Here is a 90,224-nt window from a genome sequence, read left to right as displayed (position 1 = left end):
GATGTCAATACATATAAGGCTTTTGGCAAAATAAAGATGCTTTTTTTGTGTTTATATGAGTGCTATAACTAATAATTTGGCATAATAGCTACTGAAGAACCGAAAAATATTTAAGTTATCAACTGTATATTGACAACTCCGTGTTCAGGATCATATCTTAATATATAACGAGCGTTCGATATAAATAAATTCAATTATGCCTAAGATTGTTGACCACGAACAATACCGCAAAGAACTGCTCGGCAAGTGCTTTGATTTATTTGCGCAAAAAGGCTACAGCACCATCACCATGAGGGAAATTGCCCAAGGCTTAAAAGTGTCTACGGGAACCCTGTATCATTATTTTCCCAGTAAACAAGCTTTATTTGAACAATTATTAGAGGAAATTAGCCAGCAAGATGTGGCAATGGCCTTAGCAGAATTGGGAGGTAAAAAAACACTGCCAGAAGCAATGGCAGCCTTAGCCAGATACTTAGTAAAAAACGAAGATTACTTTATTAAGTGGACATATATCTGGGTTGATTTTTGTCAGCATCAAGACTCAGAACAAATAAAAATCAGCGGTGCTGTGAAGCGGGCTAATCAGCGATATCAACAAGCAGCCTGTGATTTTTTAGGAATTGAAGATCCAGTTTTAGCTTCCTTTGTATTGAGTTTTGTCAATGGTTTGATTTTGGAAAAACTATGGGGCGATGAAACGATTTGTTTTACAGAACAATGCACGTTATTAGGTAAAATGCTCACGGCATATTTGCAAGATACAAATAGGGGTGAGAGGCTAGGGGCTAGGGGTTAGAAGGGGACAAAGAAGCAATAACAAATGACCAATGACTAATAACTAATCCAGAGGAGAAAATATGCTGCATCGGGTGTTTTTTAAACCACAAAATCGCGGGATAATTATATTAGGAATTGCGGCTACAGCAATTACTAGTGGAATTGTGGTTTATACGATTTCTCAATTTGGTCAATTTGGTCGTACTGCTTCATCAGAAGTACCAGATGCACCAGTATTGCAAAAAGTCACAGCGTTAGGAAGACTGCAACCAGAAGCTGAAGTAATTAAGTTATCTGCACCTTTAGCCTTAGATGGCGATCGCATTGCGAAAATTCTGGTGGAAGAAGGCGATCGCGTTAAAGGTGGACAAGTTATTGCTGTTTTAGATTCGCGCGATCGCTTGCAAACTGCGGTACTCCAAGCGCAAAAACAAGTGCAAGTGGCGCAGGCGAAACTTGCACAAGTCAAAGCTGGGGCGAAAACCGGCGACATCCAAGCACAGCAAGCCACAGTGGAACGTTTACAAGCCCAATCTCAAGGCGATCGCCAAAGTCAACAAGAAGCGATCGCCCGTTTAGAGGCACAATGGCAAGGAGATAGAATCGCCCAAGAAGCGACAATCAAAAAACTGACAGCTGAATTGAATAATGCTGAAGCAGAATATCTGCGTTATCAACAATTATATAAAGATGGGGCAATTTCTAGTTCGGCATTTGATAGCAAGGGTTTGAGCGTAGAAACCACCAAACAACAGCTAGATGAAGCGAAAGCCGTTCTCAACCGGATAAATACCACTGCTAAGAGACAATTAGCAGAAGAGAGAGTAGCACTTAACCGAATTAACGCCACAGGTAATAAACAAATCAGCGAAGCCAAAGCCACATTAAATAGTATTGCCGAAGTCCGCCCCGTAGATATAGCCGCAGCGCAAACAGAAGTAGACAATGCGATCGCATCCTTGAAACGCGCCCAAACGGACTTAGCAGCAGCTTATATCAAAGCACCCACCGCCGGACAAATTCTCAAAATTCATTACCGCGCTGGCGAAAAAATAGGTGATTCGGGGATTGCAGATTTTGCTCAAACTGACCAAATGATAGCAGTTGCCGAAGTTTATCAAAGTGATATTAGTAAGGTAAAACTCGGACAAAAAGCAGTAATTATCGGTCAAGCATTTACAGGAGAAATACGCGGTAAAGTTTCTCAAGTTGGCTTACAAGTTAATAGACAAAACGTTTTCAGCAACCAACCCGGAGAAAACCTTGATAGCCGAGTAATTGAAGTGAAAATTCGCCTTAACCCCGAAGATAGCAAGCGCGTTGCAGGTTTGACAAACTTGCAAGTACAGACAGCCATCGAACTGTAAAGTTTATTTAATGTAAAGCATAACGAATGTTCGATATAAAGTCTGGTAAGAAATTCGGAAAAAGCAGTAATTTATCGTAGGTAAATGTAATCGTGATGCAAATTATATACCTTCTACTTTGTATTCTGGGCTTTGTTTTACCTTACTCCCAATTCATACCATTTATTTTAGAAAATGGTTTGGATATCAAGTTATTTTTTGACCAACTATTTGCTAATAAAATTTCTGGTTTCTTTGGTATGGATGTTATCATTTCTTCCCTAACTTTCTGGACATTAGTGTTTTGGGAAGGAACCAGCCTAAAAATGAGAAATCTCTGGGTTTACGTTTTATGTAATCTTTTAGTTGGTGTTTCCTTTGGGCTGCCTTTATTTCTATTAATGCGACAACGCAAAATTGAACAGCAAAGTGAAATACCAAATTATTAAGGGGTGATTTCTAGATGTTTTCTAAATTCCGTAAAACTCCGCTGGCTTGGCGACAATTAATGAAAGAAAAAACTCGCCTCGCCGTAGCAGTAGCAGGGATTACCTTTGCTGATATGCTGATGTTTATTCAGTTGGGTTTTGAAAGTGCGCTGTTTGATGCAGCAGTCAAACCCCATCGCAATTTACAAGCAGATTTAGTTTTAATTAATCCTCAATTTCAGACTTTATTTTCAGTCAAAAGCTTTTCTCGCGAACGGTTATATCAAACATTAAGTCATGACAGCGTCCAATCGGTAAACTCAGTTTACATCAGCACTGGACAATGGCGAAATCCCCAAACTCGTCTCGATCGCGCCATCTTGGTTTGGGGTATTGATCCAGCACAACCAGCTTTTTTATTCCCAGAAGTTAAGCAACATCAAAATGATTTGAAACAATTATATCAAGTCATGTTTGACCAAGCTGGTCGCCCAGAATATGGGGATATTGCTACTATCTTTAAGCAAACAGGTAACTTTCAAACTGAATTAAATGGCACAGCTATAAATGTCAAAGGCATATTTAATAATGGTGCTTCCTTTGCAGCTGATGGAAATGTAATTACTAGTGATTCTACCTTTTTGCAACTCTTTCCCGATCGCAAAGCCGATCGCATTGAAGTCGGCTTACTGACACTTAAATCAGGTGCTGAACCAGAAAAAGTGCGATCGCAATTAGAAGCGATTTTACCTAATGATGTCCTCGTTCTCACCCCCGAAGGCTTTGCCCAAATTGAAAAAAATTACTGGGCTACTGGTACTGGTATTGGCTTCATTTTCGGCTTAGGTGTGGGGGTAGGATTCATTGTCGGGATTGTGATTGTTTACCAAATCCTCTATTCCGACGTTTCCGACCATTTACCAGAATACGCCACCCTCAAAGCAATGGGCTATAGCGATCGCTATTTACTCGGCGTTTTGTTACAAGAAGCATTATTCTTAGCTATCTTAGGTTTTCTCCCCTCCTTTTTCCTCTCCTTAGGGCTATATCAATTAACCTACGCTGCAACATTATTGCCTATTTCCATGAAAATAGACCGGGCAATCACGGTATTTATTTTGACTATCGTCATGTGTACTTTCTCAGGTGCGATCGCTATGCGCAAACTCCGCGCTGCTGATCCAGCCGATATTTTCTAGTTTAAATGTTAACAGTTGACGGTTGACGGTTGACGGTTGACACTGAAGCTCACTCGAATTGTCGAAGTTTTGATTGTTATTAAATTTCTCAAAATCCTATGTTTATCGAATCTCCATCAACCATTTTAGAACCAGTAATTAGTATTAGTAACCTAAATCATTATTTTGGGGCTGGTTCACTAAAAAAACAAGTATTATTTGATATTAATTTAGATATTAAAGCTGGTGAAATCGTCATTATGACTGGCCCTTCTGGGTCGGGTAAAACCACACTTTTAACCCTCATGGGGGGATTGCGATCGGCTCAAGATGGTAGCTTAAAAATCTTAGGACAGGAAATCTGCGGTGCTAATAAACAGCAACTAACCAAGCTACGTCGCCAAATTGGTTACATTTTTCAAGCCCATAACTTGATGACCTTTTTAACAGCTAAAGAAAATGTGCGCATGTCTTTAGAGTTACACGACCAATATCTGCATCAAGATTTGGATAGTAAAGCGATCGCAATGCTGGAAACTGTAGGGCTAGGAGAACGTATAAATTACTACGCAGAAAACCTTTCTGGAGGACAAAAGCAGCGAGTTGCGATCGCCCGTGCATTAGTTAGCCATCCTAAAATTGTTCTCGCAGACGAACCCACAGCCGCACTCGATAAAAAATCGGGGCGTGATGTTGTGGAATTAATGCAGAAATTAGCGAAAGAACAAGGCTGTACGATTTTATTAGTTACCCATGACAACCGCATTCTCGACATTGCCGATCGCATTATTTATATGGAAGATGGGCAATTAAAAAGTGATGATATAGATGTTATCACTAAAGTTAATTAAGAATTTACTAAAAAATAAATCATCATATTTATACTGTAAGCTGGGCAATGCCCAGCTTACATATTTTTTATGATTAACTAATACCAATTTACCAAAATAAGGTAACAGATTGTAGGGGCATGGCAATGCCATGCCCTTTAGATTATATTAATGTGTCGCTAATATTATTTGAATTGGTATAAAATTTGCATATATTAAAAATGAACATTCATACTATGACACATTGTCAAAGATTGACTTTGGATTTTGAGCTATGATACCAGCTTAGTTAATCAAGCGGTTTGTAATTTTAAGATTTTTGAGGAGTGGCTAAATTTCCGATGAATAATATTGGTAATTTATTTACAGCTGGTGGAGTGGTCATGTGGCCGCTGTTAGGATTTTCTATCTTAGCAGTAGCGCTAATTATCGAAAGAATTGTCTTTTGGGTGAAGATAAATAATCGGCAAAATCGCGTAGTCCGAGAAGTATTACAACTTTATCGTTTAGATAATGTAGTTGGCACTTTAGATAAATTGCAGCAAAATGCTGATTTACCCATGTCGCGGATTTTTCTCGCCGCTTTAGAATTAGAAGAACCGACTCCAGAAGAATTCCGTTTAGCCTTAGAAAGCGAAGCCCAAGCCGAAATTCCCTTACTCAAACGCTTTCAAAACATTTTTGATACTATCATTGGTCTTGCACCCCTGTTAGGACTTCTCGGTACAGTTTTAGGATTAATTACCTCTTTTGCTTCCCTAGATATTGGTGATGTTGGTGGTACAAAAACATCAGGGGTAACAGGAGGAATTAGCGAAGCCTTAGTATCTACAGCCTCAGGATTAGTCGTAGCTATCTTTACACTTTTCTTTGCCAATTCCTTTCGCGGATTGTACATGCGCCAGATAGCTTGGATTCAAGAATATGGTGGACAGTTAGAATTACTTTACCGTCGTCGCTACGAAAGAGGAGACAGATCCTATGCGCCTACCAGATGAACCTGATATTCCAGCCCAGATTAACATCGTCCCGATGATTGATGTGATTTTTGCAATTTTGACATTTTTTATCATGTCAACTTTGTTTTTAACTCGTTCAGAAGGCTTACCAGTTAATTTACCTAAAGCCGGATCGGCACAACAACAACAACAATCCAGTGCTCCAATTACTGTCACAGTGGATGCAGCGGGAAAAATCAGTGTAAACCGCAAAGCTGTGGCTATCGATGTATTACCAGAACAAGTCCGTACATTCATGGGTAATAATTCCGAAGCCTTAGTGGTAATTAATGCCGATGAAAGAGTTAATCACGGTCAAGTTGTGGCTGTCATGGATCGACTACGCCAGGTACAAGGTGCTAAATTAGCGATCGCCACTCAAAAACCATAGTCAGTTATTCACAAATCTCTCTGATTGGGGAAAAGTTAAAGTTTAACCTTTTCCCTAATATTAAAATTATTGTACTATTATCAATTAATATCAATTTCTGCTAATCATCTATTATCAGAATCATCTTACTTCCCTTCATCTCCCTGACTTTGGTTCATAATTAATTAAAAGTATTGCTGCTAGTTATGATTCTTAACTTATCAAAATAGTTAAAATTTAACTATTCGGCAATTTTCAGATTTAATATTATTCTAGAAGTACAAATAGATTTTTTAGCTACAGTTTTGAGGGCAAACCTATGACTATTTGGGTAAACGAACAAATTGACCCGTCAGGGATGATACATGCTTGTATTGCTTCTTGTAACGAATCCCAAGCTAAAGATTGTCATGAATCTTTTGAAAATAATTTGAACGAGAAACAAAAAGCATCCGGTTGGGTAGCACAATTGCGGAAGGTTGATTCTTGGGATGATGTGCCAGTAAATGCTTTAAAGCTAGATTAATTTTATATAACAATTAACTTGCCGAATTTATCCATAACCCCTAGCCCCTAGCGTTTACTCCCCAGCTAGCAGGCAAGAGGGTTTTTGTGTAATTTATTGTTTTTGACATAACTATTAATGTTTTTGTCTGAATAGGCTGGAAATCAGAGAATTTGTACTGTGCGTACTATTTCCCTAGGATAGATCTGATAGTTTTGGATGTAGGTTAACTCAACGCAATGGATGAAACATTGACCTACATGAACTTTTGGTTGGGAAAATTCGTAATTTAAAAGTCTCTACCCTACTTGCAATTCAGTTGTAGAGAATCTATATACCACCCACAATCAAGGTATGAAACCTGATTCAAAACCAATGACAACTGACAATCAAAGCAAGTAAAAGAAATCAGTTTGCTGGGAATTAAGTTAATAAAAGATAAAAATCCGATTAAAACTTAACACTTCACCCATAAATCTGTAAAATGACTCAAACATTATAGAAATTTGCTGATTTTTATAAAGTTTTAAGAGTTATTATTAATTCCAAGGATGAAAGTCAAAAACTTGCAAAAACAGAACAAATGTAGTGAACTATTCGCCAGTTTACTCTTCAGAGCAAAGCTATCCCATTAATTTAGTTGGCAAAACGGGACAAGCTATTCAGATTTCGATTCATTCACCAAGCCAGTATATCTGTGCCAACTGCGAACGGATATTACCAGATTGGAAGCAGAAATCTATCTTATGGGTAGTGATTGTTTTGCAGCAATCACAGTATCAACTAGATAAATGCACTCCCGTAGTCGAAGCAGAGAAAGAACGTTTACGTGAAAGGTTTATGCGGTTTGGTTTGGATTTAGCATTCAATCTGCGCGATCGCCACTATTTAACCGATCTCATAGATCCTCGCACCGGTTATCCCCTACTCTCTCATCCCGGAACAGTTCCCCATGACGACACAGCAGTCGTCAAAGCTTTACTCAATTACCCAGTAATTAAAAATAAATGCCGTGTGCTAGTACATCCAAACTGGGGTACCGCAGTTTACCCCAGTATCATCATCTCCGAAGCACCTCCCATCACGATTGAATGGGCGATCAAAACAATAGCTGCTATGCATGGATGGCAAGAAATTATTTAAATGTCAGTTGTCAGTTGTTAGTTGTCAGTTGTCAGTTGTCAGTTGTTAGTTGTTAACAGTCAACATTCAACATTATTAAATTTGTCCGTCAGATAACTAAAAAAATGTATTTACAAATTACAAATGCTTATGTGGTTTACCGCTTGATAAATAAGGTGCGATAAATTGGCTCACCTTTATTTTGAGTAGCAATTTCTCTTTCTGTGGCAACAGGTAATGGATTTTCTGCCATCCAATCTTGGGAACTAAGTTTCTGAAAAGCTGGATGTTGGCAAAAATTATGACGCATTTCTATCGCTAAAGATTCTATATCTGACTGCAAAAATACTACACCACCAACAGCCAGATAATTTGCTAATTCTGAGACTAACTCCGGTTGAACTATTCGCCGTTTAGCATGGCGAGTTTTAAACCAAGGGTCAGGAAATTGAATTGTCACTCGCTGTAAAGTACCAGCAGGAAGAGAAGATAAAAGAGTTTCTAAAGATTTATTTACATTACAAAATAAATAATGGAGATTGGTTAAACCTAAATCAGAACACAACTGATTAGCTTCTGTTACCAGTGGTTCTCTAATCTCCAAACCGAGAAAATTCCAGTTAGGGTCTATCTTTGCCATATTCAACAAAAATCTACCCCTAGCACAACCAATATCTAAATGTAGTGGTTGGGATGGTTGAGCATAAACTTTTTCCCAATCTAGAGATTTGATTGCTGTTTGATACTTTTGAGCCAGTGGATTAACATGTTGACGTACTCGGACAGGGGACAAGATAGACTCTCCTTAACGTAACAATATTGAATCTAATATTTTACACCAATTTCAATAGCTTTCGGGAACTTAAAGGGAATATCTTAAAAGTAAAAACAAATAAGCATTAAATATTTATTTTCGATGAATACCTAGTAATTTTTAGTTTTTTATACATATTACTTACCATCTAAAAATGGTCAAAAACTAACTGATGGCAGATGTCAGCCTCCCTAATATCTCCCTAATATATATAAACATCTATGACCAAGATAATATGCATCAAGGCATAGTTGGTATATTTTGCAGAGAATTTCATACGGAAATCATAAATACTTAATGTGTATAAATATTAAGTAAAAGCAATCAGACTCAGGGTTACAAAGCAAGCGTTATACTTTTTGGAAAAGACTTGTTTTAACTCTACTTTTAAAAGTATCTCGAATCAATGTCTCTTAATTTTCGTTTTGCCATAGTGAGCGATTTACACATCGCCCTTCCCCACACCATCTGGGATCATCCTAGCCGATTTCATTTAGTGGAGGTCAGCATACCAGCTTTTGAGAGTGTATTAGAACATTTAACACAACTAGATTTAGATTTTGTTCTCCTCCCAGGAGACTTAACCCAGCATGGCGAACCAGAAAATCACGCTTGGTTACAACAACGTTTAGCGAAATTACCTTTTCCTGCGTATGTTGTCCCTGGAAATCATGATGTTCCTGTCCTGATGGCAGATGAACAGTCAATCGCTTTTGCTGATTTTCCTTACTATTACCGCAAATTTGGTTATGAAAATCCTAATTATCTTTACTACACTACTCAATTACTATCCGGAGTCCGGCTGATTGGGTTAAATTCCAATAATTTTAATGACCAAGGTCAACAGATAGGACGTTTGGACAGCGAACAATTGAGGTGGTTAGAAAAGGTACTAGCAGCCAGCACTAATGAACTAGTGCTGGTGATGATACATCACAATGTGGTTGAACATCTGCCTAATCAATCTTGCCATCCAATGGCAAATCGCTACATGCTGCAAAATGCAAGAGAATTAGTGCAGTTACTACAGCGCTATGGCGTAAATTTAGTCTTCACAGGACATTTACACGTTCAGGATGTTGCCCATACAGGAGGAGTATACGATATTACTACTGGCTCTTTAGTCAGTTATCCCCATCCTTACAGAGTTTTAGAGTATCACAGCGATAACTTTGGCAGACAATGGCTGCAAATTTTATCACATCGGGTCGAGTCAGTACCAGATTTTCCTGACTTGCAACAGCTATCTAAACAATGGATGGGCGATCGCTCTTTTCCCTTCCTGATGAAATTATTAACTCTACCGCCATTAAACCTACCAACTCAGCAAGCCGAAGAACTAGCGCCAAGTTTGCGTGATTTTTGGGCTACCATTGCCGATGGTGACGGAATATTAGATTTTCCCCAATTTCCTCAAAAACTACGTCGCTACATGCAAAAATATGGCGCAATCTCCACCTGTGGTACTCCCACCTTTATAGATAACAACAGCACCATTTTGCTGGAGAAGATTGAAGGGTGAGGTAGAAGAGGGAGAAGGAAGACAAGGGAGATAAATAAAAAATAACTTACAATGCCCAATGCCCAATGCCCAATGCCCAATGCCCATCACCCCATCTTCTCACCTTCGAGATCCAGTGCGCGGCAAATACCAAATACTGAGGTATAACCATGTAAAAAGGTGCTACCAGCCACAGGGCCGATTTCGCCGTTACAGAAAAAACCGCCGACAGGGATATCTTGGATGTATTGTCTAAATAGCTCAGAATCAAAATTGGGTTTGCCGTAAAGTCCTTCACCCCGTCCTACACAGGAAAACATCAAAGCCGCAGCAGCCGCAACTTCGGCATCTTGGCTATTTTGATATTGCTGGAGGAGAACTTCTAAATCTTCTGCGGAGGCTTCAGCATCGCGGAGGTGAAATTGCAAACGTTGTCCTGGACGCACGCGATCGCCAATTGCGATCGCACCAGCTGAAGGATCTACGCCCAAAATCCCGCGAATCAAAAAGTCTCCCTGCTGCAACGAGGGCTTAAATCCGTCCATTGCTATGCCTACAAACAAAGAATGTTGGGCTAATATCCGCTCTTTTTCGCTGAGATTGGCAATTAATTCCCGCAATAGAACTAACGGTACTTGCTCATCTAGTTCTAAGATAATATTGCGTTCGGCCTTAGTGACTTGCATCGGCTTGCCTATTGGTCGGCATCCTTGAGCCACAATGGTTTCTAAGACAATATTACCGCTCAAAGCCAAGCCGACAGTGCCTTCGCGATACAGGCGATCGTTACAAAATAGCGCCACGCGCCCACTCATCCCGCCTGCACTAGCTTGTCCGCCTACTGTTACCGAACCTGGATAGGCGAAATCTAGCCCCTGCAATAAATCGTTAATTCCCGAAGCAAAGGAACCACACAGCAAAATAAATTGGGGTGTAGGCGATGGTGGTACGCCAATCAAATCAATCCAAGCATCTGGTGAGCTATCTAAGTCAGGTAATTCATCCGCCAGTACATGAAAGACTTTTAAATTCACACCTGGCAGATGTGCCAAAGTTAGACTTAAAGCTGCTTCTGCTTCTAGTTCTTGAGTTTGTCCCTTAGTTGTAGTGCCAATTACACCACCACCACTACAGCCAATCAGTATAGGTACAGAAAGTTTCTCAGCCAGTAAAGGTAACAACCGCGAGTACTCACTAGCAAATGCAGAGGAAATGAATACCAGCCCCAAATCTGGAGGTGCTGTTAACGATGAGACAGCCCGTTCTACCACATCTGTAATAGCTGCTTCTAAAGAAGGGCGGGTTGAAAGGGCATTTGTCCATTGCATTTGATCTGCCATGAGTTTTAGGCTACTTTCTCTCGTTGGGCTGTTTTTTTTGACTTTTGCTCCTGGGTAGAATTTTCTGTGACAAGATTTTGATGCTGGCGCAATTATTTTGTTTGCAGTGACTTGTCCACCCCCAGGCAGCTAGGGTTTTGATTCCCTTCTAGATTTATTAAATATATTGTATGATTATACTTTTGTAGTACCGACTCTACAAAATCTTCAAAGATAAATATAAATTTGGTACTTATGCGATAGTTTATTGTATTAGTTATAGATCATCAGACTAAAACACTAACTTAACAGCTAAGTGGTTAGAATGGTGAACGATACAACCAAAAACCGCCATTTTTAGATTTTTCTATACTGGTATTAACACCACACAACGAAACTAAATCTATGAGCGACATCCAAGAAAAAATCCAAGAAGAAGTTGAACAAGCGCGTGCTGTCTGTGACATCTCAGGTAGCAACTCTGCTGAATGTGCTGCGGCTTGGGATGCAGTTGAAGAATTGCAAGCTGAAGCCTCCCATCAGCGCCAAAATAAGCAAAAAAATTCTTTAGAAAAATACTGCGATGACAACCCAGAAGCTGCTGAATGCCGTGTTTACGATGACTGAAAATTAAGTTGGTAAACTTTGTTTTTGTCTAATAGACAAGCAACCAGGATTAATTTACTGATATTTTGCACCTTTATGCAACTTCCATTGGGTGTTATTTCAACTTATCTTAAGATTTTAAGATTTGCTGATAACAATCATCAATAGCTCTAAAACTGTTCAGAGGCGATATTTAGAGGCTTGATTTTTCTTCAAACCTCTATCCTCACAAAATTAGAGATTGGTGGAAGTTTACCTGAAATCTAGCCCCAGTGTAGTTTTTATAACTCACCTTTAGATTGTAATGGTTTGGTGCAAGATAAAAGTTAAGAATCTTTGAGTTGCTTGTTTTTTTGGCAAATACATAATTTAACTACCATTTTATTGTTATAAACTTCATACTTAATTTTTGAACATACAGCCCTACAGATACTACAAATAAGGAGATTTTTGCAGCAATCAACTCTGATTCTTCTATACAGCTACTTTAATTAATATTATTTCCCAGTCAGGACTTAATTCTCTGGGTTTTAAAGCACGGTGAGTGCTGACTAGAGAATATTAGTCTTCGCTACTACCTAAATAGTTGGTTTTATGTAAACTCTTGGCTATCATGTAACAGTTATTAGACAGCTAATAGTTGTTGATTATACTCATTAGGGAGTACAAAAAAATACATAATCCCATAATCCCATATTTGAGTAAGTAGGGTGTGCCAAGCAGTTGTATTATTTTCTGACACCCTAAAATTTGGGTATTTTTTCAGGTCAATCCCTGAGGGGGAGTTGTTTTTAGTTTCATTAGTTAATTTATAGTCTAGGACAAACTATGGAAAATGATGTTTGGTTTCGCCAATTTGTGTGGCTTGACTACAGACTAGCAGTGATATTTATGGTGATTATTCCCTTAATTCTGCTAATTTGGGCATTTGTGCAAAAAGTAGATGGGATACAACGCTTATTAACAATTTACTGGCGAGTATCTAGTTTGTTGACAATTACCATTTACTTAATGATTGGTGGTTTTGGGGTAAGTTTTCTCTCTGGTTTAATCGGTCGGATCTTGATCCCGATTTCTTTGTGGTTCTGGGTGGATCTAAATGATGAAATTGAATATCAAGCTGGCGGGCCGTTAAAATTAATTTTTACCTCTTGGCGTTGGGCTATGACTATTTATGGAATTTTAGGTACCATAGCCTTTATCCCTTTTGTCGGTTGTGCCTTTTCTGCTGCATCTCTGAAAACTTCATATTGTCAAGTTTGGTTAGAAGCACCATTACTATTTAAAGAATATTTTCATGCCAATAGCAAACCTGCATTCTTAGGTTTTCTTGGCATCACGACCTTAATTATTTACGTGCTTTATCTGAGCTATTTTGTCTTAATTAAGCTAGGTAAACAGGGACGTTCAGCTACCCAACAGTAATTTTTACAAGTTCTCTATGGCACAAACATGAATTCCATTGGCAAGCGGCTGGAAAAATATACTATTCAACGCCCCCAAGAAGTCTTACTTATAAATGTGGAAGTTGGCAACGAGGAAGATACAATTGCCATATTTAAGGGCTTTTCTAGTTCCTTAATGCGCCCAACAGCATTTGATCCAGATATACCAGTGCTGCCTGATGGAGCTAAAATTATCAGCATCGATCGCATAGCCACTCCTTACAATCCAGAAGCACCTCGTTATATTCAACAAGGAATATTGTGGGAAGAGATGGAAGCTCTATTATTACAAGTAGGTGTTTAAGAGGACGAGAAGAAAGGGGACATGGGGGATAAAAAAGTCAATACCTTCTTGACAACTGACAACTGTACGGGCGGGTTCACAGATATCCTCAAATATCCATAACCATCTCCCATAAACCCGCCCCTACTGACAACTGACAACTGACAAATGACAATTTCCGGTTCTGGATACACTCTTCCCGTTTTTGCTTGTGCTTCTGCGATCGCAGCTTTACATTGGTTACGCCATCATCAACCCTTAAGCGTAGTTACCGTAGATTTAATTACACCAGCAGAAGTTGCTGAGATCCCTATTGAACAGGTAGCCGGGTTAACTGAAAATATGGCTTTGGCAATTACCCGTAGCGATCCGGGCGAAAATCTCGATCTGACGAAAAATACACCGATTTGGGCGATGGTGGAATGGGCTGAGGGCGAAGGCGAAACAGTAATTATTAAAGGTGGCGAGGGAATTGGTAAACAGGAAAATGGTGCAGGAAAAGCAGCAATTTACGGTTATGCGCAAAGGTTATTGCAAGAGAATTTAAGCCGACTGTTAGCACCAGGAGAAAGAATTACAGTCACGATTATTTTACCTGCTGGGCGATCGCTCGCAATTCGCACTTCTAATGCTGCTTTTGGTGTCGTGGAAGGGCTTTCATTGTTGGGAACTTCAGGAATTTCTCAACCTTTAACTACACCAGAACAACTTGCAACTTTTCGCGCTGATTTACAACAAAAAGCCAGTCAATTTGACAGTTTGGTATTTTGTATTGGGGAGAATGGCTTAGATTTAGCGCGAAAACTTGGTATTAATCCCCAACAGTTAGTAAAAACTGCTAATTGGCTGGGGCCAATGTTAGTAGAAGCTGATATTCTTGGTGTAAAACAACTCTTATTGTTCGGCTATCATGGCAAACTCATGAAATTAGCCGGGGGGATTTTTCATACCCATCATCACCTAGCTGATGGTCGGCGCGAAATTCTCGCAACTTACTGTAGTTTAGCGGGATTAAAACAATCAGATATCCAAGTTATCTTTGACAGTCCAACTGCTGAAGCTGCATTAACATACCTGAGATCCCTAGATGCAACCACTCTTAGTGATTGGGTGAATCAAGTTTACACTGCGATCGCTGAAGCAATAGACTCCCGCGTGCAAGAATATATCCGCAATCATAGCCAAAATGGCATATCTACCCTAGTGTGTGGTTCGGTGATGTTTGACCGCGATCGCAAAATTATCGTGAAGAGTAAAACTGCTTGTATGTTATCCGGAAAATTATGTTAACTTAATATGAATAATCATAAATAATCCAAATAAATAAGTTTTTCGGTAGCAACTCTAGGGTAATTTTGTTTTTTTAATACCAGGCCCAATTCCTAGGTCAAACTAACGCATTTAAAAAGTGCGTTTGTAGAGGATTTATTGACCATTATTCAGCCCTTTGCCCAAATAATGGTATCACTTAGACCACAGAGCGACTATCTAGCCTAACACACACTCTCTTGCCATCATGAATACAGCGGTGACTCTACTAACTGAACAATCACCCCAAGTAACTGAGAATTGGGGACAGCTTAATCGGCAAATAATTGTGATCCTCGATTTTGGTTCTCAGTACTCCGAGCTAATTGCCCGTCGCATCCGTGAGACCCAGGTATATTCTGAAGTCCTGTCCTATCGTACGACAGCTGAGCATTTACGGCAACTTAATCCCAAAGGAATTATTCTTTCTGGTGGCCCTAGTTCAGTTTATGCAGAGTACGCTCCCCATTGTGACCCAGAAATTTGGAATTTAGGAATTCCCATTCTGGGTGTGTGCTATGGGATGCAACTGATGGTCAACCAGCTAGGTGGGGAAGTAGCAAAGGCGGATCGCGGTGAATATGGTAAGGCTTCACTATATATAGATGATCCCACTGATTTGCTGACGAATGTGGAAGATGGAACGACGATGTGGATGAGTCATGGAGACTCTGTAATGAAGATGCCACCAGGATTTGAACTGCTGGCGCATACAGAAAATACTCCTTGTGCGGCGATCGCCGATCACGAGCGAAAACTCTATGGTGTCCAGTTCCATCCGGAAGTAGTGCATTCTTTGGGCGGCTTGGCTTTAATCCGCAATTTCGTTTACCATATCTGCGACTGCGAACCCACTTGGACAACAGCTGCTTTTGTGGAAGAATCAGTACGGGAAATTCGTGCAAGAGTTGGTGATAAGCGCGTGTTATTAGCGCTATCTGGGGGAGTCGATTCTTCTACCTTGGCGTTTTTACTTCATAAAGCCATTGGCGATCAACTAACTTGCGTGTTTATTGACCAAGGCTTTATGCGGAAGTATGAGCCAGAAAGATTAGTGAAGCTATTCCAAGAGCAATTTCATATTCCTGTAGAGTATGTGAATGCTCGCGATCGCTTTTTGAATATCATGGTTGGTGTTACCGATCCTGAAGAAAAACGTCGCCGCATCGGTCATGAATTCATTCGCGTTTTTGAAGAAACATCCAAGCGACTCGGTCACTTTGATTATTTAGCTCAAGGTACCCTGTATCCAGATGTGATTGAATCCGCCGATACCAATGTCGATCCCCAAACCGGGGAACGGGTAGCGGTGAAAATTAAGAGTCATCACAACGTTGGCGGATTACCCAAAGACTTGAGATTTAAACTTGTAGAACCATTGCGGAAATTATTTAAAGATGAAGTTCGCAAAGTTGGGCGTTCTATTGGTTTACCAGAAGAAATTGTCCAACGCCAACCATTCCCCGGCCCTGGTTTAGCGATTCGGATTCTGGGTGAAGTCACTGCGGAAAGGTTGAATATCCTCCGGGATGCGGATTTGATTGTTCGTCAAGAAATCAACCAACGCGGCTTGTATCATGATGTTTGGCAAGCATTCGCCGTATTGCTACCCATTCGTAGTGTGGGCGTGATGGGCGATCAACGTACCTACGCCTACCCCATCGTCTTGCGGATTGTCACCAGCGAAGATGGGATGACTGCTGATTGGGCGCGTATTCCTTACGATGTGTTAGAAGTAATTTCTAACCGGATTGTGAATGAAGTTAAAGGTGTTAACCGAGTGGTTTATGATATCACCTCCAAACCACCTGGAACCATCGAGTGGGAATAATAACTAGTTTTTCAGCGAACAGCATACAGAATTTAGTTTCACTCATCTGAATTTAATGTAGTTTAGGGACAAAGCATTGCTTTGTCCCTTTGTTGTTTAAAGTCTCTAGGTAGAGGGAAGAGAGATAGTTAAGCTAACGCTACTTGATGACAGTTGCTTTATCCCAGGTAACTCATCCATCGTCATGACTCACCATCCGCCTTAAATAGCTCAATTTGTACTTCTCAATAATGAAGAAATTATATAAATTTATTTGTGTATTTCCCGATTTAGCGATCGCTTTCATGCTTAATCCCTTGTGTAATAAAGGTTAATAGCATGTTTCAGCAGCTAGGGTGTGATACCCCCAATAGGTCTTGACCCCCTCCCGTCTCCTTGTGTTAAAAACAAAGCTCAGAGTTAGCCGAGAAAGACAAATTAATACATCGGCATTAAATCTACTTTGAGAGGGAATACCAATCTGCTCAAATATACCAATCTTAGCTGCTCAAGCAGTGAAGCGATTTTGTGGTGCCCAATATCATACCCTGATTGAATTTTGGTAATAATTTCTTTGTTGCTAATTGCTTGTACCAGTCAATTGTCTAGTTAATTAAATAATTATGATTATGGTTAAGTAAAAAACTCAAACTCCGCTTTTACTCTAAGATGAAGGTGATAATTTTTCCCAAATTTCATCTTGTTTTTATAACAAAGTCATCAAGGCTTTACCAATTCCAAAAAATCATGATATATTGATGCACTGAAAAATATTTATTGAATAAATATCAATCATTAAATAAAATTAATTACCTATTATGATAATGCAACTTTTAATGAGTGCATATCTATTTTTGACAATTGAATTATAGACTTAAATCTAAAATTCCTAATAATACAAGCTTTTTATCATGATAGATTATCCTGGTTTTACGGCTGGTTATCATCCATGCTAAGGGCTAATACAGCAAATAGCTAATAAATATTAAGTTTTTTATCGCTAGATTATGACATTTAGATATCTATATTTGTCATAGCAAATACAGTTAAAATTTCTCAATGAATTTAATATATTGCCAGTTAAATACTTTACATGAATTTCAATATTTACTGGTTAAAGTATAAAGAAAAATAAAGTAAAAATCCAGTATAATCACTGACGAGAAAATGGTGTATGTACTGAAATTAACTGATAAAATAATCGCTAGAGAAGGAAGATTGAGAATATTATTTGGTGAACGCCGATGCAGTAAAGACTATTATCAGCAATTAAGTTTTAAAAATATCTGGTTGAAACTGCAATTGTCAGTAGCCAGGGTATGTCAAGCAAAGATTTCTCAGGATCAGCCGTTGTGTGTTTGCGGAGTAAATATTCTGCAAACTGTGCCAAAAGTAGATACAGGAAACAGTTTGTCAGATGAAATCGCTGACGGAGAGCAACACCAACGGATATGGCAGCAAATCGCCGTTAGCCAATTATGATGTTAACTGGACAGCACACCGATATGGGGAAAGAATCAATCTCCCCCCAACTACCTCAACAACTGGGGATACTTCAGCTATTAACTAACCTGACAAACCAGCGACTCATCCATTTACCTGATCTATTAGAAGTGATAGTTAGGGAAGTGCGTAATACTGTTGATAGCGCTCAGTTTTGTCTGATAGCGTTGTATAACCCCCAAACTCAACAGTTAGAATTAAGCAGCACGGTGGGAATAGGTGCGGATAAATTACCTTTTCTCAAACTTAATGGAAGTCTCAAAACTAAAAATAGTCTTTGGGGTTGGCGAGAAAAATCTATTTCCTGCAATCGGCCTTTTCATAATAGTTCCAGTTTACTCACCCAGGTATTTACTACTGGTGTATCCCAACTATTTCAAGGAAATAGGGAAAAGGTAGACTGTGTTGTTGAGGACTTACCTTCATGTCCTTTATTTTCCTGTACCACAGCGTATTCAGCTTTTACCCCTGCTTCCATGTATGCTGTAGCCATTAAGTCAGCACAAGCAGGACAATTGGGAGTGTTGGCTATTGGTAACTGGGAAAATCCCCATGCTTTTAATGCAGCGTCACAACACTTGTTAGATGCATTGGGTGAAGTAGCAGCGATCGCTATTAACAATACCATCATGCTGCAAGTTTTGCAGGAGCGAGAAGAACGCTTAGCCAAACAAAACGAAATTCTGTTAGCTCAAAATCGCGAACTCGAACAAATTCGCCAGCAAATGCAGCTACAAAACCAACAACTGGTAGAAGCAGCAGAGTTAAAGTCACAATTTTTAGCTACTACATCCCATGAACTGCGCACTCCCCTGAACGTGATTTTGGGGTTATCACAAGTGCTGTTGCGTCAGCGTACCACCCAGTTGTCTGAACCACAAATAGAAATGGTGCAACGCATTCTCAATAATGGGAACCACCTGCTGTCAATTATTGAAGATATGCTGGACTTTGCCAATGTGGAAGCAGGTAATGTTTCTTTTCACCCAGAAGAATTTAATTTAACAGATTTGCTGTTAACAACCGTAGCCGAACATCGTTTTTTAGCCGAGGAAAAGTTATTAGATTTGCAAGTAGAGATTAATCTTGCTTGTGACTTGATTGTCAATGACAGCGATCGCCTCAGACAAGTTTTAGTTAAACTGTTGTTAAACGCCATCAAATTCACAGCCAGAGGTAGAGTCACAGTCAAAGCTTGGGACATTTCTAGTGATAGAATTGCGATCGCCGTCCAAGATACAGGTATAGGAATCGCGCCCCATCACCTAGAATGTATTTTTGAGCAATTTCGCCAAGTCGATCAAAGCAATAGTCGTCAATATGAAGGTATGGGTTTAGGTTTAGCCATAACTAAATCCTTAGTGCAGATGATGCAAGGTACAATTAGCGTCTTCAGCAAACTCGGCGAAGGTTCCACATTTCAAATTGAATTACCAAAAATAATTCGTAATTAAAGAGGTTGAGAGAATTTCGCTAATTTACTACATCAAGCCGATCAACTGTCAACCGTCAACCGTCAACATTTACTCTATCCTTTCGGCTATCCTCAACTTAGCAGAACGCGATCGCGGATTTTGCGCGAGTTCTGATTCTTGGGCTGTAATTGGTTTTTTGGTTAACACGCGCAACAGTGGGGAATTTCGTAACCCATGCTTCACCAGCCTGTCTTCTAAGCTATGAAAGCTGATAATGGCAATTCTCCCCCCAGGAACCAGAGAATTGGGTGCTTTCTCTACAAAGGTTTCCAGAACTTTTAACTCGTCGTTGACAACAATGCGCAATGCTTGAAACACCCTAGTTGCTGGGTGAATGCGTCCATAGCGGTATTTTGGTGGTACACAAGATGCGATCGCCTCGGCTAATTCTACAGTAGTCTGCAAAGGACGCCGTTCCACAATACGTCTGGCGATGCGTCGTGATAATCTTTCTTCACCGTATTTAAAAAAGATATCTGCTAATTCTCCTTCATCCCAATCATTGATCACATCCGCCGCAGTTAACGATTGTCCTCGATCCATGCGCATATCTAAATTAGCTGCAAGACGAAAGCTAAAGCCACGCTCTGCTGTATCTAAATGATATGAACTCACACCTAAGTCGGCTATCATACCATCAAAGGTGCCATGTGTAAATTCATAAGTAGCAAAATTGCTGTGGACGAAGTTTACTTGTTCTTCATATCCAGCTAAATACTTTTGTGCAGCAGCTAAAGCATCCGCATCTTGATCGATGGCTGTAACCTGTACATTCAAAGCAGCTTCGAGCAATAGACGCGTGTGACCTCCACCACCGACTGTTGCATCTAAATAATGTCCTCCAGGATGCACTGCTAAACCTTCAATTAACTCCCGACTTAAGACGGGAATGTGGGAAAACATTGTTGCTTCTGCATCAGACGGGGTTGGGGAATCGATGTTCATGTTGATTTTTGTCTCTTTAACAAAGGGTAAAGAAAAACTTAACAAATTGCAATTTTAAGGATTTTATGAAGTTTTTTCTAAGATTTAGTTTACTTCTTCCGATGGGTTGACATATTGTCACTGAGGGGATTTGCGGATTTTCTCTGACAGATTTTAGTAGCAATTTACAACAAGTTTATCTGTGTCAATGAGTATTTTTGCTTATTTGAATTACCTTAATCAAGTATTAAACTAGGCCTGAATCATAAGCTCCAGGGTACGGGAAGAGAGTTCTGTTTAATTTTGATGAAGTTCTTCCCCTGAAATTTTGCATTTACCACCGTAAATTTACGCAAGAGATTAGTCATAAAAAAATGGCTAAACCTCAGTAAGTTAAGTTTGTCGCAGAGCCTGAAGACAAACAACTTTTACGTGCACATTATCAGTCACATGGAGGTTAACAAGATTATGAAGATGTTAAGAGAAAAAGAATACTTAGCATGAAAAAATCGCCCGTAAAGAATAAAAATTTGGCGATCGCGCAGAATTGCGTATAGATGAAATAATAAGTTTTGTATGGCAGAGCTATCTGAGATTAACCATCAATAGGAAATTTGCTCAAATGTTCAAGCAACGCTCTTATCAGAGTCACTTCTTCGCAAACTTAGCTAGAAATCAATTCCCCAAAACGCTGAATTATTGGCGGCTGCGGCTAATTGAATCGCTCCCATTTCTGTTAGCCTGTGGATTATTAATCAGTGTAATTAGTCTGAAAAGTCCTGTATTACTTTTCTGTTTACTAATGGGTAGTTTAATCGCCATAGTCATACAGCGAATCGGGCAACAAATCAGATTACCAAAACGCCAGTTAATTTCACTGCAAATATTAGCGGTAGTCACTCTGTTGAGTATATTTTGGCTGGACTACTTCGCCGCCCCAGCACAAGCACAATTCTTCAAAAAAGCCGAAGACTTCTTTCAAAATACCCTAACTCAAGGCACTAGCACAGGTGGTAACACTCAATTAGCCGTGGGATTAGTCTTCAACGTCTTACGGGCATTGTACCTACTATATATAGCTGTCGCCTTAATTGGGGTAGTCAACGCTGTACGCAAAGACGAAGATTGGCAAAACATCGCCAGAACCCCTTTATTAGTGGTAGTTGCAGTCACCATTGCAGATGTGCTCACCGGCTTTGTCATTGGTAGTGGTAACAAATAATTGAGAGATTTGTCATGTCTCCAGAACCAGACAAAGACTTTCGTCCAGTCAATCAAATATTAGGTAGCCAACCATCATTAGGGCCACTACCAGCAGATCAAATCCTACCTTGGACAGTCATTGCTTTAGCTGCCTACTTTATAGTTAACGGCATCTTTGGCGGACTATTCCAAGATGACTTTAAAAAATGGCTGTGGACAATCCTCATCGCCGGTTGGGGAATGGCTACTTGGTGGATATTAACTGGTGGTAGAAGTTGGAGCTTTTTAAGTAAATTCATCGGCGTTCCTGCATGGACAAGAGGCTTTGCACGTTATCAGAGCTTGTTAGAAGTAAATCATGAAGCAAAAAATCGGAAAACAAAGCATCGGTATCGCCGGCAACGCCAGGTTAACACCCTTTGAAGACGCTTTACACCTAGCAACAATGCTGCGTGTCTCCTTCAATAGACGCGACGTTGGCGCTTATATATTAACCAAAGGCAACCAAAAAGATAGGTTTTGCTTTGTATTTGGCTTTGAATGCCGAGGGATTCACAGTACCCTGAGAAGCGAACAAATTGATACCCTATTTGACAACATCGAAGCTGGATTGAAAGATATTCCCAGTGGCGAAAAAATGACCTTGCATTTGGGTTCATTTATTGACGATAAAGAACGCCAAAAAGAATTAGCAGAGTTAGCTAGAAATACCAGTTCGCGGGATATCAAATACTTATTAATGGCAGAACGCGCCAGAACCAAGGAACTGACAAATTCTGGAATTCGTAAACCGAAATTTCTGCGAATTTACGTTACATATACCATCGAACCCAATGCCAGCAATGCCGATGATTTAATTGAAAAATTCCTAGCTAGAAGTGAAGCTTGGTGGTTGAAATTTAAAGGTGATATTGCCGAAGTTGAAAACCAGCGGCTAGAGACTATGATTACCAACGCCTATAAACAAGGTTTTAGTCGCTGGGAGCAGCTATTATCTAACAAAATGGGCTTAGATATCAAGCCATTAACAGCTAAACAATTATGGGGAGAAATTTGGCGGAGATTTAACGATACACCCCCGATAGAAATTCCTCAATTGCTCACCTTAGACGAAACGGGACTCCACGAACAAGCTTATTCAGAATTACCGAGTACAAAACTTTTAGTGGAAAATATTCACAGCACTACCTTACTGATGGAATCTGGCGTGCCTTGTGCAGACAGGCGGTGGGTAAATGTGAATAATAGCTATATTGGCGCTTTGACATTTTTAGAAAAACCTGGTGGTTGGGCAAATAAATCTTCCCAACTGCGGTATTTATGGGAACTACTATCAAGAGAAACTGTAGTTGATACGGAAATATTTTGTCAGTTAACAGCCGCCAATCCAGCTTTAGTCAAAACTACCTTACAACGAGTTTTGAAGCAGTCGAATATGACAGCGCTGATGGCTCAAGAGAAAAGTCGGACAATTGATGTTAATGCCCAATTAAAGTTAAAGAAATCTGTCGCTGCGCAAGAACAACTTTATGAAGGAGCCATACCTATATATACAGGTATTGCTATTTTTGTCCATCGTCCAAATGTGGAACAATTGGATGAAGCTACAAGATATATTGAAAACTGTTTTCAACGTCCAGCCAGAGTAATTAGAGAAACCGAATATGCTTGGAAGATTTGGCTACAATCTCTACCTATAGTTTGGGAAGGTTTACTAGTTAAACCATTTAACAGAAGACAGTTATATTTAACTAGCGAAGTTCCCGGATTAATGCCTTTAGTTTTAACAAGACAAGGTGATAGTCAAGGGTTTGAGTTAATTGCTTCTGAAGGGGGAACACCTGTACATTTAGATTTATTTACCCAACACAAAAATTTAGCTTTATTCGCCACAACTAGAGCCGGGAAATCGGTGTTAGTGTCGGGGATTTTAACTCAAGCGTTAGCCCATGATATTCCCGTTGTGGCGCTAGATTTCCCGAAACCCGATGGCACATCTACCTTCACTGACTATACAGAATTTATGGAGGAAAATGGAGCCTACTTTGATATTTCTAAACAATCAAATAACTTATTTGAGCAGCCAGATTTGCGTGCTTTGAGTGCAGAAGAACAAAAAGATAGAATGCTCGATTACACAGCCTTCTTAGAATCGGCGCTGATGACAATGGTATTGGGATCGTCAATAGAAAACCCTCTATTGGCACAGACAGTGCGTTCCATAATCAACTTAGCATTGTCGGCCTTTTTTAGCGATCGCACTATCAAACAGCGTTATCAAGAAGCAATGGCTGGCGGTTTCGGTTCCCTAGCTTGGCAAAAAACCCCTACTCTGAGAGATTTCTTATATTTCTGTTCCCCAGAACATCTGCAACTTGATTCTCTCAGCAGCAGAGTAGAAGATGCATTGAGTCAAATTCAATTACGCCTGCGGTTTTGGCTTTCTAGCCGTGTCGGACAAGCGATTTCCGCACCTTCCAGCTTTCGCACAGATGCCAAACTATTAGTATTTGCACTCCGCAACCTCTCCGATAGTGAAGATGCTGCTGTACTTTCCTTGAGTGCTTACTCTGCTGCTTTACGTCGCGCCCTCAGCAGTCCCGCCTCGATATTTTTTATCGATGAAGCGCCAATTTTGTTTGAATTTGACCAAATTGCTAATTTAGTGGGGAGAATTTGCGCTAACGGTGCTAAAGCTGGGATTAGAGTCATTTTATCGGCTCAAGACCCCGATACCATCGCCAAATCCACCGCCTCCGCCAAAATTTTACAAAACCTCACCACCAGATTAATCGGTCGAATTCAGCCGGTAGCTGTGGATAGTTTCGTCAATATCTTGAAATATCCCAAAGAAATTATCGCCCGCAACGCATCCGAAAGCTTTTTCCCCCGCAAAGAGGGAATTTATAGCCAATGGTTGCTAGATGATAACGGAATTTATACATTCTGTCGCTACTATCCCGGTTACGAACAACTAGCCGTAGTTGCAAACAACCCCCACGAACAATCTGCGCGTCAACAATCAATGCAACGCCACCGCGATAAATATGAAGCGATTTCCGTGTTTGCGCGTCAATTAGTCGCTTCTTTGCGCGGAAGTTAGAAGGGAAGGAAGACAAGGAAGACAAATGACTAATGACTAATAACTAATGACAAATTTATGAAAAAAACCGTTATTTTCACTCTTAGTTTAGGATTGCTAGTCACACTTCCAGCAATGGCACAATTAGGCAATGTTTTAGCCGATTTCCAATCCTATTCCAGTGAATTACAAAACTATCTCAAAAATAATTTGAGTTCAACCTTAAAGCCTGTAGAAATGCAGTCTCAAAGTGCGCTGAATGAATCCACAGGACAGATGAATTTACCTAACCCTATTACAGCAGGAGATAGGTTAGAAAATGTAATGATTGTCAATTCTATCTCAGATAAATTTGATAACAATCCGGCATTAAAGTCGAAAACAGCTACTAATGAAATTAATCGCCTGATTACCCGCAGTTCTGTTGCTAGCGTTTTGGGTAAAACTGGTCAACTCAGAACAAAAGCTAAGTTACAAGATACGGAAAAAACCCTAGAAAATATTTCCAAAATTGCCCAAGAAGCTGATAAAAGCCACCAAAATTTTCTGGGTAGCTTTCAATCACAACTCGGTCAATTAACTACTGCGGGTATTCCTGGTTTGGGCGCGTTATTGAATAGCAATGAATCTGATTTACAACTTAAAAATATTCAGATTCAAAGTCAACAATCCAAAATCGTTGGAGAAACACTGGCGCAGACTATGCAGGTAAATCATTTCTTGCAATATTCAAATTTAAATTTAGCGAATATTTCCCAACAAATGGATGAGAATAACCGGGCGCGGCGTGTTGATTCTTCAGCAGAAGCTGCTAGGCTTTTACGCACAACTTCGCAAATGGATTTATTTGGCAGGAAAGACAAATAACAGTCAACAGTCAACAGTCAACAGTCAACAGTCAACCATAATCTGCCTTCTGCCTTTATTTACCCTTAAAAATGCAGTATATTCTACAAATTCCAGCGAATACAGGTATTAATGATATTATCGGCAATGGGGCGACAACTGCCCAAAGTATTGCTGAAAGCTGGGAGAATCAATGGCTAGATTTATTACAAAAAAATCCCGGCGACAATATATATGGTTCACTGACAAATTTAGGCATATTTTTTGCGGTGGGAACTTTATTAGTTTTCCTCATCCAATGGTTGAAAGATGTGCTTGAGGGTGAATATTCTCGTCCCATTTCATCGATGATTTGGCCATTTGTGGTTGTTATTTTATTAAATAATACTGGGAATGGCAGTATTCTTTCGAGTTTGACTTTAGGAGTGCGCAACTACATCAATTCTGTGAATCAGCAAGTAGTTACTACAGCAGATACCGATAAAATCTATCAGCAAGCATTGAATATGAGCGTGGCGGAAGATGTGGCTGGTTCTTTGCTGCGTCCTTGTCAATCTTTGAATGGGGAACAACAATCTCAATGCTTTACTAAAGCTACGGAGAAAATAAATAATCTTTGGCAAGAATATAGAAATTCCTATGGTAATAAAACCTGGATTGAACGATTAGAAAATAAAGTCAATCAGATTAGCTATGGTACGGGTAATGTTTCGGAAACTGCTTTTAATGCTTTGTTAGGTTCAACAGTCCAAACTAGTATTAAAAACTTTTTGGTCTCCTTACAATATGCTTTCCAAAATTTAATTGAAGCGACGATGCTACTAATAGCAGCTTTAGGGCCGCTAGCGGTTGGTAGTTCATTATTACCTGTCGCAGGTAAACCGATTTTCGCTTGGTTGACTGGGTTTATTTCTCTGGGAATCGCTAAGATTTCCTTTAATATTATTGCGGTGTTAACTGCGTCAGTAATTGTCAATGGCCCAGCACAAGATCCGAATGCTGACCCTGATTTGATGTGGTTCATGATTTTTTTAGGAATTTTAGCGCCAGTTTTATCGTTATTAACTGCTGCTGCGGGAGGATTTGCGGTTTTTAATGGGATTGCGAATACAGCTAACTGGGTGAAAGCGAGGGTCTAGATGGTAAGGTTATTAGAGAAGAAAAAACAGACGGTTAGTATTTTAACAATTTTTGCGATCGCAACTTTTGGATTGCAAATATTATTGCTGCTATTTTTAATTATGCAAGGCTTGAATATTCGCCAGCTTAGTTTGCGAAAACAGCCGAATTTTGTGCAGATGGTTGATGGTAAACCTGTTGATAATACTGATAATTTAGTGCGAGACCCGGAAGTAATTCGCCAATTTGTTAGTAAAACCATGACTTCAATTTTTAACTGGTCAGGAACTTTACCCCCACAAACCATTGAAGAAGTAGGTAATCCGAAAGCAGATTTAGGAATATTAATTAAAACTCCATCTGGTGGAAATCAAAAAGTTACTACTAGTAGTTGGATTGGTAGCTTTGCTTTATCTGAAGATTTCCGTAAAGGCTTTTTAAGTCAAATTGCAGCCATGACCCCCCCGGAAGTTTTCGCTAATAATCAAGAACAAGTTATTTCCGGTAAATTAGTGATTAAAAGAGTGTATCCACCCAAAGAAATTGAACCAGGTAAATGGCAAGTGGGGATGGTAGCCGATTTAATTCAAACTAAAAAATCCGATGGTGAAAAACTCATAGTGCCTTTTAATAAAGATATATTAGTGAGGGCAGTAGATTATTTTGATTACCCTCAAATCGAACAATTAACAGTTTTACAAAGAGCAATTTATGCTGTACGTGCTGAACAGCTAGAAATTTATGAAATGCGCAATTTATGTTTAATTGATGCCTATGATAATTTACAAGGCACAAACTCGAATCAATGTGAAATTGAACGAAAAACTGGTAATTTTACTCGATAAAATTCCTATTTAAAAACAACTAACAACTGTAAGGGCGGGTTCACAGATATCATCAAATATCCATGAAAATCTCGCATAAACCCACCCCTACTGACAACTGACAATTGACACGCGAAGCACCATAATGCAGCTACTTAAATCAGAAAATAAAAAGACTAATATTTTACCAATATTTGCCGTTGGTACATTAGGAGTTAATATATTAACTTTATTTGTCTTGATGTTTCACGGGTCGATGTTACAGCGAGTAAACCAGCAAGTTGCTTTACCAAGTTTGGTACAGCTAATTGATGGTCGTTCAATTACAGTCAACCCGCAAGAAAATCAAGAAAGATATCAACAAACTATTCGCCATTTTGTTGGCGAAACTATGACTTTAATGTTAACTTGGTCACAGCAACTACCACCAAATACTGTTTGGGACATTAGCTCTCAATTGGTGACTGAAGATTTTCAGCCAAAATTACAAACACAAATCAATAATTTAAATTCTGAGAAAAGAATATCTAGTTCTTATCAAGCTACCGAGCAGATATTGGCAATTCAAAGAATTTCTCAACCCGAACAAATCGCTGAGGGTAAATGGAAAGTCGAGATGATTGCTAATCTCTTAGTTTTTCATAACTCCGATAGGCTTGGTGAATCAATTCCCGTAAATCAGCAAATTTTTATCCAGACAACCGATGAACCTGTTGCTTCTTTACCTCAATCTCCCACTGCTTTACATTTGGCTGCTTATCGCCTTGGTGCAGCTAGACTGCAAGTTTACAAAGTTTGTGACTTAAAAGATAAAAGTTGTTCCGAAAAGTTACCCTAGGACGTACTATGACTCGCTACTCAAGTTCAACCAAAATTTCCCTAAATGATGATTCTCAACTAGAACTAGATTCTCAAGATTGGGAATTAAGGATGGCAAAGTTAGTAGGGTTAGAAAATGGAGAATTTTCATTCGACCACGATGACACAATAGAAGAATCAACTAACTTAGAACCATCATTTTCTCAACCATCAGAAGTTAAAACTGAACAATCTTTTTCCTCCAATCCCTTTGCCAAATTAGGTTTAGTGGGTACGGCGACTTTTGCTGTGGCTTTGTGTGCTGGTGGGTTTTTAACTCAACTGATGTCTAGCAACAATCAAAAGGCAAAAAAGAAGAATATTGCTTCCCCAGTAAAAACGCCGCTACTCAATGAATCGCAACCCAAAGAGTTAGAAATTGAAACCCTCAAAACTAAATTAGCTCTCACTGAACAAGCAGAGGCGGTACAGTTAGCACAAAAACAACTGAGAAATGCGCAAATTCAACCGCAAAATCTACCGCCATCAACAGTTGCAAAATCTACCGCAACCACAAGCAACGTACCCAGAATTATGACTGTTGAGCGCATGGTTGATTTACCCACTCCACTACAAACACCCATCGCCGCTCAACCGTTACCAGTACCCCAACCACCGCAAATAGTCTCTGTTAAGCCAGATATTCCCCCAGCAGTTAAAGCCACGCCTCAACCTAAATTAGATCCTTTTCAAATGTGGAATAATTTGGCTAAGTTAGGTAGTTATGGTCAAGTACCTGTTAGAGACATAGCATCAGCAAATATCAATACTGCAAGTACCAGCAATCCCACTCCAGAACAACAAGCAAATAACCCTGCATCTGCATCCACACCAGAATCACAAACAACAGCCAGCGAAACAGACAACTCTACTCTGATAGCGAATAAAGAAGCAAAGAGTTCCAAATCCTTAGCTGTAGGAACGAGCGCTAAAGCAGTGCTAGCGACGGCTGTATTTGGCGAAACTGCTAATGCATCGGCTAATAATGACGATAATGAAGGCGAGAGCGCTAAAAATACCTTTGTCGTGCGGGTACAAGAGCCTTTAAAAGGCGTAGATGGAAGCGTGGCTATTCCGGCGGGAACTGAGTTATTAACAGAAATAAGCTCCCTTTCTGAACAGGGATTAGTACAGCTGAAAGTTGTAAAAGCGATCGCTAAAGATAGCAATGGCATCACTGAAAATAGCTTACCAGCAAATGCGATCGTGATTCGCGGTACCCAAGGTAGACCGCTAGTAGCCAAACAATATCCTAATCGCGGGTCATCTATTGCCGGTATGGATATAGGATTGTTTGTTTTGGGTGGTTTGGGTAAAGCCGCTGAGTTAATGAATCGTACAGACTCTCAAGTTGTGAGTACCAGCGCCGGAAGTACTGTAGTTACCACCAATAACCCCCAACGCAACATGATAGCCGCCGCCTTAGAAGGTGGGATGAACACCGTAGTACCGCAAATTGCCCAACGCAATCAACAAGCCATCTCTGAGATGATGCAGCGAACTAACGTCTGGTTCTTACCTGCCGGTACAGAAGTGGAAATCTATATCAATCAAACAATGGAGTTTTAGGATTTGGGCATGGGGCATTGGGCATTGAAACAATTTTGGATTTTGGATTTTAAATTTTAGATTTGAATCCAAAAGACGCTCGCGGACTCGCTAACGCTACGCTAACGCAAATCTAAAATTCCTTGTTCCCCCTGCTCCCTTGTCCCCCCTGCCTCCTCTGCTCCTTCTCACTTGCCTTAGTTTATATATGAGAAAAAATCGCCTTTTTTGCCTGGATATATTGACTAATTCTCAATTTTTGCCTTGGGCTGCTTTTGGGTTTATCGCCGCAATTGTATTGGTAGGCGATCGCGCGGTAGCTGAAAATGCTGTTCTCCGCTCTATTTTCTCTTGTCAAGCTCAAGGTTTAAGTGGCGTAGTACCTACCATTAAAATTTGGTATCAGCAGGGAACAAACCTCAGTTTTATTCCCTCAGGAGAAAAAATTAGGAAAGTTTGGTTAAATGACCCATCCCAGGTCACTATAGATTTTGACGGGCCGATGTGTATGCAATTCGGTCAAGGTGCTGGGACAGGAGATTGCCAAAATTCTTCAGCTAATGTCATGCAACTCAGACGCATTAAAAAACTGGCAATTCCCGGTTTGCCTCACACAAATAATACATTGTTGACAGTAATTACCGAAGGTGGGCAAAACACTAAATTGTATACCTTCAGGATTTTATATGGCGATGGCAGTCCAGAATATCATACTTTAGCTGTGTTCCCTGATACTGATGCAACGAGTACCTCACCTTGCGTAAGACCGCCGCAGTAAGGGAAGGAAAGGGAAAGGGGACAAGGAGGACAAACAATTCAAAATTCAAAATTAAGAACTCTATATTTAATTTTCACTTTTGCCCAATGACCAATGACCAATGACAATTGTACAGACGCGATGAATGGCGTCTCTAACAAATGACCAAATAATCATAAAAACCCTGCTGACTCATACAACCGTTTGAGCATGGCGGTAATTTTTGTACCGTAGTCTAAATCTGCTGACCAGCGCCCTGATAATTGATCGACTAAGGGAGCAACACCACGGGTGACAAAACGAAATCTGGGGTCTACAACTTCGTTTACTAAAGGTTCTAAACTGGCATAAGCTTTTAAATGTTGGATATGTGCTCTGACACCAATTCTCGCACTTTCAAAAGTTGCGGCTTCGGCACTACCGCCAACTGTACCTAAACCAGCAAAGTTATTTTGCTCTGGTCTAACATCACTACCAAAGCGTAAAAATCCGGTTTCCACACACATTTGGCAGAAAGCAATATCGTAGTTGATACCTTCTGTACTTGCTTCTTCGCGATAGAGTTTGGGAATGTCGGGAAATCGCACTAAAGCATTTTCATTATTATTTCGTAGAAATAGCTGTAATTGAACTTCGGAACTATTACCATTCGATACAATGCGGTCAAATTGACCAGGACAAACTACTAAAATTGAACGTAAAGTTACAGTACGAGTTGCTGCATCCCAACCAACAGATACATTAAAATCTCGCAGTTCAATTGCTTTGATATAGACTACTTTATAATAAGTAATTCGGCGAACTTCTGGTATTTTGGTTAAATCAACTCTTAAGCGGTCTGCTAAATCAATGGGGATGTAAGCATTGCCATTAATTAGTATTCCTTGTTCTGAATATTTTTGCCCGTTAACGGTAATATTAATTGTCGGATAACTTGGTGTTGGGGGAGTTCCTTGATTTGGGTCAACTGCACGACTCCAAGAAGCCAAGCCATCAGCAATTCCTAAAGCAAAATCGCGACGACGATTTTGGAGTAAAGCACGGTCTTCTGGGCTGCTGAGGAAACAGACTTGCATTAATAAAGAAGCGATCGCAGTTTGTCTACAAAATATTAATCGCCCCAATCCGCTATCGCTATCCGGCTTTACTCCGCGATTGGGTAACTGAGGAACACGGCGTAACAATCCTAACAGTAAAAGTTCCGCATTACTTTTGCGCTGATTATTATTGGCAATATAGAACACGCTAGCCCCCCGGACAGTAGGGCTACTAGCTGCATCAGCGTGAATTTCTAACGCCACATCAGTGGAACGACCGCGAGAATTGATCCAGGCGATAGTATCAGCTGCACTCAAATCGTCAGGAACTGCTAAAACTTCAAAACTCCGCGCCCGCAATTCGGTTACAATCAAATCGCGCAACAGAATCATTTCTCTAGCTTCTGTTGTCCCGCCTGCGATCGTCCCTGGATCAACTCCTCCGGCTTCTTTGCCTCCGTGAGCAGCAGAAATAAAAATACGCCCCATCTTCAGTATTTCCTCTTATAAGAATCAGCCTCAGCAATCCTATATATCATTCTTGGTTGAGCAACAACAATATAATAGCCATCAGGAGCGATCGATCATTTGTTTCTTAAAGAAAACAGCAGTCTGAGGGGATGAGGAGGAGAAGGGGGAGAAGGGGGACAAGGAGGACAAGAAGGACAAATGACAATTGTACAGACAAGGATTCATCGCGTCTCTGCCCCATGCCCAATGCCCCATGCCCAATGACGCCACTTGCTTTAAGCCGGGAAAACCGTCCAACGCAGTGGCTCCCCAATGCCCCATGCTCCATGCCCCATGCCCAATAACCAACTATGTACATTCCCCGCTTGCACCCCAATACAATTGAAGAAGTCAAACAACGCGCTGATATTGTAGATGTCGTCTCAGAGTATGTAGTTTTACGCAAGCGCGGTAAGGATTTTGTAGGTTTATGTCCGTTCCATGATGAAAAAACTCCTAGCTTTACGGTAAGTCAGACAAAGCAGATGTATTTCTGTTTTGGCTGTCAGGCTGGGGGAAATGCGATTAAGTTTTTAATGGATGTGGGGAAGCGCTCGTTTGCGGAGGTGACTTTAGATTTAGCTAGGCGCTATCAAGTACCTGTACAAACCCTAGAACCTGAGCAAAGACAGGAACTGCAACGACAGATTTCTTTGCGCGAACAGCTATATGAAGTTCTGGCTTCCACAGCGCAGTTTTATCAGCACGCCCTGAGACAATCTGCCGATCAAAAAGCATTACAGTATTTAAAAAGCGATCGCCTGCTGAAAGAAGAAACCATACAGCAGTTTGGCTTAGGTTATGCGCCCGCAGGTTGGGAAACACTATACCGTTATTTGGTGGATAGTAAACATTATCCGGTGCAATTGGTAGAAAAAGCCGGATTAATTAAACCTCGCAAGGAAGGGAACGGTTATTATGATGTGTTTCGCGATCGCTTAATGATTCCCATCCGTGACATCCAAGGGCGGGTGATTGCTTTTGGTGGGCGCACTCTCACCGATGAGCAACCAAAGTATCTCAATTCCCCAGAAACGGAGCTTTTTAGTAAGGGTAAAACTTTATTCGCCCTCGATCAAGCTAAATCGGGGATTTCCCAATTCGATCAAGCTGTGGTAGTGGAGGGCTATTTTGATGCGATCGCTCTCCATGCTGCGGGAATTAATAATGCTGTGGCTTCTTTGGGTACAGCTTTAAGTTTAGACCAGGTAAAGCTAGTATTACGCTATACCGAGTCTAAACAGTTGGTGCTAAATTTTGATGCGGATAAAGCCGGAAATAATGCTGCAAATAGAGCGATCGGCGAAATTGCTGAACTCGCTTATATGGGCGAAGTGCAGCTAAAAATTCTCAATATTCCCGATGGTAAAGATGCTGATGAATACTTGCATAGCCATAGCCCAGAAGATTATCGTCAATTGTTAACCAATGCGCCTTTGTGGCTGAATTGGCAAATTGACCAAATCCTTAAAGACCGAGATTTAAAACAGGCTACAGATTTTCAGCAAGTAACTCAACATATAGTAAAATTACTGAAAAATATAGTTAATAACGATACGCGAAATTATTATATTTCCTATTGCGCGGAAATCCTCAGCTTAGGAGATAGCAGACTCATTCCCCTACGAGTCGAAAATTTGCTGACTCAGATTTCACCTGCTAGCAGCTATTCTCAACCTGTATCAATAAAGAGAACAGCGGAGATTAATAAAGCTTCTCAAGCTTCACCTAGTTCTAGCGAGCGCGGTTTGTTAGAACGCGCAGAAGGCTTATTATTGCGGATTTACTTACATTGTCCCGAACAGCGCCAAACGATTTTAAACGCTTTAGAAGACAGAGATTTACAATTTAGTCTTTCTCACCATCGCTTATTGTGGCAAAAGATTTTCGAGTTACCAATACAGCAAATAGATTTAATTTCTAATTTGCAAGATAGTTACTTGGAATTGGCTGAAGATTTAAGTTTAGTGTCACATTTGTTTCACTTGAACGAGAAAAGCAAGAAAGATATATTGCGGAGTACGCAAGTAGTTCAGGCTGCGATCGCTTGTATAGAACTAGTGATGTGTGAAAAGCGCTATCGCCATTTCAAAGAACTATGGGAAGCAATTGATGAACAAGCCGAAGCAGATTTATATGAATATTATGGGAAAAAATTTCTAGCAGAAAAACATCGTTATATCGAGTTAAACTCACAGCGTAATTTCTCTATAGAAGAAGTTTTGAAATACGCCTAGAAGCTTTTATATAATAGGACTTACGCAGTGTTAGATATTTTTCATGCTCTTTGTCAATGGTCAATTGTCATCGTCTACTTCTGGTCTGTAGACAGAATAGCCAGCAATTGATGCAACTGCTCTGACATAAGCATTACTAAATTGTTCTTTTTGCTGATTAACATCCACACTTATATTGCCTTGATTTTACTCCTCTTCATTCCAATCATCATCTTCACTCCAATATTGTTGGGGTGCGTCTCCATGAATTTCTAAAATCTTGGCTTTTTTAATCTTGCTATCTGCTGGTTCAATGGCTTCTAATTGCACATTAAACTTCCAATTGTCGCCAAAATCATAATGATAAATCATGCTTGTACCCGGTTCTAAAGGTAAATCGCCAATGCGGACTTGATCTGCAAATGGGGGTGATTCCATGTAAGGATGACCGATTGTACAAGTGCGACCAAAACGGTCTTTATAAATAAATTCGTATAGGTGGTCATCATCAAAATCAAAAGCATCTAGGATTGTTCCAGCTAACCAGCTTAATTCTCTTTTCGCGGGGATAGCGATTCGTCGCCAAGATTTAGAAACCGATACTTTAAAAATATAAATTCCATCAGTAAAACCTTGCTGAGGAAGAATTAAGTTATTGTGCCATTCTGGAAAAAATGGCTGTAAAGTTGGCTGTAATTGTCCAAAATTTACATTAATATCTTCCTCAAAGTTTCCGGTAATACCGATAGGAAACAGCAACATAAATATAGCATCACCAAGTGGTAACCTTTCTACACTAGCAATGCGCCAGCCCTTACCCTCTTGAGCTTTTCCTGATTGAAGAGTTAAGAAACCAAATAACTCTAATAAAGCGACATTATGCAGTCCAGGATAATAGCCAAGACTTTGTTGGTCATCATATTTGGTAAATTTTAAGCCTTTGTCGGGTATCCTACCCCAAAATTGAATACATTTAAATAAATTATTCCATGCATCGTGACGTTCGCCTAAAACTTCGTTATTTCCCCAAATTAACCAAGCTTCGAGTAAGGTGAAATAACGTTCTGTAGAGTTAAGTTTAGACCAACATTCTAATACAGCTTCATCTAATACTAAAAATTGTTTTTTACCTTGGGACGTAACTTGTCCAATCCCCGAACTGCGTAATAACAAATAAAGTCCATTTATGTAAGGATAGGATTTTTGTACAGGACGTTTGAGTTTTGTATCTATTGGGTGACTTAAACGTAAATTAAGTTCTGAGAGGACTTTTAAAGGGAGAAGATTATTTACACTACTAACTTCCACGCCTTTGGGTTGAAAAAAGTCAATTAAAGTTTGGAAGTCACGCAGAATTGTACCCGGTTGATTTTCATCAATGCTGGTTTCTTTGAGTAGTTGTTGATGTGCATCTGGGAGAGAAGGTAGTTCCTGATTCAGAATCAGTTCTATATTGGCAAATAAGTTTTCCATAATTAAAAATTAAATTCACAATTTAAACTCAAAATTTAAACTTAAATTAAATTTAATTTAATCCTGCGTATGAAGAACTAGACAAAATTAAGCAAATGATGAATGCTAATATTTTCGCTTGCTGGTGGCAAATCTTACAAATTTGATATGAACAGTAACACTCGCTTACAGACGATCTTAGCTGATACACCTGTAGGGATGATTTTACCTGCGATCGCGCAACTTCATCTACCTGATTGGTGGTTAGCCGGTGGTGCGGTACGCAATACAGTCTGGCGCGCAATTTTTGGCGATGACTGCGAGTTAGTAATTAAGGATTTTGATATTGCATTTTACGATATCCAAGGCGATCGCGCTCAAGAACTAGCAGCAAAAGCTACCCTTACAGAACAGTTTCCTGATGATCAGTTTGATGTGAAAAATCAAGCTAGTTTTAACCGTTGGCGCAAAGGTGAAACAACCTACCAAAGTACAGAAGATGGTATTTCCCAATGGTTACACACTGCTACATCTGTAGGGGTGCGGGTAGATTTACAAGGACAATGGGAGTTTTTTACCCCCTATGGCTTAGATGATTTATTTCAGGGAATTATCCGCACTACACCTGTGCATATTGATAATCCTGATGCGCATCAAAAAGCAGCTAGTTTTTTACAAAAGTGTCCTTATTTGCGCTTAGCATAGAGTTATCAGTTGTCATGAAAAAAATTAAATGTAGGGTGTGTTGTCACGCAGCGCAACGCACCAATTGACTGTCTTAATTTTGAATTTTGAATTAAGTTGTTAATTTTGAATGGCTGAGTTCACTTTCAAAGCGGCTGTAAACAATTTCGATAGGATACCAAGTTGAAAACCAGTATAAATCTTGAATAACTTTAGAAGAATTATTATTATCTATTTCAAAATGGACTAAGGCTAAATTATTTAAACCTACGACTTCTCTCCCATCTTGAAACCAAGGTAGTTTCCAAAAGGTAAAATACTGGAATAGTTCCCACTTTAGGTTTTTCGCATGTTGTTCAGCAGTCATTAACCAGGAAACATTGGTGCCAAATTCAGCAGTTTTTGTGATTTTGCGGTGAACCCATTCCATTAAACCATGCCATTCGGGGGGACGATGTGCAAGAGACTCGCGGTAGGCTTTTCTGCTAGAAATTTCTAGCATATATGGGGGATTTTTCCAGCCTATCCATTGGCGATTTTTTTCTGGTAAAAGCCATTGTTTGAGTCTGGTATGAATGATTTCTGTAATTTTTTCTTCGTTTTTAAAAGCACTAGCTGTTAGTTGTACTAATATAGATTTTTTCTCAGAACCGAAAGATTTTTTGGTATAAGTTAACCGCACAACAGAACTGTAGTGAATGTCTCCAGATAAGACTATTACTTGTCGCCGTTGCTCAAATAATGTGGTGAGAAATTGTGCTAAAGCTTCGTAATTAATGTTCCAAGCATCGCCGACATCGACACCATAAACTTTATCTCTTTTTAAATGCCAGTGATGAATCCAATCTATTACTTCTAACCCAAATAAGTTGGTCGGTGCAATCACAAATGTAGCTTGGAGTTGCGATCGCCCTTTTGGTTTATGATTTACTTGTTCTAAGGGCTGGGATAGTTGCTGGCTAAAGGCTGGCGGTGATAGCAGCATTGGCGGTGCGATGGGTTTTTGATCGGCAGGGTAACCGCGCCAGGTGCGTGTATCTAAAACTATGACTTCATGGCAAAAACTACGGATTGTATAATGCCAGGTTAAGGCTTCTGGGGCACGGTCGAGAACTAAAACTGCATCATATTGCACAAATTCCGGTAAGTTTGTACTGGGATTGAGTGGCGGCATTCCTAAATAACGAGCGATCGCATTTTCCACCGCTCCATTCATTCCCCCAGATGCAGACCAATCCGCCGCCGCTTGTAATAATTTCTCCCCTGGTTGACCGGCTGCAAATTGTTGGGGTGTGTTTCCCCAAGCTTGAAATACTGCATAGGCTAACAAGGCATTTTGCACGGTTCTCCGTCCCAAAGGCTGTCCTAAAACCCGCAGACACCAAGCTTGGTTGAGGTTCCAGTCGTCGCTGACATCATGGTCATCGAAAATACTATACATGGGAACATTCGCCAGCGCCCGCCGCACTTTCCACAGGGTATGGATAAATTGCTGCATGTCCCGCACTTCTTTATCCCAACGGCGGCTGACTCGATGTCCATGCATTACCTCGTGTCCTTGGGGTATGCTACTCGGCCAGCAGGCGGGCGACCATGACAATATATAAGATGCGTAATATTCACCTAAACTCAGCAGGTGACTGCTAACTTTGGCGGTTTTATTATGCAAGCCGGCGGTGAAACCTGCTTGGTGTGTGGCGATATCTGCGCGATGTCCAGGAAGCAGTTGTTTAGGGGTGTAATAACTGGGATCGGCGGCTGTGTACTGGGTGACGGGTAACTGTTCCTCCCAACCTAGCAGCGCATCACCTAACTGACTGGAAACCCACAATAGGGGATCGGCGACATCATCACCATAAATTTGGTCACCTGTGAGAAAAAGCTGATGGGGTCGTTTGTTTGGCTGGTTGGCGGCGGACTCAATTAAGCAATCGAGAATCGGTAACGCATCAAAGCCATCACCGTGAGGTTTGCGACAGGAACCATGCACGATGCGTAAATCTTGTAAATCGGTGGGGGGGAGGGCAAAGGTGGGTTTTTGATGGTCGAAATAGCTGATATTAACGGCGGGAAAGCGGCGAGAACATAAGGCTGTGGCTAAAGTTTGCTGCTGGGTGGATGATTCAATAAATTGTAAGTCGTAGGCATAGATGCGATCGCTACTTAATAAATGACTACCCGCAGATTCCGCCGTGACAGCGACAATATGCAGGAATTTCCCCAGCGCAAAAGTCCGGCGTCTTCCCTCAAAGAGCAGATTTGTAATTAACTCACCGCGATTTGCTGTGTCATAAACCTGGAGTACCACCTCACAAGGACGTTTCAGCGCTATCCAGACTGTAACGGCGTCTGATTCTGTATGCTGCAAGATAGGCCCCGCCAGAATTAGCGGCAATTCTTGTAAAAATTCGTCACTAAATGGGTGCTTCATTGCCAACTATGCCAGCCTTGTGAAAACCGGAGTACGACAGTAGGTATTTTTCTGTTGCAAAGTCTTGACGATCAACTGCTTTTATGGTACAAATGTACTAATAAGCGGTGCGATTTTGCAGCAGAATTTAATCCTATCAACCGAAAAATAACATTTCTACGCCCACAGGAGAGCAAATTTAATGAGACTATCAAAAATGGACTTGAGTAGCCTAATTGCGATCGCTCATTCTGACGGACATTTACAATTATTGCTCGATCGCGGCGAGGAAATAGAACTTTTAGAAATTCCCGCACCAGTTCAAGCTTTTGAGGGGTTGGTAGAACTCAACGAGATTGTGGCGGAACCTGTGGCGTTTCCTGAATATGAAGAACCAATTGCGCTGTTACCTGTGAGTTCTTCAATGGCGGCTAGCATTGCTTACGATAGTCACGAGCAAACTTTGCAAGTTGAGTTTAAGAATGGGGCGGTGTATGAGTATTTTGGGGTAGATGAGGAGACTTGGGAGGATTTTTACTCGGCTGATTCTATTGGTAGCTTTTATAACGACTATATTAAAGGGCAATTTGACTGCGAACGGATAGATTGAGATTCAAAATATTTCATCTTTCGCTTACCCGAAATAACGCCCGCAGGCTAGAAGCCTGGGGCTATAGGTACGAAGCCCACCTTTCCTGCGGAACGCTTCGCGAAGGTGGGCTGTTTTTAGCCCACGAAGGTGGGCTTTGTTAGATTAGCCGCACCCTTCTAGGGTGACGGCGGTTTGTTGGGTAAGCGAGGGATTTTACCTCTGAGTCGCCAGTAGTATCTTTAAACGGGAGTAGGTTAAATCCAATTCTCCAGTATTAATTACGTGATTCACCAAGAAAAATCACCAACTGTTGAACCTCTGAGGGTGGAATTTGCACCTCAAAGCATGAAGGTTGAAGTTAAAAACCTGAAGCTTGCGCCTTTTATCTTCAACGTTGCAGCTTTTATCTTGGAAGTTGCGCCTTTTATCCTCAACGTTGCAGCTTTTATCTTGGAAGTTGCACCTTTTATCCTCAACGTTGCGGCTTTAATACGGAAAATTGCGGCTTTTATCTTCAACTTTGCGGCTTTGATGCGGAAAATTGCGGCTTTAACCCTGAATGTTGCACCTTTTTGCTTGAAAGCTAAGAAAATGATCAAGAGCGATGCCTGCGGAGGGCTACGCCTACGCACTTTGATGGCAACTGATGAGTGAATTCGCAACAGTCATGGTGATGGGAAGGAAATTAAAAAAGGCGATCGCACAATTCGCGGCTTGTTTTGCTTCGCTTGCCATGAAAATTGCCTAACCGGACTCTATATTATCCCCATTCGCCACGACTGACTCAAACAAAATCCGCATTTCCTAATTACGAATTACAAATTACGAATTACAAATTAGTCTTACTTGGTTTGCAACCGCAAAAAATGCACCCGTCCCGATACATCCCCAGCAACAACTCTCACCCCATCTGATCCAACAGCACAGCAATATATTGAACTTTCCCCTGTGAAAGTGGCAATTACTGACCCAGTTTGCCAATTCCACACTTTGAGAGTATTGTCATGGGAACCAGAAATCACGTACTTGCCATTTGGGGTGATGGCGACTGCATGTACCCAGTCACTATGACCTTCTAGGGTACGCAGTTGTTCACTAGTTTGCCAATTCCAGACTTTGAGAGTCTTGTCATCGGAACCAGAAATCACGTACTTGCCATCAGCACTCCAGGCAACTGCATATACCGAGCTATTATGACCTTCTAGAGTACGCAGTTGTTTACCAGTTTGCCAATTCCAGACTTTGAGAGTCTTGTCATCGGAACCAGAAATCACGTACTTGCTATCAGCACTCCAGGCAACTGCATATACCGAGCTATTATGACCTTCTAGGGTACGCAGTTCTTCCCCAGTTTGCCAATTCCAGACTTTGAGGGTGTTGTCATCGGAACCAGAAATCACATACTTGCCATCTGGAGTCAGGGCAACTGCATTTACAGAGCCACTATGACCTTCTAGGGTACGCAGTTGTTTACCAGTGTGCCAATCCCAGACTTTGAGAGTTTTGTGATAGGAACTAGAAATTACGTATTTGCCATCTAGTGTCAGGGCGAGCGCATTTACCCAGTAACTATGACCTTCTAGGGTACGTAGTTGTTCACCAGTTTGCCAATTCCAGACTTTCAGGGTCTTGTCATCGGAAGCAGAAATCACGTATTTGCCATCAGGGGTGAGGGCGAGCGCATTTACCCAGTAACTATGGCCTTCTAGGGTACGTAGTAGTTCACCAGTTTGCCAATTCCAGACTTTGAGGGTGTTGTCACCGGAAGTAGAAATCACGTACTTGCCATCAGGGGTGAGGGCGAGCGCATTTACCCAGTCACTATGACCATTTAGGGTACGCAGTTCTTCCCCAGTTTGCCAATTCCAGACTCTGAGGGTGTTGTCATCGGAACCAGAAATCACATACTTGCCATCAGAGGTGAGGGCGAGCGCTTTTACCGAGGAACTATGATTATTTAGAGTCCGCAGTAGTTCACCAGTTTGCCAATTCCAGACTTTGAGGGTGTTGTCACCGGAACCAGAAATCACGTACTTGCTATCAGCACTCCAGGCAACTGCATATACCCAGCTACTATGGCCTTCTAGGGTACGTAGTAGTTCACCAGTTTGCCAATTCCAGACTTTGAGGGTGTTGTCATCGGAACCAGAAATCACATACTTGCCATCAGAGGTGAGGGCGAGCGCTTTTACCCAGTCACTATAACCATTTAGGGTACGCAGTAGTTCACCAGTTTGCCAATTCCAGACTTTGAGGGTGTTGTCATCGGAACCAGAAATCACATACTTGCCATCAGAGGTGAGGGCAAGCGCTTGTACCGAGGAACTATGATTATTTAGGGTACGCAGTAGTTCACCAGTTTGCCAATTCCAGACTTTGAGGGTGTTGTCATCGGAACCAGAAATCACATACTTGCCATCAGAGGTGAGGGCGAGCGCTTTTACCGAGTCACTATGACCTACTAAGGTACGTACTAAGGAGCCGCCAGGAGGAGTTAAGTTTGCTGTTTGCGGAAGTAAACTAGGAGTTTTGCATTGCTGCACCTGCGTTAACAATCTCTGAATTTCTTCTCTTGCAAAACCCAGCAACCGCCCTAATAATTGCCCTGCCAATTGCTGTTTATCGTCATTTAAAATATGTGCCGACAGCCGTAATGCACCTTGAATTAACTGTAAATTCTCATCCTCCGGCAAAAAATCATAATCTGCTATCAAAGCATTAATATTGATGTTCTCCAACTTCCTCTGCAACCAGCGAAAATCACACAGCAGTTGTTTTAATTCCCCATCCCTTCCCCCAGCCAGCAAGTGATAGGCTAAATTCTCCCAAATATAACCGTCATTTTCTAAACTATGCCAGCCTTCGAGATATTTTTCGCTGTAAGCATTTAACAGCCGATTGTGTAAAAACCCTATCCCCTCACTTTCGGTTGCTAATGTCGTGTACTGCTTCCTCACATAATCAAACTGCAAGTCATGCAACCGCAAATTTCCCGCTTCATCCCGCAAAGCCAGAGATTTACTCACCAATTCATCAATGACATCTTGGCTATCAAACTCATCTAACCCCAAGGGTTCCCAAAAAGTCTGCAAAACTGCTTCGGGTATGGGTGTATCTTCTGGAAACACCGCAAAATCTAAATATCGCTGTTGGCTATTCTCATCCAAAGCTGCCACACTAACAGCAATTGCCTTAAGTAAATCGGGATAAGGATAATCGGGAAACTGTTGTTTTATTTTCTCTAAATCAGCACTGCGGAGTTTTTCTAAAATATTCTGCCAACGATTTGCAGGTTTCCCCCGCATCATCGCGCCAACCATCGCCAATGCTAAGGGCAAATACCCACATTCTCGCGCTACCTGCAAAGTAACATCATTGTGCGGACTGGGTTGCAAAATCTCCGGTTGATTTGCCCAATCTGCCAAAAGTGCTAACGCCTGTTGTGCATCTAAAACCGCAAGCTGATATTCTTCCCCTCCCAACCCTGTGACTATCGCCCCATCACGGGTAGTAATTAACATCTGACAGCGTTCCCCCAACACATCAAACGCCGTCGCATCATCCAAACGCCAGATATCATCCAAAATCAGCAAGCAAGCTTTATCGGCAAACAACTCCCGCAACCGCGCTTTCGCTAATCCCACCTCGGTAAAAGCCGCTTGCTTCTCACCCAACGCCGAAGCAATATAAGATTGCCAAGTTAAAATCTGCGGCGTTTGTCCAAATGTTACCCAAAATACCCCATCAGGAAACGCCTTTCTCACTTCTTCATCCCGCGCTAAGGCTGTAGCTAAGACTGTTTTACCAATTCCGCCCATACCTTGCACGCCCACACGCCGACTTTTACCTGTAATACCCACAGGTTGCTTTGTTGAAGATAATACTTTCTGTTTTAAGGGTGCAAGTTCTTCAAGACGGGGTAAAAAGTGCGGCGGTAACTCTGGAACGTTGGTAAGATTGCCTAAAGGTTGGTGATGGGGTGTTAAATGGGTTTTTTTTTAAGTTCAGGAATCAACTCGCCAGATACACCAGCTAACTGTATTGCATTTCGCGCAATATTAAAAGCAAACTCTACAGGCGCACCTTCATCATATTCGGGATTATAAGCCAGAAGCGCATCGTAAAAACCGACAACAAACTCAATCGCGGCTTTATCTCCGATTTGATCGTTCATTCCAATCACATAATTAATCTGTTGGGAAATAGCCTCAGCTTGGACTTCCGAGTAACAAGCATTCAATAGCACACATTCTACTTGTTTAGAAAACTGTCCAAATAACCCAGCTAATGCTTCACCAGTAACTAGCTGTTCTTTTCCTGTTTCATCCTCAAAAGCTAGTCCTTGTATCCCTGCACCATGCCCAGAAAAGTGGATAATATTCGGACGATAATCCAAAATAGCGCGGCGAATATCCCTCGGACGGACTGCTAAATCATACCGTAGTTCAAAGTTCTCCCGATTTTGTGCCCTTTGCAACCCTTCCTTGATATCACGCAATTCTTGATCGAGGCGCAATCGTGATGTATTGGTGGGATTTGCAGCTAATATCAGGATTTTCTGGGGTTTAACAGTCATTGCCGGCGTTGGGATGTGCTGTTTTTAAGTATACATGATGGGTATGGGGCATTGGGCATTGGGCATTGGGCATTGGGCATTGGGCATTGGGCATTGGGCATGGGGCATGGGGCATTAGGCATGGGGAAGAGGAGACTCTGACTTCACACGAAACCGTTGACAGTTAACAGTTAACAGTCAACAGTCAACAGTCAACACTCCTAACCAATAACTCATAACGATGAAAAAGAGCGCTATTATAGCCTTTGTCAGTTGCGAGTGATGGTTATGGTATGCAAAAACAGCGATCGCTATTAGCGTTAATTGTCGTTTTGATTATTGCTGCTATTGCAGTGATTCTCACAATTCCCATTCCCTTAGGATTGGATTTGCGCGGAGGTTCACAGCTAACAATTCAAGTGAAACCAACAGCAGAAATTAAGCAAATCACCGAAAATGAATTGGAAGGTGTTAAGAAAGTTGTCGAAGGACGGATTAACGGACTCGGCGTTTCTGAACCGGTAATTCAAACTGTGGGTACAGATAAAATCCTGGTGCAACTTCCAGGGGTAAACGATCCAGAACAAGCCGAAAGAATTCTTGGCGGTACAGCAGAGTTAGAATTTCGTAAACAAAAACCAAGTACAGAACCTCAACTATTTGCTTTTAGAGCTTCGCGATTTGAATTGAAGAAAAAGCAAGACGAATTGAGAAAGAGCGACGATGCTGCGGCGATCGCTAAAAATCAAGAAGAGTTACAGAAAAATAATCAAGCGATCGCTGATTTATTTGAAAGTACCGATCCGCCCCTGATTGGTAAATATCTAGAAAATGCCTATGGTGAACCCACCCAACAAGGTAATAACTGGAATGTGGCTATTCGCTTTAAACCCAAAGGTGGCGAACTGTTTGCGGAACTGACAAAAAATCTCGCCGGTACTGGACGGGCGATTGGCATTTTTCTCGATAATGAACTAATCAGTTCTCCTAGCGTCGGCCCAGAATTTGCAGCTACCGGGATTACTGGTGGTTCAGCTGTAATCACAGGTACTTTTACCCCCCAAGAAGCCAATGATTTAGGCGTACAGCTACGTGGTGGTGCATTACCCGTTCCCGTAGAAATTGCCGAAATCCGCACAGTTGGCGCTACTTTAGGTAAAGACAGTATTCAAAGCAGTATCTATGCAGGGATTGGCGGACTAATTTTAGTCTTAATCTTTATGGTGGTCTATTACCGCCTACCCGGTTTAATTGCCAATTTCGCCCTGATTATTTACGCTTTGTTAACCTGGGCTAGCTTTGCTTTGTTGGGTATCACCCTGACTTTACCAGGGATTGCCGGATTTATTCTGAGTATTGGCATGGCAGTGGATGCCAATGTACTAATTTTTGAACGCACAAGAGAAGAATTGCAAGCAGGTAAAAGCTTATATCGTTCTGTAGAATCTGGCTTTTATCGCGCCTTTTCTAGTATTCTCGATGGTAACGTCACCACAGTGATTGCCTGTGCCGCACTATTCTGGTTAGGTTCTGGCTTGGTCAAAGGTTTTGCCGTCACCTTGGCTTTAGGGGTAGCCATGAGTATGTTTAGTGCTATTACTTGTAGCCGCACCTTCATGTTTGTAGCTATTTCCATTTCCTCACTACGTAAACCAGAATTATACTGTCCGAACCTGCCAACATCGAATAAGGCAGAGGTAGCGCAATGAAACTAAGTATTAACAAATCGCGATCGCTTTGGTGGGTTATTTCGTCTGCCGTTATCCTTGCTGGTATCGCTGCAATGGTGATTTCTTGGCAAAACCCCAACATTAAAGCACCCCTGCGTCCCAGTTTAGATTTTGTCGGTGGTACAAGATTGCTCCTAGAACGGGACTGCAATAAACCTGGTAACTGCGACCAACCAATTGATATTAATGTCGTCCGAGATGTAGCTAAAGACAAAGGACTGGGTGATAGCAGTATCCAAATTGTTGCTGACAGAGAAACTAAAGCCGAAAATGGCATCTTAATCCGGACAAAAACCTTAGATCTCAAACAGCGTACTCAGCTGCAAACTGCCTTAAGCGAAAAAATCGGTGCTTTTGACGAAACAAAAAACCAAATTGACACCGTAGGGCCATCTTTAGGACGAGAGTTGTTTACCTCCGGCATTATCGCCCTGATTGTGTCCTTTGTGGGCATCATTCTTTACTTAACAGTCCGCTTTCAGTTGGACTATGCTTTATTTGCCATTGTGGCGCTATTTCATGATGTTTTCATTACAGCCGGGATTTTTTCCATATTCGGTTTAACACTAGGTACAGAAGTAGACAGCTTGTTTATCGTCGCCCTGTTGACGATTACAGGATTTTCCGTCAACGATACCGTAGTAATTTACGATCGCATTCGTGAAACCCTGAGAATCAATCCCAACCGTCCCATAGCTGAGATTGTGGATGATGCGGTTAACCAAACCTTAGGCCGATCCATCAACACCACCTTAACAACCATGCTGCCTTTATTGGCTATCTTGTTTTTTGGGGGAGAAACCCTGAAAAACTTTGCTTTAGCTCTACTAATTGGCTTTATTGCGGGGGCTTATTCGAGTATTTTTATCGCTAGTACTTTGCTAACTCTCTGGCGAGAACGTACTGGTAAATCTAGTGCAGGAGCTAGTCCTGAGATGCTCGATACCTCTGCTGGTTCCCAAGATACTTAAACTTGCCGCTATTTCCTAGTTGGGTGAATTTGCGATCGCTCAAACTCAATTGCGATAGATTGGATGATTTGCGATTGGTGGCATATCTTCAACAACAGTATCCCCAATCAAAAATCGCAAATCCGCAATTCCCATTAATAGCACTCATATTCTGCCGTTTTCAGCTCTATGGATCAATCGGAACAACCGTCACTTAATGGCAATAACTTGCACAATCCTGACCCAACTTTTGCTCAACAAGTGCAAAGGCTACATCAGCTGACAGTCTACGGTCGATGGTTGTTTGTCGGTTGCTTGTGGCTAACCATCGCGCCTATTTGCTTGTGGAACCTCAAAGCAGAAATTGCTCTATGGCGACAATACTTTACTTGGGTAGCAGTGCGATATGGACTTGTATACCATCCACTGTCTACCTTTGGTTTAGCCTTGTGTATTGGAATGACAACTTCTGTTTTAATTTGGCAAAGTCGCAATATTTTGATGGGACTGCCAGAAAAGGAAAAGCAACAATTAGAAAAGCAAGTATTTCGCATCCGCCAGCAAGGTTCTAGTCATCCTCTATGGAAGTGGGTATGTCAGCCAACAAAAGAAATTAAAGATAATTAGAGTAAATATGAATACATTTTTTAGAGAACTTTTTTAAAAAAGTAAAGATAGAAGTGAAATTTCCCTGTTGGCTGCACATAGCTATTATGTAACGCTAGATATTAGTAGGGGTAAATGAATTAAACCTCCTCCATTTTGAAACCTGGAGTAGTGGGGGCAGCTTTCGACTGAGCGCTCACGCCGAAGTCTTGCCCGCTACGAAAAGCAGGGAGCAAGATGCTCCCACTACTTGTTAAAACTATAGTTCTCAAAATAGATGTGCTTTAGCTTCTTGGGACGACAACATATCAATTAAGCTAATGCGCGTCTAAATTGCATAAATAGTAATAAAAACTGTTAACAGTCAACAGTCAACAATCAACGCTTATCTATCTGTAGGGGTGCAAAGCTTTGTACCCCTACTCATGTAATAAATATTTAATGCATCATTTAAACTTTAAACAATCCCAAGAGCAAAACTATAGGCGCTGCCAGTAAAACCCACATTGTTGACTGCAAACCAATCTGTTGAGCTAAGATTCCCAATGCTAGGGGCATGAATCCACCTACTAAACCAAACACGTTGCTGAGTGTCATGACTGTACCACTCTGCCCTGGCATCGCTGTATACAATTGTCCTTGGAGAATCGAATACCAACCAGCATTGAGCAAACCCAAACCAGCCAAAATAATTAGCTTGACTGTAAAGTGAGGAACTACCAAAAAAGCTGGATAAAGCCCTAACACCAGCAGGGCACTCACCTTTAAGTAACTCAATCCCTGCACCCGTTCCAGTAAGGGAATCAATAAAAAATCACCCAGTAAACCAAAACTCAACCAAACTGTGACAGCCAAGCTCGCTTGGGTGTTGCTGGTACCGATCGCATCGACTAAGTAAAGCGCTAAAAAGCCGCTGAGTACATCCAACATCAAATCTGAAAATTGTAACAATGTCAGCCAGCGCAATACTGATGCTCGTTTTAAGGCCACGATCGCATTGCCGATGCCATCCTGGAAGCTTGGCAAGCCTTCATTTACAGACAAAGTTGGATTTACCAGGGGATAACGCCACACCATTGCCAACAGCGATACCGTAAATACCGCCAAGCTAAAAAAAGCACTCCGCCAACTTTGCTTTAAAGTAATTGCCCCTGCCAACAACAGAGGCCCGATTGCATTACCTAATGAACCTGCTAATGCCCAACGTGCCATATTTTGCTCGTGGCGAGTCGGTTCTATGTCCATTAAGGTTGCTTGCGACAAACTCACAAAACTGCCGGATGCTGGATAAAACAACACAAAGCCAGCTAATAGCAGGGCAAAGTCATTACTGAGGGAAATCAGCAGCAAAGCGATCGCAAAAACAACTCCTCCGCCCAAAATCAATTGTCGTCGCTGCCCTACATCGCCCCAAATTCCTAAAATTGGCTCAAGCAAACTCGCGATCGTATTGGGTATAGTCAGCAACATACCTACCTGCACATAGGATAAGTGCAAGTCATGACGAATTAGCGGCCAAGCTGCCCCTCTCACCCCATCAACCAACTCATCTAACAATTCAATCATCAGGAAAATGATAATTAATCCGATCGCTTTCCTGGTGGTTTTGGATTTATTCTTCAATGGCATTGTGGAATTCTCCCGTCCTCAAGATTTCATCGCTCACGCAAACTCATAATTGCGTTGTATCTGGAGGGGGAATCCACGAACAAAAGCTCCGCCTAACTAAGGCGATGAATTGATTTTTAGGAACTTACCAGGGAGGAAACATGATGAAAAGTCAATATAGTTGTAGTATATTGTAGTGTAAATTTCTCTGTTTGTGGTTTTTATGCGATCGCACCCCAGAACAAGCCCAAAAATCACCGCTGCATATTTAGCAAAATCTGTAAAAATAAGGGTGAAAGCTGGTAAAAATACTGCTCCGGGTGTTGTCAATGAACTATTCTCAAATTCAATTTAGCGATCGCAAGTCCCAAATTGACCTCGAACAACTGCAACAGCTATTTAATCTCTCGGCTTTTTGGGCGAGAGAACGGAGTATTGAAGATTTGAGTATAGCTATCGCCAACAGTGAACCTGTGATTACTCTGTGGGATGAGCAGCGACTCGTTGGTTTTGCCAGAGCAACTTCCGATGGGATATATCGCGCCACAATTTGGGATGTGGTAATTCATCCAGAATATCGCGGTCGGGGATTGGGTAGCAAATTAGTCGAAACAGTTCTCAGCCATCCTCGCATGAGGTCGGTTGAGCGTGTATATTTGATGACAACTCACCAACAAGAATTTTATGAAAAGATTGGCTTTGAGCGTAACAAAACCACAACTATGGTGTTACACAACCAATCTGAACTTAATTCCCTACCGACTGGAGAAATTCAACTTCAGCGATCGCGAGGGGTATAGATACTTGCAACCTAGTAAATTCTTCAGTTTCTAACTCAGTGGTGGTAGGAATAATTTCTAATTTTCCTCCCATCGCTTCCAACAAAGTTTGATTGAGTAACAGCTTCATTCCTGGTGACAAATTCGGCTGATTTTTTTGTATCAATACAGATTTGTCTTCTGTATCAATGAACTTTATCGATTTAATAAAATCAATAGATTCACTTCCCGGTAGCGCGTGAACTGGGATATCTAACCAAATGTATGCAGTATGGCTCTCTGCTGAAGTACTAGTAGTTAAAGAAATACTTCCTTCTTCCATCTGCGCGATCGCTGTATCTATTAAAGTTACCAGTACTTGACGCAGCCAACGCGGATCGGCCAAAACATAAGTTTCTGCATCTGGCGGTGACAGTTGCAAGCGATAATTGCGATTCGCCGCTAGCATGTGAGTTAATTTATCAACCTCTTGTAAAACTTCAGCTAGTGACAGGGGTTGAATATCTAACTTATTAGTGCCATGCTCTACTCTGGCAACATTGAGAATTTCATCAATCAGCTTCAGCAGCTTTAATGCTCTTTCGTGAGCTTGCGCCACAAATTCCCGCTCTTCTTCCGGATTTTCACACAAATCAGACAAAATTAACTGATGTAAGCCAATTAAACCATTCAGAGGCGATCGCAATTCATGGGTAGTGCGTGCTAAAAAACCCGCTTTAAATTGGCTCATCTCCTTAGCCATTGCGTATGCAAGCTGAGTTTCTTGCAACCGTTCCAGCAATTGTGTCGAAGATTCTGGCTCTAGTTCTGTTTTCTGGGTAGCCTCAAGTAAAGTATCATCCACAACCACTGGTTTTACTTTTGGTTGTAAAGATTTTGGCTCTATAGTTGCCACTAAGGATGAGCTAGCTGTACCGTTGGCAGAACGTCCCCCTAACCAACGAAAACTCACTCCTAGAGCTAGTCCTAATCCTAAATATACCCAGTTACTCCAATTCATAGTATTTGGCAATTATTCAATTAGATTCTTTGACCAGAAACAGAGAAAATTAAGTTCCTGATGTTCAAATTACTTATTTATCGTTTATTTATCTACGCAATGGCAAATTTTTCTTGATTCATCACCAAAACTAGCGTGAAATCCCTAATATTTTAGAAATAGTCAGGATACCAATATCTATCACTGCTTAATAGAAAATTTCTTGGCTTTATTCCTGGTAAACACATTAAATCAGGTAAATTGGCGAAATTAAAGCTAATATCAATGGGGTATAGCAGTTTTCTATGTAAACTTAAATAGCCATAACTCATTGAGAATTAAGGATATTTGTAAAGCTAAATGTTTTTTATCTAATAAAATTTCCATTAGGAAATTAACTTTATAGCACCTTGTCGTAAAATCTGCCAATTACTTCCTGTCCATTTAGCCACAGTTGAAGGTACACCCCCAGTAGATCCATCCTGGGAAACTTCTGTAACCCTTAAAGTCAAAGCTTGGGAGAATTGAGACTCAATTTCTGCCATAGTTTGCAAAGGCGGCTGACCAGAAAGATTGGCGCTAGTGGTAGCTAAAGGGCCTGTTTGGGATAGAATGCGTTGAGCGATCGCACTATCGGGAACTCTAATCCCAATTGTCGTCGGATCGATAGGATTCATCACCTTTGGCACTAAATCTGAAGCAGGTAAAACTAAAGTCAGTCCTCCCGGCCAATATTTATTTGTAATTTCCTGCCAAATTTTATACTCATCTGCTTGACCTTGCACATAAGGCCATAAATCTTCAGCTTTCGCACCCATTAAAATCAACGGTTTATCCTGACTGCGTTGTTTAGCCGCAAAAATTAATTCTGCTTTTTCTGGTAAAGATGCTAGTGCTGGTACAGTATCCGTAGGAAAACTCACCAATAACCCAGCGCGTGCGCCATCTATTAGTTCTGCGAAGGAAACTTGCGTCATATTGCTAGTATTGGCTGTGTAAAACTTATATCTAATTTTTAAAATACATGTAGGGTGTGCATTACCCGCCAAAACCTGAATCTAAATATCTAATTGTTGTCATTGCAAATTACAAATTAGTCCTACTTGCGCTTTCTTGCTGATGAATTAGCAACTCTTGACTCAATGGTAAATTCTGGGATTTCTGCCAGTTCTTCTTCACTCAAACTATACTGTTCGCATACCAGACTCAAGCGATAACCAGAGGTTTGCACAGCGTTAACAGAATGGGTTAAATCGCCTTGAAAGTAGAGTAAAGTATTCATTTGCGGCTTAATTTGTCCAAGCTGGCGTTTTTGCGATCGCAATACCAATTCTCCCCCTTGCATATTCTCAGGTACGCGCACGTAAAGCACGCTGACAAACAACGGCGGCTCAATGCTTTTACAATAGGAACGCAAAGAGCGATCGATGTGCGGATCGACACGAGAACCTTCCTTCAGCAACAAAGGATTGAGGTAAAAAGCGTTACAGTTCTCCTTCAGCGCCAAATCCATATAAGGCTTAAAGTAGGGAAATTTTTGTTCTACCTTTGCTCTATGCGATTTTTGAAACACTACAGAAAATCCCTTCGTCCCCACAAAATCGCGGTTGAGATTGTTAACCGCAAAATAAGGACAAGCGTGAATTTCTCCCCATAAGTCGTTGAGGTAATTGCTGGGGAAGGCGTTTGGTTGTAGTTGATAGTGTTTCACTGTGACGCGAATAACTTTGTTGAATTGGGAAGAACGATGACCAAGAAATCAATTATGCCATTGCTGTGTAGGCAGGGAAAATCCGCAATGCAATTGCTCCCCTAAATTTAAATTTTTGAGATGGAAATTAAGTTTGTGAATTGTATTTTAACTTTTCCGACTCGCAAACTAAGTTTCTGACTCGCAAATTAAGTTTCCGACTCGCAAATTAAGTTTCTGACTCGCAAACTAAGTTTTTGACTCGCAAACTAAGTTTCTGACTCGCAAACTAAGTTTCTGACTCGCAAACTAAGTTTTTGAAACGTATATTAACTTCACAACTCGTAAATCAAGCTATATAGCAGAGCAAAACAGTAAAGCTTTAGCAAAACGCTAATTTTGCCAAAATAAGAGAAATTATGGCATAAAAAGGGTAGGCATCTTGTTATTGGTGCATATCTGGTTCAAGATTCTTCCCAATCTTCAATTTGTAATCCGGTTACACGACTAAATTCGCCGGTATTGTGAGTTACTAAGGGACTTCCAAGTAAAAAAATATTCCATTGCTATTGTTCACTGTTGACGGTTGACTGTTAACTGTGAACCGTCAACTGTCAACAGTCAACGTTTAACGAAATAATTTATTTTTTGGAGTTCCCTAATATCAAATTATGAGCGATCGCTATAGCTGCTATCTGCAAATCATTCATTCGCGAAAAGTTAGATCCCCGACTTCTTGAAGAAGTCGGGGATCTGAACAACGTGAATTTTCACAAATCATATAGGATTGCTATATCTAACAAATACTTCAGACAATTTCTTCTCTACTTTCAAAATCTCCTTCAGCATCGATAACAATTGGATCATCTTGACAAATACCGTAAGTTTGTTCAAAAAAACCAGGAGGCCATCCTAATTCTTCTGGTGTTTTTGTTGGGTTGGCGGCTTCAATTGGCTGATAAATTACCATTACTTCTACTTCTTTATCCTTAAAGCCTATTGGTACTTCTAAATGTAAAATGCCATCCTGTCCCACACGAGAATTTATTTTAATACTTTGCATTTATATTTATCCTTGCAAAATCTGCTCGATCATGCGATTTGCTTGGGAAGCGTAACCACCGCCAAATAAATTGAAGTGATTGAGAATGTGATACAGGTTATAAAGCGTCTTTCTTTGCTCATAACCAGCATCTAAAGGAAAGACTTCGTTATAACCTTGATAAAATGCGGCGGAGAAACCACCAAATAATTCTGTCATGGCGATATCCACTTCGCGATCGCCAAAATAAGTCGCCGGATCAAATATCACTGGTTCCCCAGACACCGTACACCCAGCATTCCCACCCCATAAATCGCCATGTACCAAAGAAGGTTCTACATCACGATCCGCTAATAATTCCGGGATAGCTGCTAATAACTTCTCTTCCTTAGGAAAACTCCCCCCACGTCGCCTAGCTAACTGAAATTGATAACCCAAGCGATGTTTCACATAAAATTCTACCCAATCTGCCGTCCAATTATTAATTTGGGGCGTAGAACCAATAGTATTGTTAATTTTCCAACCAAAACCTTGACTACTAGTCGCTTTATGCATTTGCGCTAGCTTTCGCCCCATTTCTTGAGAAGATTTGGTGTTACCGCCGCCCATCGCTAGCCATTCCAACACAATGTAGCCAGAATTCCCAGATATCCCCCAGCACAAAGGTTGAGGAACGCGAATACTAGCCGTATTCAGCATTTCCTCTAACCCCAACGCCTCAGCCTCAAACATCGCCACCTGGGAAGCTTGATTGAGTTTGACAAAATAGGTACGTTCATGATCAGAGACAGCATAGCCCTGGTTAATGCACCCACCACTCACCGAGCGCCTTTGCTGACTCTGAAATTTTTCTCCCGTCACCCGGCTAATATGGGCATCAATTTCTGTCCACATTGTGTTTGTCATTAGTCAGTTGTCAGTTGTCAGTTGTCAATGCCCAATGCCCCATGCCCCATGCCCAATGCCCTATTCTGGTTTAATTACAACTACACCATAAGCATCGGGAGTCAGATATTGTTGAGCAGCTTGCATTAAGTCGCTGGCTTCTTGGGCTTGGATATTAGCGGGGTAATTAAAGGCTGGCTCTAAATCTCCCAGCATGGATTGATAATAACCATACAACCCAGCGCGATCGCTTGGTGTTTCATTACCAAAAATAAATCTGTTGGCTACCCGTCGCCGTACACGGGCAATTTCTGATTCTTTGACCAGTTCTGTGTGTAACATACGGATATGTTGCGCGATCGCTTCTTCTACTGCGGCGACATTTTCAACTGGGCATTTTGCTGAGATATAAAATGTCCCTTGCAGTTGATTGCTCATATTGCTGACAGCAATCGAAGACACCAAATTTCTTTCTTCCCGCAAATCATGTACTAGTCTGGATGTGCGTCCATGTCCCAAAATTCCCGCTAAAACATCCAGCGCGTAAGTCTCATTAATATATTTCAACCCTGGAACCCGCCACACTATCACCAGTCGCGCTTGCTGAAGACTTTCATCGACAAATTCTTGGCGCACAACTTCTGTAAACGCCGGTTCGGGATGCAGTATTGGTTCTATCCACAATTCCGAATCTTTGGTGTGAAGCGTTTCACTAATTCCTTGAGCAACAATATCAATTAATTCTTCTGTAGGTAAATTCCCCACAGCCACAGCCGTAATTGAGGAGGGTTGATATAAACTCCCGTGAAAATCGCGCATTTGCTGGGGTTTGAGTTGGGAAATCACCGATTCTGGCCCCAATACCGGACGACGATAAGGTAAACGTTCAAAAGCCATTTCCATCGCCCGCCGAAAAGTCCGCCGTTGGGGACTATCTTCGGAACGGCGAATTTCTTCCAACACTACCAAGCGTTCCCGTTCAAAAGCATCATCCTCAATACTGGGATTGAATACTACATCCATTTGCAGGGGAGCAAGTTCGGCAAAATCCTTGGGAGCAGTAGTTATATAGTAATGAGTGTAATCTTGGCTAGTAGCAGCATTAGTTACCGCACCTCTTTCTTCAATGCGACGTTCAAATTCCCCACTAGCTAGGCGTTTCGTGCCCTTAAAAATCATGTGCTCTAAAAAGTGAGCCATGCCATTGATCGTATCCGATTCTACCGCCGAGCCTACATTAATCCACAAACTGAGGTTAACAGCATCAATCGGCATTTGCTCCGCGACTATGGTTAAACCGTTCGGTAACTGGTGGAGTTTTGGAGCATTGAGACGAGGAAATTTTACCAGGGTTGAGGTCATTGGTAGTAGTGAGTGGTGAGGTGGAAAGCTGCTTTACTTCTTTAATCTTATCTAGGACTGATGGCGAACTGTGTCCCTTCTTTCTAGAAAAGCGGTACTTAGCTCAGTAATTATGCAAAATAGAGTATAAATTTTTCGTTGTAAATAGAGCGATCGCAATTAATTTATGTCATTAATTGTGCTGAATTGCTTAGCAAAATTATCTCACTAGTAACCAGAAAAACCAATGCCACTTGAAGCTGTTGCGATCGCGATCGCAGGATATATCTTAATTATGGTTATTGTAATTTTCATCCTCAGCGTCGATTGGAACAAGCTGGCGAAATACTACAGCACCAATGAACCAGCACCAGCAAATCTCTCGCGCTTTCAATATGGTTCTGTGGGGATGGCGTATTACAAAGGAAGTTTAAATGTTGGTGTTACTCCCCAAGGGCTGTATTTGAGTATTTTTATTTTGTTTAACTTTGGGTTACCAGCGTTGTTGATTCCTTGGAGTGCGATTAAGAAAATTGAGCCGGCTAATCAATTATTTATGCAGCGATTTCGTTTGTATCTCACTAAGCCAGATGTGAAGATTATTTTGCGGAAAGAAGCTTTGGAGCCGGCGAGGAAATATTTAGTTGCACAGGGTATCGAGTGGATTTAGATTTTACCTTTCAGAAGAGTGTTGCGAACATTTGCGTCGTGAATATTTGCCCCTTGAAGAATTGCCCCTTGAATCTTCACATCTTGAAGATTCGCCCGTTGAAGATTCGCCCGTTGAAGATTCGCCCGTTGAAGATTCGCTTCTTGAAGATCCGCCTCTTGAAGATTCGCTCGTTGAAGATTTGCACCCAGAAGAATCGCCTCTTGAAGATTCGCTCGTTGAAGATTTGCATCTTGAAGATTCGCTCGTTGAAGATTCGACCCTTGAAGATTCGCCTCTTGAAGATTGACATCTCGAAGATTCGACCCTTGAAGATTCGACCCTTGAAGATTCGACCCTTGAAAATTCGACCCTTGAAAATTCGCCTTACAAAAATCTTGGTAAAAGAGAATACAGTTTTGCAAATCTAAAAAACTTAAGCAATTTAAGCAAAAAACATCACTATCAACTTCACCTCTTTGCCCACGTAACCGAGAAATCCAAGTGCCAAAAGCTTCAGGAGAAAGCCATTTAATCTGAGAAACCTTTTTTGTCGCCCTAGCACAAGCATTTAAAACAGCTAACAATGCCTCTTCTGCATTACGTGCTTGCCGATTTGTTTCTTGAAAAGTGGGCGACTGCAATTTCTGCATCGGCATTCCATTCTTTAGCATATAACTTATCAAGTTACACATTGTTTGCTGCCATTCAGTGACATCAACTTGATATTTATCTTGCTGCAATTCAATTTCATCCACAACAAAGTTAAAAATATAATCATCCATAGCGGTTAAACCGCATAATTTTGCCCAGCGTTCTAAAGCTTGTAGCTTATTCAATCCATAATCTGAATCTTCTTGATTAGCTTTTAGCTGGTTATTGATGAGTTTTAATTCCTTCACAATATCTCTTGCTGTTAAATACTCACCAAAGCTTTTGTGGGTAAATTCAAAAGTTTCTTCATGACCTTTTAAGCCACGTTGCCGGAAATAAAAGGCAGTTAGGAGACGAGTTAAGCTAGCTTTTTTATCTTGCTTAAATATATTTAATATCCGTTCTAGAAGATTGCTATCACAACTTTTTTCAATTTCTGAAACTGTTGTTACCCTGACATCTCCTCCATGCCAAGCAGCAACAGCAATACTTTCGAGAATGCGAACAAAATCTTTTTCTTCAACACCCCTAATTACTGGGTTCTCATCACCCCAACTTCGTTGATAAACTTCTGTGAGTAAATCTGCATAAATTTCATTGAGGTTGCTATCTTCGGAAAATTTAACTACACCGCGTATCAAACTCAAAGCAACCAAGTAATTTAATAACGGCTGGGACGTAATTTCTCTCAAATGTCCCTTGTCTAATTCTGCGGGTAAGCTGTTATATCCATGACCGCTAGCTTTACCATATTTATCCCACCAAATTTGCCGTTGGTCTTGTTCTAATAAATTTTGAACATCAATGTAATGATTCTGCTTTCTTTCTTGCTCATCTACAAAATAGGGAAGAACATGCAGGATTTGCTTGGGTTTACGAAAATCGCTTTGATTTTTTTGTATTACCAATTCTCGACCACTAATTAAAACCTGCAAGCGAGGTTGAACATGATTAAATGCATTAACTTGTCTTTGTACTTCACTCACGAATTTCTGGGCAACTTCCTCAGCCATTTTTCCTTGCATGGCTAATTCATCTAAACCATCAAAAATAATCAGTAATTTGGCGACAAAGTTTTCTTCTTTCAAAGGATTAGGTGGCAGAGGAATATCACGCAATCCATTAATAAACTTGTTAATGCCATTAACTAAATCATCTTCTGGATCAAATAGGTGCAGGGGAATAAATAACACCGAAATTTTGCCTATCTTTGCCTGTGTCGTTGCAAAAACTTTAGAAAAGGAAGATTTACCGCTTCCCGGCCCGCCACTAATTACCCGGATAGCATCATTTTTATCAGCTTCGTCTAACCAAGTTTGCAGTTCTGTTTGTAAATCAACAACAATCCTTTCCGTTTTTTTATCTTTTTTATAATTCTGTCTTCCTCCGCCAGTAAAATCATCATCATTTTCACTTTCAATTTTGCGTTCATAGTAAGCGCGGAGGGGAACATACACCTGTTCCAAACTAAAAGCTTCAGAAAACATCCGTTCATTAATTTGTTTTTGCAACCATGTAGAGTAACGTTGCCAAGCTTGTTCTCTTTCACCTGCTTTAATAAATGGTGTATTCATTTCATTTTGTAAAACTGCATATTTATCGCTATTATTCTTCCATTCTTCAATGAGTGAAGATTGAAACTCTTTAGGAAGACGATTAGTAATTGCTTCTGCTTGTGCTGGTGTAGAGACAAATTCTGTTAACCACTGGCGAAAAGGTTTTTTTATAGCGTGAACAATAGCTAATTCTTCAGGATGCTCAAAAAAGTTGCTGTCAATTGTTAATTCTGTATCCTCTAAATTTTGGAGACATTTTTCTAACCGATGTTTAACTATAGTCTCAATCTCATTTTTATTAACTTTATTTAGTAAATCTCGATTATCATCTACTAAACTAGTCATTGCCTGAATTAGAGATTTGAAAATTAACAAATAAGCTCTTTCTCCCGGTTCTTTAGCCAACCCAATTTTCTCTTTCATATTGACCAAATTATCTAGGATGTCCTTATAATTGCCACTCGCTGTATTTAACCCAGCTAAGGCTAATTCTTTAAAGAAGCTTTTGAAGTCAATTTTAAGACGCTTGCTAAAGACAGAAACAGGCTGCTTGATGAGAATTTCAGGTTTACTGCTCATAGCTGTTATGTTTTGTTAGTAGAGATATTGAATCAAGATTTTTCCACAATGCTTAGTAACAATTTGTTGAATAAACAGCAGTCAATTGAATCTATTTAGTAAAGAAGCTGACAATTTTGGATTCAGAACCTCAAGCATCACCCTCAAAAGCTCAACTGTCAGCCTCAAAAGCTCAACCGTCAGCCTCAAAAGCTCAACCGTCAGCCTCAAAAGCTCAACCGTCAGCCTCAAAAGCTCAACTGTCACCCTCAAAGGCTCAAGTTTCACCCTCAAAGGCTCAAGCTTCACCCTCAAAAACTCAAGCTTCACCTTCAAAGGCTCAAGCTTCACCCTCAAAGGCTCAAGTTCGGTAGGGTGTGTTATCGCGCTAGCGTAACGCACCGTAAATCTCCTGTGGTTCGTTAGTACTGAAGTCCATAACGCACCCTACACCGATTCGCGCTGATTTTAGTCGATAGTTGTTGCAGCTTTCTTCTTCTTAGAACTGCGGGTAAACCTACGTCCCATCTCATCTATGACTCCATCTAAACCAGCAACATCACCGCTAGCTTTGGCGTAGTTGTAAACTGCTAAAGCGGCTGTATATGCTTCACTACCAGCAGTCATACAGGTATCATCCACCAGTTCTTGTAGTTGTGTCAGCGATAACAGCACAGGATACAAGGTGTCATACAGCGCTAAATCTCGGCGCATCTCCTCTAAATCAAAAGAACGGGGTAAAAAGTTTGGGTTTTGTGTCCCTACTTCCAACGCCTTGCTGACAAACGCGCGGCTTTTATCACCCATCTTCAAAATTGTGCGCCTGTCTTCCGTTGTCAAATCCACCAAAAACGGTAATTTCTCCCGAATCGTCGCTATAGCCTGCATCACCGCGTCCCGATCTGCTGGGGAAAACTCAGCACTGATACGATTACCTGCCATTTTTATCACTCCTCAGAAATAACTCATATCAGTATTCCCAAATTTAATCAGACAAGCGCTTTATTTACGCTCAAATTAGCTGCTTTTTTCGCAAATTCAACAATATATATAGTTAGCTTCTAGCTTTACATCCTGGCAACTCTCTCCAATTAGCCAACAGACTCAATTTCATTAACCAAGATGCTGTCAAAATTTCCCAACTACGAATTACTCTAAGTCTGGCTTTTGTTAAAATTAAGAATAATATTAAGAAATATAAACTAAAGTAACAATGCCCGGTGTAACTGTTAACGAAAATCAGCCCCGTGTCATCGTCGTCGGTGCGGGAATAGGTGGGCTAACTGCTGGAGCATTATTAGCCCATAAAGGTTACAGTGTTTTAATTGTCGATCAAGCTTTGGTTCCTGGGGGTTGTGCTTCCACCTTTAAACGCCGAGGATTTACCTTTGATGTGGGCGCTACCCAAGTCGCCGGCTTGGAACCTGGGGGAATTCATCACCGGATTTTCTCAGAATTGGGCATAGATTTACCGGAAGCCACACCTTGCGATCCGGCTTGTGCGGTTTATCTTCCTGGCGAATCTACGCCTATCAATGTCTGGCGCGATCCTGAGAAATGGCGAGAAGAAAGACAAAAGCAATTTCCTGGTAGCGAACCATTTTGGCAATTGTTAGCCACCTTATTTCAAGCTAGCTGGGAATTCCAAGGACGCGATCCGGTGCTACCGCCACGCAGTTTATGGGATTTGTGGCAGTTAACTCAAGCGGTACGCCCCAGTACATTAATTACTGTGCCCTTTACTTTATTTACCGTGGGCGATGCTTTACGGTTATATAGATTAGGTAATGACCATCGCTTACGAACTTTCTTAGATTTACAACTCAAGCTATATTCCCAAGTCAACGCCGAAGAAACAGCGTTACTTTACGCAGCTACGGCGTTAAGCGTATCCCAACTACCCCAAGGATTATTTCACCTCCAAGGTAGTATGCAAGTCTTAAGCGATCGCCTGGTAGAATCCTTAGAAAGAGATGGCGGTAAATTATTGCTACGCCACACCGTTGAAAAAATTACCGTCGAAAATCATCAAGCTAAATCCGTTACCATTCGCAACCAGCAAAGCGGCGAAGTTTGGACAGAAACCGCCGATCATATAGTTGCAAATGTCACCGTCCAAAACCTCGTGCAACTTTTAGGCGAACAAGCGCCAAAAGGTTATCAACAGCGTGTAGACAAATTACCCCCAGCCTCCGGTGCATTTGTCGTGTATTTAGGCGTAGACGCCAGCGCCATTCCTGCTGATTGCCCGCCTCACCTGCAATTTTTATACAATCCCGAAGGGCCGATTGGCGAGAATAATTCCTTATTTGTCTCCGTTAGCCATCCCGGCGATGGACGCGCCCCGGAAGGTAAAGCCACAATTATTGCTTCTTCCTTCGTAGATACTCGTAGATGGTGGCGGACTGAGAATTACGCCGAACTCAAGCAGCAGTATACAGAACAAGCGATCGCGCGTTTAGGGCAATACTTCTACCTCAAACCCGAAACCATCATTCATCAAGAAGCCGCCACACCCCGCACCTTTGCCCATTTCACAGCACGCGATCGCGGTATCGTTGGCGGTATCGGGCAACGCATCCCCACCTTCGGCCCCTTTGGTTTTGCCAATCGCACACCCATCAACCATCTCTGGCTAGTTGGCGACTCCACCCACCCCGGTGAAGGCACAGCCGGCGTCAGTTACTCAGCCTTAACTGTAGTGCGGCAAATATTGAATAGCTAATTGGGCATGGGGTATGGGGCATTGGGCATTGGGCATTGGAAGAGTATTTGATGTATTTTCCCCCTCTGCCCCCCTGCTTCCGGTCGCCGAGAGGAGCCGAGGCGCTGCCTTCTTGTCCCTCACTCCTCTATTCACAAATCATTGCAAAAAAATAGGGGCACAAAATATTGTGTCCCCACGATGCTCTTTACATTTAGTTGTTCCGTCAATTTGGCGTTTCAGTGCTACTAGGCGAAGGCGACAAAGTTGGCGGAGTTGCTGGCTGAGGTTCAGGATTGAGAAATGCCCGCCAAGTCTGAATCTGCTGTTGTGCAGCGCTATAAGCAGAACTCCCTCTAGGAACCAGCTTGGCAATCTCAATACCTTTATAAATATCAGACTGTCCTTGAGTGCGGGCAATATCTAACAATTGCTGACTCCACTGATCGATGGCAATATTCGCATCCATCCGCAAGACATTACGCCTGGGAACTTGTTGGGCTAGGCGGATTGCTTCTACCAATGCATCCGGCGTACCCGTCAGGGCTGTGGTTCTGGCTTTTTGCCAGTTATCTCTAGCACGGATTTGCTCTCGCCAATCATTGATAGCTGTTTGGGCTTCACCGGAAAGCGCCCTTCCTGATGAGGCAATGGTTTGAGCCGCACTAATCGCACCTGCCAAATTACCGGTAGCTGCTAGTTCTCGTGCTTGATCCAAGTAAGGCTGATCTTGAATGCGCTGGATCTTCGCCGTCCAATTCTGGATTTTTCTCCGTGCTTCAGAATACAATGCCCTACCACTCCGGATTTGGCTCGCTTCAGCGATCGCCGCTTGTAATGAGTTGACATCTTCTAGATAGGCTATCTGTTCGGCACGCTCCAAGAAAGGTCTGTCTTGGATAGTCTCAACTTGCGCTTGCCAACGTCCCGCCTCTTGTCTAGCTTCAGTAGCACGGGGATTACCTCTGGGAATCAGCTGAGTTTGAGCGATCGCAGCTGTTAAATCGCTGACTGTTCCTTGGCTAGCTAATGTTCGTGCTTTTTCTAAATGAGCAACATCTTCAATTTCCAACTGCCAGCGAGCAATCAATTGTTGTGCTTTGTTATACACTGCCCTAGAGGGGTCGATTTGTTGCGCCTGGGAAATTGCTGTTTGTAAAGAATCAATAGTACCAATCCAAGCACTTCTTTGGGCTTCAGCCAAGCTGATAAAGTCTTCAACCTCCGTTTGCAGTTTCGTACTTTCGGGAATTTGTCTAACTATATCTAAGGCTGTATCTGCATCCCGTTTATCCAACTTCGCCTGGGCTAAATCCAGCATTTTGCGCCCGTATGCCGGAATTAACTCTTGAGCTTTTTGATAAACATAACTACCTGAACTAATTGACTCTGCTAACTTAATAGCTTCGAGGATTTTCTCAGCAACCCCACTTTTAGCTAAACTATCAGCTTTTGCTAACTTCTCACCATCTTCTCTGGCGGTAACAATTATGCGATTTAATTCGTCGTATTTAGTAGTTGCCCAGTATTTATTATCTACACGTAACAATTTAGCAGACAGCATAAAAGCTGATTGCCAATTTCTTTGCCGCAATTCGGCTTCGGCTTCCTGGTAAATTCCCTCAGCCTTTGACCAAATCGATTGCCATTTAGTTATTTGTTCTTCTACTGTTTGATAAACAGGCACATCATCAGGTATTTTCTGCGCAGTGGCGATCGCCTCCTCTAAGTTTCCGGCTTGAAAACTTTGATCGGCTAGTTGTAAAATATCCTTCGACCAAGTTTCTATAAAGCGATCTGCTTCTCCACGTAGCGGGTGGTTTTTGGAAAGTTGCTTCACCAAGCCAATCGCTTGTAGTAAATCGGTTACCGTTTGCTTAGAAGCTGCTAACTGTGCACAGTGTAGCCTCACCGACTCACTAGCCATTGGCCAGAAAATTTTGGGGCAATTGGGGGCGGCTGGCAACTTTAAAAGCATCGCTGTTGCCAAGAAAGCTATTCCCCCAGGAACTAACATTAATAATACTAACCACAACACCCAATTTTGCATCCAGCGAGGCAATTTACTGAGAATCAAATCGGGGGAAATAGTTTTTTCTGACTGACTATTAAAAGGTAACTCTTCGGAATTATGATCTGTTTGCCGCTTCACTGACTTAGATTTAGAACCAGTTCCTGGAATATTAAACAAATGAGTTTCTCCGAATTGCTGTGCTTCGGTTAATCTCTGACTTTCATCCTGATCTCTGGCTCTGCCTCGGGACCAACTGTCTGTAATATCCCGCTCTGTCATCTCTCACACCAAAAATAATTGAATAGCGATCTGTAATAGATCGATAATTCTATTGTTGCCATAGTAACTTTCTCATCATTAAAAAGCTACTTTTTTTATCATCTCCATAGATACCACTAACATATTCAGAGATTTAGTGCCCTTTTATACCTTTATCCTGAAGCCGAAGATTCAGTCTGCAAATCGACAATCAGCTGAGCCAGTTGATCGCTGCTGGCCTGGTAAACTTGACCACAAAAGTCGCAAGTTGCCTCAGCGCCATCATCTTTAACGATCATATCTTGTAGTTCCGCTTCTCCCAACATTTTTAATGCGCCCAACATGCGGTCAAAGGAACAACCACAGTGAAAGCGCAATATTTGGTTTTCTGGAAATATTGTCAGCCCCATATCCCCCAACAAATCTGTAAAGATTGTCGGTAAAGTTTTACCAGCTTGCAACAACGGCGTAAATCCAGCTAGGCTAGCTACCCGTGATTCTAAAGTTGCTACCAAAGCTTCATCTCTAGCCGCTTTAGGTAACACCTGTACCAATAATCCCCCAGCAGCAGTTACCCCGTTTGGCCCGACAAATACACCTAAAACTGTAGCTGACGGCGTTTGTTCGGAACTCACCAAATAATGTGCCACATCATCACCAATTTCACCCGAAACTAGTTCTACAGTACTAGAGTAAGGATATCCATAACCAATATCTCGCACAACGTAAAGGAATCCCTTACCCACAGCACCGCCAACATCTAGCTTACCTTTAGCATTAGGTGGTAATTCTACAGATGGATTGCCTACATAGCCCCTTACCGTTCCATCTAAACCCGCATCTACCAATATTCCACCCAATGGCCCATCACCCTTAATCCGGACATTGACCCTAGAGCCAGCTCGCTTCATACTAGAAGCCATCAACAACCCAGCTGCCATTGTCCGACCGAGTGCAGCTGTAGCTACATAAGAAAGTTTGTGGCGCTGTCTTGCTTCCTCAGTGAGGCGCGTAGTAATTACACCTACGGCTCGAATTCCACCGTCGGCTGCTGTGGCGCGAATTAATTGATCCGCCATGAAAACCTTACCAAATTAATGTGTTACTAAATGCCCCTGCTGTGAGGGTCGCAATTTAAAGTCTTATTTAGTATAACTTAGTATATCTAAACTAAACTTAACCATGTGAGGGACTACTAAAATATCTAGTACCGATTCTCTATCAACTTGCACAAAGTAATTAAATGTGTATTTTTTTTGGCATACTCACAGCAGGAAGCCCTTTGAGTTTAGCAATTGCTTCAAGTCAGTAAACCCGCTCAAAACCATGCTTCACCGCTGCGTGTCTAATACGTACTTGGCGGTTTATTTTAACTTTTAACAATAAACTACATCTTCAAAGATAATTGGTATAACTTATATCTTTTACAGCAACCTCTACCCTAATTATGATTTACAAATACCCTAGAAGTGGTAATAAAAACTCAATTATTGCTGATTCTGGCTGTTAATTAATATTCAAAAATTAGAATTTGATTGAATTTTTGAGATTATATTTGTCATACTAAAATCATAACAAACATACACTGAATTATCAGCTTAAAAAATGCTAGGTACTTTTCAACAAAGCCAACTGCGAATTGAAATCGAGGCTTCAGCCAGCGCAATTCACGATAGCCTGCTACGTCCAGCGCAATTACAAAAATGGCTTGTCGGTCAACGTTTCACACCAGGAATGCCAGAAGAACTACAAGCAGGTTATCAATTCACTACCTGGACTGGGCCATTATCCATTCATCATCAAGTAAACGTGGCAAAAGCTAATTGTCTGCGCTTGTTACTAAGTGGTGGAATTGATGGTTTTCATGAATGGTATTGGGGAGAAGGTTGGGTACAGTCCCGTCTAGAAGGAGTGTCTCTATTACCCCTAAATATAGGACAAACTATCAGCCTATTAAGCTTGCGTCAGTTTTTAGGTAGTCAAAAATCTTAAATAAGTTATTAGTTTTGATGGAATATATTCGTAGTCAAGACTGAAGGTCTGAAGATGACCAGTTTTGAGAAGTTACAAAAAGATATACCCCGAATTTTCAAAAAATCGGGGATATTGCAGCCCAGCAAAATTATTTTAGTGAACTAATAAAGTTATTAATTTTGCTAATTAATTAAAGCTAAATTTGCTGTGACTAAATTAATCCTAAGTTGGCTTGACTACTAATACTGAACAACTAGCTTCTTCCACAACTTGACTGCTCACAGAACCTTGGACAATTCGCTTCATTCCTGTTAAACCACGACTGCCAATTACAATCAAATCAGCCTGATAAATATTAGCAAGGCGAATAATTTCATCTGCTGCATAGCCAGTTACTAATTCTAATTCACTTTGAACTGGCAAAGTTTCTTGGTAAGATTGCAGTTGTTTTTCAATATAGAAATAGGAAAATGTTGGCGAATCGGAATGAGGGCGATCTGCGGGTAAATCCCTCTCCAACTCTGGCGGAGGAAAAACATGGCAGAGAATGACTTTACTGTCTGGCGGTAGCACCAAATCTTTTAAAGCCTCAATTACTCGCTCTGCAATTTCCGAACCGTCTAGAGCTACCAAGATATTTTTTAACACCGCTCTCGTCTCCTCAAGAGTAGACCCCTTAAATAAATACCTGGTTAATTTATTGGTAATTAAACCAATTTTTGCCCAGATTTCACACTGTTTATTTCTTAAGCGTTTTACCGCTAGAAGTATGTTATCAAAAAATGCTCGCAGCCGAATAAATTCCGTCCTCAAGCTAAATTTATCCCAACTTTATTTGGGAACTTTAGATATCAGGACTAGCAAATTGAGTTTATATAATACTCAATTTCTCAAGCTTTTATTTTGCATCTAATGGCTGATTTTCCCCAACATTATCAGCAAAAATTCACTATTCTCAATTACTCTTCATGCTGAATTCGGCGTCTGACAGAATCGGCATGGGAGGGTAAATCCTCTACTGAAGCTAGAATGTCAATTGTCCCAGCCACTTTTTGCAATGCAGTTTGTGAGTATTGGATAATACTTGATTGTTTAAGAAAAGTTTCTACACCCAAGGCTGAAGCATAGCGAGCAGCACCAGAAGTAGGTAAGGTATGGTTTGGGCCGGCTAAATATTTTCCTACTGCTGCTGGTGTAGAATCGCCTAAAAAAATTGCTCCAGCATGGCGAATTTGTGGTAATAACTCCCAAGGATCGGCAATTTCTAATTCCAGGTGTTGAGGAGCAAATTCGTTGGTAAGTTCTGCGGCGGCTTTGAGAGATTCAATAATCACAATCAAGCCGTAGTGAGCGATCGCTTTTTCGGTGTCGATACGTCGGGGATGATCTACCAGTTGTCGCTCCACAGCTACTTGGACGTTTTTCGCTAAAGCCGCATCCGTAGTTAGCAAAACCGCTGCCGCCATTGGATCGTGTTCGGCCCGCGCCAGCATATCCGCAGCTACATGTACGGCATTTGCGGTTTCATCAGCAATAATTAGCACTTCACTCGGGCCTGACAAACAATCAATACCGACGCTACCGTAAACAAGTTTTTTAGCTAACGTGACATAAATATTACCAGGGCCTACAATAACATTGACTTTTGGAATTGTTTCTGTACCGTAGGCTAAAGCCGCAATCGCCTGCGCTCCCCCAACCCGATAAATTTCCTGTACCCCAACTTCTTGAGCTGCTACTAGCACCGCCGGATGGATGGCTTTACCAGCCCCTGGGGGGGTCACCATCACAACTCGCGGGACACCAGCCACTTTCGCCGGAATGGCATTCATCAGTACAGTACTAGGATAGGCAGCACGTCCACCAGGGACATACAAACCAGCCCGATCTACAGGATTGTAGCGTTTGCCCAACACCACCTCATCATCACCAAAGTTGACCCAGTTTTTTGGGACTCGCTGACGATGAAACGCTTCGATTTTTTGGCTAGCTAAGCGAATCGCCGCAATCAACTCCTGGGACACCTGTTGATAAGCTGCATCCAATTCTGAGCCTGTAACCCGCAGTTCCTCCGACTTAAGAGTTTGGTTGTCAAATTCATCTGTGTAATGCAATACAGCCTTGTCGCCTTGGCGTTTCACGGCTTGCAACACCTCTCGCACCGTGGCTTCTTTATGAAGTACGTGTTCGTCATGGGTGCGATCGCAGATCCTTTGTAGTTCTGCTCTGACGTCTGCCTGCTGAGTAATAATTCGCAGCATGGAGTAAGCACAATGCCAAAATTAGAATATTCCCGCCTGAGAATTAATCTTGCTCTTTACCAAAACAGGTACCGAGATGAGTCTAATTCCCTTCTCTAGCTTAACCTGGATTTTTTTGATACTCCCAGTGTTGTTATGAGGTTGCCAATTATCTGGTGCAGGTGAGCAGGGGGCAGGGAGACAAGCAAGACAAAGGAAGGGGAGAAATGGTGAGTGACTATTGACCAATGCCCAATGCCCCATGATATTTTTTTTTGGGAAATCTTAACATTGGCAATATGGATGCTATATTAGTAAATCTAGTAGTGTGTGTACATATTAATAGTCTTTCTGGAACTGACTGTGGCGAATACAAAGTCTGCTCTCAAGCGCGCCGAAATCGCAGAACGCAATCGACTGCGTAATAAAGCATATAAATCAGCTGTCAAGACGCTGATGAAGAAATACCTGAATGCAGTAGAAGTCTATGCTGCTAATCCCACTCCTGAATTAAATCAACAAGTACAGGAGCGATTAGCAGAGGCTTACAGCAAAATCGACAAAGCCGTTAAGCGAGGTGTGCTTCATCCCAATAATGGAGCCAGGAAAAAGTCAAGATTGGCCCATAAACTTAAACCACTTACACAAACGGCACAGTAGTCCCAAATCATTGAGTCATTAGTCTGCTACTAATGACTAATGGTTAATGACTAATGACTCTAAAACAAAAATGCAGCTAATTGACACCCACGTTCACATTAACTTTGACGTTTTTCAGCAAGATTTAGCAGCAGTGCGATCGCGATGGCAACAAGCAGGTGTAGTGCATTTAATACATTCCTGCGTCGAACCTGCAGAATTTGCCAGCATCCAAGCCATAGCAAAAGAGTTCCCCGAACTCAGCTTTGCTGTAGGTTTACATCCCTTAGACGCTAAACAATGGACTGACGAAACAGCCAATGAAATTTCCACATTGGCTCAATCTGATGTCAAAGTAGTCGCAATGGGGGAAATGGGGCTGGATTTTTATAAAGCAGACAACTATGAGCAACAGCACATAGTTTTTGAAGCGCAATTGGCGATCGCCTATGAACTGAATTTACCTGTGATTATCCATTGCCGTGATGCAGCAGCACAGGTAAGAGAAGTGTTGCAAAAATGGCGAGAACAAAAAGGCGAAAGAGTCCGGGGTGTGATGCATTGTTGGGGTGGAACACCAGAAGAAGCTCAATGGTTTATTGACTTAGGCTTCTACATAAGTTTTAGCGGGACAGTTACCTTCAAAAATGCTAAGCAGATCCAAGCTACCGCCGCAATGGTACCGAGCGATCGCTTGCTGATTGAAACAGACTGTCCTTTTCTTGCTCCCGTCCCCAAACGAGGTAAAGGGCGCAATGAGCCAGCTTATGTCCGTTATGTAGCAGAAAGTATAGCCCAATTGCGTGGGGAAGCAGTAGAAGCGATCGCCAAGCAAACCACCCAAAATGCTTGCGACTTATTTAGTCTGGTACTATAAAGTGTAACTTTCAGTGTAGTTGGCTGTGGACAAAAAAATAAACACCTCGGAGGACGGAAATATGCTAGAATTATTTCCTCCAAAACATTTTGCTTGCGCCATAATGATAAAGGAAGGAAATTAAAACTCCTAAGATTGATTTTGCACAGTTACTAACTTGACCATCGCTACCCGCAAAGCAGTCACCTTTGAGGTGTCTGAGCTAATTATTTGTCGGGGTTGACCATCCTACTAATCTCTACAAGCGGATGTAATCGCCGCGATCGCCAAGGCTGACAATCATCAGTTGAGCTAGACACTTTGAGAAAAATACCTTTTCCGTATTTAATCTATAGAAAACTGTTAAACGTAATTGCCTTGTGATTATCACCCACCAAGATAAAGCCATACTAATCCAGAGTCGATTCAGAACCACTCGGTTCCTTAGTTTTAGGATATCACCGTGAATCTAAATATAGAGGGGTATTGAAAACACAACAGGAAAAAAGCTGCGGCGGCTAATTAACGCGCTTGTGGGAGGAGAAGTGACAAAAATCAACTTAATTCCAAACTATCTCAACCATCTACTTTTGAGCAATCAACATAGTAGCTGGTTATTAGTTATAATTGTCACTTTTAGTGGAGTAATTTCCCGCTTGTCAAGATAGCACTTTCCAGCTTTAATTTCTGCGTTTGCCCGTACCTGCTATGTGCAGGTGGCGTTAAGGAGAAGTTCCCAAACAGCTACGGACACTGGCTAGCGGTGGGAACCGTCAAAAAGCAGTGTCCAATGGTAAGTTTAACCAGGTTGACAAAGGTAGAGGCATGACGAACGAAACATATATGGAACCCGCCTTTCTGTTGCCCGACTTGATTGAAATCCAGCGTTCTAGCTTCCGTTGGTTTTTAGAAGAAGGGTTAATAGAAGAACTTAACTCCTTTAGTCCGATTACAGATTACACCGGCAAACTAGAACTGCACTTTTTAGGTCAAAACTACAAACTTAAAGAACCAAAGTACAGTGTCGAAGAAGCCAAACGACGGGATAGTACATACGCTGTACAAATGTATGTCCCCACACGTTTGTTGAACAAAGAAACCGGGGATATTAAAGAACAAGAAGTCTTTATTGGTGATTTGCCCTTGATGACCGATCGCGGCACCTTTATTATTAACGGAGCCGAGCGCGTGATCGTCAACCAAATTGTGCGATCGCCTGGAGTTTATTACAAATCAGAAATTGATAAAAACGGTCGCCGTACCTATTCAGCTAGCTTAATTCCTAACCGGGGAGCATGGTTGAAATTTGAAACAGACCGTAATGATTTGGTGTGGGTCAGGATTGATAAAACCCGCAAACTTTCAGCCCAAGTACTTCTCAAAGCTTTAGGTTTATCAGATAACGAAATCTTTGACGCTTTACGCCATCCTGAGTACTTCCAAAAAACTATTGAAAAAGAAGGGCAATTTTCCGAAGAAGAAGCCCTAATGGAGTTATATCGCAAATTGCGTCCTGGTGAACCACCCACAGTTTTAGGTGGACAACAGCTGTTAGATTCGCGATTCTTCGACCCCAAACGTTACGATTTAGGGCGTGTTGGACGTTATAAGCTCAACAAAAAATTACGCTTGTCGGTTCCCGACACCATGCGTGTCTTAACTCCTGGCGATATATTGGCAGCGGTAGACTACCTGATTAACCTGGAATATGACATCGGTAACATTGACGATATTGACCACTTGGGTAATCGCCGAGTACGAAGTGTAGGTGAATTGCTGCAAAACCAAGTCCGGGTAGGCTTAAACCGTCTAGAGAGAATTATTCGGGAACGGATGACTGTATCCGATGCTGAAGTTCTCACCCCAGCTTCTCTAGTCAACCCCAAACCCCTAGTAGCCGCCATTAAAGAATTCTTCGGCTCTAGCCAATTAAGTCAGTTCATGGATCAAACCAATCCCCTAGCAGAACTGACTCACAAACGCCGTCTATCTGCCTTAGGACCTGGCGGTTTAACCAGAGAGCGGGCTGGGTTTGCTGTCCGGGATATTCACCCCAGCCACTACGGACGGATTTGTCCCATTGAAACCCCAGAAGGCCCCAACGCGGGTTTGATTGGCTCCTTAGCAACCCATGCGCGGGTAAACCAATACGGCTTTTTAGAAACACCCTTTAGACCCGTGGAAAATGGTCGTGTGAGGTTTGACCTACAGCCAGCTTACATGACCGCCGATGAGGAAGACGACTTGCGCGTTGCTCCGGGTGACATTCCTGTTGATGAAAATGGCATGATTATTGGGCCTCAAGTACCAGTACGCTATCGCCAGGAATTCTCCACCACCACCCCTGAACAAGTGGACTACGTAGCAGTATCACCAGTGCAAATTGTATCGGTAGCTACAAGTATGATTCCCTTCCTGGAGCATGACGACGCTAACCGGGCGCTGATGGGTTCCAACATGCAACGGCAAGCAGTACCCCTACTCAAGCCAGAACGTCCCTTAGTGGGCACAGGCTTAGAAGCTCAAGGTGCAAGAGACTCCGGGATGGTAATCGTCTCTCGTACCGATGGCGATGTAGTTTATGCGGATGCCACAGAAATTCGTGTTCGGGTTAAGAACACAACAAGTGAAATTAAATACACACTTTCCAAGTATCAGCGTTCCAACCAAGATACTTGCCTCAACCAAAAACCCCTAGTACGGATAGGCGAGCGTGTAGTTGCTGGTCAGGTACTAGCTGATGGTTCCTCCACAGAAGGTGGAGAATTAGCCCTGGGACAAAATATCGTCGTCGCCTACATGCCTTGGGAAGGCTACAACTACGAAGACGCGATTTTAATTTCCGAAAGATTAGTTCAGGATGATGTTTACACCTCAATTCACATTGAAAAATATGAAATTGAGGCAAGACAAACCAAGCTAGGCCCTGAAGAAATTACGCGAGAAATTCCCAACGTTGGGGAAGATGCCTTACGCCAACTAGACGAACAAGGAATCATTCGCATTGGCGCATGGGTAGAAGCCGGGGATATCTTAGTTGGTAAAGTTACACCCAAAGGTGAATCTGACCAACCCCCAGAAGAAAAACTACTGCGGGCGATTTTCGGTGAAAAAGCACGGGATGTGCGCGATAACTCCCTGCGAGTTCCCAACGGTGAAAAAGGTCGCGTCGTAGATGTGCGTTTATTTACCCGCGAACAAGGGGACGAACTCCCACCAGGAGCCAACATGGTAGTCCGGGTGTATGTAGCGCAGAAACGGAAGATTCAAGTCGGCGACAAAATGGCAGGACGCCACGGTAACAAGGGTATTATTTCCCGGATCTTGCCTTTGGAAGATATGCCTTACTTACCAGATGGTTCTCCAGTGGATATTGTTCTCAACCCCTTGGGCGTACCCAGTCGGATGAACGTCGGACAAGTATTTGAGTGTTTATTGGGATGGGCTGGTCAAAACTTGGGTGTGCGGTTTAAGATTACTCCCTTTGACGAAATGTATGGGGAAGAATCATCGCGCCGGATTGTGCATGGCAAATTGCAAGAAGCAAGAGATGAGACTAGCAAAAATTGGTTATATAACCCCGACGATCCCGGCAAAATCATGGTATTTGACGGGCGTACAGGCGAACCCTTTGACCGTCCCATAACCGTAGGTGTGGCTTACATGTTGAAACTGGTGCACTTGGTGGATGACAAAATTCACGCCCGGTCAACAGGCCCCTACTCCTTGGTTACCCAGCAACCATTGGGTGGTAAAGCCCAACAAGGTGGTCAGCGCTTCGGGGAAATGGAAGTATGGGCATTGGAAGCCTTTGGTGCAGCTTACACCTTGCAGGAATTGCTGACAGTAAAATCAGACGATATGCAAGGACGCAATGAAGCCCTCAACGCCATTGTTAAAGGTAAGGCAATTCCCAGACCAGGAACGCCAGAGTCCTTTAAGGTATTGATGCGAGAACTGCAATCCTTAGGTTTAGATATTGCCGTCCACAAAGTAGAAACCCAAGCAGATGGCAGTTCCTTAGATGTGGAAGTCGATTTAATGGCAGACCAATCAGCCAGACGCACACCACCTCGACCAACCTACGAATCTCTTTCCCGTGAATCACTGGAAGACGATGAGTAGAGACTAGAGGCTAGGGGCTGGGGACTAGGGGCTAGGGGCTAGGGGAGGTAGTCATGACTAATCACCAATGCCCCATGCCCAATGCCCAATGACGCCAGTTGCTACAACGCGGGAAACCCGCACAACGCACTGGCTCCCCCATGTGCAATGCCCCATACCCAGTTTTCAACAAAAAACTAAATATACTCATAACTCAGAACTCAGCACTTAAGTATGAGAAACGCCCAAACCAATCAGTTTGACTACGTAAAAATCGGCTTGGCATCACCAGAACGCATTCGGCAATGGGGCGAACGCACCTTGCCTAACGGTCAAGTTGTCGGTGAAGTCACCAAACCAGAAACAATTAACTACCGTACTCTCAAACCAGAGATGGACGGTTTATTCTGCGAACGCATCTTTGGCCCAGCAAAAGATTGGGAATGCCATTGCGGTAAATATAAAAGAGTGCGCCACAGAGGTATTGTTTGCGAACGCTGTGGTGTAGAAGTTACGGAGTCACGGGTGCGGCGTCACCGCATGGGATATATCAAGCTGGCAGCACCCGTAGCCCACGTCTGGTATCTCAAAGGCATTCCTAGCTATATTTCCATCCTGTTAGATATGCCCTTGCGGGATGTGGAACAAATTGTCTATTTCAACTCTTATGTTGTTCTTAGCCCAGGCAATGCTGAAACTTTAACCTATAAACAGCTATTGAGTGAAGACCAGTGGCTGGAAATTGAAGACCAAATTTATAGTGAAGATTCCCAACTACAAGGCGTAGAGGTAGGTATTGGTGCTGAAGCACTGTTGCACTTACTGGCTGATATCAATTTAGAGCAAGAAGCCGAAAGCCTGCGGGAAGAAATTGGCAATGCTAAAGGGCAAAAGCGAGCGAAGTTAATTAAACGCTTACGGGTAATTGACAACTTCATCGCAACTGGTTCTAAACCAGAGTGGATGGTAATGGCGGTGATCCCGGTGATTCCCCCGGACTTACGCCCAATGGTGCAGTTAGATGGTGGTCGGTTTGCTACCAGCGATTTGAACGATTTGTATCGCCGGGTAATCAACCGGAATAATCGTCTGGCACGCCTACAAGAAATTTTGGCACCAGAAATTATTGTCCGCAACGAAAAGCGGATGTTGCAAGAAGCAGTAGACGCTTTAATTGACAACGGACGCCGGGGACGCACAGTAGTCGGGGCCAATAACCGTCCTTTGAAATCCTTATCCGACATTATTGAAGGTAAGCAAGGGCGTTTCCGGCAAAACTTGTTAGGTAAAAGGGTTGACTACTCTGGTCGTTCTGTAATTGTGGTGGGACCAAAATTAAATATCCACCAGTGCGGCTTACCCAGAGAAATGGCAATTGAGCTATTTCAACCCTTTGTGATCAATCGCTTGATTCGTAGCGGTATGGTCAATAATATCAAAGCTGCGAAAAAACTCATCTCCCGTAACGACCCCAGCGTATGGGACGTACTGGAAGAAGTGATTGAAGGACACCCAGTACTACTCAACCGGGCACCAACACTGCACCGCTTAGGGATTCAGGCATTCGAGCCAATTTTGGTAGAAGGTAGAGCGATTCAACTCCATCCCTTAGTCTGTCCAGCATTTAACGCTGACTTTGACGGAGACCAAATGGCAGTACACGTACCCCTGTCTTTAGAAAGTCAGGCAGAAGCGCGGTTATTAATGCTCGCTTCTAATAATATCTTGTCGCCAGCTACTGGTAAGCCAATTATCACACCCAGCCAAGACATGGTTTTGGGAGCATATTACCTAACTGCAGAAAACCCAGGTGCTACCAAAGGAGCGGGACGGTATTTTGCTTCTCTTGATGATGTCATTATGGCTTTCCAGCAAGAGCAAATTGACTTGCACGCCTATATTTACGTGCGGTTTGATGGTGAAGTCGAATCAGACGGGCCAGATACAGAACCGCTAGAAGTTACAGAAAATACCGATGGTACCCGGACTCTGCTGTATAAATACCGCCGAGTGAGAGAAGACGCCCAAGGGAATTTGTTGTCTCAGTACGTCCGCACAACACCAGGTCGCGTGATTTACAACAAGGCAATTCAAGAAGCACTAGCTAGTTAGTTGTTCATTTTCAGTGGTGAGGCAGTGCGTTGGGCGGGTTTCCCGACTTTTAGCAACTGCCGAACCCATAAGGGTTAGTTATTGCTTGCTACTGACTACTGACTACTGACCACTAACCAATGACTATTGACCATTGACTAAGGACTATTGACTAATGACTAACGAAAAGGCAGTTTTTCGCAATCGCGTAGTTGATAAAGGTCAATTGAGAAATTTGATTTCTTGGGCCTTTGTAAATTATGGTACGGCGCGTACCGCAGTGATGGCGGACAAATTGAAAGACTTGGGATTCCGCTACGCTACTAGGGCAGGGGTGTCTATCAGTGTAGACGATTTGATGGTACCACCTTCTAAGCGATCGCTTCTCGAAGCCGCCGAAGAAGAAATTCGCGCTACAGAAGCCCGCTATCAACGGGGGGAAATTACGGAAGTAGAACGCTTCCAAAAAGTAATTGATACCTGGAACGGTACTAGTGAAGCCCTCAAAGATGAGGTAGTCGTTCACTTTAAAAAGACTAATCCCCTCAACTCCGTATACATGATGGCATTCTCCGGCGCACGGGGTAACATCTCCCAAGTCCGCCAGTTAGTAGGGATGCGGGGACTGATGGCAGATCCCCAAGGGGAAATTATTGACTTACCCATCAAAACTAACTTCCGTGAAGGACTCACCGTCACCGAATACATTATTTCTTCTTACGGTGCCCGGAAAGGCTTGGTAGATACAGCCCTACGGACGGCTGACTCTGGTTATCTCACCCGCCGTCTAGTGGACGTATCCCAGGATGTGATTATCCGCGAATTTGATTGCGGTACTACCAGAGGCATTCCCATTCGGGCAATGGTAGAAGGTGGCAAAACAAAAATTCCCCTAGCTACACGTTTACATGGACGGGTAATAGCGGAAGATGTACTAGATCCTAAGACCAAAGAAGTAATAGCCCCGCGTAATACCCCAGTTTCCGATGAATTGGCAGCAAAAATTCAAAAATCTGGGGTAACTGAAGTCTTCGCGCGATCGCCTCTGACTTGTGAAGCTGCACGTTCCGTATGTCAACATTGCTACGGCTGGAGTTTAGCCCATGCCAAAATGGTGGATTTGGGCGAAGCTGTGGGAATTATCGCCGCTCAAAGTATCGGTGAACCCGGTACCCAGCTAACCATGCGCACATTCCACACAGGTGGCGTATTTACCGGGGAAGTCGCGCAACAAGTACGTTCCAAAACCGATGGTACTATCCGCCTACCCAGGAAATTACGCACCAGACCATACCGTACCCGTCACGGTGAAGATGCTTTATTTGTCGAAGCCAACGGCGTAATTGTCTTGGAACCGAAAAAAGATAGTGCTGATAGCATAGCAGGAAACCAAGAAATTAATGTTACCCAAGGTTCCACACTATACATCACCGATGGTCAGCAGGTAAAAATTGGGCAGTTACTTGCAGAAGTCGCCCTTGGTGGACGGACAACCCGTGCTAATACGGAAAAAGCTGTAAAAGATGTAGCCTCCGACTTAGCAGGGGAAGTGCAATTTGCTGAAGTTGTCCCCGAACAAAAAACAGACCGCCAAGGTAATACCACAACCACAGCCGCACGCGGTGGCTTGATTTGGATTTTGTCTGGGGAAGTGTATAACCTGCCACCGGGCGCAGAATTAGTCGTGAAAAATGGAGATGCGATCGCCTCCAACGGCGTACTCGCAGAAACCAAACTCACAACCTTACACGGTGGTACAGTCCGTTTACCAGAAGCGACACCCGGTAAGAGTACCAGGGAAATTGAAATTATCACCGCTTCTGTAGTCTTAGACCAAGCCACAGTCACCGTTCAAAGCTCCCAAGGCCGCAACAGCTACCTAGTTTCCACTGGTAATAACCAAGTATTTAACCTCAGAGCCACACCAGGCACAAAAGTGCAAAATGGTCAAGTAGTAGCGGAATTAATTGATGACCGCTATCGCACCACCACCGGGGGTTTCCTGAAATTCGCTGGCGTTGAAGTTCAGAAAAAAGGTAAAGCCAAGCTCGGTTATGAAGTAGTGCAGGGAGGTACCCTGCTGTGGATTCCCGAAGAAACCCACGAAGTTAACAAAGATATTTCCTTGTTACTGGTAGAAGACGGACAATTTGTCGAAGCCGGTACCGAAGTCGTCAAGGATATCTTCTGCCAAAACAGCGGTGTCATTGAAGTTACCCAGAAAAACGACATCTTGCGGGAAGTCGTAATTAAACCAGGTGAACTGCTGATGGTAGACGATCCCGAAGCAGTCATCGGTAGAGACAACACCTTTATTCAACCTGGTGAGGAATTCCAAGGTACAGTCGCCACCGAATTGCGCTACATCCAGTATGTAGAGTCTCCCGAAGGGCCAGCTTTATTAAGCCGTCCTGTAGTAGAGTTTGCTGTTCCCAGCAACCCTGATGTACCTTCTACTACATCAGTCAGTCAACAAACTGGGCGTTCAATTCAATTGCGGGCAGTACAGAGACTGCCTTACAAAGATTCTGAACGAGTTAAGTCTGTGGAAGGGGTAGAACTGCTACGTACCCAACTAGTATTGGAAATCGAGCAAGAAGGCGAACAAGACCACAACGCTTCTCCTTTAGCCGCCGATATTGAATTAGTACCCGATCCTGATAACTCAGAAGTTCAGCGCTTGCAGCTGGTAATTTTAGAGTCCTTGGTAATTCGTCGGGATATCGCCGCTGATGCTACCCAAGGTAGTACTCAAACCTCACTAGAGGTACAGGATGGATTAACCATCGCTCCAGGTGCAGTAGTCGCTCGTACCCAAATCTTATGTAAAGAAGGGGGTATTGTGCGGGGTGTACAGAAAGGTACAGAAACTGTCCGGCGCTGTTTAGTATTGCGTCATAGCGATACTGTAATTATTGATACTAGCACTCAACCAAAAGTGAAAGTTGGTGATTTGCTGGTAGCCGGAACAGAAATTGCTCCTGGCGTCTTCAGTGAAGAATCTGGTCAGGTTGTAGATATTAAAAATACTGCGGCTACGGCGACCAATCAAGATTCAGCATTGAGTACTCAAAACTATGCAGTTTCTATCCGTATTGGTCGTCCCTATCGAGTCAGTCCTGGTGCTGTATTGCAAATCGAAGATGGCGATTTGGTACAACGCGGTGATAACTTGGTGTTGCTCGTATTTGAACGTGCCAAAACAGGGGACATTATCCAAGGTTTGCCCCGGATTGAGGAACTACTAGAAGCCCGCAAACCCAAAGAAGCTTGTATCTTGTGCCGTCGGGCTGGGGAAGTAAAGGTAGTTTACGGAGATGGTGATGAAGCGATCGCAGTTAAAGTAGTAGAACCCAATGGAGTAGTTACTGATTATCCTCTAGGCCCCGGACAAAACTTAGTGGTAACAGATGGTACGCTAGTGCAAGCGGGACAACCTCTCAGTGATGGGCCTTCCAACCCCCACGAAATATTGGAAGTCTTTTTTAGCTTGGGTTCCGAAGATGGGGTCTATGCTTGCGCTAGTCATGCTTTACAGAAAGTGCAAACATTCCTAGTGAACGAAGTACAGTTGGTATACCAATCCCAAGGTATTGATATTGCCGACAAACACATCGAAGTGATTGTTCGCCAGATGACCAATAAAGTCCGGATTGATGATGGTGGCGACACCACCATGCTTCCTGGGGAATTGGTAGAACTGCGCCAAGTTGAGCAGGTGAACGAAGCAATGGCAATTACAGGCGGTGCTAGAGCACAGTATACCCCTGTATTATTGGGTATCACTAAAGCATCCTTGAACACCGACAGCTTTATTTCTGCTGCTTCCTTCCAAGAAACCACCAGAGTATTAACCGAAGCCGCCATTGAAGGTAAATCTGACTGGCTACGCGGGTTAAAAGAAAACGTGATTATCGGACGATTGATTCCTGCTGGTACTGGGTACAATGCCTATGAAGAAACAGGAGCAATTGATGACTACGCAGCTCTAGAAAGTAGCAGTGTCTTAGATGAAGTTGACGATCCTTTAGACATGGTTCTAGACGATCGCACAGCTCGCACCTACAATCTAGATGCGCCTTCTCTTACTGAACATACATTTGGCAGTAGACGTGCAGAACGTTCTATTCTCGATGACGATGACTTGATAGCTGATGAAGTCACTGATCTTGTTGAAGAAGACGAAGAAGACGACGACTACGAAGATGATGATGACGATGATTTCGATGAATAAACTTGAAAGTTAATAGTTAATAAAGGCAAAAGAGAATTCTCTTTTGCCTTTTTTGCTGTTTGTATAAATGCGCAATCAAGAGAATGCAAAATTATATTAATCTCCCACTCTCTAAGTTTGTAGATAAACTGCCTTTGGCATACTGATATTGCAAAGGATAAAGCTAGGTTTCCAGGCTTCGATACTGGCTTCTTAAAGCTCTTTTTTATTTTTCACTTTTCACTTCTATATGTCTTAATTGGTAATCTACTCCCAATTTCTGAGCACAAAAACCAATCTCCCGCGATTGATTTGGTTCAATTACTTTTCCCCAATCTAAAGGAGTCACAACATATTGTGTTGCTCCTTGCTGTTGAAAATTAGCATTCCAAGAGTTATTAATTCTAGCTTGATGAAGATGGAATGTGAGTTGCCAGTTGCTCACCTTACTATTACCTGGGTTGATAATTTTCAGATTGGTGCAGAGTCCAGTTTCCCAATTAGCATATATGTTAGTAGTGACTTGCAGTTGGTTTGTACTTCTAGGAGTTGCGGCGATCAAATAATTGGGAGATAAAGAGACATGCTGCTGACTAACTTCCATAGATGGTAGCAGTTGAGATAATAATTGCTGCTTGGGGCGATCGTAATTTAGCCAGTCATCTAATAAGATACCGCCTGTATCAGCACTATTAGGATTCCAACTCCAGTAGGCAAAGCTTAAGTTATACTTCTGGATGTATTTCACAAATTCATTTTGCCAAATACCCTCGGGAGAAATATTATCTACTTGTCGTCCACCAAACTCACCAATCAAAATTGGTGCAATCTTTTGAGTAGAAATGTAATTAAAGCCAATTTGCCAGCGAGGGATGAGATTTTTGGGAAAGCTAGGTTCCCAAAAGTAAGGTTGATTGAAAACTCCCGGGCCGTATTCATGGGGAGAATAGACTAACTTACGGGGATGGGATAGGCGTACTGGATAGCGTTTGACACCTTCTAAATTACCACCTTGCCAATGGTGCTTGAGTTTTTGGCCAGGAACATTGTTTTCTACACCTTCAACGATAATTAGCCAGTTAGGGTTAACGCTGAGGATGGCATTACCTGCACGTTCTGCTGCTAGCCGCCAGTCAGTAGCTAAATCGTTAGTACCCCAACTGGCGCGTCCATGCGGTTCATTTTTTAAGTCTGCACCAATGACATTAGCTTGATTTTTATATCTTTCCGCTAACAGTTTCCACGTATCAATCCAGTCTGCTTCTGTAAAACCATCTCCATACCAAAGTTCGGGAATTTCTCGATCGTTGAGGCGATGGCTGTCAAGAAGGATGAATAATCCTTGGTTTTTTGCTTCTTGAACAATTAAATCCATCACTTGTAAAGGCGTTTTGCCTTGAAGTTCTATATTGCTACCGATACTAAAGTCAACACCATTAATATCAGGCGATGCCTGCGGCGGCAAGCTACGCAATCCTGCCACAGAATAAGGCAAGCGAATCAAGTTATACCCCAGCAACCTCATCTGGGCAAGCATCTCTTTATAATCTCGCTGCCATAATCCATGAGGTACATGTGTCTCTGTTTCCATACCAAACCAGTTCACACCTCGCAATAGCACTTCCTTGCCTCTAGCATCGACAATTTTTGCCCCCAAGGTTGAAAGTGGTAGCTGGATTGTGTCACTTGCAACAGTAGGTATCGCAGCATTAGCCACATATAGATGAATATGGGCGGGTAGTTGTGTCATACTCCCTAGCAAGCACACTACTAAAGCAAAAAAAAATAAAATCAATCTTTGAAGAAACAGTAATTTCTTTTTTTTCTTTTTAAGATAATTTTGCATATTTTTGATTACATGATTACGTAAATGCACTATTTGTTGGAAATGCCTAAAGCCTGGTAAAAGGATAATTACGACTTAAAAATTTTGCATATCCGTACTAATTTGTATAGAGTTATCTCTAGCATATAAGGTTCCTCAATTTGTCAGATTTTTATCCTTTAAATGTGCTTAAATCCTATATTTAATCAGCCTTTAAAAGAAACGTAAGTATATTAATGATTATTTTTATACTGGTAGTTTGGTAATTAAATTTACGAAAAATTTAATTACTTATCCGAGTTCTTCATGAGTCTAATATTGCATATTAGACATGAAGAGAATAATTTGGAACTAATGCAGTAATAATATTCATTAACCGCTGAAAAGCTATCAAAGCTAGACTTCATCAGTGGTTATACTATGCTGCAATCTACATCTTGTTTTATTAGACAAACAACCTACGTTTCTCATATGTCTCTATCTGCATTGCAAAAATTCTTTCTGCCACCTATTATTGCTTCTTGCGGTGTATTTTCATTAATGTCTTTTCCCTTGGCTGCATTAGGGGAAAAGCAAATAGCTATTAGATTTCAAGAAGAACCTATTTTTTACGGCAAGCTGAGAGATGTTGCTATTCCTTACGTCATATTATCTACCACCATTAGTCTAGGAGCCGGCATATCAGCCGCCGCCGTTTGTGGATGGAGACACTCTTCCCGAAAATCAGCAAAATATGAGCAAGAACTATCTCATTTAGAGCAAAACCTACAGGAAAAAGAAGCTTTACTTAAGGAACTAAAGCAGTCAGAATCTCGCTTGCAAGTGTCTGGATTGAAGGCTTTTTTGGATGATGAAGTACCTTTAGATAGCACTCTTCTTGCAAATAATGTACCTACCACATTCTCCCAACCAGTAGTAGTCCAAACTCCACCAGTAATACATGACCAGCCAGTTCAGACTGTGCCCCATTTTGTGACTCAACAGAATGCAACTAAAACTGTCGGAACTGTTGCTGCTACGTCTAAATTTGCATCTGCTCAAACCTTCCTGAGCTATGCTCAAACCAACACAAACAATCAGGAAGAAGCGGTTACCACAAATGCAGTCAATAAGACAACAATCACGGCAACTGAGGTTGAAGAGTTACAAAAACAGTTAAGAGAAATGATGTTGCAGATGCAAAAAATGCAGCACAACTTGCAAGGTATCCCTCAAACCACAAATGCTGCACCAAAAGCCGCAGATAAATTTCAAATCTATTATGATATTTCCAGTAACCATCCGGTTTAATGACATTATATTCAGATAATCGAGTCAGCTGCTTTGATGCAGCTTATTTGATGAGTGTGAGTTGATTAGAACTTAAGCAACTAGCACAGTAAATCCAGGTTAGGTTTGTCAATAGTCAGTCAGGACAGTTGGAGTGAGATAACTTATTCGGAAAAATATATCTGAGTTAACTCTGCCCAGATAAAAGTCTAATGACTACTGACAGCCTCAAATATAACTTACAAATATCAAATATCACTTACAAGACACTTGCAAAAGTTCTATTGAGCGGTATTTAGTTTACTCCTGTGAAAACACCCCACCTCAATTAGATTAAGGTGGGGTTAAAATCAAAATTTTTAGTTAACGCAGAAACTCCGAAGGCAGCAAAGAAGCATTCGTTTGCCTAGATTTAGTTGGTGCTATTGATGTTGTTCTCGTGATTTTAGATTCTGGCAGAATTTGATATCGGTTTCCCCAGCCACCATTAATATCTTCTGGTAGTAGACGTGGTGGCGTTGTTTTACCTGTAGGTAAGGGAATTAATAAAGTTTGACTTGCTTGTGCATACTTTTCACCTTCATTAGTAAAACGTACTAACTTACCTTCCAGATCTTGATTTAGCTGTAGCTTTTCTTCCAATTTACGATTATCTGATTTTTCCCACTGAGCACCAGGATTGAAAGTAGCGATAAATGTCACGCCACTTTCAGGTGTCAGTTTCATTTGTGTTTGATTAGCTTGCCAAACTTCCTCAAAACGACCATCAGGTGCGACTTGCCATAGATTCAAATCGGCTTCCCATTTTCCTTGTTTCACTTCTACAATTTGGCGAGCGAGAATTGAAATTTTACTACTGGTATTAGAGTTCAGCAATACTCCTGGTTGTCCAGATGTAGGACGTAAATAACGGACTGCTGCCACGCTAATGCGACTGGATTCAGGCAAATTCGTACTCCCAGTTATTTTGTATAAGCTATTACTTTCTCTTGATTGAACGTTTTGAATTTCTAGTTGGGTTTCTACTTGTACTTTTTTTACGCAACCATAATTACTAACTAAAAGTATGAGACAGGTAAGAACTAAGGGAGAAGCAGCAAATAAGTTTTGCCTTTTTAAACGAAAACGCTGTAGATTAAGTATTTTCATGGATATATTAGCTCTAGTGGTTTTTATGCCTTTTAAGAAAGGTTTTTATTTATTCTGCCCAATTTAATTTCAAAAAATGCAGAGTTTATCAACTTTTTACAAAGCTTTTTTGGCAAATATAAAATTCATCAATATTGATGTTAATACTCAGATTATTTGCTAAAGTAGCAACATTAAATAAAGTAAAGACTTACTAGTAAATCCAACTAGGCTCATGAGCCAAAAAGTATTCGATTGTCCGAAACTTACTTGTTCAAAACAGCCCCAAAAGGTGCACTTACTGCTGAGTAATCTTGCAGTCTCGATTTTTTGGGTATTGGCTGTGAGTGAAGCATCGTTAGCTCAAGTCAACCAGGTTCAACCAGAAACTAACGATCTGCATCTAGGTAATACAAACTTGTTACCAGTACCGTCATCTTCTGTGCCCGTGGGTAAAGCAGTATTGGGATTGCAAACAGTACCTCCGCCACCGACAACAGATAGGGTAGATGGGATAGCGATGCCTGCAACGGGCTTTGCCTACGCACCTATTGGTAATCCCTTACCAGTAGTACCATCACAACCAGTTATCAATCTCCAACAACAGGAGAGGGGCTTTATTCAACAGCAGGTGAGGGGAAGAAGTAATTCTGCTAAACCCCAGGTGCAAAAGCCGAAGACCGTATTGCAAACAGCAGTGGGTGGAGATAATTCTGACTTCGGTTTGGGATTGGTGAAACAGGGAGAAAATCTACAGCCACAACTACCGCCACTTCCCGGCCAAGTTGTAGCCCAAGAATTTACTGCACCGACAACACCAACATTTAACCAAGTACTCAACTCCCAAGTAGCTCCCTTACCACCACTTCCTGGGACAACCAGCAGCATACAATCTAACGTCTCTACCCCGACGCCTACTTTTAATCAATTACTGACTACTCCTACACCAGCTACACCTACACAACCAAAAACCATCGTTAGTCAACAACGCCCTCAGTTTACTAGCAGTGCTTTAAAAGAACCCTATTTACAATTCCAAGGCGTCTATGTGACTCAAGGCGGTGATACTTCAGCAAGGGCGAGAGTCACGGGAGTCTATCCCATCTCTCCGCAAGCCTTATTTGGTGCAACTATTGACTTAACTAGTGAGGGTAGCAGCTTTGATGATTCTAGACGTGAGGGTTTGAACATCAACGAGCTTTATTTAGCCACCTCCATCGCCGGTATACCAAATCTGCGATTTGTGGTAGGTCAAATGGATTTAACCTCTTATTTTGACCGAAATAGCTTTGCTAAAGATGGGGCTAGCCAATTCTTTAACCCCGTATTTCAAACCAATCCCGCATTAGCCGCCACGGGGATTGCTTCCCGTCCTGGCTTGTTAGTTAACTGGAGTGTTACTGACAATATTGAAGCTAAAGCTGCTGTTTTCTCTTCATCAGATAAAATCAGTGACTTTTCCTTAGATGGCTTTGCTGGAGAAGTTGGTATTCGTTATGGTAACGCGATTATTCGGGGTACTTATGCTTCCAATCGCGATGGTGGTGTTCGGGATAGCTTTGCCGAAAGTTACAGCATTGCTAGAGGAAATAATCAATTTGGGCCTATCGAAAGCGATCGCGAAGAAGCTTATGGTTTGAATGCTGAAGTCTTTATACCCAATTTAAAATTAGGCCTTTTTGGACGCTATGGTCGCTATGAAAACCGCGACTTAGGACAGGGTGCAGATACCTATGTTTTAGGAGCCACCTTATTAGATTTATTTACGCGAGACGATCGCCTAGGACTAGCTTACGGACGTGGCTTATCGAACGAAAGCCTGCGTCGTAGCGATCAATCTCGACCAGATGTAGTGGAACTTTATTACGATTTTCAACTTATTCCCAATCTGCGTCTAGGTTTTACCGTTCAAGGACGGGATAATTTCTCGGAAACAGTTGTAGGTGTGAGAGTAAAATCCGAGTTTGATGTGACTCCAAGAGGGAGAAATGCTCGATGAGGCAACATAAACAAGGCAAAAGCCAAAAGTCAAAAGGTATATGTATTCAATATCTTTCTCTTTTGACTTTTTCATTGCCCCTTTTTACTTATTTAATAGCTGTGCCACCTTTAGGCAGCATTGCCTCTGCCCAAGCACAAAATGTATCGGCATCTGTAAAAAAGGGTTTTACCTTGTTCAATCAGGGGTTAGTCAATGATGCTATTAGTACATTTCAACAAGTACTTAAGAAAGAACCCTCTTCTTTACAAGCAAGGTTAGGGTTAGCGATCGCCTATCGTCACGCCGGACGCATTTCCGAAGCCTGGAATGCCTATCAACAGGTACTAGCGATAGATCCGAATAACTCACTAGCGTTAAAAACTATTGGGTTGTTAGGTACTTACCGTCCAGAGTGGCAAGTACAAGGAATTACAGCTTTAACAACTTTTCTTAAGTCAAATCCCAACGATATCGAAGCCCTCGGTTACCGCGCCCAACTTTACTCTTACCAGGGAAGGTTTACCGAGTCCCTCGCAGATTATCGACTGGTACTAGCTAATAACCCCACGCCAGAAGTCGTCATTGGTGCTGCGCAAGCTTATAGCTACAGTAACGATTTTCCCAAAGCTTTGGAGTTATTTAACCGCTACCAAAGTACGGGTAAACCCATAGTTGGTTATGCGGCTGTAGCTTACGGTCGCACCTTAAGAGAAACTGGTGATAGTAGAGGGGCGGTACAAGTTTTAGAAGTCCAGTTAAAGCGCTCCAGTAGCCTAGATGCCCTAGCTATAGAGACTCGTAAGGAACTAGCTATTGCCTACCTTGCCAATCAGCAGCAAGCACAAGCCTTAGCCATATTAGATCCATTACAAGGTAGAGCCGATGCGATTTTACCCTTAGCGCGATCGCTCAATGAAATTCGCAAGCGGATCAACAATCCCACTCTGACACAGCAAGTTATCAGTCTCTATAATCAGGCTCTAAGTAATAATCCCAATCCTTCCCCCACATTACTACGAGAAGTTGCTGATGTTTTTAGCGCCTTCCCCCAAGGAAGACAAACAGCCCTGAAATTGTACCGACAAATAGCTTCCCAATTCCCAGGCGATCGCGGTTTGCTAGTACAGCAATTAGCCTTGGAATCCCAACTAGGAATGGTGGGTAAAAATGAACTCAAGCAACGTTTAGCTGCTATTTTGCAACCGCTACCCACAAACTCTGCCCAACTACAGCAACTAGCTAACGCTTTAGTTAATATCAATACTCCCGATGCCGAATTTCTACCTGTTTACCAAACTATTTTGCGATCGGGAGTCAATGCACCATTCTTGAATTTTCGGATAGCTCAGATGTATATCCAGCAGAATGACCTGAATGGTGCTAGACAAGCCTTAGCAGCTTACACAGCTAGCAATAACAATTCTCGTGATTTGGCACCACAATTACTGGCAGCAGAAATTGAGCGCCGGGAAGGTAATTTAGAAGCTAGTGCCCGACGCTATCAAGCTATACTGACTGCTCGTCCCGATAGTAATGATATTATTGACGGCGCTTTACGGGGACTGGCTGGTGTGCGGTTGCAACAAAAAAATCTTGATGAAGCTGTAGCCATATATGACCAATTAATCAATCGCAATCCTCAAGATTTACCAACTCAACTAGGACGCGCCAGTATTGCCTATCAAGCTAAACGGATTTCCCAACCAGAAGCAGAAGCAGTTTTGAATAATTGGTTAGCAACTCAACCAGCAACTAATACACCTTCAGAACTATACAGTTTGGCGGGCGTGCTACCTGCCGACCCCCAACGAGAAGCTTTATATAATTACTTATTGCAACTCGATCCCAGTTATATCCCTCTGCAACTGCGCTTAGTGCAGGTGATAGCCCAACGCAATCCCGCTCAAGCGCAAGCTAGGGTCAAACAGTTAATTGCTCGTTTAGCTAATAACTCAGATGCCTATCAGTTACAGGCAGAATTAGCTCGTGCTGTCGGTAATTTGGATTTAGCCAGTGTGGCTTATGAAAATATTCTGGCACAGCAACCAGATAACATTGATGCCTTGGCAGCATTGGGCGGAATTCAGTTTGAACAACGCCGCTTTGAGTCAGCCCAGGAAATTTACAATCAGGTGTTGGCACAAAAGCCAGATGATAAAGATACCAGACGGGCTTTAGCTGGATTGAGTACGGTTCTCGATCAACCCTTATCAGCATTAACCCAGCTAGAAAAACTACAAATGGAAACTATGGCTCAAGGATCTGTGGATACAGATATAGACCGCCAGATGCGACAAATCCAAGAAGACTTTCTGCTGCGGCGAGGGTTTCAACCTGCTTGGGAAGATTCACAACGCAGAAGTAAAAATTAGCGATCGCCCAGATTTCTTTATCAAAGATTAGCAATGCGTAGTTAATTGTGAACCACTTGAGGGGAAAAATGAGTGCAGGTTTCGTGAGTATAAACAACCAAATATCTAGGTTTTCTTTGTTCACCTCCTGCACCCTTTGTCAACGTTTCACAAACCAAACAGTTCTTAGGATGCGGTACCTCTCAAAACTGGCAGTAATTCTCTGCCCGCTCGGTCTATCAGCTTGTGTCTTAGTAGTGAATCCCAAAACACCAAACGATTTACCTACTCCAGTACCAAATGTTACTCCTGTAGATGGTAGCGATCAAAAGTCAGTGTTTTTGGCTGCTTTACCTGAATCAACCCCAAATCGACAATTACTAGTTGAAAGCTGGGATAGCTACCGCCGCAAATTTATTCAAGGTGATGGACGAGTCATCGACTATGAAGCGAGCGATCATTCCACTAGTGAAGGTCAAGCTTATGCAATGTTGCGAGCTGTGTTCATTGACGATCCAGAAACATTTGCTCTGACTTTAAAGTGGGCAGAAAGTAATCTGCTAAGGCAACAAAATGGCAAACCTACAGATAATTTGTGGGCTTGGAAGTGGGGTAAAAAGCCAGATAATAGCTGGGGTATTATCGACAGCAACTTTGCCAGCGATGGTGATATAGATGCCATTACCGCCTTGATTTTGGCCTCACGGCGTTGGCAGCGTCCAGAATATATGGAACTGGCGAAAACCAAATTACGAGATTTGTGGAACCTATCTACTATTTCTGGAACTGACGGTAAACGCTATCTGCTACCGGGCCCCACAGCCGCCTTTGTCCCCAATGAATCCACCCTCTATCTCAACCCTTCATATTTGGCTCCTTATGCTTTTCGCATATTTGCCCAAATTGACCCTGGACGGGATTGGTTGAGTTTAGTCGATAGCAGTTACCAAATTTTGGAAAACTCTGCACGGCTGTCTACTGTGGGTTTACCTAGCGATTGGGTAGCGTTAGATCTCAAAACCAATCAATTCCAAACTATGCCAAACTCTAGTGCCCTCAAGAGTTTGTATAGTTTCGATGCTTACCGCGTTTGGTGGCGGTTATCACTGGATGCTGTGTGGTTCAATTCACCCCAAGCCCAGCAATATTTACAGCAATCTACTCAAAACCTACAAAATCTATGGACGCAAAAATCTTATCTTCCTGCACGTATAGATCTCCAAGGAAATCAATTAGTAGATTACGATGCTACATCTCAGTACGCCATGTTCTATGCTGCCATGCGCTTGGTTAAACCCTCAATAGCATCAGAAGT

Annotated in this window: 74 protein-coding genes (1 of these 74 only partly in view); 48 read left to right on the top strand and 26 right to left on the bottom strand. The window is 42.0% G+C overall.

What is annotated here, in order from left to right:
• Positions 1-196 precede the first annotated feature (196 nt).
• The 9 genes from H6G41_RS08385 (at position 197) to H6G41_RS08345 (ending at position 7,575) form a co-directional block, all read left to right on the top strand.
• A complete protein-coding gene (locus tag H6G41_RS08385) occupies positions 197-796 on the top strand; it encodes a TetR/AcrR family transcriptional regulator (RefSeq protein WP_190745408.1) in 600 nt (199 codons plus the stop codon).
• A gap of 61 nt (positions 797-857) precedes the next feature.
• A complete protein-coding gene (locus tag H6G41_RS08380) occupies positions 858-2,144 on the top strand; it encodes an ABC exporter membrane fusion protein (protein ID WP_190745406.1) in 1,287 nt (428 codons plus the stop codon).
• Between the two features lie 95 nt (positions 2,145-2,239).
• Positions 2,240-2,572, top strand: a complete 333-nt coding sequence (locus H6G41_RS08375) for a DUF2834 domain-containing protein (protein ID WP_199316089.1) — start codon at positions 2,240-2,242, stop codon at positions 2,570-2,572.
• 14 nt (positions 2,573-2,586) lie between these two features.
• On the top strand, positions 2,587-3,750 hold the full coding sequence (gene devC, locus H6G41_RS08370) for an ABC transporter permease DevC (RefSeq protein WP_190745402.1): 1,164 nt from the start codon (positions 2,587-2,589) through the stop codon (positions 3,748-3,750).
• A 98-nt stretch (positions 3,751-3,848) separates the two neighbouring features.
• Complete coding sequence (locus H6G41_RS08365; RefSeq protein WP_190745400.1) at positions 3,849-4,580, top strand: DevA family ABC transporter ATP-binding protein; 732 nt, start codon at positions 3,849-3,851, stop codon at positions 4,578-4,580.
• Between the two features lie 320 nt (positions 4,581-4,900).
• Positions 4,901-5,557 (top strand): MotA/TolQ/ExbB proton channel family protein, encoded by a 657-nt coding sequence (locus H6G41_RS08360; protein ID WP_190745429.1) that lies wholly within the window; start codon positions 4,901-4,903, stop codon positions 5,555-5,557.
• Positions 5,541-5,948 (top strand): biopolymer transporter ExbD, encoded by a 408-nt coding sequence (locus tag H6G41_RS08355; RefSeq protein ID WP_190745398.1) that lies wholly within the window; start codon positions 5,541-5,543, stop codon positions 5,946-5,948. The genes H6G41_RS08360 and H6G41_RS08355 overlap by 17 nt, the downstream gene beginning before the upstream one ends.
• 298 nt (positions 5,949-6,246) lie before the next feature.
• Positions 6,247-6,453, top strand: coding sequence for a glycogen debranching protein (locus H6G41_RS08350; protein WP_096645949.1), 207 nt, complete (start codon positions 6,247-6,249; stop codon positions 6,451-6,453).
• A 567-nt stretch (positions 6,454-7,020) separates the two neighbouring features.
• A complete protein-coding gene (locus tag H6G41_RS08345) occupies positions 7,021-7,575 on the top strand; it encodes a methylmalonic aciduria and homocystinuria type D protein (protein ID WP_190745396.1) in 555 nt (184 codons plus the stop codon).
• A gap of 136 nt (positions 7,576-7,711) precedes the next feature.
• Here the strand turns inward: H6G41_RS08345 and trmB are convergent, their stop codons facing one another.
• On the bottom strand, positions 7,712-8,347 hold the full coding sequence (gene trmB, locus H6G41_RS08340; protein ID WP_190745394.1) for a tRNA (guanosine(46)-N7)-methyltransferase TrmB: 636 nt from the start codon (positions 8,345-8,347) through the stop codon (positions 7,712-7,714).
• A gap of 427 nt (positions 8,348-8,774) precedes the next feature.
• On the opposite strand from trmB, the gene H6G41_RS08335 reads away from it, so the two are divergent.
• Positions 8,775-9,890, top strand: a complete 1,116-nt coding sequence (locus tag H6G41_RS08335; RefSeq protein WP_190745392.1) for a metallophosphoesterase — start codon at positions 8,775-8,777, stop codon at positions 9,888-9,890.
• A gap of 86 nt (positions 9,891-9,976) precedes the next feature.
• On the opposite strand, the gene H6G41_RS08330 is transcribed toward H6G41_RS08335, so the two are convergent.
• On the bottom strand, positions 9,977-11,209 hold the full coding sequence (locus H6G41_RS08330) for an FIST N-terminal domain-containing protein (RefSeq protein WP_190745391.1): 1,233 nt from the start codon (positions 11,207-11,209) through the stop codon (positions 9,977-9,979).
• A 384-nt stretch (positions 11,210-11,593) separates the two neighbouring features.
• Between H6G41_RS08330 and H6G41_RS08325 the strand changes: the two genes are divergently transcribed.
• The 7 genes from H6G41_RS08325 to H6G41_RS08295 all read left to right on the top strand — a co-directional run bounded on the left by H6G41_RS08325 (position 11,594) and on the right by H6G41_RS08295 (position 19,597).
• Entirely contained in the window at positions 11,594-11,815 is a 222-nt protein-coding gene (locus tag H6G41_RS08325; RefSeq protein ID WP_190745389.1) for a Calvin cycle protein CP12, read from the top strand.
• A gap of 807 nt (positions 11,816-12,622) precedes the next feature.
• Positions 12,623-13,219: a DUF3177 family protein gene (locus H6G41_RS08320; protein ID WP_190745386.1), complete on the top strand. Its 597-nt coding sequence runs from the start codon at positions 12,623-12,625 to the stop codon at positions 13,217-13,219.
• Between the two features lie 27 nt (positions 13,220-13,246).
• Positions 13,247-13,543: a hypothetical protein gene (locus H6G41_RS08315; RefSeq protein ID WP_190745384.1), complete on the top strand. Its 297-nt coding sequence runs from the start codon at positions 13,247-13,249 to the stop codon at positions 13,541-13,543.
• 147 nt (positions 13,544-13,690) lie between these two features.
• On the top strand, positions 13,691-14,812 hold the full coding sequence (gene cbiD / locus H6G41_RS08310; RefSeq protein WP_190745382.1) for a cobalt-precorrin-5B (C(1))-methyltransferase CbiD: 1,122 nt from the start codon (positions 13,691-13,693) through the stop codon (positions 14,810-14,812).
• 226 nt (positions 14,813-15,038) lie between these two features.
• Entirely contained in the window at positions 15,039-16,661 is a 1,623-nt protein-coding gene (gene guaA, locus H6G41_RS08305) for a glutamine-hydrolyzing GMP synthase (RefSeq protein WP_190745380.1), read from the top strand.
• A gap of 1,146 nt (positions 16,662-17,807) precedes the next feature.
• The gene (locus H6G41_RS08300; RefSeq protein ID WP_190745378.1) at positions 17,808-18,122 is read left to right on the top strand and encodes a hypothetical protein; all 315 of its coding nucleotides are present in this window, start codon (positions 17,808-17,810) and stop codon (positions 18,120-18,122) included.
• A complete protein-coding gene (locus tag H6G41_RS08295; protein WP_190745376.1) occupies positions 18,119-19,597 on the top strand; it encodes a GAF domain-containing sensor histidine kinase in 1,479 nt (492 codons plus the stop codon). The genes H6G41_RS08300 and H6G41_RS08295 overlap by 4 nt, the downstream gene beginning before the upstream one ends.
• A gap of 69 nt (positions 19,598-19,666) precedes the next feature.
• Here the strand turns inward: H6G41_RS08295 and rsmH are convergent, their stop codons facing one another.
• Positions 19,667-20,563, bottom strand: a complete 897-nt coding sequence (gene rsmH / locus H6G41_RS08290; protein WP_190745375.1) for a 16S rRNA (cytosine(1402)-N(4))-methyltransferase RsmH — start codon at positions 20,561-20,563, stop codon at positions 19,667-19,669.
• A 601-nt stretch (positions 20,564-21,164) separates the two neighbouring features.
• Here rsmH and H6G41_RS08285 point away from each other — a divergent pair.
• The 9 genes from H6G41_RS08285 to H6G41_RS08245 all read left to right on the top strand — a co-directional run bounded on the left by H6G41_RS08285 (position 21,165) and on the right by H6G41_RS08245 (position 30,800).
• Entirely contained in the window at positions 21,165-21,764 is a 600-nt protein-coding gene (locus tag H6G41_RS08285; RefSeq protein WP_242037835.1) for a hypothetical protein, read from the top strand.
• A 14-nt stretch (positions 21,765-21,778) separates the two neighbouring features.
• Entirely contained in the window at positions 21,779-22,168 is a 390-nt protein-coding gene (locus H6G41_RS08280; RefSeq protein WP_190745373.1) for a hypothetical protein, read from the top strand.
• Positions 22,104-24,848: a hypothetical protein gene (locus H6G41_RS08275; protein ID WP_190745371.1), complete on the top strand. Its 2,745-nt coding sequence runs from the start codon at positions 22,104-22,106 to the stop codon at positions 24,846-24,848. The genes H6G41_RS08280 and H6G41_RS08275 overlap by 65 nt, the downstream gene beginning before the upstream one ends.
• A 57-nt stretch (positions 24,849-24,905) precedes the next feature.
• Positions 24,906-25,694: a hypothetical protein gene (locus tag H6G41_RS08270; protein ID WP_190745368.1), complete on the top strand. Its 789-nt coding sequence runs from the start codon at positions 24,906-24,908 to the stop codon at positions 25,692-25,694.
• Between the two features lie 71 nt (positions 25,695-25,765).
• On the top strand, positions 25,766-26,812 hold the full coding sequence (locus tag H6G41_RS08265) for a hypothetical protein (RefSeq protein WP_190745366.1): 1,047 nt from the start codon (positions 25,766-25,768) through the stop codon (positions 26,810-26,812).
• Entirely contained in the window at positions 26,813-27,637 is an 825-nt protein-coding gene (locus H6G41_RS08260; RefSeq protein WP_190745364.1) for a hypothetical protein, read from the top strand.
• 124 nt (positions 27,638-27,761) lie between these two features.
• On the top strand, positions 27,762-28,454 hold the full coding sequence (locus H6G41_RS08255; RefSeq protein ID WP_190745362.1) for a hypothetical protein: 693 nt from the start codon (positions 27,762-27,764) through the stop codon (positions 28,452-28,454).
• Positions 28,455-28,462: 8 nt separating this feature from the next.
• Positions 28,463-30,043 (top strand): TrbI/VirB10 family protein, encoded by a 1,581-nt coding sequence (locus H6G41_RS08250; protein ID WP_190745360.1) that lies wholly within the window; start codon positions 28,463-28,465, stop codon positions 30,041-30,043.
• Between the two features lie 187 nt (positions 30,044-30,230).
• Entirely contained in the window at positions 30,231-30,800 is a 570-nt protein-coding gene (locus H6G41_RS08245; protein ID WP_190745358.1) for a hypothetical protein, read from the top strand.
• A gap of 152 nt (positions 30,801-30,952) precedes the next feature.
• Here H6G41_RS08245 and H6G41_RS08240 read toward each other — a convergent pair whose 3' ends face one another.
• Entirely contained in the window at positions 30,953-32,305 is a 1,353-nt protein-coding gene (locus H6G41_RS08240; RefSeq protein WP_190745356.1) for an N-acetylmuramoyl-L-alanine amidase, read from the bottom strand.
• A 235-nt stretch (positions 32,306-32,540) separates the two neighbouring features.
• Between H6G41_RS08240 and H6G41_RS35680 the strand changes: the two genes are divergently transcribed.
• The gene (locus H6G41_RS35680) at positions 32,541-32,672 is read left to right on the top strand and encodes a hypothetical protein (protein WP_277878057.1); all 132 of its coding nucleotides are present in this window, start codon (positions 32,541-32,543) and stop codon (positions 32,670-32,672) included.
• On the top strand, positions 32,638-34,563 hold the full coding sequence (gene dnaG / locus H6G41_RS08235) for a DNA primase (RefSeq protein ID WP_190745354.1): 1,926 nt from the start codon (positions 32,638-32,640) through the stop codon (positions 34,561-34,563). Before H6G41_RS35680 ends, dnaG begins: the two co-directional genes overlap by 35 nt.
• Positions 34,564-34,623: 60 nt before the next feature.
• Here the strand turns inward: dnaG and H6G41_RS08230 are convergent, their stop codons facing one another.
• Positions 34,624-34,731: a DUF4365 domain-containing protein gene (locus H6G41_RS08230; protein WP_242037834.1), complete on the bottom strand. Its 108-nt coding sequence runs from the start codon at positions 34,729-34,731 to the stop codon at positions 34,624-34,626.
• A gap of 18 nt (positions 34,732-34,749) precedes the next feature.
• A complete protein-coding gene (locus H6G41_RS08225; protein WP_190745352.1) occupies positions 34,750-36,015 on the bottom strand; it encodes a plasmid pRiA4b ORF-3 family protein in 1,266 nt (421 codons plus the stop codon).
• A 147-nt stretch (positions 36,016-36,162) separates the two neighbouring features.
• On the opposite strand from H6G41_RS08225, the gene H6G41_RS08220 reads away from it, so the two are divergent.
• Positions 36,163-36,699, top strand: a complete 537-nt coding sequence (locus H6G41_RS08220; protein ID WP_190745350.1) for a nucleotidyltransferase family protein — start codon at positions 36,163-36,165, stop codon at positions 36,697-36,699.
• Between the two features lie 91 nt (positions 36,700-36,790).
• On the opposite strand, the gene H6G41_RS08215 is transcribed toward H6G41_RS08220, so the two are convergent.
• Entirely contained in the window at positions 36,791-39,109 is a 2,319-nt protein-coding gene (locus H6G41_RS08215; protein WP_190745348.1) for a PhoD-like phosphatase, read from the bottom strand.
• 181 nt (positions 39,110-39,290) lie between these two features.
• Here H6G41_RS08215 and H6G41_RS08210 point away from each other — a divergent pair, with 181 nt between their 5' ends.
• Positions 39,291-39,698: a KTSC domain-containing protein gene (locus H6G41_RS08210; RefSeq protein WP_190632864.1), complete on the top strand. Its 408-nt coding sequence runs from the start codon at positions 39,291-39,293 to the stop codon at positions 39,696-39,698.
• A gap of 264 nt (positions 39,699-39,962) precedes the next feature.
• The gene (locus H6G41_RS08205; RefSeq protein ID WP_190745346.1) at positions 39,963-40,334 is read left to right on the top strand and encodes a hypothetical protein; all 372 of its coding nucleotides are present in this window, start codon (positions 39,963-39,965) and stop codon (positions 40,332-40,334) included.
• 188 nt (positions 40,335-40,522) lie between these two features.
• Here the strand turns inward: H6G41_RS08205 and H6G41_RS36075 are convergent, their stop codons facing one another.
• Positions 40,523-43,540, bottom strand: coding sequence for an NB-ARC domain-containing protein (locus H6G41_RS36075; RefSeq protein WP_190745344.1), 3,018 nt, complete (start codon positions 43,538-43,540; stop codon positions 40,523-40,525).
• A gap of 122 nt (positions 43,541-43,662) precedes the next feature.
• Complete coding sequence (locus H6G41_RS08195) at positions 43,663-44,256, bottom strand: CHAT domain-containing protein (RefSeq protein WP_190745342.1); 594 nt, start codon at positions 44,254-44,256, stop codon at positions 43,663-43,665.
• Positions 44,257-44,528: 272 nt separating this feature from the next.
• On the opposite strand from H6G41_RS08195, the gene secD reads away from it, so the two are divergent.
• The 3 genes from secD to H6G41_RS08180 all read left to right on the top strand — a co-directional run bounded on the left by secD (position 44,529) and on the right by H6G41_RS08180 (position 47,542).
• On the top strand, positions 44,529-45,944 hold the full coding sequence (gene secD, locus H6G41_RS08190; protein ID WP_190745426.1) for a protein translocase subunit SecD: 1,416 nt from the start codon (positions 44,529-44,531) through the stop codon (positions 45,942-45,944).
• On the top strand, positions 45,941-46,936 hold the full coding sequence (gene secF / locus H6G41_RS08185) for a protein translocase subunit SecF (protein WP_190745340.1): 996 nt from the start codon (positions 45,941-45,943) through the stop codon (positions 46,934-46,936). The genes secD and secF overlap by 4 nt, the downstream gene beginning before the upstream one ends.
• A gap of 168 nt (positions 46,937-47,104) precedes the next feature.
• On the top strand, positions 47,105-47,542 hold the full coding sequence (locus H6G41_RS08180) for a hypothetical protein (protein WP_190745339.1): 438 nt from the start codon (positions 47,105-47,107) through the stop codon (positions 47,540-47,542).
• 429 nt (positions 47,543-47,971) lie between these two features.
• Here the strand turns inward: H6G41_RS08180 and H6G41_RS08175 are convergent, their stop codons facing one another.
• A complete protein-coding gene (locus H6G41_RS08175; RefSeq protein ID WP_190745337.1) occupies positions 47,972-49,150 on the bottom strand; it encodes a sugar MFS transporter in 1,179 nt (392 codons plus the stop codon).
• A 308-nt stretch (positions 49,151-49,458) separates the two neighbouring features.
• On the opposite strand from H6G41_RS08175, the gene H6G41_RS08170 reads away from it, so the two are divergent.
• Positions 49,459-49,929: a GNAT family N-acetyltransferase gene (locus tag H6G41_RS08170; protein ID WP_190745335.1), complete on the top strand. Its 471-nt coding sequence runs from the start codon at positions 49,459-49,461 to the stop codon at positions 49,927-49,929.
• Here H6G41_RS08170 and H6G41_RS08165 read toward each other — a convergent pair.
• The 6 genes from H6G41_RS08165 to H6G41_RS08140 all read right to left on the bottom strand — a co-directional run bounded on the left by H6G41_RS08165 (position 49,877) and on the right by H6G41_RS08140 (position 55,866).
• Positions 49,877-50,908: a sensor histidine kinase KdpD gene (locus H6G41_RS08165; protein WP_190745333.1), complete on the bottom strand. Its 1,032-nt coding sequence runs from the start codon at positions 50,906-50,908 to the stop codon at positions 49,877-49,879. The genes H6G41_RS08170 and H6G41_RS08165 overlap by 53 nt on opposite strands.
• Positions 50,909-51,273: 365 nt before the next feature.
• Positions 51,274-51,864, bottom strand: a complete 591-nt coding sequence (locus H6G41_RS08160; RefSeq protein ID WP_190745331.1) for an L-threonylcarbamoyladenylate synthase — start codon at positions 51,862-51,864, stop codon at positions 51,274-51,276.
• A 122-nt stretch (positions 51,865-51,986) separates the two neighbouring features.
• Complete coding sequence (locus H6G41_RS08155) at positions 51,987-52,598, bottom strand: 2OG-Fe(II) oxygenase (RefSeq protein ID WP_190745329.1); 612 nt, start codon at positions 52,596-52,598, stop codon at positions 51,987-51,989.
• 787 nt (positions 52,599-53,385) lie between these two features.
• Complete coding sequence (locus tag H6G41_RS08150) at positions 53,386-53,640, bottom strand: hypothetical protein (RefSeq protein ID WP_190745328.1); 255 nt, start codon at positions 53,638-53,640, stop codon at positions 53,386-53,388.
• Between the two features lie 6 nt (positions 53,641-53,646).
• Entirely contained in the window at positions 53,647-54,513 is an 867-nt protein-coding gene (locus H6G41_RS08145; protein ID WP_190745424.1) for a fructosamine kinase family protein, read from the bottom strand.
• 72 nt (positions 54,514-54,585) lie between these two features.
• Positions 54,586-55,866, bottom strand: a complete 1,281-nt coding sequence (locus H6G41_RS08140; RefSeq protein WP_190745326.1) for a pitrilysin family protein — start codon at positions 55,864-55,866, stop codon at positions 54,586-54,588.
• Positions 55,867-56,092: 226 nt separating this feature from the next.
• Between H6G41_RS08140 and H6G41_RS08135 the strand changes: the two genes are divergently transcribed.
• The gene (locus tag H6G41_RS08135; RefSeq protein ID WP_190745324.1) at positions 56,093-56,515 is read left to right on the top strand and encodes a hypothetical protein; all 423 of its coding nucleotides are present in this window, start codon (positions 56,093-56,095) and stop codon (positions 56,513-56,515) included.
• Here the strand turns inward: H6G41_RS08135 and H6G41_RS08130 are convergent.
• From H6G41_RS08130 to H6G41_RS08120, 3 genes are all read right to left on the bottom strand, one after another.
• Positions 56,512-59,283, bottom strand: coding sequence for a pentapeptide repeat-containing protein (locus H6G41_RS08130; protein WP_190745322.1), 2,772 nt, complete (start codon positions 59,281-59,283; stop codon positions 56,512-56,514). The genes H6G41_RS08135 and H6G41_RS08130 overlap by 4 nt on opposite strands.
• Before the next feature lie 81 nt (positions 59,284-59,364).
• The gene (locus H6G41_RS08125) at positions 59,365-59,664 is read right to left on the bottom strand and encodes a hypothetical protein (RefSeq protein WP_190745320.1); all 300 of its coding nucleotides are present in this window, start codon (positions 59,662-59,664) and stop codon (positions 59,365-59,367) included.
• Positions 59,665-59,730: 66 nt separating this feature from the next.
• Positions 59,731-60,204: a hypothetical protein gene (locus H6G41_RS08120; RefSeq protein WP_190745318.1), complete on the bottom strand. Its 474-nt coding sequence runs from the start codon at positions 60,202-60,204 to the stop codon at positions 59,731-59,733.
• 271 nt (positions 60,205-60,475) lie between these two features.
• Here H6G41_RS08120 and crtD point away from each other — a divergent pair, with 271 nt between their 5' ends.
• A complete protein-coding gene (crtD, locus tag H6G41_RS08115; protein ID WP_190745317.1) occupies positions 60,476-61,987 on the top strand; it encodes a C-3',4' desaturase CrtD in 1,512 nt (503 codons plus the stop codon).
• Positions 61,988-62,192: 205 nt separating this feature from the next.
• On the opposite strand, the gene H6G41_RS08110 is transcribed toward crtD, so the two are convergent.
• Both H6G41_RS08110 and hslO read right to left on the bottom strand, forming a co-directional pair.
• The gene (locus H6G41_RS08110) at positions 62,193-64,259 is read right to left on the bottom strand and encodes a chromosome segregation ATPase (protein WP_190745315.1); all 2,067 of its coding nucleotides are present in this window, start codon (positions 64,257-64,259) and stop codon (positions 62,193-62,195) included.
• A 152-nt stretch (positions 64,260-64,411) separates the two neighbouring features.
• Entirely contained in the window at positions 64,412-65,317 is a 906-nt protein-coding gene (gene hslO, locus H6G41_RS08105; RefSeq protein ID WP_190745313.1) for an Hsp33 family molecular chaperone HslO, read from the bottom strand.
• A 526-nt stretch (positions 65,318-65,843) separates the two neighbouring features.
• Between hslO and H6G41_RS08100 the strand changes: the two genes are divergently transcribed.
• Complete coding sequence (locus H6G41_RS08100; RefSeq protein ID WP_190745311.1) at positions 65,844-66,230, top strand: hypothetical protein; 387 nt, start codon at positions 65,844-65,846, stop codon at positions 66,228-66,230.
• A gap of 204 nt (positions 66,231-66,434) precedes the next feature.
• On the opposite strand, the gene H6G41_RS08095 is transcribed toward H6G41_RS08100, so the two are convergent.
• Both H6G41_RS08095 and hisD read right to left on the bottom strand, forming a co-directional pair.
• Complete coding sequence (locus H6G41_RS08095; protein ID WP_190745308.1) at positions 66,435-66,860, bottom strand: universal stress protein; 426 nt, start codon at positions 66,858-66,860, stop codon at positions 66,435-66,437.
• A gap of 311 nt (positions 66,861-67,171) precedes the next feature.
• Positions 67,172-68,473: a histidinol dehydrogenase gene (gene hisD, locus H6G41_RS08090; RefSeq protein WP_190745306.1), complete on the bottom strand. Its 1,302-nt coding sequence runs from the start codon at positions 68,471-68,473 to the stop codon at positions 67,172-67,174.
• A 342-nt stretch (positions 68,474-68,815) separates the two neighbouring features.
• Here hisD and rpsT point away from each other — a divergent pair, with 342 nt between their 5' ends.
• Positions 68,816-69,112, top strand: coding sequence for a 30S ribosomal protein S20 (gene rpsT / locus H6G41_RS08085; RefSeq protein WP_190745304.1), 297 nt, complete (start codon positions 68,816-68,818; stop codon positions 69,110-69,112).
• A gap of 70 nt (positions 69,113-69,182) precedes the next feature.
• Entirely contained in the window at positions 69,183-69,968 is a 786-nt protein-coding gene (locus tag H6G41_RS08080; protein ID WP_190745422.1) for a TatD family hydrolase, read from the top strand.
• A gap of 238 nt (positions 69,969-70,206) precedes the next feature.
• Here the strand turns inward: H6G41_RS08080 and H6G41_RS08075 are convergent, their stop codons facing one another.
• Entirely contained in the window at positions 70,207-70,383 is a 177-nt protein-coding gene (locus H6G41_RS08075) for a hypothetical protein (RefSeq protein WP_190745302.1), read from the bottom strand.
• Positions 70,384-70,772: 389 nt separating this feature from the next.
• Here H6G41_RS08075 and rpoB point away from each other — a divergent pair, with 389 nt between their 5' ends.
• The 4 genes from rpoB to H6G41_RS08060 all read left to right on the top strand — a co-directional run bounded on the left by rpoB (position 70,773) and on the right by H6G41_RS08060 (position 80,376).
• On the top strand, positions 70,773-74,072 hold the full coding sequence (gene rpoB / locus H6G41_RS08070; protein ID WP_190745300.1) for a DNA-directed RNA polymerase subunit beta: 3,300 nt from the start codon (positions 70,773-70,775) through the stop codon (positions 74,070-74,072).
• A gap of 88 nt (positions 74,073-74,160) precedes the next feature.
• Positions 74,161-74,283, top strand: coding sequence for a hypothetical protein (locus H6G41_RS35665; RefSeq protein WP_277878054.1), 123 nt, complete (start codon positions 74,161-74,163; stop codon positions 74,281-74,283).
• A 2-nt stretch (positions 74,284-74,285) separates the two neighbouring features.
• Entirely contained in the window at positions 74,286-76,163 is a 1,878-nt protein-coding gene (locus tag H6G41_RS08065) for a DNA-directed RNA polymerase subunit gamma (protein WP_190745298.1), read from the top strand.
• A gap of 154 nt (positions 76,164-76,317) precedes the next feature.
• Positions 76,318-80,376, top strand: coding sequence for a DNA-directed RNA polymerase subunit beta'' (locus H6G41_RS08060; protein ID WP_190745296.1), 4,059 nt, complete (start codon positions 76,318-76,320; stop codon positions 80,374-80,376).
• Between the two features lie 205 nt (positions 80,377-80,581).
• Here the strand turns inward: H6G41_RS08060 and H6G41_RS08055 are convergent, their stop codons facing one another.
• The gene (locus H6G41_RS08055) at positions 80,582-82,201 is read right to left on the bottom strand and encodes a cellulase family glycosylhydrolase (protein WP_190745294.1); all 1,620 of its coding nucleotides are present in this window, start codon (positions 82,199-82,201) and stop codon (positions 80,582-80,584) included.
• A gap of 399 nt (positions 82,202-82,600) precedes the next feature.
• Here H6G41_RS08055 and H6G41_RS08050 point away from each other — a divergent pair, with 399 nt between their 5' ends.
• Positions 82,601-83,470 (top strand): kinetochore protein SPC24, encoded by an 870-nt coding sequence (locus H6G41_RS08050; protein ID WP_242037833.1) that lies wholly within the window; start codon positions 82,601-82,603, stop codon positions 83,468-83,470.
• A 342-nt stretch (positions 83,471-83,812) separates the two neighbouring features.
• Here the strand turns inward: H6G41_RS08050 and H6G41_RS08045 are convergent, their stop codons facing one another.
• Complete coding sequence (locus tag H6G41_RS08045; protein WP_190745292.1) at positions 83,813-84,598, bottom strand: hypothetical protein; 786 nt, start codon at positions 84,596-84,598, stop codon at positions 83,813-83,815.
• A gap of 214 nt (positions 84,599-84,812) precedes the next feature.
• On the opposite strand from H6G41_RS08045, the gene H6G41_RS08040 reads away from it, so the two are divergent.
• The 3 genes from H6G41_RS08040 to H6G41_RS08030 all read left to right on the top strand — a co-directional run.
• Entirely contained in the window at positions 84,813-86,576 is a 1,764-nt protein-coding gene (locus H6G41_RS08040; RefSeq protein ID WP_190745290.1) for a carbohydrate porin, read from the top strand.
• Positions 86,573-88,930, top strand: coding sequence for a tetratricopeptide repeat protein (locus H6G41_RS08035; protein ID WP_190745288.1), 2,358 nt, complete (start codon positions 86,573-86,575; stop codon positions 88,928-88,930). Before H6G41_RS08040 ends, H6G41_RS08035 begins: the two co-directional genes overlap by 4 nt.
• A 170-nt stretch (positions 88,931-89,100) precedes the next feature.
• Positions 89,101-90,224, top strand: partial view of a glycosyl hydrolase family 8 gene (locus tag H6G41_RS08030; protein WP_190745286.1) — the 5' portion only. The gene runs 136 nt beyond the window's last position; 1,124 of the gene's 1,260 nt are visible here — the first part of the coding sequence; it begins with the start codon at positions 89,101-89,103; the stop codon falls past the right edge of the window.

The organism is Tolypothrix sp. FACHB-123 (assembly GCF_014697075.1).
In the GTDB taxonomy this organism is placed as follows: Bacteria; Cyanobacteriota; Cyanobacteriia; order Cyanobacteriales; family Nostocaceae; genus Aulosira.
This window is presented reverse-complemented; position numbering and strand designations above follow the sequence as displayed.

Bases quoted from the DNA above. Each gene is read 5' to 3' on its own strand.
- H6G41_RS08385 (WP_190745408.1), top strand. From the start codon at position 197: ATGCCTAAGATTGTTGACCACGAACAATACCGCAAAGAACTGCTCGGC.
- H6G41_RS08380 (WP_190745406.1), top strand. From the start codon at position 858: ATGCTGCATCGGGTGTTTTTTAAACCACAAAATCGCGGGATAATTATA.
- H6G41_RS08375 (WP_199316089.1), top strand. From the start codon at position 2,240: ATGCAAATTATATACCTTCTACTTTGTATTCTGGGCTTTGTTTTACCT.
- devC (WP_190745402.1), top strand. From the start codon at position 2,587: ATGTTTTCTAAATTCCGTAAAACTCCGCTGGCTTGGCGACAATTAATG.
- H6G41_RS08365 (WP_190745400.1), top strand. From the start codon at position 3,849: ATGTTTATCGAATCTCCATCAACCATTTTAGAACCAGTAATTAGTATT.
- H6G41_RS08360 (WP_190745429.1), top strand. From the start codon at position 4,901: ATGAATAATATTGGTAATTTATTTACAGCTGGTGGAGTGGTCATGTGG.
- H6G41_RS08355 (WP_190745398.1), top strand. From the start codon at position 5,541: ATGCGCCTACCAGATGAACCTGATATTCCAGCCCAGATTAACATCGTC.
- H6G41_RS08350 (WP_096645949.1), top strand. From the start codon at position 6,247: ATGACTATTTGGGTAAACGAACAAATTGACCCGTCAGGGATGATACAT.
- H6G41_RS08335 (WP_190745392.1), top strand. From the start codon at position 8,775: ATGTCTCTTAATTTTCGTTTTGCCATAGTGAGCGATTTACACATCGCC.
- H6G41_RS08330 (WP_190745391.1), bottom strand. From the start codon at position 11,209: ATGGCAGATCAAATGCAATGGACAAATGCCCTTTCAACCCGCCCTTCT.
- H6G41_RS08325 (WP_190745389.1), top strand. From the start codon at position 11,594: ATGAGCGACATCCAAGAAAAAATCCAAGAAGAAGTTGAACAAGCGCGT.
- H6G41_RS08320 (WP_190745386.1), top strand. From the start codon at position 12,623: ATGGAAAATGATGTTTGGTTTCGCCAATTTGTGTGGCTTGACTACAGA.
- H6G41_RS08315 (WP_190745384.1), top strand. From the start codon at position 13,247: ATGAATTCCATTGGCAAGCGGCTGGAAAAATATACTATTCAACGCCCC.
- cbiD (WP_190745382.1), top strand. From the start codon at position 13,691: ATGACAATTTCCGGTTCTGGATACACTCTTCCCGTTTTTGCTTGTGCT.
- guaA (WP_190745380.1), top strand. From the start codon at position 15,039: ATGAATACAGCGGTGACTCTACTAACTGAACAATCACCCCAAGTAACT.
- H6G41_RS08300 (WP_190745378.1), top strand. From the start codon at position 17,808: ATGGTGTATGTACTGAAATTAACTGATAAAATAATCGCTAGAGAAGGA.
- H6G41_RS08295 (WP_190745376.1), top strand. From the start codon at position 18,119: ATGATGTTAACTGGACAGCACACCGATATGGGGAAAGAATCAATCTCC.
- rsmH (WP_190745375.1), bottom strand. From the start codon at position 20,563: ATGAACATCGATTCCCCAACCCCGTCTGATGCAGAAGCAACAATGTTT.
- H6G41_RS08285 (WP_242037835.1), top strand. From the start codon at position 21,165: ATGTTCAAGCAACGCTCTTATCAGAGTCACTTCTTCGCAAACTTAGCT.
- H6G41_RS08280 (WP_190745373.1), top strand. From the start codon at position 21,779: ATGTCTCCAGAACCAGACAAAGACTTTCGTCCAGTCAATCAAATATTA.
- H6G41_RS08275 (WP_190745371.1), top strand. From the start codon at position 22,104: ATGAAGCAAAAAATCGGAAAACAAAGCATCGGTATCGCCGGCAACGCC.
- H6G41_RS08270 (WP_190745368.1), top strand. From the start codon at position 24,906: ATGAAAAAAACCGTTATTTTCACTCTTAGTTTAGGATTGCTAGTCACA.
- H6G41_RS08265 (WP_190745366.1), top strand. From the start codon at position 25,766: ATGCAGTATATTCTACAAATTCCAGCGAATACAGGTATTAATGATATT.
- H6G41_RS08260 (WP_190745364.1), top strand. From the start codon at position 26,813: ATGGTAAGGTTATTAGAGAAGAAAAAACAGACGGTTAGTATTTTAACA.
- H6G41_RS08255 (WP_190745362.1), top strand. From the start codon at position 27,762: ATGCAGCTACTTAAATCAGAAAATAAAAAGACTAATATTTTACCAATA.
- H6G41_RS08250 (WP_190745360.1), top strand. From the start codon at position 28,463: ATGACTCGCTACTCAAGTTCAACCAAAATTTCCCTAAATGATGATTCT.
- H6G41_RS08245 (WP_190745358.1), top strand. From the start codon at position 30,231: ATGAGAAAAAATCGCCTTTTTTGCCTGGATATATTGACTAATTCTCAA.
- H6G41_RS08240 (WP_190745356.1), bottom strand. From the start codon at position 32,305: ATGGGGCGTATTTTTATTTCTGCTGCTCACGGAGGCAAAGAAGCCGGA.
- H6G41_RS35680 (WP_277878057.1), top strand. From the start codon at position 32,541: ATGCCCAATGACGCCACTTGCTTTAAGCCGGGAAAACCGTCCAACGCA.
- dnaG (WP_190745354.1), top strand. From the start codon at position 32,638: ATGTACATTCCCCGCTTGCACCCCAATACAATTGAAGAAGTCAAACAA.
- H6G41_RS08225 (WP_190745352.1), bottom strand. From the start codon at position 36,015: ATGGAAAACTTATTTGCCAATATAGAACTGATTCTGAATCAGGAACTA.
- H6G41_RS08220 (WP_190745350.1), top strand. From the start codon at position 36,163: ATGAACAGTAACACTCGCTTACAGACGATCTTAGCTGATACACCTGTA.
- H6G41_RS08215 (WP_190745348.1), bottom strand. From the start codon at position 39,109: ATGAAGCACCCATTTAGTGACGAATTTTTACAAGAATTGCCGCTAATT.
- H6G41_RS08210 (WP_190632864.1), top strand. From the start codon at position 39,291: ATGAGACTATCAAAAATGGACTTGAGTAGCCTAATTGCGATCGCTCAT.
- H6G41_RS08195 (WP_190745342.1), bottom strand. From the start codon at position 44,256: ATGACTGTTAAACCCCAGAAAATCCTGATATTAGCTGCAAATCCCACC.
- secD (WP_190745426.1), top strand. From the start codon at position 44,529: ATGCAAAAACAGCGATCGCTATTAGCGTTAATTGTCGTTTTGATTATT.
- secF (WP_190745340.1), top strand. From the start codon at position 45,941: ATGAAACTAAGTATTAACAAATCGCGATCGCTTTGGTGGGTTATTTCG.
- H6G41_RS08180 (WP_190745339.1), top strand. From the start codon at position 47,105: ATGGATCAATCGGAACAACCGTCACTTAATGGCAATAACTTGCACAAT.
- H6G41_RS08175 (WP_190745337.1), bottom strand. From the start codon at position 49,150: ATGCCATTGAAGAATAAATCCAAAACCACCAGGAAAGCGATCGGATTA.
- H6G41_RS08170 (WP_190745335.1), top strand. From the start codon at position 49,459: ATGAACTATTCTCAAATTCAATTTAGCGATCGCAAGTCCCAAATTGAC.
- H6G41_RS08165 (WP_190745333.1), bottom strand. From the start codon at position 50,908: ATGAATTGGAGTAACTGGGTATATTTAGGATTAGGACTAGCTCTAGGA.
- H6G41_RS08160 (WP_190745331.1), bottom strand. From the start codon at position 51,864: ATGACGCAAGTTTCCTTCGCAGAACTAATAGATGGCGCACGCGCTGGG.
- H6G41_RS08150 (WP_190745328.1), bottom strand. From the start codon at position 53,640: ATGCAAAGTATTAAAATAAATTCTCGTGTGGGACAGGATGGCATTTTA.
- H6G41_RS08145 (WP_190745424.1), bottom strand. From the start codon at position 54,513: ATGTGGACAGAAATTGATGCCCATATTAGCCGGGTGACGGGAGAAAAA.
- H6G41_RS08140 (WP_190745326.1), bottom strand. From the start codon at position 55,866: ATGACCTCAACCCTGGTAAAATTTCCTCGTCTCAATGCTCCAAAACTC.
- H6G41_RS08135 (WP_190745324.1), top strand. From the start codon at position 56,093: ATGCCACTTGAAGCTGTTGCGATCGCGATCGCAGGATATATCTTAATT.
- H6G41_RS08130 (WP_190745322.1), bottom strand. From the start codon at position 59,283: ATGAGCAGTAAACCTGAAATTCTCATCAAGCAGCCTGTTTCTGTCTTT.
- H6G41_RS08120 (WP_190745318.1), bottom strand. From the start codon at position 60,204: ATGGCAGGTAATCGTATCAGTGCTGAGTTTTCCCCAGCAGATCGGGAC.
- crtD (WP_190745317.1), top strand. From the start codon at position 60,476: ATGCCCGGTGTAACTGTTAACGAAAATCAGCCCCGTGTCATCGTCGTC.
- H6G41_RS08110 (WP_190745315.1), bottom strand. From the start codon at position 64,259: ATGACAGAGCGGGATATTACAGACAGTTGGTCCCGAGGCAGAGCCAGA.
- hslO (WP_190745313.1), bottom strand. From the start codon at position 65,317: ATGGCGGATCAATTAATTCGCGCCACAGCAGCCGACGGTGGAATTCGA.
- H6G41_RS08100 (WP_190745311.1), top strand. From the start codon at position 65,844: ATGCTAGGTACTTTTCAACAAAGCCAACTGCGAATTGAAATCGAGGCT.
- hisD (WP_190745306.1), bottom strand. From the start codon at position 68,473: ATGCTGCGAATTATTACTCAGCAGGCAGACGTCAGAGCAGAACTACAA.
- H6G41_RS08080 (WP_190745422.1), top strand. From the start codon at position 69,183: ATGCAGCTAATTGACACCCACGTTCACATTAACTTTGACGTTTTTCAG.
- rpoB (WP_190745300.1), top strand. From the start codon at position 70,773: ATGACGAACGAAACATATATGGAACCCGCCTTTCTGTTGCCCGACTTG.
- H6G41_RS35665 (WP_277878054.1), top strand. From the start codon at position 74,161: ATGACGCCAGTTGCTACAACGCGGGAAACCCGCACAACGCACTGGCTC.
- H6G41_RS08065 (WP_190745298.1), top strand. From the start codon at position 74,286: ATGAGAAACGCCCAAACCAATCAGTTTGACTACGTAAAAATCGGCTTG.
- H6G41_RS08060 (WP_190745296.1), top strand. From the start codon at position 76,318: ATGACTAACGAAAAGGCAGTTTTTCGCAATCGCGTAGTTGATAAAGGT.
- H6G41_RS08055 (WP_190745294.1), bottom strand. From the start codon at position 82,201: ATGCAAAATTATCTTAAAAAGAAAAAAAAGAAATTACTGTTTCTTCAA.
- H6G41_RS08050 (WP_242037833.1), top strand. From the start codon at position 82,601: ATGCTGCAATCTACATCTTGTTTTATTAGACAAACAACCTACGTTTCT.
- H6G41_RS08045 (WP_190745292.1), bottom strand. From the start codon at position 84,598: ATGAAAATACTTAATCTACAGCGTTTTCGTTTAAAAAGGCAAAACTTA.
- H6G41_RS08040 (WP_190745290.1), top strand. From the start codon at position 84,813: ATGAGCCAAAAAGTATTCGATTGTCCGAAACTTACTTGTTCAAAACAG.
- H6G41_RS08035 (WP_190745288.1), top strand. From the start codon at position 86,573: ATGAGGCAACATAAACAAGGCAAAAGCCAAAAGTCAAAAGGTATATGT.